The following is a 112,851-nucleotide window of genomic DNA, read 5'->3' as shown; positions in this document are numbered from 1 at the left end:
CGCTCGCTCGTCGCCAAATAAGCGCTCAAAGGAAAAGGGCCCGCGCCGAAGCGCGAGCCCTTCCTCCCCTCCGAAGATGGGTAATCTCAGGCCGAAGCGAGGGCCAGGCCCGTCGCCGGAACCTTCGATTGCAGGTCACCCGGCAGCGCGGAAACGACCTTGCTGCGGATCGGCGTCCAAAATGCCGACAGGGTCAGCAGGGCCGAACCGATCACAAGAGCGGTCAATGCCACATTGAGTTCGACTGCTCCGAATTCGTCGAACAGGAAAGTCAGCGCTGCGAGCACATAGGCCAGTGCCGATACCAGCAGCGCGCGTCGGTCGACGGCAAGGGCAACGATGCCCAGGGCGACATAGACGACCAGCACGCCGACAGATGCGCCGATGCCGATATTCTCGCCATCCGTGACGCCGAGCCAATGGAACAGCGGGTGGGCGATCATCGGGGCGGCCAAAAGGTGCAGCCAAAAGGCGACGTCGCTGCGGCGCGTCTGACGACCAAGGTCGCTGATGTCCCACCGCATGGCGACAGTGAATATCGCCAGGCCTGCTACGAACACCATCGGGATCAGGATTCCCTGAGGATTCTCGATTTGCCGCGGTCCGATTGCCGTCATGATAAGAGCGATAGCGGTGACGGTCAGCGCCGCCGCTCCTGCAGCAATGGTGATCGGCACCATGAACCGGCGCCAGTGGAGCCAAGCAGCCCCGGCAGTGACCAGCCCCGTAGCGGCGATCAGCAGCCCTGCCATGACAGCGTGGGTTTCGAAGTTATCGCCACTGAAACTCATCACGATGAAGCCGAGGAGCATCTCGAAAATACCGCCGACAAAGGCGATCAGGAGCACGATGCTGGGTAGGGCCATGCGGCGGCGGCGAGTGAAATATTCGGCCATGCCCCATGCGGCGGCGGCGATGAACATGCCGGAAAAGGGCGGTGGCCCGTCCAGTGCCGGGGTAAGCGCGTGGCCGATCCCAGCCATCGCAACCAACAGCAGAACCGCTGCGATCGTGACGAAGATATCGTTGAAGCTGTTGATGAGCCGGAAATGCTCTTCGTCCGTGGCAGGGGCCTCCCGGCTTGCGCGGACGGAATTTCTCAAGGCATCGGCGGCCTCGGCGCTGATCGCGCCGCTAGCGACTGCCGTGCGCAGGTCGTCTTCTGTGTACATGGGCGTAACTCTCCCTGTTGATGGGGGAAAGCTACGCCCAGTGTGTTAGTGTGTCAATACAGTGTGATTATCCGCGAGCCGATGACGGTCCGGTGCCGGTAACCTTCTGCATTGCAGTCAGGATAGCGCCCGACTGTTCGCTGCCCGACTGCGGAGCCTTGAGGTTCGAGAATTCGCTGATCTTGTCCCAGTTGGCAGCGAAGCCTTCGACGGTGCGCTCGCCATCCGGAAGCCACACGGCATCGTTCATGACGGTCCAAGCGCTGTGGAAACCGCCTGCGCCCGCGCCGACAATGGCGTTTGTCGGTGCATCTTCGCTGACGAGGAAGAGTGCAGCCGGGACCACGTTCACAGGGTCGAACAGCTTGAACGCTTCTTCGGGGAAGAGGTCTTCGGTCATGCGCGTGCCGGCAACGGGGCTGATTGTGTTGACCTTGATATTGTACTTCGCGCCTTCGAGCTGCAGCGTCTTGGTCAGGCCGGCGAGACCGAGCTTGGCTGCGCCATAGTTTGCCTGGCCGAAGTTGCCGAAAAGGCCGGTCGAGGATGCGGTCATCAGGATGCGGCCATAGGCCTGCTCGCGCATCGTTTCCCACACGGCCTTGCTGACGTTGGCCGAACCATTGAGGTGCACGTCGACGACGAATTCGAAGTCATCCATTGTCATCTTTGCAAAGGTCTTGTCGCGCAGCACGCCTGCGTTGTTGATGACAATGTGGACGCCGCCCCACTTCTGCTTGGCGTCGGCAACCATCTTTTCCATCTGTTCGAATTCGGTGACGCTGCCACCATTCGACATGGCTTCACCGCCCATCTTCTCGATTTCCTCGACGACCTGGAGGGCCATGTCGGAATGCCCGGTGCCGTCGCGCGAACCGCCAAGGTCGTTCACCACGACTTTTGCGCCGCGGCGTGCGAGTTCGAGTGCATATTCCTTGCCCAGGCCGCCGCCTGCGCCGGTCACGATGGCTACCTTGTCCTTGAAATCGATGCTCATGGGGGTTCTCCGCTTATGGTGGTGGGCTTTACGTGCCCGTAAACTAAAATGTGCGCGCTGCGTGGCACTTTACGAAGGGTGTTGCAACAGTCGCTAGGGCGAGGGCGCGATGCCGTAGGGGCAGCTTGGCTCCCTAGAGGCCCTCGAGGGCGGGAATGAGGCCGTCTAGCGAATCGATCACTACATCTCCGCCCAATTCGTGCGCGGGAGCATCGCAATAGCCATAGGCAGCAACGATCATCGGGACATCCGCCGAACGCGCCGCTTTCACATCATAACTCGAATCGCCGACGAAGGCGAAACTGCCGCCGCCAAGTCGTTCGCGCGCGGCGAACAGGGGGGCAGGCGAGGGCTTGGCGAGAAATTTCCCATCGACGCCACGACCAAGGCTGTCCCCACCGATCACGCATTCGAAATGTTCGATCAGTCCGAGCTGGGTCAGGATGCCGCGAGCGAACTCTTCGAACTTGTTCGTGACGACACCCATCCGAACGCCCCGTGCTGCGAGTTCGCGCAAGGTCTCTTCGGTGCCCGGGAAGGGCCGCGTAAGGACGGCGTTGTTCTCGGCATAGAAGGCCAGCATCGCCTTGTAGAGGGGGCGAAACTCTTCATCCGGTAATCCGCCCTGGGCCTCGACCGCGCGAGCGAGCATGATTTTTGCCCCTCCACCGATCAGGTCTTTCGAGCTGTCGACGGGGACAGGATCGAAGCCGCCGAACTCGAGCGCGTGGTTCACCGCTGTCCCGAGATCGCGAAAAGTGTCGAGCAGCGTGCCGTCGAGATCGAAGCCGACAGCATCAAAAGGAAAATCAGCCATGCGCGCACGGGTGGCGGATGGTTCTTCAAACCGCAAGCATTTGCTGGCAAAGGACGCGCAACAGGAGACATCATGACAGAATTCGCAGCCGTCATCCTCGCCGCTGGCAAGGGCACCCGAATGAAAAGCGACCTGCACAAGGTGCTGCATCCCATCGCCGGACGATCGATGATCGATCACCTGATGGCTTCGGTCGATGCGCTTTCTCCGGTGCGTAAGGTTGTGGTTGTGGGTGCCGGGCGCGAACAGTTGGAAAGCGCGCTGGGGGCGCGTGCAGCCACTTGCCTGCAAGAGCCGCAGCTTGGGACTGCGCATGCCGTCCAGCAGGCCCAGCAGGAACTGGCAGGCTTCGATGGCGACATCTTGATCATGTACGGCGATGTCCCCTTCGTTCGGGCCGAGACGATGCAATCCATGCTCGATCGGCTGCACATGGACGATGCTCCCGCAGCGGTGGTGCTCGGCTTCGAGCCGGAGGATGCGCTCCAGTACGGCCGCGTCATTGCCGACGATGCGGGACGGATCCGCAAGATGGTGGAATTCAAGGACGCCAGCGAAGAAGAGCGGGGATGCCGCCTCTGCAATTCCGGCCTGATGGCAGCGAGCGCAAAAGACTTGTGGGCGCTTCTCGACCGGGTGGGCAACGATAACGCGCAAGGCGAATATTACCTCCCCGATATCGTCAACATTGCGATCGGCGACGGGCGGGTGTGTGCCGCCGTGACGACGAACGATGCGAGCGAAGTCGCAGGTATCAACAGCCGTTCCGAACTCGCCGCTGCCGAACGCCAGTGGCAGGAGTTGAAGCGCGAGGAAGCCATGGCGGAAGGCGCAACGCTGCGCGCTCCCGAAACGGTATTCTTTAGCTGGGATACGGAATTGGGCCGCGATGTGACGATCGAGCCGAATGTTGTCTTTGGCCCGGGGGTAAAAGTCGCCGACGGTGCGCACATCAAGGCATTCAGCCATCTGGAAGGCGCAGTTGTCGGCAAGGACGCCCAGGTCGGTCCCTATGCAAGATTGCGCCCCGGAGCCGTCATGGAAGAGGGCGCCTTTGTCGGCAATTTCGTGGAAATGAAGAAGGCCGTGCTGGGCAAGGGGGCGAAGGCAAGCCACCTGACCTATCTCGGCGATGCAACGGTTGGGGAAGGCGCCAATATCGGCGCTGGCACGATAACCTGCAATTACGACGGCTATTTCAAGCACAAAACCGAAATCGGTCCGCGTGCCTTCATCGGTTCGAACAGTTCTCTGATAGCCCCGGTCAAGATCGGTGCCGATGCGATTGTGGCTGCAGGCAGCGCAGTCAGCCGCGATGTGGGCGACGGCGACCTTCGCATGGTTCGCGGCGAGCAGATCGTCAAACCCGGTTGGGCCGATCGTTTCCACGATACGATGAAAAAGAAGAAGGCGGCGGAAAAGGCAAAGGGCTAGGGCCGGTAAGTTGGAAGACGAGGAGCCGCGCAACTGCTGGCTGTGCGAACGGACGCTGGGAGCCGTCGTGCAGGATCATCACCTCGTTCCCAAATCGAAAGGTGGCCGGGAGACTGTTCCGCTCCACCCGATCTGCCACCGGGCGATCCATACCAATTTCACCAATGCCGAACTGGCGCGGATCGGTACCGACCGTGACGCCCTGCTGAAGAACCAGGGGCTATCCAATTTCCTGGCATGGGTAAAAGGCAAGCCGCCCGACTTCCATGCACCAACCTTCACGCAGCGAAGGTAAGGCAGGAAAGCGGGCGGCCCGGGGACCAGGACTTTCCGGGAAGACTACCGGATCAGGTACGCTCCAGCTCGCGGCGACCTGTGGCGATCTTGCGATCGACCTGTCGCTCCCAGCTTTCGAATTCATTGCGGCTCAGGAGATAGCGCCAGCGAGCCTCGTCGAACGAGATCAGCTTGTTGCGAACCGCCTTGACCACTTCGGCCTTGCGGGCATCCGACCAGTGGATGTCATGCGATTCAGGTAGTCCGGCGCGCTTGATGGCATCGGCAACAGTTTCATGCGGGGCATACGCCATAGTCTGTTCTCCAACATTGTTCGGCCCCCCGTTGGCTTAAATGCTGGATTTCCAGAGTTAATTCCGGGTTTTCGGTTATCCCTTAAGCTGCGTTCATCATCCGAATGGTGCACCGCGCGCGACGAGACGAGACAAACCCGTCACCTCGCGCGCGATACCCGTGTTTTCGATTGTGATCGCAGCCTTATTTCGAATCGGAATCCATCAGACGCTGCATCAGATAGACCGTTTCGATGGCCTTGATCTTCGCCCGCTGCTTGTTGTCGACGCCGCCAGAGTGACCGCCGGTCATGTCCTCGAAATACCAATAGGGCTGGCCGAGGCTCTTCAGCTTCGCCGCTGCCTTGCGGGCATGAGAGGGGTGCGTTCGGTCATCCGCGGTTGACGCCCAGAGCAGCGGGGATGGGTAGTCCACGCCTTCGGCGATCTTCTGATATGGAGAGTATTCCTCTATCCAGGCGCGCTCTTCGGCAATGCGAGGATCGCCATATTCGCCAACCCAAGAGGCACCGCGGCCAATCAATGGCAGGCGAAGCATGTCGAACAGCGGAATCTGGACGATCGCGGCATTGATCAGGTCGGGGCGCTGGGTCAGGAATGTCCCCACCAGCAGGCCGCCCTGGCTACCGCCCTGGATACCGAGATGCTTGGGCGAGGTGAAACCTCGCGCGATCAGGTCCTCGCCCACGGCGATGAAGTCGTCCCAGGTGCGCTGCTTGTTTTCGCGCATTGCGGTCTGGTGCCAGCCTGGGCCGAACTCGCCACCGCCGCGCAAGTTGGCGAGGACATAGGCGCCGCCCCTTTCCAGCCATGTCTTGCCGGTCACCGATAGGTAGCTCGGCAGTTGCGATACCTGGAAACCGCCATAGCCGTACAAGAGCGTTGGCGTGGTCCCATCCATCTTCATCCCTTGCGGTTTGACGATGAAATAGGGGATCTTGGTTCCGTCCTTGCTCGTCGCTTCGTGCTGTTCGACCGACATACCTTCGCTGTCGAAACGCACTGGCGACTGCTTGAGCGCCTCGGGCTTGCCACCGTCCGAATAGAACAGCGTCGTCGGCTCGAGGAATCCATTCGAGGTGAACATGATCTCGTCGGTCTCGCTCGAGGCTGTTGCGATGTCGAGGCTCGAGTTCGCTGGCAGGTCGACGTCTTGCGTCACCCACTTGCCGTTGTCGAAATCGATCCTGACAACCTTGCCGACCACGTTGTCGAGCATGCTGACGAAGAGCGAATTTCCGCTGATTGCGCCTCCGCGCTTGGTTTGGCGTTCAGCCGGAGCCCAGACGAGCGTTTTCTTCGCTCCATTGGGATCAGCCTTCCACTCTTCGAGATCGACCGCGACGAGGGAGTCGGCCGGGAACGTTGTTCCATCGACTTCCCAGTCAACATTCGTGGAATAGAGCAGATGCCCATCGACGATGCCGTAGAGCGATGCCTTCAGCGGTATGTTGAGACGCAGCCATTCGCCATCCTTCTCGACGAAGTTCTCTGTCTCAAAAAAGCTGACGCCGCGAAATGCCGTGCGTGCATGAATGCTTCCCTTGTTATCGCGAAGCAGGCCGGCACCCGACCAGACATCCTTGCGATCGCCGCGGAAGATTTCCTGCGCGTCGTCGATCGATTGGCCGCGCTTCCATAGGCGGGTTGTGTAGGGATACTCGCTTTCCGTCATCAGCGTTTCGTCGAAGTTGCGAGTGACGAGCAGCGTGTCTTCATCGATCCATTCGATGCTGCCCTGGCTCTCTGCCAGTTCGAAACCGCCTTCGACGAAATTGCCGGTATTCATGTCGAATTCGCGCATGATGGTGGCGTCCTTGCCACCGTCTGACAGCGCGATCATGCAGTGACGCTCGAGCGGGGGCAGGCATGTCGAACCCTTGTAAACCCACTCACGACCTTCAGACTTTGCCAGCGCATCGACGTCCAGGACAGTTTCCCATTCGGGATTGTCGGTGCGATAGCTTTCCATCGTGGTGCGACGGACCAGCCCGCGCGGATTGTCCTTGTCCTGCCAGAAATTGTAGAGTCCATCCGGACGGATCGAAACCATCGGGATGCGATCCTGGCTATCGAGGATTTCGAGGATTTCGGCCTGGATCTCGTCGAAACGCGGATCCATTGCCATGTGGGCCAGCGTGCGGTTGCTTTCATCGCTGACCCATTCGAGCGATTTATCGCTGCGGGCTTCTTCGAGCCAGATGAACGGGTCTTGCTCGACACCGGGCAGCGTCGTTTCAGCTGCTTTGGTCTCAGTCTCTTTGTTCTGGGCGTTTACCGTTGATGCAGTCATAGCGAGCACGCCTGCGAGCGCGATTTTCGAAACAAGATTCAAATGTCCTCTCCATCGGGGATTCAGCTAGGTCGAATGTGGCGACCGGACCCGGGAAAGTGAAGCGTTTTTAGGCTCTAATGACCTGACGGAGCACTGGGAGGGATGGCCGCTACAGTAAGGAATGCCTGCACACCCTTGCCATCGTTGGCGATGAAGTTGGGACCGTTCATGATCGCAACGAGCCTGCCGTCAGCAGCTGTCAGCTCTTCACGAATCTGGCCTGCAAAAGTACCGGAGCGCCGCTGGTCGTAGGTCCAGGTGCTCGTACGGCGAAGTGCATCGACGAACTGAATGCGGGGCTTCAACGCATCGGCCGTGTCGGTCACGACTCAGCGGCAGGCGATGTGGCCCCTGGATGTTACGATAAACACGCCTGCGGCATCGGTATTGATCTGCGCATAGATAGGATCTTTCAGGAACAGCGGGCCCGTATTCTGAGCGACATCGGCAGGTACTTCCTCGAGGAGTGAAACGCCCATGTCCTTGAGCATCGCCGCGTGTTCCGGCGCAAGATGGCCTTGTCCGATGATCTGCTTCGAACAGAGTTTGAAACCGAGTTCGATGCTTTCGTAGATGCTGCGCTTTGTAGGAGGCGCTGAAACACCGTCGGATGCCGATGCATGGCTTGTCATGCAGAGAGTCGTCGCGGCGACGATGGCCAGCAGGGAAACGAGTTTCAAATGCAGGCTCCCAATGTGTAAATTTGTTACGACCTCATTTGTCGGTCGATGATGCAGGTCGACAAGCGACTAATCTATATTCCTATCGCGGCGAGCCCAAACCCGAATGGTACGACCGTGCAATTTCTCGCGCGCGATTTCTTCGTAGTCACGCTTTACGGTCGACCAGACCAGTGACCTTGTCGCTTCATTCTGAACGGTAAACGTCTCGTCGGCAGTTACGATGACCGGAGGTCTTGCGGCTATTATCCGGGCGACCTCGCCGATTTGGGGTATCCCAAGCGAAAATCTCTCAAAAGCATTGTTGAGATGATCCGGGTAAATAAAGCGTGTCGGCAGGCAGGATCCGCTCATCTGATAAAGAGCGGTCGGCCCGTCGAAAATATAGAGGCAATTTGAGCTTCCGTTCACCCTTGGTGAAATAGCTGAGGCAAGTCGATCCATACTTTCGATATGCTGCCGTGCCTTCTCGTAGCGATCAGGCAGGGACAGGAAATATCCAAAACTTGCAAGAGCCAGCATCAATGGGAAAACCTTGCCCGCACCGCGCCCGTCAAGGATCGGGAGCGAGCATAGTACAACTGCAGGAGCGAGCGCGGCGAAGTAATAAAGATAAATTGTAGACGGCAGCATAACGGTCGCAATTGTCGCCACCAGCCAAAGGACAAAAAAATAATAGGTCCTGCGGTCAGTTGGTGGAGACAAGCGGAATGCTGCATACACTGCGGCGGACAGAAGGCCGAAGATCGGGAGAAGTAATAGCAAATGGTCGTGTCTGAACCGACCAGCTTTAGAAGGGATCCGATCGAAGAAGGACACGAAGTTCGCGAAAAAGAATTCGTCAAAATGGCCGATTAATGCAAATCCTACCGCAACCAGCCCCGTGGGAAGAATGCCAAGAAAACCAAATACCGCTGCTAGCCGCACTAATTTTGGCAAGCTCGTACCCGCGCGATACTGACCCCAAAGCGCCCAAATTCCAAAGAACACGCACTGCGGCAGGACTGTGTACTTCACCTGCAGCGCAAGTCCCCCGATCAGCATTCCAATACATGCTCGGCGCACTGATTGGGGATGGCTGATCTCGACCACCAGAGTAGCCATCCACAGCATCATCGGTACGAAGAATACCTCCGCATTGGCAGAGTGCCCACCGTAGATCGAAACTAGAAAGACATAGAGAACGCCCGCGCCAAGTCCGGTTAAACGATCCACTAGACGTAAAGACAGACGATACGTCATCCATGCGCCCGCTAGCACAAATAAGGATGCAAGCACCTGGTAGCTTAAGGGCCCCGGCCCGCCGATGGCATGCGCTAGGGCAAAGATTGCGAAGAGGCCAATAGGCTTGCGATCCCAAAGATCGACAAAGGGGATTGCGCCGCGGGTCATTTCGAGACCGATCAGGGAATAGAGCTGTTCGTCGATGTCGGCATTGGGATCGCCAAACCATGCGCCGCGTACGACAAGAACGACTAGGGCTAGGATGACGAGTACTGCCAACTCAGTCTTGGCGGGCTGTCGACTACGCGTAGTTCTGGCCGGTTCCCTAGAAATCATGCCCAAGTGATGCCTCCGATTAGCGAGGAATTCTATCGATCCCAGATCGGTTTGCACTATTTCTTGCGGCAACGAAAAAGGGCGGCCCAAGTGGACCGCCCTTATGAAAACTCGATGGCCGGAACCAATCAGCCTTCGACATGCTCCGCGAGCACCGTCAGACCCTTGTCGCCGACTTCGGCAAAGCCGCCGCGCACTTCGATGGTTTCCGGTTCGCCGCCTTCGGTCTTGTAGACCTGCACGGCGCCATCGCGGATCGTCGACATGAAAGGCGCATGGCCTTCCAGCACGCCGAATTCACCTTCGCTACCGGGGACGACCACCATGTGGACCTCTTCGGAGCGGACGAGCTTGCTCGGCGTGACCAGTTCGAAGTGAAGCGCCATGTCTCTTAGGCTTCCTCAGCCAGCTTCTTGGCCTTCTCGACCGCTTCGTCGATGCCGCCGACCATGTAGAAGGCGCTTTCCGGCAGGTGGTCGTATTCGCCGTCCACAACCGCCTTGAACGAGCGGACGGTGTCTTCCAGCTGGACGAACTTGCCCGGGATGTTGGTGAACACTTCGGCCACGTGGAACGGCTGCGAGAGGAAGCGCTGGATCTTGCGGGCGCGAGCCACGGTCAGCTTATCTTCTTCGCTAAGTTCGTCCATGCCGAGAATGGCGATGATGTCCTGCAGGCTCTTGTACTTCTGCAGGATTTCCTGGACGCGGCGAGCGGTTTCATAGTGCTCCTGGCCCACGACGCGCGGTTCGAGAACGCGGCTGGTCGAGTCGAGCGGGTCCACTGCCGGGTAGATGCCCAGCTCCGAAATCGCACGGTTCAGCGTGGTCGTTGCGTCCAAGTGGGCGAACGAGGTTGCCGGTGCCGGGTCGGTAAGGTCGTCGGCGGGAACGTAGATGGCCTGCACCGAGGTAATCGAACCCTTGGTAGTCGAGGTAATGCGTTCCTGCAGGTTACCCATGTCGGTCGACAGGGTCGGCTGGTAGCCCACGGCCGAAGGAATACGGCCGAGCAGAGCAGACACTTCCGAACCCGCCTGCGTGAAGCGGAAGATGTTGTCGACGAAGAACAGGACGTCCTGGCCTTCCTGGTCACGGAAATATTCCGCCATGGTCAGGCCCGAGAGAGCCACGCGAGCACGTGCGCCCGGAGGTTCGTTCATCTGGCCGAAGACGAGGGCAACCTTCGATCCTTCGCTGATGGCATTGCCGTCGGCATCCTTGGCGATAACGCCTGCGTCGAGGAATTCATGGTAGAGGTCGTTACCTTCGCGGGTACGCTCACCAACACCGGCGAAAACGGACACACCACCGTGGCCCTTCGCGATGTTGTTGATCAGTTCCTGGATCAGCACGGTCTTGCCCACGCCGGCGCCGCCGAACAGGCCGATCTTGCCGCCCTTTGCGTAAGGAGCGAGAAGGTCGATGACCTTGATGCCGGTCACGAGAATGTCGGCTTCGGTCGACTGGTCGATGAACTCAGGAGCTTCCGCGTGGATCGGAGCGGTCATTTCGGCGCCGATGGGGCCGCGTTCGTCGATCGGCTCGCCCACGACGTTCATGATACGGCCGAGCGTCTTGGGACCAACGGGCACGGAGATCTGTGCGCCGGTTGCGATGACTTCCTGGCCGCGGGTCAGACCGTCGGTACCGTCCATGGCGATGGTGCGCACGGTGTTCTCGCCGAGGTGCTGAGCGACTTCGAGGACGAGCGTCTGTTCGCCGTTCTTGGTCTCCAGAGCGGAGAGAATGGCGGGCAGTTCGCCTTCGAAGGTCACGTCGACGACTGCGCCGATGACCTGGGCGATAGTCCCGTTGGTGGTCTGGTTGAGAGCGGGGGCGGTGGCCATGTTCGTTTCCTTAGCCTTCTATCTTACAGCGCTTCTGCGCCAGCAATGATTTCGATGAGTTCGGTCGTAATCGCGGCCTGGCGGCTGCGGTTGTACTGAATGGTCAGCTTGTCGATCAGATCGCCGGCATTGCGCGTGGCATTGTCCATGGCGGTCATCGAGGCACCCTGCTCGGAAGCTTCACGCTCCAGCAGTGCACCGAAAAGCTGCGTCTTGATGTAGCGCGGCAACAGATCGGCGAGGATTTCTTCCTCATCCGGCTCGTATTCCACGGCGGCTTCCGAAGCATTGTCGGTTTCCGGCGTGGGAACGGGCAGGATCTGAACCGAAGTCGGTTCCTGAGCCAGTGCCGACTGGAAAATCGGATAGACGAGATGGGCGACGTCGAACTCGCCAGCTTCGAACTTGCCAACCAGTTCATCGGCAATCTTCTCGGCTTCGGCGAAGTCGGGATTGCGCATTTCGCTGGTGTCGTACTGGTGATCGATCTTGTTCGCGTAGTCACGCTTGATCGGTGCACGACCCTTCTTGCCGATAAGGTAGAAGGACACGTCCTTGCCTTCGGCAATCAGCTTCTTCGCCTGGAGCTTGGCTTCCTTGACGATGTTCGAATTCAGACCGCCGCAAAGGCCCTTGTCGGTGTTCACCACCACCAGCAGGTGGCGCTGGTTGCTACCGGTGCCGCGCAGCAAAAGCGGAGCGCTGTCGCCGTTCACCTTGCTGGCGAGCGATCCCATCACGCCAGCGAGACGCTCGGCATAGGGGCGCGCAGCTTCGGCTGCTGCCTGTGCCTTGCGCAGCTTCGCCGCGGCGACCATCTGCTTCGCCTTGGTGATCTTCTGCGTCGACTTGACCGACTTGATCCGGTCCTTGAGTTCTTTGAGGCTAGCCATTTCGGCTCCCTATCGTTCTCTGGTTCCGGTTCAGGCGAACTGCTTGGCGAAGGTGTCCAGAGCAGCAACGACGGCTGCCTTGGTGTCATCTTCGAACTTGCCGGTGTCGCGAATGGTCTTCAGCACATCGGCATGCTCGTTGCGCATGAAGCTCAGCATGGCGGATTCGTATTCGGTCACGCGATCAACGGGAACGCTGTCGATGTAACCGTTGGTGCCTGCGAAGATCGAGACAACCTGCTCTTCCACCGGCATCGGCGAGAACTGCGGCTGCTTCAGCAGCTCGGTCAGGCGCGCGCCGCGGTTGAGCAGCTTCTGCGTGGAAGGATCGAGGTCCGAACCGAACTGGGCAAATGCCGCCATTTCGCGGTACTGCGCCAGCTCGAGCTTGATCGAGCCTGCAACCTTCTTCATTGCCTTGGTCTGGGCGGCACCGCCCACACGGCTAACCGAAAGACCGACGTTAATGGCCGGACGGATACCCTGGTAGAAGAGGTCGGTTTCGAGGAAGATCTGGCCGTCGGTGATCGAGATCACGTTGGTCGGAATGTAGGCCGAAACGTCGCCAGCCTGCGTTTCGATGATCGGAAGAGCGGTAAGCGAACCGCCGCCGTTGGCGTCGTTCATCTTTGCCGCGCGTTCCAGCAGACGGCTGTGCAGGTAGAAAACGTCACCCGGGTATGCTTCGCGGCCCGGAGGACGACGCAGCAGGAGCGACATCTGGCGGTAAGCAACGGCCTGCTTGGAAAGGTCGTCGTAAACGATCACGGCGTGCATGCCGTTGTCGCGGAAGAATTCGCCCATCGCAGCGCCGGTGTAAGGAGCAAGGTACTGCAGCGGAGCAGGCTCCGACGCGGTAGCTGCAACGACGATGGAGTATTCCATCGCGCCGTTTTCTTCGAGGCTCTTGACGATCTGGGCAACGGTCGAGCGCTTCTGACCCACGGCGACGTAGATGCAGTAAAGCTTCTTGCTTTCGTCGGTGCCGGCGTTCGCTTCCTTCTGGTTGATGAAGGTGTCGATCGCCACGGCCGACTTGCCGGTCTGGCGGTCGCCGATGATCAGTTCGCGCTGGCCACGGCCAACAGGGACGAGGGCGTCGATGGCCTTGAGGCCGGACTGCACGGGCTCATCGACCGACTTACGCGGGATGATGCCGGGAGCCTTTGCTTCAACGCGCTCGCGCGTCACGTCGGTGATCGGGCCCTTGCCGTCGATCGGGTTGCCCAGTGCGTCGACCACGCGGCCGAGCAGGCCCTTGCCGACCGGAACGTCCACGATGGTGCCGGTACGCTTGACGCTGTCGCCTTCCTTGATCTCGGCGTCCGAGCCGAAGATCACGACGCCGACGTTATCGGCTTCGAGGTTCAGGGCCATGCCCTGGATGCCATTGGCAAATTCGACCATCTCGCCGGCCTGGACCTTGTCGAGGCCGTGGATGCGGGCAATGCCGTCACCCACCGAGAGAACGGAGCCCACTTCGCTGACTTCGGCTTCGGTGCCGAAATTGGCGATCTGGTCCTTGATGACCTTGGAGATTTCTGCGGCGCGGATTTCCATCATTTAGCCTTTCATCGCGTTCGCGAGGGAATTCAAACGGGTGCGGATCGAGCCGTCGATGCGCTGCGATCCAATGGTTACGACGAGGCCGCCCAGGAGATCCGGGTCGACGCTCGGCTTGAGCTTTACGGTGCGGCCTTCGCGCGCGGTCAGCTTGTCCTTCAGGGTGGCAAGCTGTTCGTCGCTGAGCGCGTGGGCGCTGGTGACTTCTGCAGTGACTTCGCCGCGCTGGGCAGCGGCGATGGTCTGGAAAGCGCGGATCATGTCCGGCAGCGCGCTGAGGCGACGGTTCTGCGCGAGGACGGCGAGAAACTTCTGCGTCAGCTGCGACAGGCCAAGGACGGACGCAACGCCTTCGATGGCGGCGCCCTGCGCCTTGCGGCTCAATTCGGGGTTGGTCGTGACCTGACGAAGGTCGGCCGATTCGCGAAGAGCGGCCTCGAGCGTTTCGAGGTCCGATTCGACTGCGGTCACGGTGCCATGCTCAGCAGCGAGTTCGAACAGCGCCACTGCGTAGCGCCCTGCCAGGCTAGCCTGAATACCGGCGGAAATATCCACGCGCTTAAGGTCCTCTTGGATCCGGAGAATAACGATGCATCACCCAGCCGTATGGGATGCAAACAGGGCACCCCGGCAAGGTTGGCGCGCGCCTAGCATCACCCCTTTGCGATGGCAACCCGATTGGAAGGGATTCTTGGCGTCATTCTACGAATGGAGTATAAAGCCGGCCTGCAGTCCGAAAACGGACAGGGAGAGAGAGAATGGAAATGAAGGCAATGGCCCCGAATTGCGGGGTCGAGATTTCGGGCGTCGATCTGGCCCACTGTAGCGATTCAGAAATGCAGGCGATCAAGCAGGCGATCTACGAGCACGGGGTGGCGGTCTTCCGCGACCAGGAATTCTCTCCCGAAGATCATATTGCCTTTGCGAAGCGTTGGGGCGGGATCGACATCAACAATTATTTCCCTCTGACCGAGCAGCATCCCGAAATTGCGGTTGTAAAGAAGGAAGCGGACCAATCGACCAATATCGGCGGCGCCTGGCATACCGATCATTCCTATGACCAGATCCCTGCCATGGGCTCGATCCTCGTCGCTCGCGACCTGCCGCCAAGCGGTGGCGACACCGAATGGGCACACATGGGAGCGGCCTATGATGCCTTGCCCGACGATCTGAAGGCAGAGATCGAGGGGCTGGAGGCGTTTCATACCGCCGACCATGTATATAAGGCCGATGGTCTGTACGCGCAGACCGACATGGGATCGTCGCTAAGGGGGCAGGACCTCAAGACCGGCGCAATCCATCCGGTGGTGATCCGGCACCCTCATACGGGCCGCAAGCTGCTTTACGTCAACAGCGCCTTCACCATCCACTTTGTGGGCAAGACGCGGGAAGAAAGCCTTCCGCTGTTGCAGCGGCTCTATGATGCGGCACTCACCGCCGACAACCAGTGCCGACTGCAATGGAAGCCCGGCACCGTGGCGATCTGGGACAACCGCACCACCTGGCACAATGCGATGAACGATTACCAGGGCTATCGACGCGAGATGCACCGCATCACGCTCAGCGGGGAAGCACTGGCGGCCTGACGCCGCATGCATGTTCCTTACTGGGGTTTCGGTCCGCAGGTATAGACTAGCCGCTCGTTCGGGCGGCTCGGCAGCATGGACAGGACACCCGATTGCTGTTCGCCTAACGCGCGGGCAGCATCGGTTACGCCGCATGTCGGCGGAGTATATTCGGCACGCGCTTCGCGCGCCTTCGACATGTCGTTCCTGCCCAGCAGATAACGGTCCGTCCGGAAAGTCCTCGTGTCAGGATCGTAGTGATTGACCGAGACGGCATCATCATCGTTCGGCACCAGCACACGGCTCCAATCTCCATTGAGATAGCCATATTGCGTGCGTTCGTTGACGCAGCCGTCCGCTGCCCATTCGAACTCCAGGTCGTCGGTGCGCGCGCTGGTCACCCGGCTGCGTTCCGGGACCAGGGTGCAGAGCAATGTCCCGTCGCTCGCATTGGAAGCCGGCTCGTCTTTCTCCTGCCCTTCCGTCTGCCCGGTCGCAGCGGCGACGCGCCGGTCGATCTCGTCGAGACCCGGTCGCGAAATCCACAGCAGCAACGCGCCCAGGAATGCCGCGCCGGCGACGCCGAATGCGATCATGGCGCGGCGCTCGCCGCCTTCCTGTTCTCGCGCCTGCATACCGACATAGCCTGCCGCTGCCGCAACCATCAGCAGGATCAGCGCAAGAGCCATGGCGTTCTCGCGCTCGTCCATCACCGCCAGTTGCGCCTCGAAGCGGGCGCGGTCGCGCTTCTCCCGCAATTCGCTTTCACGAGCTTCCAAACGGTCGCGGGCTTCTGCACGTTGCTGTTCGAGGCGGGTGCGTTCGGCTGCGTCGAGGTCGTCGATGCTGCGGCAGGGGAGCGCGTTCGTCCGCGGCTCGATATCATTCGCCTCGAGGAAGGGCAGGATCTCCTTGTCGGAAACTGCGAAATAGAACTCCGCATCCGAACCGTCGGAGTCGGCGCCGAAACTGTTGACGCCCAATACGCGGCCACACGCGTCGAGCAGCGGCCCACCCGAATTGCCGCGAGCGATCGGGGCAGTGTGGAGGATCGTGTCGAACTGGCGGCTGGGCCGCGCTCCCGACAGGAAGCCGCGGCTCTTCACAGGCGGCTGGGCCCGGAAGATATCGCCGATATCGAGACCCTGCGCCCGGTCGACATTCATCGGATAGCCGACAGCCGATACCTCTCCCATGTCGCCTGCGCGGGTCCCGGCGAAGGTCAGCGGAGGCAGGCGCAGACTGCCGTCGGTGATCTCGATGATGGCAAGATCGTTGCGCGGGCTGACCGAAATCGCCTTGCCATAGGCGGCTTCGTCCCCTTCGCTCGGGACGATCCCGATGCGTAGCGTATCGTCCAGCAGCGCCTCGCGCACGACATGGGCGTTGGTCACGATCTTCGTCGGGGTCACTGCAAAACCGCTGCCGTGGCTCACCGGGAAGACCTCCTGCCCGTCTGAGCCGATGATCACGACGCGCACCACGCCTCGCGCCGCAGCGTCGATATCGGCAGGGTCGGCCTTTGCAGGGGCGGGTAGGGCGAAGGCCAGCGCCAGCGCTATCAATGTAAGGAAACGATGCATTGCGTCGGTATTTGACCGCCATTCACTTTGATCGCAAGCTTCGGGATGAAGCGAACTGCGCACTATCCTATTCACTGGCTCATGAACGAACACACTATCACACCTGCAACAGCATGGGCCGCCGTCAAGCGGCGCGACCGTTCGTATGACGGGCGCTTCGTCACCGGAGTGCTGACTACCGGCATCTATTGCCGCCCCAGCTGCGCTGCCCGCCATCCGTCCCGCGACAATGTCCGCTTTTTTGCAACCGGCAAGGAAGCCCGCGAGGCCGGCCTGAGGGCTTGCAAGCGGTGCCTGCCCGACGATGTCGGGCGCGACGAGGCCGCCGTTCTTGCCGCGATCGAGGAGATCAAGGGGTCGGAAGGCAATCCGACGCTGGATGAACTGGCGACGATCACCGGTTATTCCCCCGCGCATTTCCAGCGCATATTCAAGCGCGCAACGGGGCTTTCACCCGCTGCCTATGGGCGTGCGCTGCGGGAAGAACGCGCTCGCGAGGCGCTGGGCGCATCTTCGAGCGTGACAGGTGCAATTTACGATGCAGGATACGAAAGCGCCTCGCGCTTCTACGACGACACGAAAGGCAAGTTGGGGATGAGCGCGAGCGAGTGGAAGAACGGCGGTGCGGGTCGCACGATACACTGGGCCGTCGTCGAAACCTCGCTGGGCCCGATGATGGTCGCGGCAACCGAACGCGGCGTCTGCTGCCTTTCTTTCGGAGAGGGCGAAGACGATCTTAGGGCGCGCTTCCCCAAGGCGGAGCTTGTCCACGGGAGCGACGGTTTCGCAGCACTGCTGGATCAGGTCATTGCAGCGGTTGAGGAACCGGCGCTCGACAACTCCCACATCCCGCTCGACGTCAAGGGCACGGCATTCCAGCAGCGCTGCTGGCAGGCGCTGCGCCAGATTCCGGCTGGCGAAACGCGCAGCTATGGCGAACAGGCCGCTATGCTCGGCAATCCCAAGGCGAGCCGTGCGGTCGGCGGTGCAAACGGGGCGAACAACATCGCCGTACTCATCCCGTGTCACCGCGTCATCGCAGCGGACGGCACGCTGGGCGGCTATGCCTATGGTCTCGATATCAAGCGCGAGCTGCTCAAGAGAGAAGGGCGCAAGTAACGGCCTCGCTCGCTTGGGCGCACCATCCAGTTGTTGATGTAACCGTACTCGTTGGAAGCATCGGCTTGCCACACCGGCCTCGCTGGCTCATGCCTCGTTTTCGGAGGAGCACGACATGAACGATACGACCGCGACCAAGCCGCTCTGGCGCAAGATCATCGACTTTCCGCTGGTGGCGCTGGTCATCGGCATCTTCGCCATCGTCTTCACTCTCGGTCTCGTCGGCAGGTTCGTCGTTCCGTTCGTCACAGAGCCATTTGCCGAAGATACGGGCCGAGCGATCAGCGTGGTGATCGCCATCATTGCCGTATTCGTGATCTACAAGCTGGTGCTGCCGCGGATCGGAGACGACCGACAAGACGATTTGCCGAAGGCGGGGGCGCTGGGCGACCTCGGTCGCGGTACGATGCTGGCCGCCATCCTCATGACATTGATGGTCGCGGTCGCCTGGATCCTGGGCGTTTACGATATCCAGGGTTGGGGCGGCAGCACCTCTTTCCTGATGATCCTCTTCTCCGCCGGATTCCAGGCCGCCTTCATCGAAGAAGTGCTGTTCCGCGGCGTGATCTTCCGCTTCCTGGAGCAATTCGGCGGCAGCTGGTTCGCGCTCGCCATTTCCTCGGCGCTATTCGGCTATGCCCACATCAGCAACGACAACGCGACCGTGTTTTCCTCCATTGCCATCGCGGTAGAGGCGGGCATCCTGCTGGGCGGGGCCTATATGCTGACCCGCAGCCTGTGGTTCGCGATCGGGATCCACTTCGGCTGGAATGTCGTGCAGGGTTACATCTGGGACGTGCCGGTTTCCGGCAATGCGGTCGATGGCCTAGTGGAATCGAGCGTGTCGGGACCCGAATGGCTCTCTGGCGGGGCGTTCGGTCTGGAAGCCTCGATCATCGCGCTGATCGCAGCGACGGTGACAGGCGTTTACCTCGTCTGGCTGGCAGCGCAGCGCGGGCAGGTGATCCGTCCGTGGTGGACCCGCCGGCGACTGGCGAAAGAGCGGGCCGCGATTGCCGGTTGAGGGGGTAAACCCACCTCGGCAAATCCTATTGGATGGAACACATGGAACACAGACCTGACACTGGAATCAGGGGTGTTGCGAGCGTGGTGCTTGACGGTGTGAAAGAGCGGCCAAAATTGTCGCTTTTTCGATCCGTGTAGGAAAGCGGCGAGTTCAGCCAACGACCCGATTGCGGACTCCCGTCGCCCCATCAATCCAGCTTCGGCGGCATTCCCGGTTCGGCCTTGGCCATGGCGCGCTGGTAGGCGTCGCGCTCGCCGATGCGCTTCAGGTAGGCGTGGAGGTTGGGCATCCCCTCGATGCTCATCCCGCTCATCGCGCGGCTGGTGGTCAGCTGGAAACCCATCATGATGTCTGCGGTCGTCAGCTGGCTACCGCCGAAATATTCCGCCTCTCCCAGCCGTTTCTCGACGATCTGCCAGCTTTTGGCCATGCGATCGGCGACGAAGGGCGGCATCTGTTCGGCACCGCAAAACTGGGCGACCAGCGCCATCATGCCATTCGTCATGAAGGTGCCGTTGGCCCAGTGGTAGAAGAACAGGTGGTCGGCAAAGTCGGGGTGGTTCTTGTCCGGAACCAGCCCGCGATCGCCATATTGCGCGACGATCCAGTCGATGATTGCACCGCTTTCGCCGAGGACGAAATCCCCGTCGGTGATGACCGGTGCGATGCCCATCGGGTGCAGCGCCTTGTATTCGTCGGGAGCCAGCCGGTTGTCTTCGCGTCGGTTGTAGAGCTTGACCTCGTAATCGATGCCCATTTCCTCGCACAGCCACACGATGCGTTCGGATTGCGACAGGCGCAGGTGGTGGACGGTCAGCATTCAATTTTCTCCCCGGGCAATCTGGTTTTATGAATTGCGCGCCCAGCCTGCCTTGGCCGGGGTCAGGCTGTCGAGGAATTTCTCGGCGCTGTGCAGATAGTCCTGCTTCTTTTCATCGCCCATCCGGTCCCAGGTCGCATAGATGCGGCCGATCCGGTGGTTCTTTTCCAGCCGGTCGCGGTGCCGCTCCATAAAGTGCCAGTAGAGCGGGTTGAACGGGCAGGCGTCCTCGCCGGTCTTCTTCGACACCGAATAACGGCATTCCTTACAGTAATCCGACATCTTGTTGATGTAATTGCCCGAGGCCGCATAGGGCTTAGTCGCGAGCTTCCCCCCGTCGGCATAGAGGATCATGGCGCTGACATTGGGTAGCTCGACCCATTCATAGGCATCGGCATAGACGACAAGATACCAGTCCTGCACCTCGCGCGGGTTGATCCCGGCCAGAAGGGCAAAATTGCCGAGCACCATCAGCCGCTGGATATGGTGCGCGTGGGCATTGTCGCGGGTAGAGCGGATGCAATCGGCAAGGCAGCGCATGTCCGTTTCGCCCGTCCAGTAGAACTCCGGCAATCCGCGCTGGGCGTTGAGCGCATTGCGGCTTTCGAGGTCGGGCATGAAATACCAGTAGAAGCCGCGCACATATTCGCGCCAGCCGATGATCTGGCGGATGAAACCCTCGACCGAATTGAGCGGTGCCTTGCCGTCATCGTAAGCCTTCTCGGCGCGGCGGCACAGGTCCAGCGGATCGAGCAGGCCGAGGTTGATGCTGGTCGAAAGCATCGAGTGATACAGGTCGTCCTGCCCGTGGACCATGGCGTCCTGATAGGGGCCGAACTTCTCTATCCGCTCTGCGAAGAAAGCGTCCGCCGCCTTTTCCGCCTGTGCCCGCGTCACCGGCCAGCCGAACTTGTCGAGACTGCCGAAGTGGTCGCCGAATTTCTCCTCGACGAGCTCGATGCATTCACGGGTAATGTCATCGGGATCGAAGGTCGGCCGCGCGGGCGGGTCCATCCCGTCATCCGGGCTTTCGCGGTTCTGCTTGTCGTAATTCCAGTCCCCGCCGACCGGTTTGCCCGTGTCGGTCATCAAAAGGCCGGTCTTTTTCCGCATTTCGCGGTAGAAATGTTCCATCGTCAGGTGGTCGCGGCCGTCGGCCCAGTCGCGAAACTCGGACAGCGCGCAGATGAAGCGGTCGTCGGGCAGGATTTCCACTTCGCATGCGAACTTGTCCGGCCATTGCTCGATGGCCTGCTGCACGCGCCATTCGCCAGCCTCGACGACATGGATGGCGCGCGGATCGTGGCGTTCGATGGCGCGGGCGACCTCGCCGGTGAAGCTGCCCGAATTGCCATTATCGGTGAGCTTTACGTAATCGACCGTCCAGCCGGCATCGGACAGCTCGGCTGCGAAGTGCCGCATGGCGGAAAAGATCAGCGCGATCTTCTGCTTGTGGTGCTTGACGTAGGTCGCCTCGTCCCAGACCTCCATCATCAGGATGACGGTGTCGTCCTTGATCCGTCCCCGCAGCGAGGCAAGGTCGCGGGTCAGCTGGTCGCCGAGTATGGGAACGAGGATGGGGCCGGACATTGCCACAACAATGCCCGGCCATCCGAAAGGTGCCTCAGAGCCTGGCGATCTCTTCCCTGGCGGCAGCAAATCCTGCCTCGATCGCTTCGGGGCCGAAGCCGGCCTTTTCGACACGGATGAAGGTCACATCGTCCACGCCGATGAAATCGAGGAAGGTCTTGAGCAGGCTTTCCTGGTTTTCAGCCATCGTGCCGTTTTCGTAGGTACCGCCACGGGCAGAGGCGATCACGACCTTGCGGCCACCGGCGAGCCCTTCGGGACCGGCTTCCGAATATTTGAACGTCACGCCCGGAACGCCGAGCCGGTCGAGCCACGCCTTGAGCTGGCTGGGGATGGAGAAATTGTACATCGGCGCACCGATCACCACGACGTCGGAAGCGAGAAATTCGTCGAGGACGGAGCGCTCTGCCGGATAGGCTGCCCTCACTGCCTCTTCGTGCGTTTCGGGCGGGGTGCGGATCGCCTTGGTCGTGATGGGATCGATGTGGGACAGGGGGGCGTCGACCAGGTCGCGCGTCACCACTGTCGCATCGGGGTTTTTCGCTGCGAAGTGATCGGTGATCATCTGGGTCAGCTGGCGGCTGATCGACTGGTCGCCGGTGGTTGAACTGTCGACTCGAAGGATTTGCATTTTCATTGCTCCATAGTTACTTTCGATAACCTGGAGGCCATATGGATACTAATACCCTGACCCCGCAAGAAGGCACTTTGTTGTCCGATAGGAACACCCATGTAACCATGGAGGTCCCGGACCAGCCGAGTTGTGCTGCGGTGAACGATGTCCTGTCGCGCATCGGCGACAAATGGTCTGTGCGCGTGGTCATGAGCCTTGCCCAGGGGCCGCGCCGTTTCAATGAGTTGCGGCGCGAGATTGCGAGCATCTCTCAACGCATGCTGACGCGCACGCTACGCGGGCTGGAGCGTGACGGGCTGGTCCACCGTGAGGTTACGCCCACCGTGCCGCCGCGGGTCGATTATTCGCTCACCCCGCTGGGATCTTCGCTCACCGGTCCGGTCGCGCGGCTGGGATATTGGGCGATGGACAACATATTGGCGATCGAGGCTGCACGCCGGGATTTCGACGCCAATTGCGACGAGGACTGAGCGAAACCGTCAGACGAAACTGTAGGGGTCGATATCGACGCCGACGCGCACGCCCGGCGCGAATTGCTGCGTGCCAAGCCACCGCAGGATGATCTTCTGCAATTCGACGCTGCGCCGCGCATTGACCAGGAAACGATAGCGATAGCGCCCTCTCAACAAGGCCAGTGGAGCGGGGGCCGGACCGAGGATGGTCAAATCGTCTTCCTGCGGGCGGCTGTCGCCCAGCCGGTTTGCCGCCTGCCGCGCTTCCTGATCGTCTTCCGAAGATATGATGATCGCTGCCCACCTGCCAAAGGGCGGGGCACCGGCGTGGCGGCGCGCTTCTGTTTCGGCTTCGTAGAAGGCATCGCGGTCGCCGGCAGCCAATGCCGCGATAACCGCTGCTTCGGGATGGCGCGTCTGGATCAGGACTTCGCCCGGCTTCGCCCCGCGACCGGCGCGTCCTGCCACCTGCGCGACCTGCTGGTAAGTGCGCTCGGCAGCGCGCAAATCGCCTCCCTCGAGGCCGAGATCGGCGTCGATCACGCCCACCAGAGTCAGCTCGGGAAAGTGGAAGCCCTTGGTCACCAGCTGCGTGCCGACGATGACATCGATGGCGCCACTTTCCGCCTCGTGGATGAATTGCGCGGCGCGCTCGGGTGAATTGAGCGTATCCGAAGTCGCCACCGATACCCGCGCTTCGGGCAGGATTTCCGCCACCTCGTCCGCAATCCTTTCGACCCCGGGGCCACAGGCGACGAGGCAATCCGGCTCTCCGCATTCGGGGCAGGTTTCGGGCGGCATCGTTTCATGTCCGCAATGGTGGCAGGCGAGGCGGCGCGACAGGCGGTGTTCGACCAGCCAGGCGCTGCAATTGGGGCACTGGAAGCGAAAGCCGCAATTGCGGCACAGCGTCAGCGGGGCAAAGCCGCGGCGGTTGAGGAACAGCAGCGATTGCTCGCCCTTGGCCAGCCGGTCCTCGAGCGCGGCGACCAGCCTCGGCGAAAGCCAGCGCTGCCGTTCGGGCGGTTCTTCGGTGAGGTTGATCGTATCGATATGCGGCAATTGCGCCCCGCCGAAACGGCTGGGCAGGTCGAGCTTTTCGTAGATGCCGCTTTCGGCCATTTGCAGGCTTTCGAGCGCCGGGGTCGCGCTGGCGAGCACCACGGGGATCTTCTCGAAACGGGCACGCATCACCGATACGTCGCGGGCGTTATAACGAACCCCGTCATCCTGCTTGAAGCTGACCTCGTGCGCTTCGTCGACGACGATCAGGCCGAGGTTCCTGTAAGGCAGGAAGAGGGCGGACCGCGCGCCGACCACGACTTGCGCATTGCCTTCGCTGATTGCGCGCCAGGCCCGCCTGCGCTCCGTCGATTTTAGCGAGGAATGCCAAAGCACCGGCGGCACGCCGAAACGTTGTTCGAAACGGGAAAGGAAATTTTCCGTCAGAGCGATTTCAGGCAAAAGGACGAGGACCTGCCGACCCATGCGGAGCGCCTCTGCCATCGGTTCGAAATAGGTTTCGGTCTTGCCCGAACCGGTCACCCCGTCGAGCAGGAACGGAGCAAACTCGCGTGCCTTGACCGCTTCAACCAGCCGTCCGGCAACTTCATGCTGGTCGGGCGAGAGTTCGGGCACTTCGAAATCCGGATCGGTGGCGGGGAAAGGGCGGTCGATCGAAACCAATACCGGTTCCAGCACACCTTGCCCGACAAGTCCGCGCAGCACCCCTTCCGAAACGCCTGCTATTCCTGAAAGCTCGCGGATCGTCGCTTGCTCGCCCTGCAGTGCGTCGATCGCCGCTTCTCGCTGCGGGGTCATGCGTTCGGGCATCCCGCCGCTGAGGCGGTATTCGGTCATCGTGCCCGGTCCCTTGAGCGCGCCGCCGCTCGATATGACCATGCGGGCAACAGCGCTCATCGGGGCGCAATAATAGTCCGAAGTCCACTCGATCAGCCGCCGCAAAGGGGCTGAAAGGGGCGGGACCGGGAGCACCTCCAACAAGGCGCGCAATTTTGCATCCGGAACGTCGTTGGCGGGCAGGCGTTCTTCCTCCCACACGATGCCGGTGATCTGGCGTGGGCCAAGAGGGGCGAGCACGACGCTGCCGGGGCCGACCGACATGCCTTCGGGCACGCGGTAGTCCAGCGCGCCAAGCGCGGCATTGAAGACGAGGCAACGGACGCGGTTCATGAGCCGTATCACATATGGGTGCTGCAAGGTGGAAGCGGCAAGTAACGGAGAAATGAAATGTCCCGATTTTTGAATCGAACCACCGCAAGCCCGATGGGTCGCAGGAACTTTATCGGCGGAATGATCGCCGGTGGATCGCTGCTGGCACTGCCGGCATGCTCCACCTTGCCGGGTTTCAGCTTTACCGAGGCGATCCGCCGGATGCTGTTGTTGTCGAGCGAGCGCGCCTTTGCGCGGCTGACCGCGCCTGACGGATATTGGGACCAGCAGGTCGGCCGGGTCGGCCTCGGCAATCTGCTCGGCACGCGCGGCGATGTCCTGTCGACCATCCTCACCTCAGCGCTGTTCAAATCCCGCCTCGAAGATGCCTTTGCCGATATCGCCATCGAAGGTTCCTATCGCGCGGCGCCGGTCGTTGCAGATGCGGTCCGCGTGATCGGTATCCAGAACGCGATCGACCTCGTGCGCGGCGGGCCGAGTGCGGCCACCAGCTTCCTGCGCGGCGAGATGGGCGGGCAGCTGATAGAGGTCATGGTGCCCGAACTGGGCGACGCAATCCGCATCGCTTCCGATCCGCTCGTCGGGCAGCTGATCAATGCTGCGACCGGCACTAATGTCAGCGGCATCGCCAACCGGCTGGCGGGGAATATAAACGATTCCATCTGGACCGAAATGGGCGTCGAAGAAGCGGCGATCCGGGCCAATCCGGAGCAAACCCGCGACCCTGTCATCATCGGCGTTTTTGGCGCAGGCAACGCAATCTAGAGGGCGACAAAGATTTTCGTCAGGGTGGCGTCAACGGACTGGCGCGCTATAGCGTCGGGGAATCACTTTCCTGACGCTGGAGCGCCGCACCAATGAAATTCTTCGCCGACACTGCCGAAATCGACGACATCAAGGAACTGGCCGCGACCGGCCTGCTCGACGGCGTGACCACCAATCCATCGCTGATCGCGAAGTCGGGTCGCGATTTCATGGAAGTGACGAAGGAAATCTGCGCCATCGTCGATGGTCCGGTCTCGGCTGAAGTCGTCGCGCTCGACCACGAAACCATGATGAAAGAGGCAGAGGTGCTGCGCAAGCTGGCCGACAATGTCTGCATCAAGGTTCCGCTGACGATCGACGGGCTCAAGACCTGCAAGGCGCTGACCGGCGACGGCACGATGGTCAACGTCACCCTCTGTTTCAGCGCAAACCAGGCGCTGCTCGCGGCCAAGGCGGGTGCGACTTTCGTCTCGCCCTTCGTCGGCCGACATGACGACAATGGCTTCGACGGGATGGAACTGATCAGCGACATTCGCCTGATCTACGACAATTACGATTTCGAAACCGAAATCCTCGTCGCCAGCGTCCGCCACGTGACCCACGTGCTCGAAAGCGCACGCATCGGGGCCGACGTCATGACGGCACCGCCCAAGGTCATCAAGCAGCTGTTCAACCACGTCCTGACCGACAAGGGCATCGAAGGCTTCCTGAAGGATTGGGAAGCGACCGGACAGTCGATCCTGTAAGAGCGGATTGCGCTTGGCCGAAGAGACTCCCCTCGACAAGTTCAAGCAGGCGCTGACCGGCGCCAGCCGCGCTATTGCACGCGAGGCAGAGGTCGAGGTTGCGTGGAGCGCGGACGCGCCTTCGCAAAGCGGCAAGAATTTCCGCGTGCCCCTGCCATCGCGCAACCTGCCGCCCGAACAGGTGCGCGAGGCGCGCGGATTTGCCGACAGTTTCGCCCTGCGCCTGCGCCACCATAACGAGGCGCTGCACGGGAAGAACGCGCCGCCCGAACCGACCGCGCGTGCATGTTACGATGCGATCGAACGTGCCCGCTACGAGGCTCTCGGCAGCAATAATTTCAGCGGTATCCGGTCCAACCTCGATGCGGCGGTGGAGATGCGCACCGCCTCCGACCCGATCGTGCGCGCTCAGAACGAGGGTGAGGTTCCGCTCCAGACCGCGCTGGCACTGATGCTGCGCGAGAAGCTGACGGGCGAGCCGATCCCCGAGCGCGCCCGCGCCGGTGTCGACATGGTCCGCGACTTCATCGAGGAGCGCGTCGGCGACGATTTTGAATCGCTGGCGCTGTCGCTCGACGACCAGAAGGCGTTCCAGTCGCTCAGCCTCGACATGCTCCAGCAGCTCGACCTGACCCAGCCTACCGATGCGCCGGACGAGGGCGAATCCGAAGAAGGCGAGGACGAACAGGGCCAGGACGAGCAAGACGGCGAGGATGAGGAAAGGGACGGCGAGGGCGAACCGCAAGCTGCCGATGCAGCCGGCGAAATGGCCGAAGGCGAGGCGGAAGGCGACGGCGAGAGCGAGGCCACCTCCGACGAGGAAATGGCCGACGGTGACCCCGGCGACGATGGCGAGGAAGGCATGATGCCTGTCCGGCCCAACCGTCCGCAGGGCGAGATCCCGCTTGGCCAGGAATACCACGCCTTTACCGAACGTTTCGACGAGATCGTGCCGGCGACCGAGCTTTGCGATGCCGAGGAACTCGACCGCCTGCGCGCCTATCTCGACAGCCAGCTGACCGGCCTGCAGGGCGTCGTCACCCGGCTTGCCAACCGGCTCCAGCGCCGCCTGATGGCGCAGCAGAACCGCAGCTGGGATTTCGACCAGGAAGACGGCATCGTCGATGCCTCGCGACTGCCGCGTGTGATCGTTTCGCCCGGATCGTCCATGGCCTACAAGGTCGAGAAGGACGTCGAGTTCAAGGACACGGTCGTCACTCTGCTGATCGACAATTCGGGCAGTATGCGCGGGCGGCCGATCAGTATCGCCGCGATCAGTGCGGACATCATGGCGCGCACGCTCGAACGGAGCGGGGTCAAGACCGAGATTCTCGGCTTCACCACCCGCGCATGGAAGGGCGGGCAAAGCCGCGAGGCATGGCTCGCCGATGGCAAGCCGCCAAACCCGGGTCGCCTGAACGATCTGCGCCACATCATCTACAAGGAAGCCGATGAGCCGTGGCGTCGCGCGCGCCGCAATCTCGGCCTGATGATGCGCGAAGGGCTGCTGAAAGAGAACATCGATGGCGAGGCGCTGATGTGGGCGCACAACCGCCTGATCGGTCGCCGCGAGGACCGCCGCATCCTGATGGTGATTTCCGACGGTGCGCCGGTCGATGACAGCACGCTGAGCGTCAACAGCGCGGGCTACCTGGAATCGCACCTGCGCAGCGTGATCGAATGGATCGAGAACCGTTCTCCGGTCCAGCTCGTCGCCATCGGCATCGGCCATGACGTGACCCGCTACTATCGCCGCGCAGTCACGATCATGGATGTCGAGCAACTGGGCGGGACGATTATCGAACAACTCGCCGAACTGTTCGAGGATGAGAAGAGGGGAAGGCGTTGAACGTATCAGAAGCCGTCGCGACGCGCCGTAGCGTCCGCAAGTTCACAGACCAGACGGTCGACCGCGAGACGCTGACGCGCATTCTCGAAAAGGCGCAGCGTTCGCCCAGTGGAGGCAATACGCAGCCGTGGAATGCAGTGGTGCTGACCGGCGAGCCGATGCAGAAGCTGTTCGCGCGGATTGCGGAAGAATTTCCCAAGGGCCGCGCTGCCCATGCGCCCGAATACCATATCTACCCGCCCGATCTCGAGGGGGCGTACGAGCAGCGCCGCTTCGGCATAGGCGAAACGATGTATGCCGCGCTCGAAATCCCGCGCGAGGACAAGGCCAAGCGGCTGATGTGGTTCGCGGAAAACTTCCGCGCCTTCGGTGCGCCGGTCCTGATGCTGGTCCACACGCCCAAATACATGGGCCCGCCGCAATGGTCGGACATCGGGATGTGGATGCAAACCATCGGCCTGCTGGCGCGCGAGGAAGGGCTCGACACCTGCTTCCAGGAAGCATGGGCGGTCTATTCGCCGCAGATCCGCGAAATGGTCGTTATCCCTGACGATCACATCTTTTTTTGCGGGATTGCGATCGGCCATCGCGACTCGGAAGCGCCGATCAATACTTTCGAGGTACCGCGCGCCGATATCTCCGAATCGATCGAGTGGGTTGGCTTCCCCGAATAAATATACTTTCGCGCATGATTTGACTTGCTGCGTGCGAGGCGCGCAGTAGAATTGCGACCAAGGGGATGTGCCGTCCGGCATATTCGGGGGTCGCTTTACTATGAATTCGATGTTGAGGCGCTGTGCGTTTCTGTCGTTACCGCTGCTTCTTTGCAGCGGAGCGTTCGTGCGCGCGCAAGATGATGCGCATTCGGAAAGCTCGACCGCTGCGCAGCCTGAGAGCGATGAAAAATGCGGCCGAGCAATCTCCCGCACAGTCACTCTCCCGAAGCTGACCGAACTGACGGTGCAGATCGGGCAGGCCCTCGACAGCAAGAGCAGTGTTACCGGCCAGAAATTCCCCCTCACGCTGGCTGAGCCGCTGGTGGTTGAAGGCACCGAATTTCTGCCTGCCGGAACCCCCGGCATCGGCGAAGTGATCCATGCCAAGAAGGCTGGCGGTAGCGGCGCGGGCGGCGAGCTGATCCTGACCGCGCTCTATCTCGAAGAGGGAGGTCGCCAGATCCCGCTCCGCAGCATGCAGCTGGGCGTAACCGGCAAGAACCAGACCGGTCTTGCGATGGCGGTAGGGGTGACGCCGCTCGGGCCGCTCGGCCTCGCCGTGCGCGGCAAGAACATCGAAGTGCCCGAGGGGCAATTGGCCAGTGCGAAACTGGCGAAAGATACCGAATTCACCGTGCGGGAAGAAAGAGATCGACCCGCCGATGCATGTTCAACGGAGGAGAATGGAAGTGAACTTTAACAGGGTAGCAAAGACGGGCCTTCTGGCCGCAGCAATGATCATCGCTGCACCGGCGTTTGCCGATCATCACATGGAAGAAGCGAAGGCTGATCACACGCCGGAAGGTTCGGCAATTTTCGTGCCGGCACCGCCCGCAGGAAAGGGCCAGATCGTGTTCTTCCGCCCCGGCGGCATGGGCATGGCCATGGGCTGCACGGTCAACCAGGGCACTGCGGACGACAAGACCAAGATCACCTCGCTCGGCAATGGCAAATACGCGATCGTTTTGGCCGACCCGGGCAAGCAGGATTACTGGGTGAAGAGCGAGAAGAAAGACGCCCTTACTCTGCTGGTCGAAGAAGGCGAAACCCAGTTCGTCCGCTGCAAGATCAAGATGGGCCTGATGGCCGGTCGCCCCGACCTGTCTCCCTCGACTGCGGCCGAGTTCGTCGAGAAGAGCGACGGGCTGAAGCCTGTCGATGACGAAGACCTGGGCGAAGGCGCCCTTCGCGCAGCCGATATCAAGGCCGCGAAGTAACTGTATCGGGGCAGCCCGGCTGGCGATGGTCGGGCTGCTTCACCTCGGCGCTTGACCCGCGCCGTGCTGGGCCGCAAAGCGCGCACACCATGACGCAAAAGCCGCTCAAGCTGTTCAATTCGCTCACCCGCCAGCTGGAGGAATTCCAGCCCGTCCATGAAGGCGAGGCGCGCGTCTACAGCTGCGGGCCGACGGTCTATAATTACCCGCATATCGGCAACATGCGTGCCTATGTCTTTGCCGACATCCTGGGCCGGACGCTGAGCTGGAAGGGCTACAAGCTCACCCACATCATCAATATCACCGATGTCGGGCACCTGACCGACGATGCCGATGCCGGCGAGGACAAGATGGAGAGGATGGCTGCCGAACGCGCGCAGTCGATCTGGGACATCGCCAAGCATTACACCGAGGCATACTGGGCCGACGTGAAAGCACTGAACATTCGCGAACCGGCCAAGTGGTCGATCGCGACAGACTATATCGACGACATGCTCGAATTCGCGAAAAGCATCGCGGACAAGCATTGCTACGAGCTCGACAGCGGGCTCTATTTCGACGTTTCGACGGTCGAGGATTACGGGCGGCTGGCGCGTGCGGTGACCGAGGACGGTGAAGGCCGGATCGAAGCGGTTGAGGGCAAGCGCAACGCCGCCGACTTCGCGATCTGGCGCAAGACGCCGGCGGGCGAGACGCGCCAGATGGAATGGGACAGCCCGTGGGGCAGGGGTTCGCCGGGCTGGCACCTCGAATGTTCGGTCATGGGCGGCAAGCTCTTGGGTTTCCCCTTCGACATTCACACCGGCGGGATCGACCACCGCGAGATCCATCACCCCAACGAAATCGCCCAGAATCAGGCGTTCTGCTGCACGGACGGGTTGAACGTCGCAGAGAACAGTGGCGCGAAGATCTGGATGCACAACAACTTCCTCGTCGAAAGGTCGGGGAAGATGTCGAAGAGCGCGGGCGAGTTCTTGCGGCTCCAACTGCTGATCGACAAGGGATACCACCCGCTGGCCTACCGCATGATGTGCCTGCAGGCGCACTACCGCAGCGAGCTGGAGTTCAGCTGGGAAGGGCTTGGTGCCGCGCTGACGCGCCTCAAACGGATCGTGATGGCGGTCGAACGGCTGAAGGATGCCGAGGCAGGCGATGCCTCGCACCAGAAATTCGCACCCGTTCGCGAGAAGTTCGATGCGGCCATGTCGGATGATCTGAATACGCCGATCGCGCTCACAGCACTGGAAGAGGCGCTGGCGGTGAAAAAAGTCGATGCCGGCGTGAAACGCGCCGTCGTCGAGGAGATGGATGCCGTGCTCGGCCTCGACCTGTTCGATCTGACCCGCGCAGACCTCCGTATCCGCCCCAATGGTGCCGAAATTACCGAGGAAGAGATCGACGCTGCGCTCGTTCGCCGCAAGGAAGCACGTGCGGAGAAGGATTTTGCCACCTCCGACGCGATCCGCGACGAGCTCGCCGCCAAGGGCGTAGAAGTGATGGACGGCGATCCGCTCGGCTGGGAGTGGAAGCTCGGGTGAAGCTGTGGCGCCTCACCCGTGCGCCATTCGTGGCCTTGGACGGGAAGGGCGCCGAACTGCATGGCGCACGTTACGCACCGCCCGCCACGCCCATCGTCAGTTTCGCCAGCGAGGCGGGCCTCGCCGTATTGGTCGCGCTGCGCTATCGCATGGCTGATGGAGAGGACGCACCTGCAGACTATGTGCTCGGCTGGACCGAAATCGATGCCAAGCCGATCCGGATGCCTGACGCGGACGAGGCCGAGACGCTTGGGGCCGTGGAGAAATGGCTGGCCAAGAAGACTAGCCTGCTCGCCGCGATCCGTTCGCGCGTCCTGCCGGAATGCGATGTCATCTACATGAACCCGCGCCACCCCGATGCCGCGCGCGTTCCGCCGCTCACCACGCGGCCCTTCGATTTCGACGAATGCCTGCACAGGCCGCCCATGTTCGACAAATACCGGAGCCACACATGACCAAGCTTGCCCTGTCTGCCCTGATCCGTCCGCTGGTCGAGCCGCGTTTGCCCCAAGGTCTCGACGTCAGCTTTTTCGCCAATCGCGAAGAGGCGCTGGCGCTCGCGCCTGAGGCTGAGATCGGCTGGTTCGACTTCAACGAGAAGGAGCCGATGATCGAGATCGTGAGGGCGGCCAGCAATCTCAAATGGCTCAATTCGATCTATGCCGGGCTCGATTTCCTGCCGATGGACGTGCTGATCGAGCGCGATGTGACGGTTACGAACGGTGCGGGGATCAACGCCATCACCATCGCCGAATATGTCGTCATGGGCATGCTCAACATCGCCAAGGGCTATCGCGACGTGGTGCGCGCGCAGGATCGCCACGAATGGCTGATGGATTCGCCGGGCAAGCGCGAGCTTGCAGGCAGCAAGGCACTGCTGCTGGGCTATGGCGCGATCGGCCAGCTGATCAAGCCGCGGCTGGCGGCATTCGATGTCGAGGTTACGGTCGTGCGCCGATCGGGCGGTGAAGGCGTGCTGACACCGGACCAGTGGCGCGGCAAGCTGGGCGAATTCGACTGGGTCATCCTCGCCGTGCCTGCGACGCCGGAAACGGACGGGATGATCGGCGCAAGCGAACTTGAAGCGATGAAATCCGATACCGTGCTGGTGAATATCGCGCGCGGCGCGGTGATCGATCAGCCCGCGCTGGTCGAGGCGCTGAAGGCGAAGGCGATCGGTGGTGCCTTCCTGGACGTATGTACGCCCGAACCACTGCCATCCGACGATGTCCTGTGGACGCTCGAGAATGCGCATGTGACCATGCACCTATCGGGCAGGGCGCAGGACAAGATGTTCATGCGTTCAGCCGATCGCTTCATCGAAAACCTCAACCGCTATCTGAAGGGCGAGCCTGTCGGGCCGGTGTTCGACCCGAGGCTCGGTTACTGACTCTCAGGCATCCTGCAATAGCAGGAGCGAAATCGTCACCACCATGCGCGGCTCGGGCAGCAGCGTGTGGCTGACCTCGCTCACCGCGGCATCGGCGACAAGCTGGCCGGGAATGGCGAATTCGTGGTCGGGCAGGGCGGCAATGAACCGCTCGCCTGCCTCCACCGCATTAGCTCCGTCGAAATCGAGCAGCATCTCGTGCCGCGTCCCTGAAAAGGTGATCGAAGCCCAGGCCTTCTCCTCGTGGGTGAGGAGGATTGCCTGCGCCTCGGCCAGCATCAGCACCGCCTCGCGCACCCTGTCTCCCACGCTTCTCCGCGGGCGGAAGCGGCGCAGCTTTGCCTGCGGTACATCAGTGCGCATGGGCGATCTCCTGCGCGCGGGGTCGGTATTCGCTCATCCACCGCCGGATGCGTGCCTCGGTATGCGGACGCGGGATGCGACCCATCCGCAGGTCGAGGACGAATCGCGGGTCATGGGCGGCCATGCGCCCGAATTTTGTGGCCGGCATGTCGTGCTGGCGCAGGAATTGTTCGATGGAACGGATCAGCATGAGCTCCCCTCAAGTTGCTGTTCGAAAAGTCGAATCGGCTTCAATGTTCCTGATTCGTTCCACTTGAAATCCTACTTGTCTAGGAAAAATCCTATGGTATAGGAAATTTCATGGATGATATCTCGAAAGACGAGAAAGCAGCGCGCGGGCGATTGCAGGACATGGCGCGCAGGAGCGGGGCCAGCATGGCTGCGCTTTCGCGGCTGATCGGACGCAATCCAGCCTATCTGCAGCAGTATGTGACCCGCGGCAGCCCGCGCCATCTGGACGAGCCGGACTTGCGCAAGATCGCCGAGTTTCTGGGGATTTCACCGCGAGTGATAGAGACCCGCCGTTTTTCCGACCCCCGTTACGACGCGCCGACCACGCGCCGCGCGGCGATGTTGGAGCATGAGGCCGGCGACTGGATCGACGTGCCGCGCCTGCCGCTTGGTGCCTCGGCCGGGCCGGGCGCGATCGCGGGAGAGGAAATTTCCTACGATAACTTCCGCTTTTCCCGCCGCTGGCTCAGGGAGCAGGGGCTCGAGAGCGCGCAGCTTTCGTCGATTTCGGTCGAGGGAGACAGCATGGAGCCGATGCTGCGCGACGGGGATGAAATCCTGGTCGATACCTCGCCGCGTGCGTTCCGCGATGGGGTGCATGTCGTGCGGCTGGGCGACACCTTGATGGTGAAGCGCGTCGCTTCTGTCGGTGCAGGGCGCTTTGCCCTACTTTCGCAGAACCTCGCCTATCCCCCGGTCGAAGTCGCCGCGGACGAGCTTGAGGTGATCGGCCGCGTGGTCTGGAAAGGCGGCAGGATCTGATCATGACCGAATTTCCGGATGACCGTTCGATCGAACATCTCGCGCTTCGGGCGCTGGATTGCAGCCTGCCGAAACCGGAATGGACGCACGCCGCGCATTTCGCCCTTGCGCTCTACCTGCTGCGCCATCGTCCCGAACTGGCCGAGCCCGAAGCAATGCGCGGCGTCATCATGCGTCTGAACGAGGCGCATGGCACGCCCAATACCGTGAGCGAAGGCTACCACCACACGATCACCATTGCTTCGCTACGCGCGGCAGGATCGGTGCTGGGGTGGCACGACGCCGACGCATCGCTTGCCGATGTTCTGGCTGACTTGCTTGAAAGCCCGTTCTCAAAGTCGGGCTGGATCCTCGAATTCTGGAGCAGGGAGACGCTGTTCAGCCCTGCGGCGAGGCGTGGATGGCTTCCTCCCGATCTGCAGCCGCTGCCTTTCTGACAGCAGTATTGCGGCTTGCATGGCGCGTTCCGAAGCGCCATCTCTCGTGCCATGACCAACAGCCCGGAACGCTCGACCCAAGGCCCGCTGATGAAGGCGGCGATCATTCCAGTGACACCGCTGCAGCAGAATTGCTCGCTGATCTGGTGCACCAAGACGATGCGCGGCGCGTTGACCGATCCCGGGGGTGACCTCGACCGGCTGAAGGCCGCGATCCAGCAGACCGGGGTGACGCTGGAAAAGATCCTGATCACCCACGGGCACCTCGATCATTGCGGACAGGCAGGCATGCTGGCCGAAGAACTCGGCATCCCGATCGAAGGGCCGCACGAGGACGATCGCTTCTGGATATCGCGGTTAGACGAAGACGGCGGAAAATACGGAATGCGTGCCCAGTCGTTCGAGCCGGACCGCTGGCTGGTCGATGGCGACACGGTGACGGTGGGCGAACTGACGCTGGAAGTGATCCATTGTCCGGGTCACACGCCCGGCCATGTCGTCTTTTTCCACCGCCCGAGCAATTTCGCGATTGTCGGTGACGTATTGTTCCAGGGTAGCATCGGGCGAACCGATTTCCCGATGGGCAATCACCAGGACCTGATCGATTCGATCACCCAGAAGCTGTGGCCTCTGGGCGAAGGCGTGACTTTCATTCCCGGACATGGGCCGACGAGCACTTTCGGTCAGGAACGAAAGACCAACGCCTTCGTCAGCGATTACGCCTTGAGTTGAGCCTTGCGGGTCACAGGACCCGCATGCCGATCAGTACCGCCACGATCGACAGTCCGAGCAGGACGAGCATAGTGACAAGGATGCCGAGCGAGCGGCCCCAGCCGAGCGAGCCGCCTTCCATGCCGAATCCGTGCAGGATGCGGCCGATGAAATAGGCGCCGGCGACATAGGGCAGCCAGCTGCCACCCTTTCCGGCGATCTCGATGACACCGACCAGCAGGACGACGAATGGCGCGCTTTCGACGAAATTGGCGTGGGCACGCATGCGGCGCGTGACGAGTTCGTTGCCGCCATCACCAATGCTGACCTTTTGCGACATGCGAACCTGCCCGACGCGAAGCATCAGCCAGATGGCGAGGATGCCGGCGGCAGCGGCGGACGAAAGCGTGACAGGCAACAGGATTTCCATGATATTCCCCTCCCAATTCAGGTTGCCGGATTGCTACCGGTGACTCCAATGGGTTGCAACGGCGGAAATATAGGCTATAGCGCGCGCCTTCCCGCCATGGCCGGGCCCGAATTTGTGCGCGCTACTTGTGCACCCTCGGACCTTGTCCTAGAGCGGCTCACAAATTGATTGATTTATTTGAGGAACAGGTGCCGGAATGGCTGTCCCCAAGAGAAAAGTATCGCCCCACCGTCGTGGTAATCGCCGTGCGCATGATTCGCTGAAGGTCGAAGCTCATCACGAGTGTTCGAACTGCGGTGAGCTGAAGCGTCCGCACAATCTGTGCCCGCACTGCGGCTTCTACAACGGTCGTGAGGTCGTCGCAGTCGGCCTTTAATCGACTGCTATTGCTGGAGAGACTGGGATGAGTTTGCCGCGTATCGCTGTTGATGCGATGGGCGGCGACGAAGGCGTGCGCGTGATGGTCGAGGGCGCAGCCCTTGCTCGTCGCCGTCACGACAAGTTCCAGTTCCTGCTGGTGGGCGACGAGACGCGGATCAAGGCCGCTCTCGAAGATCATCCCAACATGCGCGGCGCGTCCGAGATCCTCCACTGCGACGATGTCGTGGGCGGGGACGAACTGCCTAGCCGTGCGCTACGCCGTGCCAAGACCACGTCGATGGGGCTCGCGGTCAATGCCGTGAAGGAAGGCCGTGCCGGCGCCGCGGTGAGCGCTGGGAACACCGGCGCTCTCATGGCGATGAGCAAGCTTGCCCTGCGCACCATGCCCGGGATCGACCGGCCCGCACTTGCGGCCTTGCTGCCGACACTCGAAGAACACGACGTGATCATGCTCGACCTCGGTGCCAACACCGATGCCGATGCCCGCAACCTCGTCCAGTTCGCCGTGATGGGTGCAGCCTATTCGCGCATCGTCAACGGTTTCGAGAAGCCGCGTGTGCGCCTTCTCAATATCGGCACCGAAGAGATCAAGGGCACCGAATCGCTGCGCGATGCAGCGGCGCAGTTGCAGGCTGCGACAGGTCTCGCGATGCAGTTCGACGGTTTCGTCGAAAGCGACAAGATCAACCGCGGCGAAGTCGACGTGGTGGTGACAGACGGTTTTTCGGGCAATATTGCGTTGAAAGCCATCGAAGGGGCGGCGCGTTTCGTGACCGACTTGCTACGCACCGCCTTCACCAGTTCGCTACGTTCGAAGATCGGCTTCCTCGTGTCGCGCCCTGCGACCGAATTGCTGAAGCACCATCTCGACCCCAACAATCACAATGGCGCGGTTTTCCTCGGCCTCAACGGCGTGGTCGTGAAAAGCCATGGCAGCGCCACGGCCAAGGGCGTCGCCAATGCGGTCGAAGTGGCCGCGCGTCTTCTCGAAGACGACATCACCAATCGCATTGCCGACGATCTTGCCGCACTGGGCAAGGAAGACGGCAACGTTCCCGAAGACGAGGCTGCCGAGTGATCCGATCCCATTTTCGCGGTAGCGGTTCGGCCCTGCCCGAACGCTGTGTCACCAATGCCGAACTGGCAAGCCAGGTGGACACGAGCGACGAATGGATCGTTGAACGCACCGGCATTCGCCAACGTTATATCGCTGGCGAGGGGGAGACGACCTCGACCCTCGCAATCGACGCGGCAAAAGCGGCCTGTGCCGATGCCGGCGTAGATCCCAAGACTGTGGACCTGATCGTCCTCGCTACGGCGACCCCGGACAACACTTTTCCCGCGACCGCTACCAAGGTCCAGCATGCGCTCGGCGCGAACGGTGGTATTGCGTTCGATGTCGCCGCGGTTTGTTCGGGCTTCCTTTATGCGCTCGCTGCGGCCGACTCGATGCTGCGCACCGGCATGGCAAAGCGTGCGCTGGTGATCGGCGCGGAAACCTTCAGCCGGATTCTCGACTGGGAAGATCGCACGACCTGCGTTCTGTTCGGCGACGGTGCCGGCGCCATCCTTCTCGAAGCTGAAGAAACCGATGACGAGGAAGCTGGCGTCATTGCCACGCAGCTCCACGCCGACGGCGCACAGCATGACCTGCTGTATGTCGATGGCGGACCTTCGACCACGCAAACCGTCGGCCACCTACGAATGAAGGGGCGCGAGGTATTCCGCCACGCCGTCGTCAACCTCGCCGAAGTTCTTGGCGAAGTGCTTGAAGATTCAGGGCATTCCATGTCCGATGTCGACTGGGTGGTGCCGCACCAGGCCAATGCCCGCATCCTCGATGCGACTGCGCGCAAGCTCGGTATCGAGGCTGAACGCGTGGTCGTGACCGTCGATCGCCACGCCAACACTTCGGCTGCATCCGTTCCGCTCGCTTTCGACACCGCCCGCAAGGATGGCCGTATCAAATCGGGCGATCTGGTGATGTTCGAAGCCATGGGTGGCGGCTTCACCTGGGGTGCCAGCCTGGTCCGGGTCTGACGATTTCCACCGAAATACGCCTCCGGCGTTGCGAAATCCCGAATTAATCCATAAGGTATAAGCAGTTGTCAGGGTCGCGCTGATGATGGGAGAATGCAAATGATGCGTTCGGTGGGCACTCTGACTCGCGCCGATCTGGCTGAAACGATCAATCGGAAAATGGGATTTTCGCGGGCGGAATCGCTCGACATGGTGGAATCCATCCTCGAAAAGATGAGCGAAGCGCTGGCCGACGGCCAGAACGTCAAGATTTCCGGTTTCGGAAGTTTCATTCTCCGCGACAAGCGCGAACGCGTAGGCCGCAACCCCAAGACCGGCGTCGAAGTTCCGATCACCCCGCGCCGGGTGATGACCTTCCGCGCAAGCCAGCTCCTCAAGGAGCGGGTAGCCAAGGGCTGACGGGATCATGGCCGATTTCCACGATGGCAAGGATGAGGGGGCTCTCAGGACCATTGGGGAAGTCGGCGAAGCGCTCGGAATAAAGCCGCACGTCCTGCGTTACTGGGAACAGCAGTTTCCGATGCTCAAGCCGCTGAAACGCAGCGGTGGCCGGCGCTATTATCGCCCAGAAGATGTCGAACTGGTCCAAACGATCGACCGGCTCGTCAATCGAGAAGGCTACACGCTCAAGGGGGCAAAGGCCGCGATCAAGGGCGGGAAGGGCGGAGCGTCTGTCGAAGCGACCAGTCCCTCCGTTGCCAATGAAGCGCCGCAACGTGCGGCAACCCATGCGGAACTGCATCTGGGCCTGGATGATGCGCTATCTGCCGCCGATATCCTGCCTCAACTGAAAGCGATCCGCAGCCGCCTCGCCGCGATTATCGAGGCTTAGAGCCGCACACGCCCGAGGCGCATCCGAAGAAGAATTTGCGGTAGCTTACTTCAAGTCCACATTGCTCTAGCAGGGTGGCAAAGCCGGCCGCGTTTCCGAAGTTGGTCGAATAACGCCCGATCATGGAGAAATCCTGAGCTCCACGCAGGAGGGTCTTCTCGACCAGTGGAAGCACCGTCTTGAGATGGAAAAGATAAAGCCATCGAAACCACCAGCCTTTTGGATCTGATGCCTCAATGAACGCGAAACGACCACCGGGCTTCAATACATGCGAGACCAATTCGGCAAGCTTGGCATGCTGCTCATGATTGAAAGTCTTGAGACCGAAAGTCGATACGACGAAGTCTGAGCTCGAGGCCGGTAGCTCGCTGGCGAGCACGTTGTCCTCGATGAAACTGATCTTGTGCGCGCGCATTTCGTGCAGACGGCTCAAGGCTCGCTTATGCATGCCTGGTGAAATGTCGACGGCACAAATAGACTGGATGTTGGGATATTGTTTGAGGAGGTGTGGCCAGACTTCTCCAGTTCCGGCCATAAGGTCGTAACCTTTTAGGTCACCGCTGCTTAATTCAAGCATTTCAGCGCATTGTCGGCGCCAAATCTCGGTGAAACCCAGCGAACATATTGTGCTGAAGGCGATGTACTTGTCAGAGCATCGATCAAAGATATCCCTGACGTAGTCGGGATCGTAAATATCGATCTCGCTCGTCACTCGGCCGCCATCAACTCCGCCTCGCCTAGATCGACGCTGACGAGACGCGAGACGCCCTTTTCCGCCATGGTTACGCCGAACAGGCGATGCATCCGGCTCATCGTAACGGCATTGTGGGTGACGATGAGGTAGCGCGTCCTGGTTTCGCGGACCATCGAATCGAGCAGGTCGCAGAACCGTTCCACATTCGCATCATCGAGAGGCGCATCGACTTCGTCGAGCACGCAGATCGGGGCCGGATTGGTCAGGAACAGTGCGAAGATCAGCGCGGTTGCGGTCAAGGCCTGCTCGCCGCCTGACAGCAGGGTCAGCGATTGGAGCTTCTTGCCCGGCGGCTGGGCGAAGATTTCGAGGCCGGCTTCCAGCGGGTCGTCGCTGTCGATCAGGGCGAGATGCGCGCTGCCGCCCTGGAACAGCCGGACGAACAGGCGCTGGAAGTGGCCGTTGACCTCGTCGAATGCTGCTCGGAGCCTTTCGCGGCCCTCGCGGTTGAGGTTGCCGATCGAACCGCGCAACCGGTTGACCGCCTCGACCAGTTCGGCCTGTTCGCTGGCGCTGGCTCCGTGCTCTTCTTCGATCCGGGCGAGCTCGTCTGCTGCCACGAGGTTGACCGGCCCGATCCTTTCGCGGCTGGCGGTCAGGCGGTCCATTTCCTCCGCTTCTGCGCCCGCTTTTCCGATCTGTCCGGGCTCGAAGTCGAACCGTTCGGCGAGCATGGGCGGCGGGCACTGGAAGCGTTCGCCCGATATCCGCGCCATCTCGCCCCGGCGCGCCTCTTCATTCTCTGCCCGCGCAGCGAGGCCGGCACGCGATTCACGCGCGGTTGCGAGAGCTTCGTTCGTCTCGGCAAAATTGCGATCGGCCTGATTGAGTGTTTCCTGGCGCTCCGCGACGATCCGCTCTGCGGCGGCCAGCTCTTCGCCCAGCTTCGCGCGCATGACGTCGCCCTGCTCGATCTCCTTGATCAGCCCTTCCGGCTTGGCGGCGACGACAGCACGTTCCTGCTCGATTTCCTCGAGCCTGTTCGCTGTGTCGGCCATTCGTGCGGCGGCTTCTCCCGAACGCTGTTCCCAGTTCGATTTTTCGGAGCGCTGCGCAGCCGTCCGTTCGCGCGCGACTGCCAGTCCCTGGTCATGAGCGGCAAGTTCCGCTGCTGCCGATTGCACCGCTGATTTCGCGGCCTCGTGCTTCGCCTGTGCTGCCTCAAGCTGGGCGCGCCCGGCATCGGGCGGGGGAAGGGCGGCACGCTTATCCTGCGCCGATTTCAGCTCTTTTTCGGCCTGCGCCAGTTGCTCGGCCAGATCCTTTTCCGCATCGGCCAGTTCGGCGAGGCGGGCGGCAAGTCGTTCGCGAGCGGCCTCTGCCTGATCGAGCGCGCGCAGGGCATGCCGCTCGTCCTCGATGGCAGCGGCGATGCCGCGTTCCTGCGCCACCAGATCGGCGCCGAGGGCCGAGAGCGCATCGCGCGCTTCCTGCTCTTCGGTTTCCGCCTTTTCAATGGCAGTGCGCAGAGATGGCAGTTGCCCTTCCAGTTCGGCCAGGCGGTTGGCCGCTTCCAGTCGCGCCGCTTCCGCTGCACCCTCGCCGCGGGCGATAAAGCCGTCCCACCGCCTGAGGTGCCCGGCGAGCGTGACCAGCCACTCGCCGGGACCCAGGTCTCGGCCATCGTCGCTATCTGCGACGTGAACGAGCGCAAGGCGTGCCTTAAGTTCCTGTGGGCATTGCGTAACATGGTCGAGGACGCTGTCGGCGACCGCTTTCGGGGCGTCAGTTCCCGTCCAGAAACGGCCATCGGTATCCTGCGCCGGTTTGCCGAGTGGCGACTTCGCGTCCCGGCCCAGCACCGCCGCGATTGCGCGCTCGTAACCCGGTTCGACGCCAAGCTTGTCGAGCGCAGTGGGAAGGCCCTTGCGCTGTTCGGCCTGGCGTTCGCGCGCATCGCGGTCCCGGGCCAGCGCGTTGTATTCGCGTTCGATCCCTGCAAGTTCGGCCTTGGCAGAGGAAAGCGCGGTCGATGCCTGGTCGCGCCGTTCCTGCAGATCGGATTTGCGCGACTGCGCCTGTTCCAATCGCGCACGCAGCTGGACGAGCTTTCCGGCGGCTTGCTTGGCAGCTGCCTGCGCTTCGCTGACGGCGATTTCGGGATCTCCGCTAGCACCCAGTTCAGCTCTCGTGCGCTCATGACGCTCGCTATCGCTGCGCAAACGGGCAAGCCGGTTTTCGGCCTGCGTGATCTCGGCCTCGGCCACGCGCCACTCGGCCTCGACACCTGCGTGATCGGCCGTCGCCTTGGCCAGAGCGAGTTCGGCCGTACGGCTGGCACGTTCGGTATCTTCCGATTTTGCGAGCAGGGCAGGGCGCCGCGCTTCGTCCGCTTCAAGCGCCTTGACGCTGGCGACGAGGTCGCGTTCGAGCCGGGCGAGCGCTTCAGCCGCATCCCGCGTCAGGCGGTCGGCGTTTCCGCGATCTTCCTCGAGACGAATTTTCTGCCGGTCGAGATCGGCAAGGCGTTGTTCTGCTGCTTCCAGTTGGCTCGAAAGCGCAGCCATGCGGTGGCCGTGGGCGCTGGCGTCGTCGCGCCGGTCGGCAAGTTCTTCGCGGGCTTCGGCAATTGCCGCAGCGGCAGCGGCTTGCGCCTTTTGCGCTTCGTCGCTCGCAACCTTGGCCTGGGCGACTTTTTCGTCCGCCGTCTTCGCGGCCTTGCGTGCTTCGTCGGCAGCCGCGGCAGCATCGCGCCAACGAGCGTAGAGCAACCGCGCCTCGGCCACTTTGATTTCGTCCGAAAGCTTTTTGTAGCGTTCGGCCTGCTTTGCCTGGCGCCTCAGCGACGACATCTGCGCATCGAGACCCGCCATCAGGTCTTCAAGGCGCTCCAGGTTCTTCTCGGTCGACTTGAGCTTGCTCTCTGCATCCTTCTTGCGGACGTGGAGACCGGCAATGCCGGCTGCCTCTTCAAGCATCTGCCGCCGTTCGGTCGGCTTGGCTGCAATGACCTGGGCAATCTTGCCCTGGCTTACCAGAGCGGGGCTGTGCGCCCCGGTTGCGGCATCGGCGAAGGTAAGGGCAACGTCCTTGGCGCGAACATCGCGTCCGTTTACGCGATAGGCACTGCCGGCACCGCGCTCGATGCGGCGGGTGACCTCCAGTTCTTCACCTTCGGAATCGCTCGCCTGCAGCACGACTTCGGCGAAATCGCGCGCAGGGCGGCTTTCGGTGCCGGCGAAGATGACGTCTTCCATTCCGCCCGAGCGCATGGATTTGGGCGAGTTCTCGCCCATGACCCAGCGGATCGCTTCGAGAAGGTTGGATTTGCCGCAGCCGTTGGGGCCGACAACGCCGGTCAGTCCGGGCTCGATACGCAGTTCGGCAGGCTCGACGAAGCTCTTGAAACCGCTGAGCTTGAGCCGGCTGATCTCCATCGAGCTGTCTGCCCCCCGTTACCGCGCCTTACCGGGCGCCGGCCCTCTGCAGGGCAACCTCGACCTGGGTCCACGACCGTTCGGTCGGCGACATTTCGAGCCGCCTTCCGTTCAGTTCGAAAGTCGGCGTCCCGGTGACGTTGTCGTCCTCGCTGTAGGACTGCGAGAGCTTGGCGTATTCCTCAAGCTTCGCAAAATCGGCGAGGCAGGTCTGTGCCTGTTCCTTGCTGATGCCGCGGGCGGCGAAGAAATCGTACAGCCCGGCAACTTCGGCGAATGCGACGAAGCGCTGGTCTTCAGGCAGCTTGAGCGAACGTTCGAGCGCGCCCTGATCTGCATAGGCACGCTGCTGGATTGCAGGAAGGTTCGCCCAGACCTGGTCAGCCAGCGGAACGGCCGCTTCAGGGGCGCCGCAACCGATCAAGGCGGTCAAAGCGAGGTCGAGCGGGCCGTGGATGATGAAGCTGCGGAATTCGAAGCTCACACGTCCCGAATTGACGTAGTTTTCAATCAGCGGGCGCGAAGCGTCGACGGAGAATTGCGCACAACCCGGGCAGGTCAGCGAACCGTATTCGACCAGCTTGATCGGCGCTTCGGGATTGCCGACGACGTAACCGCCGCGATCGTTATAGGCCACCACGCTGTCCCAGGTCTGACCTTCGGGTGCGGCAACGGCGGCGACGGGTTCACCCTGCGGTGCATCTTCCGCTTCTTCGGAACTGCATGCGGCGAGGCCGAGCGCGAGCGGGGCGGCGAGGGTGGCAAATGCGATTTTACGTAGGGTCGTCATGTCGCTTTCTCTTGGGTCTGGAGGGGGAGGCTATACGAAGGGTGACGCAGGTAGAAGCTCCCGACGGCGCTTTCCACAGCTTGTCCCACGGTAAAACGGGTCAGAAATTGGTAGAAAGGGCTTTTTGCAGCGCTGGCCAGCCATGAACACCGGGAAGCAGCTTGCCATCGACGGCAAAGCTGGGGGTCGACTTGACCCCGAATGTCTTTGCATCGTCGAGCGTATTGGCCACCAGCTTGTCCATGGCGGCCTTGTCCGCCAGGCATGTGTCGACCGCGACGTTGTCGTAACCGCGGGTCTTCATCATGTCGTAGAAGCCGAGCGCACTCGCCGCCTCGCGGAAACCGGCGGCATCCCCTCTGGCCCACCGTTGCAGCTGCGCCGGGGTCGCCTTCTGCGCGATGGGGAGCCAGCTCGACTGGCGGATCATGAACATGGTATGGTTCTGGAGGAATTTCTTTTCGGGCCCGCACTGGACCAGTCGCGATGCGACCAGGTCCACCACGTTGCGGATATAGGGCCTGATTTCCATCTTCATCTTGCCCGGCCCGACATAGGCCATCTGCAGCGGCGCTTCGCCCTCGATCGCGAAATGGGCGCAGTGGGGGCAGGTATAGCTGACGAATTCGGTCAGCGTCGTCTTGGCTTCGGGATTTCCGACCAGGTGGCCGCGCTCGGTTTCGACGACCTTGGTATTCCAATTGCCCGTCGCAGCGATCGTCCCGGCAGCGCCGATCACGATCGCGACAAGGTCAAGCGTCTTTTTCAACTTCGTCTTCATCGACTTCAAACGTCCCCACCATTCTCGCTGTCGCCCAGGCTGCGGGCGAGCGATTCCAGCACCGTCCGCAGTTCCGGATCACCGATGTCGCGCAGGCTGTCGCCCAGTTCCATAGGTATCGGTTTCAGCGAAGGCGGTGCCTTCGGCCGACTTTCAGCAGTTCTTGGCTTAACCTCGCCTTGCCGCAGCTTTACCCGCGACACGGCCTTGTAACCGAAGAACCGGTTCACGCGCTCCATGATCTCGGGGATCACCTGCTGGATCAGCGGTGCGTGGGCGCCGGTCACGACCAGTTGCAGGATGCCGTCCGATTTCTCTCCCGGCGGGAATCGGATCGCTTCGGGCATGCAGATCTTCGAGTGATGCTCGCCCACAATCTCGGGCCAGCGGGTGACCACGCTGCTCTGCACGAAACCGAAGCGGCGAAATGCCGTGCGGCCGATCTGCGGCATAAGTTCGCCGATGGGTTTGGGCCCGCCGCCTCGCGGGCGCTGCCATTCGCGCGCCTTGCCAGGCGATTTGCGTTTTGGCGGAGTTTTCGGTGTTTCGTCCCGTTCCATTACACGCCAGCCAATGCCATAGGCGGCGCGTGACTGCCAGCGACAACACGATTTCGGACACATTGCTCCACTGGTACGACGAGCATGCACGCGACCTGCCGTGGCGGGCGAGGCCCGGCGAGCCTGCGCCCGATCCTTATCGCGTGTGGCTGTCGGAAGTCATGCTCCAGCAGACCACTGTGGCGGCGGTAAAGCCCTATTTCGAGAAATTCACTTCCACCTGGCCAACGGTGGACGCGCTGGCCGCCGCAGAAGAAGCGGAGGTGATGGGTGCCTGGGCTGGCCTTGGCTATTATTCCCGGGCGCGAAACCTGGCGAAATGCGCCCGCGAAGTTGCGGGGCGCGGAAGTTTTCCCGACACTGAGGCAGAATTGCGCAAGCTGCCGGGGGTCGGCGACTACACCGCAGCAGCGATTGCGGCGATTGCGTTCGAGAGACGCGCCGTGGTGATCGATGCAAATGTCGAACGCGTCGTTGCGCGCCTGTTCGACATCCGGGAAACCTTGCCGCAGGCCAGAAAGGTGATCCGGGCGCGGGCGGAGGAGATCACTCCGGAACACAGATCGGGCGATTTCGCGCAGGCGATGATGGACCTCGGCAGCGGGATATGCACTGCGCGCGCCCCGAAGTGCCTACTGTGTCCCCTTTCAGCGCAGTGCGAGGGGCGCAAGGCAGGCGATCCTGCCGAGTTGCCCATAAAGGCGCCGAAAAAGTCGAAACCCGAGCGGGTCGGTCAGGCATTTTGGATCGAGCGCGATGGCCATGTCTGGCTCGTCACGCGCAAGGGATCAGGGATGCTCGGCGGGATGCGAGCCTTGCCGGATGACGGCTGGACGGCGCAGCAGGACGGATCGGCTGAGCCACTGCCTGTTGGTGAATGGAACAGGCTCGGAGCCGTGAAGCACGTCTTCACCCACGCGGCATTGACGCTGTCGGTGCTGCGCTACGAAGGGACGCAGGATCCTGTCGAGGAGGGAGAATGGTGGCCGCTCGACCGTCTGGATGAAGCCGGCCTACCGACACTTTTCGCCAAGGCTGCGCGGCTCGCGACCGCGCAATCGGGTTAGAGCACGCCGCCGCCCAGGCTGAGGCGGACCACTGCGATCAATCCGACGACGAGGCAAAAGTTGCGTCCGCTCCGGCTCGACGAAAGCTGACCTGTAGCCACGCCAATCGCGATCAGGGGAAGCGCAAGCCAGTTGGCCCAGCCGAGCAGTGGAATCTGCGCCGGAATGACGATGACCAGCGAGACGATACCGATGAGGATGGAAAGAAAGTTCAGCATGTGTCTTATATGGGTAGCACAGTTAATCCATGCAAGAGCCGATTGACCTGACACCGCGGTTTGATCATTGGTTTCAAAACAGTTTTGAGAGAGGACCTGACCAAATGGCATTCCGGACATTCGAATCCGTCAGCATTTCACGTCGCAGCCTGTTCCGTTCGAGCGCCTATCTTGCAGCCGGCGGAGCAATGGCGACACTGCCGTTCGGGCGCGAATTGCTGGCTTCGGACGCTGCGGCAAGCTGGCCTGCGGTTACCGCAAAGATCAACGAGTATGTTGCGGCCCGCAAGATCCCGAACATGGTTGCAGCCTTCGGTTGGGGCGATGAAGAGCCGCAGGCAATTTCACGCGGCAAGCTGCGTTTCGGGCAGGCACCGCAGGCCGATATGGATTCGCTCTATCGCGTTTATTCGATGACCAAGCCGATCACGGGCATGGCTGCGATGATGCTGATTTCCGATGGCAAGCTCGGCCTCGACCAGCCAATTGCCGATTTCATACCCGGCTTTGCAAACATGCGGGTGCTCAAGAAAGCTGACGGCCCGCTCGACGACACGGTTCCGGCAGACCGCCCGATTACCGCGCGCCACCTGATGACGCATACCGCTGGGCTCGGATACGACATCGTGACCAAGGGACCGCTGCTCGACGCCTATCGCAAGAACGGCATTGTCGGCGGCCAGGTCAGCCGTATTCCGCTGCCGGGCCAGTCCCGGACCGAACCCGCGCCGGGCCTTGCCGCCTTTGCTGATCGCGTTGCGAAGCTGCCGCTGATTGCGCAGCCGGGAACGGAGTGGAGCTATTCGATCGGGCTCGACGTGCTGGGCCGGGTGATCGAAGTTGCCTCTGGCCAGAGTTTCGAAAGCTTCCTTCAGGATCGCATGTTCGGCCCGGCCGGAATGACCAGCACCTTCTTCCGCGTGCCGGAGAGCGAGGTAGATCGCTTCACGGACAATTACGGCATTCTCAACGGCATGCCGTTGCCGATGGATCCGGCCAAGGCGTCGATCTATCTCGACAAGCCGCCGATCCACTGGGGCGGGTCGGGCCTTGTCATGAGCCCGCGCGACTATGACCGTTTCCTCAAGATGGTGCTCGGTTACGGCAAGATCGACGGGAAGCGCGTGATGAGCGAGCCTGCGGTGCGCGTCGGCACCTCGAACCTGCTGCCCAAGGCGGTCAATGTCGACAAGACCTGGATCGCCGGTCAGGGCTTCGGCGCAGGCGGCCGGGTCGTTGGCCAGACATATGGCTGGGGCGGCGCTGCCGGTACACTCGGCTCGGTCGATTTCGGCAGCGGCCTCCGCGCGGGACTGTTCGTCCAGTATATGCCTTCGGATGCCTTCCCCATTCGCGACGAATTCCTCGCCGCGCTGGAAGCGGACATGAAGGCAATGAAGGGCAAGGCGATCTGATTTGACCGGGACAAGACCTCTTTCATTCGCAGGTTCGCCGCTCGACCGCGCGGACAACCTCCGCGCCGATCCGGATGCCCTTGCCGGGATGATGAACTGGAAGGCGCGGCTGCTGCTGCTCGACGGATTGATGCCGTCGATCGGCGATGACGGGCGGCTCGCCTGGGGCAGCCTGGCCGATGCAGCAGAGGATGCCGAACTGGTTTTCCTCGGGCTCGACGATGGCAAGGCGTGCTTCGTTGCGGTGCCGGGTCGCGGCGATGCGGCACCTCGGATGGCGAACCCGCAGCTGTGGTCATTGATGGCCAGCATGGAGCCGGGCGACCTCGCGCTATACGGCGGCGCTCGCAGCATTGCCGACTGGCATGCACGGCACCGCTTCTGCGCCCAATGCGGGGCTGAAACCTCCCTCGCTAAGGGCGGTTGGCAGCGCAATTGCGGCAGCTGCGGAGCGCAGCATTTCCCCCGAACCGATCCGGTCACGATCATGCTGGTCGAACATGAAGGGCGCGTCATGCTCGGGCGGGGCAAGGGGTGGCCAGAGGGTCGCTTCAGTGCGCTTGCCGGCTTTGTCGAACCGGGCGAGACGATCGAAGAGGGCGTTCAGCGCGAGGTGTTCGAGGAATCGGGCGTCCGCGTGCGGGACGTCAGCTATATTGCCAGCCAGCCGTGGCCTTTCCCCAGCCAGTTGATGATCGGCTGTCACAGCTATGCGGATGACGATGCGCTGGTGATCGACGAAACCGAAATGGCCGAGATCAACTGGTACACACGCGACGAAGTGACTTCCGCACTTGCGGGCTCCGGTCCGTTTGTCGCGCCGCCACCGCATGCGATCGCGCACCATTTGCTGCACTGGTGGGTGTCGCGATGACAGCGCCGCAGCGGATGACGATCGACATCTGGTCCGATGTCATGTGCCCGTGGTGCTACGTCGGCTGGGGCAATCTGACGCAGGCACTCGAGGTTCTGGACGGCGAGATCGAGGCCCAGATCCGCTGGCATGCGTTCGAACTGAACCCCGACATGCCGCCTGAAGGCGAAGAGCGGACGGCCCATATTGCCCGCAAGTACGGGCGCAGTATCGACGATTCCAAGGCTGTGCAGGGCCGGATGCGCGAAGCTGCCGAGGTTGCGAAAGTCTCGCTCGATTACGAGGGCGACCGTCATGGCGATGAAGCCCCGCCTGCGATGATGTGGAACACGCGCGATGCGCACAAACTGCTGACGTGGGCGCTGGAAGAAGCCGGACCGCAGGCGCAGACCACGCTCAAGCTCGCATTGTTCAGGGCGCACTTCAACGAACGGCGCGATGTCTCCGACCATGAAGTCTTGCTCGACGTTGCCTCATCTGCCGGATTGCACCGCGAAGCGGCGAAGGCTGCGCTCGCCAGCGAAGAGCTCGATGCGCGCGTGCTGGCCGAGGAACGCGCCGCATGGGACATGAACATCACCGGGGTTCCGGCGATGGTCGTGAATGGCAAATTCATGATACCGGGCGCGCAGGGGCCGGAAACCTATGTCACCGCCCTGCGCAGGGTAGCCGAAAAGACAGCGGCCTAGATCAGGCCCAGCCGCTCCAGCTTGCCAGCCAGCCTTCCGGGCAGCACGTCACCCACATCCTCGCCGTCCTTCAGGTCCCGCGGGGCGTTCTCTTCGGCAAGATAACGCCAGCCCTGGTGCGCGCGCTTTGGTGCTGGGTGGACGAGGATCAGTTGCGGGTCGAGCCAGATCGTCCAGCGGCCATCCTTGCGCTGCTCGAATTCGCGGATCGGGCTGCGTGCCTTGATCGTGTGATCGAGGATCCAGTAGAGCGATCCGCCGATCATCTCTTCATGACGCTTGGGCAGGTATCGCGTCGTCATTTCCGCACGGCTGCCTGATTCGACCCAGCGTCGCAGGTTGTCGATGCTGCCCGAACGGTAGGCGATCTTGGTCATGTGAAGCGGCATGTTCTGCCAGATAGGGTGTCAGGCGGCGGAGACCAAGCCGCTGGCAACTGCCAGCCCCAGAAAGGCGAAAAAGCCCATCGAATCCGTGATCATCGTCACGAACACGCTCGACGCCACGGCAGGGTCCTGATCGAGCCGCTCGAAGATGACCGGGACCAGCACGCCGGCCAAGCCCGCGACCGCGATGTTGATGATCATGGCGGTAGCGATCACTCCGCCCAGCATGGGATTGAAGATCAGGCTAGTTGCGATCCCGATCAGCACCGCGACGGTTGCCCCGTTGAGCAATGCGACGCGCATTTCGCGCCAGACGATCCGCCAGGTATTGGCGCGCGTCAGCTGGTTGGTGGCAATGGCGCGAACCGAAACGGCCATGGTCTGCGTACCGGCATTGCCGCCGATGCTTGCGACGATCGGCATCAGGACGGCGAGCGCCACCAGCTTTTCGATCGCAGCACCGAACATGGCAATGATCAGTGATGCGACCAACGCCGTGCCGAGGTTTGCGATCAGCCAGCGTACGCGGCTGACATAGGCTTCGCGGATCGGTTCGTTGATGTCGCCGTCGCCAGCACCCGACAGCAGCAGGACGTCTTCGCCCGCCTCTTCGGAGATGATGTGGACGACGTCGTCGACCGTCATCTGGCCGACCAGCCTGCCATCGTCATCGGTCACGGCGGCAGAGATCAGGCCGTATTTCTGGAACATCAGGGCGACCTCTTCCTGATCCATCGTAACCGGGATCAGCGTCTGGTCGCGTTTCATGACGTCGGTCAGCGCAACGTTGCGGGGCGCAGTCAAAATCCACGACAACGCGCAGGTCCCGACCGGGTGATGCATATGGTCGACCACGAAGACTTCGAAGAAATCGTGCGTCAGGTCACCTTCCTCGCGCAGATAATCGATCAGGCCGCCCACGGTCATGTGTTCGGGTACCGCGACGAAATCGCGGTTCATCAGGCGGCCGGCGGTTTCCTCGGGATAGGCGAGGGCGCTTTCGATCGCGATGCGATCTTCTGCCTCCATCTCGGCAAGAACGGCCTGCTGGTCGTCCTCGTCCAGATCCTCGATCAGCTGGACGGCGTCGTCGGTTTCCAGCTGCTCGACGATGGTCGCGACCGCTTCAGGGGCGAGCGCTTCCATCATGTCCTCGCGGACGTGATCGTTGAGCTCTGCGATGACCTCGCTGCTCATCAGATCGGTGATGGCTGCGGCCAGCAAGGCGCGGTCTTCGCGGTCGAGAAGTTCGAGAAGGTCGGCGATGTCGGCCGGATGCAACGGCTCGACAAGGTCATAAACCTCGCCCTTTTCACCCTCTTCCAGCGCATCGCGAACGGCGCGCAGATATTCGGGCTTCAGGCGGTTTTCCTCGTCGTGCCGCTCGTCGTCGATGCGGTCGTCGGGGTGCGGGCCGTCCTCTGCCGGAATATCGGCAGCCTGCACTTCCAGCAGGTCTTCGTCGTGGATCGGCTCGGTCATGGGGTGTGGTCTAGGCAGGAGGGTCGGAATTGCAAGACGCGATCAGCCTTGGGGGTGACTCGTCCCCACAAGTCTCTATATCCCCCGGCCAAACCAAGGAGATTCATTTATGGCCGACCAGACGCTGACCTTCACGCTCGATACCGGAGACGGCGAGGGCAAGGATGTCGTCATCAAGCTGCGTCCCGACCTTGCGCCGGGCCACGTCGAACGCATTTCCGAGCTCGCCAAAGAAGGTTTCTATGACGGCGTCGTTTTCCACCGCGTGATCCCGGGCTTCATGGCCCAGGGCGGTGACCCGACGGGCACCGGCATGGGCGGCAGCGACCGTCCTGACCTCAAGGCGGAATTCAATGCCGAACCGCACGTGCGCGGCACCTGCTCGATGGCGCGTTCGAGCTTCCCCGACAGCGCCAATTCGCAGTTCTTCATCTGCTTCGAAGACGCGCACTTCCTCGACGGCCAGTACACCGTCTGGGGCGAGGTAACGAGCGGCATGGAACATGTCGACGCGCTGCCCAAGGGCGAGCCGCCGGCAAATCCGGGCAAGATCGTCAAGGCGACGGTAGCCTGATCCGACACGGGAGCCAGTCTTGTGACTGCACAGTTCTGGCTCCTGGTCTTTGCCAGCCTCGCCATCGGTTATGGTGCAGGCTGGTTCACCCCGCGAATCAGGCGGCTCGGCCGTGTGGCGAGATGGATCGGCTTCGGCCTCCTGCCATTCTGGGCCTACGTGGCTGTCATGGCTACGAGCACGCCGACCGGCACCCTGCGCGAGGATTTCGCGTGGTTCATGGTCGGGCTGATGATGCTTTCGCCGGTGATCCTTCCATGGATCGTCGGTTTTGTCAGCGCGACGATACTCTTGCGGCGGCAATCCGCTGAAGCCGGAGCCCACGCTTGACCGACGAGACTTTCGCCAAATCGCTCGGCCGGCTTGCGCAAGCAATGTCGGGTGCCCGTGACGACTGGTGGGTGATCGGTAGCGCTGCCGTCGCCCTCCATGGCGGCGAACCCGGTTCAATCGCCGATATCGACGTGATCGTGTCGCGGCGCGATCTCGACGCGCTTTATGCCCGACTGCCGCTCAGCAATTCGCCTGACGAGAGCAAGCCGATGTTCCGTTCCGAGCTTTTCGGCATTTGGAGCGAACCGGCGATTGCTGTCGAGTTCATGACCGGCCTCGACGTTCGCGTCGGCGACGAATGGTACCGTATCGAACCCGTGACCAGGACGCGGGTCTCGCACTGTGGATGCGAAGTCTTCGCACCGGAGCTCGACGAACTTGTCACGATCCTCGAGATTTTCGGGCGCGAGAAGGATCTCGACCGCGCGGCGTCGCTGCGAAAGAATTGAACCGCGCCAGCGATTGCCCTAAAGGCGCGCCTCCCATGACCGCGAAAACACCTCCACGGACCTACAGGGTCAAGAGCTTCGGCTGCCAGATGAACGTCTATGACGGCGAACGCATGGCGGAACTGCTTGCGACACGCGGGATTACGCCCGCGCCGGAGGGCGAGGACGCCGATCTCGTCGTGCTCAACACCTGCCACATTCGCGAGAAGGCGGCGGAGAAGGTTTATTCGGACATCGGGCGGCTGGTGAAGGCGGGCAAGGCCGCGGGCCGTGAACCGATGATCGCGGTTGCCGGCTGTGTTGCGCAGGCCGAGGGTGAAGAGATCATGGCGCGCGCGCCAGCGGTCAGCATGGTGGTCGGCCCGCAGGCATATCACCGGCTCCCGGAAATGCTCGACAAAGCGGTTAAGGGCGAGCGTGCGACCGACACCGACATGCCGCCGATCGCGAAATTCGATGCCCTGCCAGAACGGCGCAAGATCGGTCCAACCGCTTTCCTGACGGTGCAGGAAGGGTGCGACAAGTTCTGCACCTATTGCGTGGTGCCCTATACCCGCGGCGCGGAAATCTCGCGCCCTTACAGCGACCTCGTGGCCGAAGCGCACAAACTGGTCGAAGCGGGCGCGCGTGAAATCACGCTGCTCGGGCAAAACGTAAGCGCATGGTCCGGTGAGGACACAAAGGGACACAAGGTGGGCCTGGCGGGACTGATCCGTGACCTGGCTAGGATCGATGGGCTGAAGCGCATCCGCTATACGACCAGCCACCCTGCCGACATGGATGACGCGCTGATTGCCGCCCATGGCGAGATCGACAAGCTGATGCCCTATCTCCACCTGCCGGTGCAGTCGGGCAACGATCGCGTGCTCAAGGCAATGAACCGCAGCCACACGGCGGAAAGCTATCTCAGGCTGCTCGAGCGATTTCGTGCGGCGCGACCTGATCTTGCCCTGTCAGGCGACTTCATCGTCGGTTTCCCGGGCGAGACCGAAGCCGAGTTCGCCGACACCCTCGCGCTGGTCGATGCGGTCGGTTACGCGCAGGCATACAGCTTCAAATATTCGCCGCGTCCCGGCACCCCCGCTGCGACGATGGACGGGCAGGTTCCAAAGGACGTGATGGACGACCGTCTGCAACGGCTGCAGGCGCTCTTGAACCGTGACCAGCACGCCTTCAACGAGGGGAGCGTTGGCAAAACTTGCCAGGTCCTGATCGAACGCAAGGGCAAGCACGCCAACCAGTGGCTCGGCAAATCGCCTTGGCTGCAAAGCGTCTGGTTCGACGGCGATTATACCATCGGCGACCTGGTCGAGGTCGAACTGCTCGAAGCCGGCCCCAATTCGCTTGCGGGCCGGATCATCGAGCCGGTGATCGCCTGAGCGTTACTCGGCCGGAGCGACAGGCTCCGCTGTCTTGAATTCCGGTTCCTCTGCCAGCAGGATCGTCCCGAACTTTTCGGTCATCTCTGCCGGAGGGACGGTCGGGTTCGACGGATAGCTTTCGCCTTCGAATTTGAGCAGCGCGGTCCCGGACTGGCCGCCGCCACCGCCGACAGAAACGGCCAGGTCGCTCCATCCATTGGTCGTCGTTCCCGGCAGGCCGATGGGGGTGCGCGAGACGCTGATATCGCCGACCTTGCTCCACATCGGGCCCGCTTGCGTCAGGACCAGGGTAGGACAGCCACCGGTGCCGCAGAAATAGGGAGCGGCGACGTATACGATCGCTTCGTCCGCGCCGTCGCCATTGAGGTCGATCCATGCGGTCGCATAGCGGATGGTCCCGGCATCCGGGTATTCCTGCAACAGGAAGTGTTCGATGTCTTCGTCGCGAGTGGGCGAAGGCGCCGCCGCTGCTTCTTCGGTCGCTGCGGCATCGGGAGCATCGGCAGCGGCAGGATCTTCTGCAGGAGAGCAGCCGACAAGGGCTGAAATCATTGCAGGAACGGCGAGGTAACGGAGCATTCGACTTCCCCTTCGCAAGAACTGTTTTGAAAGTGTGGTGCGAAAATCTGATTCTTGCAACTTGGTGACTTTCCACCGCCACGTTGCAGTGGCTTTCTTGCTTCCGGCGCATTCCCTCCTAAGTTTGATGGAAGACGACTCGAAAGGCCGCAGGGCCAAGGAGAATATGGGCCGTAGACCGACCAGAGCAGCCGATCATCAGGGAGAGCCGAGGCTTTCGCCCGATCCTGTACCCAACCGCGAAATTCGCCGCGCACAGGCGGAAATGAGCTTCGAGAACCAGTCGCTGCTGGGCCCGCTATTCGGACAATTCGATGCCAACCTCGTTCAGGTCGAAAACCGGCTGGGCGTGTTCATTTCCGCTCGCGGCGACAAGGTGATGATCGAAGGGCCGGAGGACAGCGTCGCCCGTGCCCGCGAAACGATCCAGACCATGTACGACCGGCTCGCCCAGGGGCAGGACCTCGATGCAGGCGCGATAGAATCGCTTATCGCGATGTCGAACGAACCGACACTGGAAGGGATCATCAGCGGCGAGAAGGAAGCGCCGCCGATCATGATCCGCACGCGGCGCAAGACGATCGTGCCGCGCAGCGCGAACCAGATTCCCTACATGCGCCAGTTGGCACGCGACGACGTGATCTTTGCGCTCGGACCGGCGGGTACCGGCAAGACCTATCTCGCGGTGGCGCAGGCGGTCAGCCAGCTGATCACGGGCAGCGTCCAGCGCCTGATCCTGTCGCGTCCGGCGGTGGAGGCGGGCGAAAAGCTCGGCTTCCTGCCCGGCGACATGAAGGAGAAGGTCGACCCCTACCTTCGGCCGCTCTACGATGCGCTGTATGATTGTATGCCGCCCGAACAGGTCGAGCGGCGCCTAGCATCGGGCGAGATCGAGATCGCCCCTATTGCCTTCATGCGCGGGCGCACGCTGGCCGACAGCTTCATCATCCTCGACGAGGCTCAGAACACCACGCGTGAACAGATGAAGATGTTCCTCACCCGCTTTGGTCAGAACAGCCGCATGGTGGTGTGCGGAGACCCGCGCCAGGTCGATATTCCAGGTGGCGACCGGATGAGCGGGCTGGCCGATGCTGTCGAAAAGCTCGAAGGCGTTGAAGGGATAGCAGTGACGCGCTTCACCGCTGCCGATGTCGTCCGCCACCCGATCGTGGGCCGCATCGTCGAGGCATATGAGGGTCCGATCTCGTAAGATCAAAATGCGTCATCCCGACAGTTTTACGACGCGGTGGGGGCCGATCTGGTTCGGCAAATATGCGCTGATCTTCGGTGCGCCGCTGATCTTCCTCGTCCTTGCATTCCATGAACTGGAAATCTGGTTTCTCGGGCTTTCGCTCTACTGGTTCTGTTCGGTCGCATTCTTCGCCTGGCGAGCCGTGAACAAGAACGTTCGAGCGATCTGGCGGATTGCCCTTGCTGTACTGATGCTCTCAAGCTGGAGTTACGCAGCGCTGCTGGTCTATGCGGAACCGGGCGACACCAGGATCTGCTATGACCGGATCGAGTTGACCGCGCGATGGGGACCGATGATCAATCGCGGCGCCGACCCTACATGCGTTGGCGTCGCGCTGCAGAACATTCAAACGGACTAGGCATGCAACTGGACGTCGACATCGAAGATTGGCCCGAAGGCGATTGGGAAGCGCTCGCAGCGCGCGCTGTAGAAGCGGCCGCTTCCGTCGAGCCAGCGCTGGCGAATCCGCGCCTTGTCGCCAGCCTCCTGTTTACCAGTGACGCCGAGGTGCATGTGCTCAATCGCGAATGGCGCGAGAGGGACAAGCCGACCAATGTCCTGAGTTTCCCGATGCTCGAACGCGTGGACCTGGTGCATCTCGACCCCGACGAAGGGCCGCCGGAAATGCTCGGCGATATCGCGCTCGCCCATGAAACCTGCGCGCGCGAGGCAGCAGAAAAGGGTATCGCTCTCGATGCCCATGCCACCCACCTGATCGTGCATGGCATGCTGCACCTTGCCGGCCACGACCATGTCGACAATGACGCAGAGGCAGAAGCAATGGAGGCGCTGGAAATCGCAGCGCTTGCCAAACTGGGTATCGCGGACCCATATGGTGACCGTGACTTAAAGGAGTAGCCACGCAGGGCCATGCCCGATTCCCAATCCCCCGCCGGAGAGGCGGAAAGTAGCAGCGGGCTGTGGCCCGCCATCCGCAAATTCCTGAAAGCCGGTGACGGCGATCGTTCGCTGCGTGCCCAGCTCGAAGAGGCTATCGACGAGCACGAGGACGAAAACGGCGAAACGGAAACAACCAGCACCGATGATGGCGACCTGTCGCCGGTAGAGCGGCAGATGCTGCGCAACCTGCTACACTTCAGCGAACACGATGCTGACGATGTTGCCGTGCCGCGCGGTGAAATCATCGCCGTCGATGCCTCGATCAGTTGGGACGAACTGGTTGCAACCTTCAGCGAACACGGACACTCGCGCCTGCCGGTCTATCGCGGCACACTCGACGAAGTGATCGGCATGATCCACATCAAGGACGTTTTTCCGTTCCTGGCAGAGCGCAAGCCGCCGCCAAAGGACTGGACCACGCTGATGCGCCAGCCGCTCTACGTTCCGCAGGTACGAGGGGCGCTCGACGTGCTGGCGGACATGCGTTCGCGCCGGACCCACCTTGCCATCGTGCTCGACGAATTTTCGGGCACCGACGGGATCATCACGATTGAAGACCTGGTCGAGGAAATCGTCGGCGAGATCGAGGACGAGCATGACGATGCGCCGGAAGAACTTATCGTCGCGATCGGCGACGGCATGTGGGATTGCGACGCGCGGGCCGAACTCGATGACGTGGCCGACATGGTCGACCCGCGCCTTGCCGATGTAGAGGAATCGGTCGACACGCTGGGCGGCCTCACCTTCGTGCTGGCAGAGCAGGTACCCCCTGTCGGTACCATCGTCGAACATCCCAGCGGATGGCGGATCGAGGTGACGGCTGGTGACGAAACGCATGTTACCAGGCTGCGATTGCACTCGCCGGAGATTGAAGAAGAAGCAATCGAGGGCTGACTTTCGCTTCGGTTGGTTTCGATTTCTGCAACAAATAGGCTCGACATTGCGGGCATGACGCCGCAAGGAATTGCCTCATGGCGACCAGACGACTTCCCCCGCTCCGCGCGCTCGAAGCCTTCATGCGCACCGTCAGGCTCGGATCTGCCCGTGCGGCTGCCGAGGAAATCGGGCTCAGCCCTTCGGCTTTGTCTCGCCGGATCAGCAATCTCGAAGAATTCGTGGGCAAGAAGCTGTTCACGCGTGCGCGGCAGTCGATGCAGCTTACCGATGAAGGGCAGGCGTTCTACGAAACGGTGAACCCGCATTTCGAAGCGCTCGCACGCGCGGTCGAAAGCCAGTCGGAAAACATCTCTCTGCTGCGCCTGCATCTGGGCGTCCTGCCCCTGTTCGGCAGCCAGCGCCTGTTTCCGCGCCTTGGCGAACTGCGGAAACGTCATCCGTTGCTGCACATCGATATCGATACAGGCCCACACCTCGAAGACCGGGTGGGGGACACGCTCGACGCCGCGATAATCCTGTCGCGCGGACCGGGGCGCGGATTGCATGCGGTCCGGCTCGATCACAACATGGTTCACGCGATCTGCAACCTCGACATGGCGCAGATGATCGGGAGCGAGGTGGACAAGGAAATCCTCGCTAAGCAGACTTTCCTGATCCACAACGAATTTCCGGAAAGTTTCGAGGCGTGGAAACGCGCGCTCAATATCGAGGATCTGGAGCCGGCTGCGATCGACCATTACGATTCAGGGCAGTTGATGCTCGCTGCGGCGGGTCAGGGCCTAGGCATCGCGATCATGCATGACGACCATATGCGACGCGCTGACGACAATCGTTTGACCGACCTTTTCGGGGTCGAGGTCGAAAGCCCCTACAGCTACTGGTTCGTCTGCAAGCCGACAGCGCTCGAAGAACGGCCCGTCCGCCTGTTTCACGACTGGCTGGTAAGCGCGGGGCTGTAAGCCCAGCGCTTTACTCGACAGGGAAGCTTTCCTCTGGCGGCGGGGTGTAACGGATCGCCTCGACCGTGTGCTGGAAATCGCGCAAGGGTTTGCCGAGCGTCTCGACCAGCGCCGCTTCGATTTCCTCGCGCGCTTTCATCGCAATCGCCTTGCGCCCGCGATATTCGACCGGGCTGAACGGTTCGAGGAAGTTTATCCGCAGTTCGAATGTGCCCTTGCGAGCCATCACGCGCATGGCGTTGTGGCCGCCAGATTCCTCTCCGACCCAGGCAACGTCCTCTGCAACGTCGCCATAGTCGATCATCACCGGCTGGACCATGACGCCGGGCGGGGGCGGTTCCAGCACCGAAAGCATCGAGCTCTTGAATGGCAGGAGCGAGTGCCCGTCTGTGACAGTGCCTTCGGGAAAGACGGTGACCGACCAGTTGTCCTGCAGCGCCTCTTTCAGCGCATTGATCTGTTCGGCGACGCCCATGCGGTTCTCGCGCTTCACGAATACCGTGCGGTTCAGGCGGCAAAGCCAGCCGATTACCGGCACTTGCGACAATTCGTACTTTGCGACGAAGGCGGTGCCGCTCGCACCGGCAAGCGCGAGAATGTCGATCCATGAGATATGGTTCGAGATGAAGAAAACGTCGCGCCGCAGCGGCGTGCCTGCCGTCTTTACCCGTGCCCCGACGATCCGCGCCGTGTAGCGCAGGAACAGCATGGGGAAGGGGGAGCCGTAGGCGAAGACGCGGTAGAGGTAGTGCAGCGGCACCAAAACCAGCAGCAGGACCACGATTGCGCTCAGGCGGAGAGCAAATCGGATCCGCCCTGGAACGGTGAGCGGGACTTTTTCCCCCCGCATGGCGGCCATGCGCTTGCGGCCATAATTTTCCGCCCGGCGGCGGGCGCGCTCACTTATCGGGGCGGTCGAGGCGGACGCCATAAAGCTCCATCCGGTGGTCCACCAGGCGATAGCCGAGCTTCTCTGCGATCTGCCGCTGGAGCGATTCCAGCTCGGGATCGACGAATTCGACGACCTTGCCGGTTTCGACATCGATCAGGTGGTCGTGATGTGCCTCGGGCGCAGCTTCATAACGGGCGCGCCCGTCGCCGAAATCGTGACGGTCCAGGATGCCCGCTTCTTCAAACAGGCGGACGGTACGGTACACCGTCGCGATCGAAATCTTCGGATCGATGGCAGAGGCGCGCTGGTGCAGCAGCTCGACGTCGGGATGATCGTCGCTGTCCGACAGCACCTGGGCAATCACACGGCGCTGCTCGGTGATCCGCAAACCCTTGTCGGCGCACAATTGTTCGAGATCGATTTTCTGATGCAATCCGGGCTCCTAAAATACGAACGCCCCGCATCCTTAGGATGACGGGGCGTCCTTCTCAAGTTGGCTGAGAAATCTTAGTCGGTTTTCTTGCGACGACCGCGACGTTGGCCAGGTTTCCGGCCGAGGCCGATCTTCTTGGCCAGGTCACGGCGGGTTTCGGCATAGGCCGGTGCGACCATCGGATAGTCGGGCGCTAGGTCCCAACGGGCACGATAGTCGTCCGGGGTCATGTCGTGTTCGGTCGAAAGGTGCCGCTTGAGCATCTTCATCTTCTTGCCGCAGTCGAGGCAGACGATGTGATCTTTCTTGACCGACGAACGGACAGACACAGCCGGATCGGGGCGCTCTGCGGCCGGTGCCGCGTTGCTGCCAAGACCCGAAAGCGCCTGGTAAACATTCGTGATGAGATTGGGGACGTCACCCACCGCGACGTCATTGTTGCTGACATGCGCTGCGACGATATCCGACGTCAGCGTTATCAGCGTTTCTTTCATGTCTAGCTGAATATCTTCCATGAGTTCCTCGTATTTTTTTATAGCGCCGGATTGTCCTCCGGTCTGGTCAAACTCTGGACGAAGACATCAAATGTTGCAAGTTTTTGAATTACGCAATTTTGCCTTTTTTACTGCATGAATTCAAACACTATAACCAAAAGTTATCGCATCGAGACGACTTCCTTCGGCAGTGAGATAATAGTCTGGCCGCTTGCCAATTGGTTCGAACCCGAACGAGCGATAAAGGTGTTCTGCAGGGTTATTCGACCGCATTTCGAGGAAGATACGCGAGACTCCTCGACCTTTTGACCGCTCGGCAAGTAAATCGAGCAGCTTTCGGCCCAAGCCTTTGCCGCGCGCTGACGGCGCGACCGCAATCAGCAGCAATTCCTCTTCGTCAAGCACGTGCCTGCTCAAGGTAAAACCCACAGCTTTTTCGCAACGGTCGGTCACTTCTTCGCCTTCGGCATCGATCAGCAGCGCATGCGTGAACGGCAGCGTCAACGCGTCTGAAACCTGGCGCCTGTTCCAGGCCTCTCCCCAACGGGCGTCGAAGGCGCATTCCATGACCTCCATGATCCGGTCGATCAGGTCGGCCTGCATCATTGTCCGGGCAGTTTCGCGTCTGGGCCGCGACCGTAAATCGGGGCGAGGTTACTGGTCAGCCTGGTCTCGTGCAGCAGGTAGGTCTTGCTGGCGTCGGGCAGCAGGTCGAGCGCCATCGCGCCGTCGCCAATAAGCTCGGCCAGTTCCCTGGCTCGGTTGCCGGCAATGACATTGTGGAGGCAAGCCGCTGCTGCATCTCGCGGGGCAAGGGAGCGAACCTCGTCCTCCGCCTGGCTGCTGTCGGCAAAGTTCTGCACGAACCATTCGCCATGTCCGCCGTTCATGCACACGGTCACGGGACGCGGATCGGGCTGCCAGGTGCGGGCAGCCACAAGTGCAAGAGTCGGATAGCCCAGCACCTCTGCATCCCATGCGATGCCAAGCGCGCGGGCAGCGGCGATGCCGATACGCACGCCCGTGAAGCTGCCGGGGCCGAGGGAAACGACGATGCGTTCGGCACGGCCTTTTTCAGGCAGTCCTTCGATCATCGGGATCAGGCGTTCGGCATGTCCGCGCCCGAGCACGCGATGGTCGCTGGCAAGCAGCCTGGTCCCGTCGAACAGGGCGACGGAGCAAGCCTCGCTGGCGGTCTCTATGGCGAGCGTACGCATGGCTATTGCGATGCCTCAGCCTGCGCGGGCCTGCAAGTCAGACGATGTCGTTGAAGGTGTCGAATTCGGGGCGGGGACTGCGATCGAAAATCGTCGTCTTGTCGCCATAACCGATCGAGCAGATGAAGTTCGCGCGATGGCGCGGTTCATCCGCGAGGAAAGCTTTTTCCAGCGCGCCCTTGTCGAAACCGGACATCGGACCGCAATCGAGCCCCAGCGCGCGCGCCGCGATCATCAGGTAGGCGCCTTGCAGGGACGAGTTGCGAAACGCGCCTTCCTTGCGGCCTTCCTCGTCCCCTTCGAACCAACTCTTGGCGTCCGTATGCGGGAACAGCCACGGCAGTTCCTCGTGGAAATCGATGTCGTAAGCGATGATCGCAGTGACCGGAGCGGCCTTGACCTTTTCCTTGTTGCCGTCGGAAACGCAGTCGACCAGCTTCGCCTTTGCCTCCGGCGATTTGACCCAAACGATCCGGCTCGGCTGCATGTTCGCCGAGGTCGGGCCCATCTTCATCAGTTCCCAGATCGCGTGCAGCTGTTCGTCGCTCACTTCCTTGTCGAGCCAGCCGTTATAGCTGCGCGCTTCGCGGAAGATCTGGTCGAGCGCGTCGGCCGACAGGTGATGGTCGTGGAACTGGGTGGTCATGAAAATCCTTGCTCGACTTGGGCGAAATCAGGCTGCGCGTACCTCAACCACTTCGGGCACATAATGTTTCAGCAGGCCTTCGATACCCTGCTTGAGCGTCGCCGTGGACGACGGGCAACCGGCACAGGCACCTTGCAGGGTCAGATAGACGACCCCGTCCTTGAATCCGCGATAGGCAATGTCACCGCCGTCGCCGGCAACAGCAGGGCGGACGCGGGTTTCGAGCAGTTCGTTGATCTGCGCGACGACGTCTGCGTCGGCCTCGTCTTCATCGACGACCAGCTCATCTTCTGCAGGGACGGAGATACCGTCTGCCGTGCCGCCTGCGAACAGGGGTGCTTCCGATACGAAATGATCGAGCAGGATAGCCACGACCTGCGGCTTGAGATCGGCCCAGCTGACCCCTGGCGCTGCCGTAACCGTCACGAAATCGGTTCCGAAGAATACGTTCACCACTTCGCCCGTGTCGAAGATCGCCTGCGCCAGCGGGCTCGCCTCGGCGGTTTCGGGCGAAGTGAATTCTCGAGATCCGCTTTGCATCACCTGCCGACCGGGCAGGAATTTGAGGCTGGCGGGATTGGGCGTAGCGGCGGTTTCGATGAACATGGCCGCGATGTAGGTCTGCGCGCGGCATGTCGCAAGTCTGCGCTTGGCGGGCTATTCACTATCCCTTCATGCCTCGGGTCCCTATACTGTTCGCCATGAAGTCGATTTTTCGCGCCGCATGCGCTGTAACCCTCCTCGCATCCACCGCCCTGCTGCCTGCTCCGATGCTGGCACAGGACAGGCAGGAGGCGCTGCCGAGCGGACTGCAGACCGGCGATGAAACGCCCTGGATTTATCGCGGCAGCGACGTCCCGCGTGACAAGGACTGGCTATTCGGAGAACTCGACAACGGCCTTCGCTATGCCGTGCGCCACAATGGCGTGCCGCCGGGGCAGGTGTCGATCCGCATCCGTATCGATGCCGGATCGCTGCATGAAATGGACAGCGAACAGGGCTTTGCCCACCTGATGGAACATCTCTCGTTCCGCGAGAGCAAATACCTCGGACCAGCGCAGGCAATCCCGACCTGGCAGCGCCTCGGCGCGACTTTCGGCAGCGATACCAATGCCGAAACCAGCCCGACGCACACCGTGTACAAGCTCGACCTACCCGGCATCACTCCGGCCAGTCTCGAAGAGAGTTTCAAGCTTTTGTCCGGCATGATGCGCGAACCGGTGCTGAGCCAGGCAAACGTCGATACCGAAGTGCCGATCGTGCTTGCGGAAAAGCGTGAGCGTGGCGGTGCCGGGGAACGTGTCGAACTGAAGACGCGGCAGACACTATTTGCCGGTCAGCGGCTCGCCAATCGCCTGCCGATCGGCACCGAGGAAACGCTCAACGCTGCCACGGGCAAGGCTTTGCAGGCGTTTCATGATCGCTGGTACCGGCCGGAGAACACCGTGATCGTCGTTGCTGGCGATACCGATCCGATGGAATTGGCGCGGCTGGTCGAGAAGTATTTCGGAGACTGGAAGGGGAAGGGCAAGCGTGTCGAGGCGCCCGACTTCGGCGATCCGGTCGCGCCTGCCGGTGCCGATCCTGAAAATCCGCTCGGTGAAATGGGCGTCGTGGTCGAACCGGACATGCCGCGGGCCTTCACCTACGCAGTGATGCGCCCCTGGCGCCCGGTCAACGACACCATCGTTTACAACGAGGGCCTGCTGCTTGATGCGGTTAGCCAGGCGATCGTCAATCGCCGCCTGCGTTCGCGTGCCCGCGCCGGCGGTTCCTATCTCGAGGCGCAGGTTTACCAGGACGACGTCTCGCGCTCTACCGATGCGACCTTCGTAACATTCTACCCGCTCTCGGAAGACTGGCAGACCCCGCTGTCGGACGTGCGCGCGATCATCGCCGATGCCATCGCGCAGCCGCCGACACAGGAAGAGATCGACCGAGAGGTCGCCGAATTCGACATCGCCTTCGTTAGCGAGCTGGAGCAGAAGTCGGTCCTCGCCGGATCGAAGCTGGCAGACCAGATCGTCCAGGCGGTCGATATCCGCGAAGCTGTCGCAGCGCCCGAAACGGTGCTGCAGGTATTCCGCGGCATGAAGGGTCGCCTGAACCCGAGCGAAATTCACGAGCGGACGAAAATGCTGTTCGACGGGGCGGTCATCCGCTCGGTTTACGTAACGCCCGACGCAAACGAGGCGACTGCCGACACGCTGCGCCTCGCGCTCGACCAGGATGTCGGCGCCGATGGCAGTGCACGCCTGGCAGCACAGACCATCAGCTTCGACGACCTGCCGCCAGTGGGTGAACCAGGCACCATCGTGTCTGAAGGATCGCTCGGGCTGACCGGCCTGGAAGAGATCGAGCGGATCGAGCTTGGCAACGGGATCAAGGCCATCCTCTGGCCGAACGATGCAGAGCCCGGCCGCGTGACCGTGCGCGTGCGTTTTGGCGCCGGCTACCGCGCGTTCGACCCTAAGGATGCGCCCTATGTCGCATTGGGCGAAATGGCACTCGTGGGCGCGGGTCTTGGCGAACTGGGACAGGAAGAGCTCGACCGTATTACGACGGGCCGCAAGATGGGCTTCGATTTTGCAATCGAGGATGCCGCCTTTACTTTCAACGCGCAGACCCGATCGGCTGACGTGTCCGACCAGCTCTACCTGTTTGCAGCGAAGCTGGGCATGCCGCGCTGGGACGAAAACCCGATTACGCGGGCAAAGGCTGCGGCAAACCTGGCCTATGACGCCATGGCGTCGAGCCCGGGTGCCGTGCTCAATCGCGACCTCGATTTCCTCCTCAACGACAATGATCCGCGTTTTGCGACGCCCACTCCGGCAGAAATGAATGCGACGACCGTGGCGGGCTTCCGCCGCGTGTGGGAACCGCTGCTGAAACAGGGACCGGTCGAGGTCAGCGTGTTCGGCGAATTCGACCGCAACGAGGTGGTCGAGACGCTTCGCCGAACCTTTGGTGCCTTGCCCGAGCGGACGCCCATTCCGGCCTCGGTCGCCGGATGGGTTCCGGATTTTCCCGATACGGACGCGCCCGAAGTGCTCAACCATCGCGGCGATCCGAACCAGGCCGCTGCTGTGATCGCATGGCCAAGCGGAGGCGGTATCGAGGAACTGCGGGAGTCGCGCCAGCTCGAAATCCTGACGCAATTGTTCAACAACCGGCTGATGGAAGCGATGCGAGAAAAAGCGGGCGCAAGCTACGCCCCGCAGGTGGTTTCCGAATGGCCGAAGGACCTGGCTGGCGGCGGACGCATCCTGGCATTCGCCCAGCTTAAGCCGGAAGATGTGCCGGTGTTCTTTGCCGAGGCAGAGCGGATCGCGGTCGATCTGGCGAACACGCCGGCGGACAGCGATGAACTCGCCCGCGTAACCGAACCATTGCGCCAGCTCATCAGCCGCGCGTCGACAGGCAATGTCTTCTGGCTCTACCAGTTGGAAGGCGCCACCTACGACCCGCGCCGGATCGCGCTTCTACGCACGCTGCTGGGCGATTATTCGCGCACCACGCCAGAGGCGATGCAGGCGCTGGCAAAGCGGTATTTCGCGGCCCACAAGCCGTGGCAGCTGGCAATCATCCCCGAAGGCCAAAGCCTTGCTACCTCGACCGACCAGTCGGTTGCTGCAGCCAAGCTGGGGACAGCGACGCGGGAGACGACGGTCAGCGGCCGGTGATCGCCTGGCTCTATCACTGCGCCAAGAAATATTATTAGCGCTTGCGCCCCTCCATCTTTGCAATTCTAATGAGGGGCGTGTACCCGCGCGCTCCGTTTGAGTGAATTGAGAAGTAAAGTGGCAGATACCTGGACCCCCGACAGCTGGAAGCAATTCGAAGCACGTCACCTTCCTGATTATCAGGACGCCGAAGTGCTGCGCGAGGCCGAACAGACCCTGTCGTCCTATCCGCCGCTTGTATTCGCCGGTGAAGCCCGCGCGTTGAAGGCTGACCTTGGCGAAGTGGCGAAGGGCAATGCCTTCCTGCTGCAGGGCGGCGATTGCGCCGAAAGCTTCGCCGAATTCCATCCGAACAATATCCGCGATACCTTCCGCGTGTTGCTTCAGATGGCGGTCGTCATGACCTTTGCCAGCAAGAAGCCGGTGGTGAAGGTCGGCCGCATGGCGGGCCAGTTTGCCAAGCCGCGCAGCTCTGCCACCGAAACGCAGGGCGATGTCACGCTGCCCAGCTATTTCGGCGACAATATCAACGGCATCGATTTCGATCCCGAACAGCGCCGCAACGATCCGATGCGCATGGTCCGCGCCTATTCGCAGGCTGCAGCCACGCTCAACCTGCTGCGCGCCTTCGCTGGCGGCGGTTATGCCAACCTTCGGCAGGTCCATCAGTGGACGCTCGATTTCATGGGCCGCAGCCCGTGGTCCGACAAGTTTTCGGACGTAGCCGACCGGATCGGCGAGGCGCTCGATTTCATGGAAGCGTGCGGCATCGACCCGGCAACCGTCCCGCAACTGCAGGGCACCAGTTTCTACACCAGCCACGAAGCCCTGCTGCTGCAGTACGAACAGGCAATGACGCGCCGCGACAGCCTGACCGGCGACTGGTACGATACCAGCGCACACATGGTCTGGATCGGCGACCGCACCCGCTTCGATGGCAGCGCACATGTCGAATTCGCACGCGGCATCGGTAACCCGCTCGGCATGAAATGCGGGCCTTCGCTCGAACCCGATGCGTTGCTGCGCATGCTCGACCTTCTAAACCCAAAGCGCGAGCCGGGCCGCATGACGCTGATAAGCCGGTTCGGCCATGACAAGGTCGAAGAAGGCCTTCCGCCGCTCGTCCGCGCTGTCGAACGCGAAGGGCATCCGGTGGTGTGGAGCTGCGACCCGATGCACGGTAACGTCGTCAAGTCGGATAGCGGCTATAAGACGCGGCCATTCGATCGCATCCTGACCGAGGTGAAGGGCTTCTTCGCAGTCCACCGCGCCGAAGGCACCCATCCGGGCGGCATCCACGTGGAAATGACCGGGCAGGACGTGACCGAATGTGTTGGCGGCGCCGTTGCAATTACGGACGATGCGCTTGGCGACCGGTATCACACGCATTGCGATCCGCGCCTCAACGCGGCCCAGTCGCTCGAACTCGCTTTCCTGCTGGCCGAAATGCTGAACCAGGAAGTGAACGTGCGTCAGGCGGACGCTGCCTGATCGTTTGCTGATCCCGGTTTGCAAGCGACCCTAGGCAGATTCACCTAGGGTCAGCGAGCGCGATCCTCACCATTCACTTCTAATCGTTCCGGCATGGAGCGAGAATGGTGATCCGCGCATTCGACCTTGCCGGTGCGATGACCGGTCCGGTGAGCGTTTCGCTCGCCGCCTTGGTCGTGGCGCTCGCCATGGCCCTATGCCTGCTGGGGCGCGCTGCTTCGCGCGACAAGGGGCACAACGGCACGCTGACCCGTCTGCTGCGCCGGCGTGGGCGCAAACTGGCAGAGATCCTCCGTCTCTTCGATATGGCCGAAGAAATCGCCAATCTTGGCGTCTGGCAATATTGGCCCGACGACGGGCGACAGGAATGGTCTGCCGGGATGAAGGGGTTGTTCGGGCTCGACCCTCAAACCGAAATGCTCCCGGGCGATGCCGAGACTATCCTTGCCACCAATGGCGTGGAACTTGTTGGACAGGTGATGAGCCGGAGGGGGCGCAAGGGGACGTTCAACGTCAGTTTCTCCTTCAATGGGCTCGATGGTCTCGAACGGGAGTTCCGGATGCGCGCCTGCCATGTCCGGCAAGGCGTCAGGGCTAGGCCGCATGTGGTAGGGGTGCTGTTCGATGTCACCGACATTGCGCGCCGGGAAAAACGCCTGCGCCAGTCGCAGGAAATCGCGGTGCGCGAGGCAAAGAAGGCGCGGCGTCTGGCGGAAACCGACCCTCTGACCGGTCTTGCGAACAGGCGCAGGGTGATGACCGAACTGGACCGGCTGGTCATGCGCAGCAGGGACGGTGGAGAGATGCTGTCGCTCATCATATTCGATATCGATCACTTCAAGCGCGTGAACGATACCTTCGGCCATCCTGCCGGCGACGAGGTGTTGCAGAAGATCGCCCGGATCGCGGCCCAGCATGCGCGCGCAGGCGATCTCTTGGGGCGGATCGGCGGCGAAGAGTTCATCTGCGTGGCACCAGGTGCCGATCAGCACCTCGCCGGCCTGATCGCAGAACGATTGCGGCTGGCGATCGCGATGGAGAGTGCGGCTGGTGCCGTGCCCCCGGTAACGGTCAGCCTGGGCATCGCGTCATGTGAAAATGGCGACACGGCGCTGTCGCTGTTCGCCCGTGCCGACCGCGCGCTCTACCAGGCGAAAGAGGGCGGCAGGAACCGTGCGCGGCTGGCTGCCTGATGGGCGGGGAACCGCCCATGCCTTTCATTTGTAATCCTTTTCAGGCATGCTTGGCATTCCGGACCGGAAGCAAGGGAGTATTCCGTGGCCGAACGACACGCCCGCATCGACGCCGAAAACGTCACTGCGCTGGCAGATCAATACCGCGACACGCGTTCCTTGACCGAAGCATTGGTCGAGCCCTTGAGCGATGCCGATGCGACGATCCAGTCAATGGAAGATGCATCACCCGCCAAATGGCACCTCGCGCACACAACCTGGTTCTGGGAAACCTTTCTGCTGCGCGATAACGCAGAGGGCTACACGCTTTACGACAGCGACTGGCCGTATCTCTTCAACTCCTATTACGAGGCCGAAGGCGACAGGATCTCCCGCTTCTCCCGCGGGCTTTTGTCGCGTCCTTCGCTGGATGAAGTAATCGGATGGCGGGCACACGTGGATGAGGCGATGCAGGCATTGCTCGACCGTCCCGAATGCGCTGACCTGATTTTGCTCGGCATCGCGCACGAACAGCAGCACCAGGAACTGCTACTGACCGATATCAAGCATGCCATGTTCCAGAACCCGCTCGGACCCGAAATCTGGAAAGCCGACGCTGCGGCGTCTGATGAACAGCCGGACGGATGGTTCGAACATCCCGGCGGGATCGCCCTGATCGGCCACAATGGCGAAGGTTTCGCTTTCGACAACGAAGGGCCGCGACACCGTGTCCTGCTCGAACCTTTCGCGCTCAGCCGCCGGCTCGTTAGCAATGCCGACTGGAAGGCATTTATCGACGACGGCGGCTACCGCGATGCACGGCTGTGGCTTTCTGACGGTTGGGCCTGGGTAAATGACGGGCGCCATGACCGGCCCCTCTATTGGGGTGAGGACGGAAGGTGCTTCACCCATTCAGGCTGGCAGGCACGCGATCCCCACGCACCGGTCACGCATATATCCTATTTCGAGGCGGACGCCTTCGCCACTTGGGCCGGGGCGCGGCTCCCGACTGAATTCGAGTGGGAAGCGATCGCCCGCGGGCAGCACGCCGAAAATGAACCGGCGCATGATGCGGCGGGCGGAAACCAGCTCGACGATGCCGGACCGGTGCTTCCCGTCGGCAGCGCGCACCTGTTCGGCGATTGCTGGCAATTCACCCGCTCTGCCTATCTGCCCTATCCGCGTTACCAACCGCCAGAAGGCGCGGTGGGCGAATACAATGGCAAGTTCATGAGCGGACAGTTCGTGCTGAAGGGCGCGAGCTGCGCAACCGTGCGCGGTCATTCCCGCGCTTCGTATCGCAACTTCTTCTACCCCCACCAGCAGTGGCAGTTCACCGGACTGCGGCTGGCAAAGGACATCTGAATTCATGACATCCAGCAAGGGTATTGCCCTCGTCGACCTGGACGATGACGGCGTCGATCACGCCTTTCGCGCCGATGTGCTGGAAGGGCTGACGCAAGAGCAAAAGGCGATACCGGCACGCTGGTTCTATGACGAGACCGGATCGCAATTGTTCGAAGAGATCACGCAGCTTCCCGAATATTATCCGACACGCGCGGAAACAGAGATTCTCCGCGCACGCTGTGCCGAATTTGTCGCGCTTATCGCACCGGGCTCGGCAGTGGTCGAATTCGGTTCGGGAAGTTCGGTGAAGACCCCGATCCTGCTCGATTGCATCGCGCCGGGCGCTTATGTCCCGCTCGATATTTCGGGCGATTTCCTGCGCGCATCGGCGAAGCAACTGTCGGCCAAGTTTCCCGGGCTGCCGGTCTATCCGGTAGAGGCGGACTTCATGCGACAGGTCGCCTTGCCCGACGAAGTTTCGGGGCTGCCGAAAGTCGGCTTCTTCCCCGGATCGACCATCGGAAACATGGTCGCACGTACTTCGGTCGATCTCTTGCGTTCGATGCGCGAGACATTGGGTGAGGGGGCAAAGCTGCTGATCGGGATGGATCTGATCAAGGATCCCCAAATTCTCGAAGCCGCCTATGACGATGCAGCGGGCGTAACTGCGAAATTCAACCGCAATCTCGTGACGCGGATCAACCGCGAGCTTGATGGCGATATTCCCGAGGACCTGCTTGCGCATGAAGCGCGCTGGGTCGATGAATTCGCGAGGATCGAAATGCATCTCGTCGCGCAGGAGGACATGTCCTTTGAAGTGTCCGGCCGCCGCTTTGCCATGAAGCGGGGTGAAAGCATCCATACCGAAAACAGCCACAAGTTCGAACGGCGCACATCAACCACGCTGCTGCTTGCGGGCGGGTGGACCCCGATCCGCCGATGGCTGGATACAGAAGAGCGTTTTTCGCTGATCCTGGCAGAAGCGACCATCCCTAGAAGCGCTCCCTGATTTTTCGCGGCGTTCATGGACGCTGAAGGGCGCGCTTCCTATATTGCCATCATGTCTTTGCAGAACCTCTGGGACAATATCGTCGTGTCGATCGGGGCAATCCCGCGCAGCGAGCTTCTGATGCTCGCAATCGTCGCGATGGTCGCAGGCTGGATCGGCACCGCGCTGATCAAGCGCAAGATACCGATGGGCCGCCTTATCAGGGGCGGCAGCACGGTGGTACTGGCCGGCATCCTCGTAACCGTGGTGCTGCAGCTTTCCCGCTTCGATCCACGTCTCGACATCGCGGTGCCCCAACTAGGCTTGCCCGAGCAGACCGTGGAAGGCGGCGAAACGCGGATTGCGCTCGCGCCCGATGGCCATTTCTGGCTGCGCGCAGAAATCAATGGCATTCCGGCAGATTTCCTGGTCGATACCGGCGCGACGGTAACTGCTGTTTCGAACGACGTTGCGCAAAAAGCCGGGCTGGAACCGCGCCGTGGCGGGATCCCGGTTTCCATCGGTACTGCCAATGGCGCGGTCGCAGCACAGGTAGCAACGGCGGGCGAGATCAGGTTCGGCAATGTGGCTGCGCGGGGACTGGACGTCGTCACCTCGCCAGCCTTTGGCGATACCAACGTGATCGGGATGAACCTTCTTTCGCGGCTTCATTCCTGGCGGGTCGAAGGCAACACGATGATACTCGTGCCGAATAACCCGCAACCCGCGCTCGAAGTGCGCTGACGCGATCCGCCGCGAATTCCAGAGCATCTTGTGAAGGTGGCTGGGGTGGCAGGATTCGAACCTGCGCATGCCGGTACCAAAAACCGGTGCCTTACCGCTTGGCTACACCCCAGCAGGCCGCCATGCAGGCGGGGCGCTCCCTATAGCGCCCTGTCCCGCAATGTGAAGCCCCAAGTCGGGCCAGCTAGCCAGGCTCAGTATTTCTTGCCCTCGAAATCGCTCGCGCCGTGGCGATTGAGCAGCTTTTCGTCGTCTTCGCCCCAGCTTCTGTTGACGATCCGGCCACGACGGACGGCGGGACGTGCTGCAATCTCTTTCGCCCACCTGACGAGATTTTCGTATTCTGCGATCGAGAGGAACGTGCCCGCGTCGTTGTAGATCGCGTTGTAAACAAAGGGCGATAGCCACGGCCAATTCGCAATGTCGGCAATGGTGTATTCGTCGCCTGCGAGGAAGCGGGTTTCACCCAGCTGGCGGTCGGCGACGTCGAAGATACGCTTAGCCTCCATCGCATAGCGGTTGATGGGGTATTCCCATTTTTCCGGCGCATAGGCGTAGAAATGACCGAACCCGCCGCCGATGAATGGCCCCGTGCCGACCTGCCAGAATACCCAGCTCAACACCTCTGCACGGGCGGCAGGATCGGTCGGGAGGAAAGCGCCGAATTTCTCCGCCAGGTGAACCAGGATCGCGCCGGATTCGAAGATGCGGAAAGGCTTGTCACCGCTCCGGTCGAGCAGCGCCGGAATCTTCGAATTGGGGTTGATATCGACAAAGCCGCTCGTGAACTGGTCGCCTTCCATGATGTTGACGATCCAGGCGTCGTATTCCGCCCCGCTGTGCCCGGCTTCGAGCAATTCCTCGAACATGACGGTCGCCTTCACGCCGTTTGGCGTCGCGAGCGAATAGAGCTGGAAGGGATGTTCTCCCACAGGCAGGTCGCGTTCTTCGCGGGGGCCAGCTGTCGGCCGGTTGATGCCGGTGAAGCGACCGCCGTCCTGGTTGTCGTATTTCCAGACCGGGGGCGGGGTATAGGTATTGTCGGACATCGCTGGCTCCGCTTGGATCATGTTCTTTATGGCAGCCAATCTGGGCGCCGGCAGGACTGGCTGCAAGCCAAGAAGCAGTGTCAAATCTGAAACGATCGCTTGTCGGAAACCGAAATGACGCCAGCGCATTTCCAACAAGCTATGGAAAAACTTATCTTTGTGGACGACAGTCTGCCGGGCATTTCGCGGCGCGGTGCGGGCAAGGGATTTGCCTATTACGATCCGCAAGGAAGGCTGATTACGGACGATGCAGAGCGCAAGCGGCTGAACGCCATCGCGCTGCCGCCTGCCTATACCGACGAATGGTATTGCCCCGCCCCGAACGGGCACATCCTTGCGACAGGATATGATGCGCGCGGCCGCAAGCAGTACCGTTATCATCCCGATTTCCGTCTCCAGCGCGAAAGCGAGAAATTCGACCGCTGCCTCGCCTTCGGGAATCTGTTGCCGCTGGTGCGCAAGCGTGTTGAAGACGACCTTGCTGGCCGGAAGCTGACGCGTGAGCGCGCGATTGCGAGCGTCGTACGCCTTCTAGATCTGGGTGCCGTGCGGATCGGGAACGAGGGTTACGCGCAGCGCAACAAGAGCTTTGGCGCCACGACCCTGAGGCAGCGGCACGCCGAGCTGACCGGCAAGACTCTGAGACTGCGGTACAAGGGGAAGGGCGGCAAGCAGCGCGAAGTCGTTTTGACCGACGGTAGCCTCGCCAAGGTCATCCGGCGGATGCAGGATCTGCCCGGACAAAACCTGTTCAAATATGTCGATGACGAGGGCGAGCACCAGGCAGTCGCTTCGTGCGATGTGAACGAGTATTTGCGCGAAACGATGGGCGACGATTTCACCGCCAAGAATTTCCGGACCTGGCACGCCAGCGTGACGGGGTTCGAATGCCTTTACGATGCGAGCGATCCGATCACGATCGGCGCGCTGCTGGACTGCGTTTCGGACAAGCTGGGTAATACGCCTGCAATCGCCCGCAAGAGCTATATCCATCCCGCCGTGATCGAACTCGTCGATCGGCAGGAAGATTGGCGTGGTGAGACTGACTTGCCGCGCGCGACCCGATGGCTGACGCGGGCGGAGCGCGGTCTGATCGCCTTGTTGGAAAAATGCCCGAGTTCGGCAGAGCTACTCGCCGCATAATTCTTGCTTCATGTATCCTTTAGGGATACTCATTCACCTATGCATCTGGCAGGTCTCAAGATTCGCAAGTGGCGCGAAGCGCACAATCCACCGCTCTCAGCCGAGGAATTCGGCGCGCAATATGGCGACCCGTGGCCTAGCAGGACGGTTTATGGCTGGGAGGCGAAGGGACGTATTGCCCGCGCGCAGGTCCAGAAGAAACTTGCCGAGCTCGGCATCTGCGAGCCGAGCGACTGGCTCGAGCCTGTCGGCAGTGACGGCTCTGCATCAAGATCGAAGCGCTCAATGTCGGCCGACAATCGCAATCACGCCTTTTACGATCTGAGAAAGCACGGTTTCCTGAGGGTTGCGACGTCCACTCCGCGCACGCGCACTGCCGACGTCGATTACAATGTAGAGGGCATAATATCAGAGGCGCGGCGGGCTCATGATGCAGGCGTGGACCTGGTGGTTTATCCCGAACTCTGCATTTCTTCCTACGCGATTGACGACCTGCATCTTCAGAACGCCATGCTCGATGCCGCGGAAAAGGGCGTGGCGAAGATCGTTGCCGCGAGCGCTGAACTTGCACCTTGCCTGCTGGTGGGCGCCCCCCTGCGCCACAATGATCGCATCTACAATTGCGCGCTTGCGATTGCAGGCGGTGAACTGCTCGGCGTTATCCCGAAAAGCTACTTACCCAATTATCGCGAGTACTACGAGAAGCGGTGGTTCGCGCATGGACGGTCGATCCAGGGCAAGACGATCACCGTGGCCGGAAGCGAAGTCCCGTTCGGAACCGACCTGATTTTTTCTGCCGACAACCTGCCGGGTTGCAAGATCTTCGTCGAGATCTGCGAGGATTACTGGTCGCCGACGCCGCCTTCGACCACCGGCGCATTGGCGGGTGCGACCGTCATCGCCAACCTCTCCGCTTCCAACATCACCATCGGCAAGTCGGACGAACGACATTTGCTGGCCCGTGCGCAGAGCTCGCGCGCGGTCTGCGCTTATGTCTATTCCGCCAGCGGCCACGGCGAAAGCACCACCGATCTCGCGTGGGACGGTCAGGGCATGACCTATGAACTTGGAGATCTGCTGGCAGAAAGCGAGCGTTTCAGCCTTGATGCCGAACTGTCGATTGCGGACGTCGATTGTGAAAGGCTCGTCGCGGAGCGCCAGCGTATGCAGACCTTCAACGACGCGGCCGAAGCAGCGGGCCGGCCGGAAGACAGCTTCCGCACAGTGACATTCTCGCTTGCCTCTCATGCAAAAGATCGCGGCCTGATCCGGCCCATCCGCCGCTTCCCCTTTGTGCCCAATCGCCAGAACAAGCTGGATGAAGATTGCTACGAAGCATTCAACATCCAGGTCGACGGGTTGATGCGCAGGCTCGAGGCAACCCATGCGAAATGCATGGTCATCGGCGTGTCGGGTGGGCTCGATTCCACCCATGCCCTGATCGTCGCGGCGAAATGCTGCGACCGGCTGGGCCTGCCGCGCAGCACGATCCGTGGCTACACCATGCCCGGTTTCGGTACGTCGGATCACACCAAGTCGAACGCGTGGAAGCTGATGGAGGCGCTTGGCATCACGGCCGAGGAGATCGACATCAGGCCGGCGGCGACCCGCATGCTCGAGGATATGGACCACCCCTTCGCCGACGGAGAGCCGGTCTATGACGTCACATTCGAGAATGTGCAGGCAGGCCTTAGGACAGATTATCTGTTCCGCCTTGCCGGACACTATTCGGGGTTCGTTATCGGCACCGGCGATCTGAGCGAGCTGGCGCTCGGCTGGTGTACCTACGGGGTGGGCGACCAGATGAGTCACTATGCGGTCAATTCGGGCGTGCCCAAGACCCTGATCCAGTACCTCATCCGTTGGGCGGTCGGCACCGAGCAGTTCGACAAGGCGACCGACAAGGTGCTGATGTCGATCCTAGATACAGAGATTTCGCCAGAGCTCGTTCCTGCCGACGCGAAAGGCGAAATCCAGAGCACGGAAAGCATCATCGGCCCTTACGAGCTCAACGACTTTTTCCTTCATCACACGATTCGTTGGGGGCAGCGGCCCAGCAAGATCGCGTTCCTCGCCTGGCACGCCTGGAAAGATGCCGAGGCGGGCTTATGGCCTGCGGGGTTCCCCGATGACGAGAAGAACGCCTACACGCTGGCGACGATTGCGCAGTGGCTGGAGAAATTCCTGCGCCGCTTTTTCGCTTTCAGCCAGTTCAAGCGCAGCGCGATTCCCAATGGGCCAAAGGTTTCCGCAGGCGGCGCGCTGAGCCCGCGAGGCGACTGGCGCGCACCAAGCGATGCGGTGGCGGATGTGTGGCTGGCAGAACTGTCCGAAGGCCTGCCGCCGCTCTAGGAAGCGAACAGCACCGGTTCGTCTCCGGATTTCCACGGAACATGCTTGGCCATGATCGTGGCGAAGATTTCGGAGGCAAGGTGCCCGGCTAGCCAGGGATGAAGATGCGGCAATGCCTGCGCCTCGAACCATGCGCGGTCATGGTTCGCGAACTGGCGGATAAAAGGGAATGTCGCCATGTCGGCGAGGGTACGCTGGGGGCCGCATAGCTGCCCGTTCTTCGCCAACCGCTTGTCCAGCGATCTCAGGATGTCCAGCGCAGCCGAGCGATGCTCTTGCGGGTCGGTGTCATACCGCGTGAAGTATTTGTAGCGGTCGAGGTGGTGCTTGAACGGACCATCGACTTGCGCGAGCAGTTCGCGGTCATCACCCGCCAGCCACCCCTCGGGATCGTTTCGGCCAAGCGCCCAGCGCATCACGTCGATGCTTTCGTCGATAATTTGGCCGTCCGGCAACATCACGACGGGCACGGTCCCCTTCGGCGATGCTTCGAGCATGGCATCAGGCTTGTCTGCCAGCTTCACCTCGCGCAGCTCGCAGCGTGTTCCACTGATCCATAGCGCCATGCGTGCGCGCATCGCATAAGGGCATCGGCGAAAGGAATAGAGGATCGTAAGCGCGGTCACTTCCTGCTGGCGCTGTCGGCGCCGACGTGACGTTCGCCGCGCTTTTTCGCGAGCTCGGCCTGTTTCTGTCGTTCGGCATAGCGGGCGCGCTGTTCCTCTGTCCGCTCGTCCACGCAAAGCGGGCAACTGATGCCTTCGACGTAGTCGTCGGACGCGCGCTGCCCTGCTGTCAGCGGCCTCCGGCAGGCGCGGCAGAGCGTGTAGTCGCCCTGTTCCAGCCCGTGGCCGACCGAAACGCGCTCATCGAAAACGAAGCACTCGCCATCCCACAGGCTCTGATCGGCTGGCACTTCCTCCAGATATTTCAGGATGCCGCCCTTCAGGTGATAGACGTCGTCTATCCCTTCCTTGCGCAGGAAGCTGGTCGATTTCTCGCAGCGAATTCCGCCGGTGCAGAACATCGCGACTTTCTTCTTGCCCTCGAGCAATTCGTCCCGGTGTTCACGAAACCATTCGGGAAAATCACGGAAGCTGGCGGTTTCCGGATCGACCGCGCCCTGAAAGGTACCGATCGCAACCTCGTAATCGTTGCGTGTGTCGATCACGATCGTGTCCGGATCGGAGATCAACGCATTCCAGTCCTGCACATCGACGTAGTGACCGACCGAAAGCGTCGGATCGATGTCCGGTTCGCCCATGGTCACGATTTCCTTCTTCAGCCGCACCTTCATGCGGTTGAAGGGCATCTGGTCGGCGTAAGAGAATTTGACCTCGAGATCAGCGCATCCCGGAAGCGCGCGGATATGGCCGAGCACCTGGGCAATGGCATTCTCGCTGCCTGCGATGGTGCCGTTGATGCCTTCACGGGCGAGCAGCAGGGTGCCGCGCGTACCGACTTCTTCGCACAAGGAGAGCAGCGGGCCACGGATCGCGGCCGGGTCTGCAAACGGCGTGAAGTGATACAGGGCCGCGACGGTGATCGGCGGAGTTTCCGTCATCCTATCAATCCAGCTTCGTCACCCAGCCGTGGGTGTCTTCGACCGTGCCGCGCTGGATGCCGACGAGCTTTGCGCGGATCTTGCTGGTCAGTTCACCCGGGCCGCCATTGCCGATGTTGAACTTGCCGTTCGTCCCCTCGACCGTGCCGACTGGCGTGACCACGGCTGCGGTGCCGCACGCCATCGTCTCGACCAACTTGCCCGACTGCGCATCATCGCGCCACTGGTCGAGCGAGTACATTTCTTCCGAAACTTCGAGCCCTTCCTCGCGCAGCAGCGTGATTAGGCTGTCACGGGTAATGCCAGGCAGGATCGTGCCGGTAAGCGGGGGAGTGATGACGCGGCCGTCATCCATGACGAAGAACAGGTTCATGCCGCCCAGTTCCTCGATCCACTTCTTCTCGACAGCATCGAGGAACAGCACCTGGTCGTGCCCCTTGGCAAAGGCTTCGCCGGTGGGAACGAGGCTGGCGGCATAGTTACCGCCGGTCTTGGCAGCGCCGGTTCCGCCGGGTGCAGCGCGGCTATATTCGGATACCCAGATGCTGACCGCCGGCGAGCCGGACTTGAAGTAGTTTCCGGCGGGGCTGAGAATCACGATGTGCTTGTATTGCGTCGCCGGGCGCACGCCCAGAAACGCTTCCGAGGCAAACATGAATGGACGGATATAGAGCGAGCCGCCTTCGACCGTGGGGAACCAGTCCTTGTCGGCATCGACGACCTGGCGCACGGATTCGAGGAACAGCTCTTCGGGCAGTTCGGGCATCGCCATGCGCCGCGCCGATGCGTTGTAGCGCCGTGCGTTCTCCAGCGGGCGGAACAGACCCATCGAGCCATCGGCAAGACGGTATGCCTTCATCCCTTCGAAAATTTCCTGCGCATAGTGCAGCACGCTTGCCGCCGGATCGAGCGCGATCGGCTGGCGCGGACCCAGGGTTGCGCTGTACCAGCCGCCTTTTGCCGCGTCGTAATCGACCACAGCCATGTGATCGGTGAACACCGTACCGAAGCCGGGGTTGGCTATGGCCTGTTCGCGCGCGTCGTCCGCGGTCGGGGCGGGATGGGGGATGTGCTCGAATTCCATGTGACCGCGCGTATCGCGGCACGGCTGGCAGGGCAAGATTTTGTAGCGACCAAAATGAAAAGGGCGCTTCCACGCCCGTAGGTGGAAACGCCCTTTCATGGTCAGCGGCGGTAAGCGCCGCTCACGAAGCCTCTAAGGGTAAAAGATGTTACCGATAGTGCTCCGCGCGGAAACTTGCCGACCTCTCTACTGAACCATGAGACATCGGATCACCTCCTTTCGCGCTTTTGAGCCAAGACCCACACCGTTTCACCGGGGGCCGAGAACCGCGTTTCGCCGCTGGCCTCAGGTGTCAATTTGAGTCAGTCGAGTCGCGAAAACAAGGCTTGAAAAAAAGTTTTCCCACGTCAGAATTGAGCGCTGTTGCCGAGCGCCCCCGAGGGCGCTTTTTTATGGCCTGCAATCCTCGATCACCCGGGTAATTTCAGCCCAGCTGGGGATGTAGAGCGTTTCCATCCCTTCGGTCTCGACCGCAAAGCGTCCCTTGGTGATCGCCATTGCATCGAGCAAAGGGTCGCTGGCGGGCAGGGTAACCGCGATGATCGGGAGCGCATCCTTGTCCTGTGTCCCGGTCAGGCTGCGCGGTCCTGTTTCTGTCAGGATACGCAAAACTACCGGTCCGCTCGCCTGCCCTGCGCGCATCAGGATGATTTGCCGCGATGTGGGAATGCAGCGCAAGGCGAACCGCGCGCCGGAACTGCCCTGACCAAAGGATGCCATGCTGCCGGTACTGTCGCTGCGATAGGACCAGTCGCCTGCCGTCTGCGGCGCATCGAGGAAATTCTCGTAGGTTCGCTGCACGACCGGAGCCGATGTCATCACCGGCGTTGGTGTCGGCGTAGGCGCGGGCGCAGGCGTCGGGACCGGCGCAGGGGCGCAAGCCGCTATCGTGAAAGTCAGGGCGAGGGCACCGGCAAAATGCGCATAGATCTGTTTCATACCGCTTTAATGCGCGCTAACGCCTTTCGGGTCCATGTCCGATGCATTGAAAAAAGCGAAGAAACGCCGTGTCGACCAGATGCTGGTCGATCGCGGGCTGGTTGAAAGCCGCAGCCGCGCGCAGGCCCTGATCATGGCAGGGGTCGTATTTGCGGGCGAGGCGAAGGTGGCAAAACCCGGACAGCAGCTGGCCGAGGATATCCCGCTGGAAGTGCGTGGGCGCGACCATCCCTGGGTTAGCCGCGGCGGGATAAAGCTGGCTCATGCGATCGAGCATTTCGGGCTCGACCCATCGGGCGTTACCGCAATGGACATCGGCAGTTCGACCGGCGGCTTTACCGACGTGCTGCTGCAAAAAGGCGCGAAGCATGTTTTCGCGGTCGACAGCGGCACCAACCAGCTCGCCTGGAAGCTGCGCCAGGACGAGCGTGTGACTGTGCTCGAACAGACCAGCGCACGCATCCTGACGCCGGACATGATCGACCGGCCTTGCAGCTGGGTCGTTTGCGACGCTTCCTTCATTTCCCTTTCCAAGGTGCTGGAAACGCCGCTGAATCTGGCTGCGCCGGATTGCCGGCTGCTCGCGCTGATCAAGCCGCAATTCGAGGTCGGGCGCGAGGAAGTCGGCAAGAAGGGCGTCGTCAGCGACCCTGCCTTGCACGCCCGCGTCTGCGACGAAGTCCGCGCTTGGCTGACCGGCATCGGCTGGACGGTCGAGGGCATCGTCGAAAGCCCGATCACAGGCCCGGAAGGCAATATCGAATTCCTGATTTCCGCAAAACGCGGTGACCCTGTTTGACACGGTATTTGGCGAGGGCTTGCGAGCCGTGTATCGCCAAGCCAACGGAAAATCATACGCGAATCGACTAACGATAACCGCGGGGAGATTTGATGAACGTTATTGCGTCACGTGGTCAGTTGCGCGCCAGTTTCTTGCGCTGGGCTCTCTTTACCGTGCCTCTCGTCGTGCTCCTCGGCTTCCTTGCCGGTCAGCTGGGCAGCCCCAACACCGCGTGGTTCCAGGGTCTCGTTAAGCCGGATATCTATCCAGAGCCTAAATGGTTCGGGATCGTCTGGACCGTTCTTTACATCATGATCGGCTTAGCCTTCGCCTTCGTTTGCAGTGCGTGGGGCGCTCGCGGTCGCGGTATCGCAGTGACCATCTTCCTCGTCCACTTCGCGCTCAACCTGGCGTGGTCGCCGGTGTTTTTCGGCAGTCAGAACATCGAGGGCGCGCTCTACCTGCTGGTGGCGATCGACCTGACGCTGCTCGTCGTGATCTGGGCGTTCTGGCGGGTTCGGCGCATTGCCGGGCTGCTGCTGCTGCCTTATCTTGCGTGGGTGCTGTTCGCGACGTTGCTGAACTACCAGTTCCTGCAAGCCAATCCCGACGGCGGCCATGGCACGGCCACGTCTGCCTCACAGCGGATCGCGATCTGAATCCCACTTGCCCTTTTGGGGCGCCGCAACCAGATAGAGACCATGCAAAGCCAGAACACATTGCTCGCCGATTTCGCCAAGCTCGCCAACAGCGCGGCTGGCACCTTTGCCGGTATGACCCGCGAAGCCCGCGAAAGCGCTCGCGAACGGATGAAGGAAGCGATGGGCGGCATGGACTTCGTCAGCCGCGAGGAATTCGACACCGTCAAGCTGATGGCGCAGAAGGCTCGTGAGGAAAACGAAGCCTTGCTGGCCCGGATCGAGGCGCTGGAAGCCAGGCTCGCCGGAAAGTAAGATCCGCGCGCAATGAACCTGCGCGCACCTGCCATCCTCGTTGCTGCACGTCCCCATGGGGAGACGGCCTCTATCGCGCGCATGCTGACCGAAGAGCATGGCCTCGTCGCCGGTTATGTCGCGGGTGGACGCGGGCGGCAGCTTCGCCCGGTGATGATCCCGGGCAATCTGGTCGAAGTCGAACTGCGCTCGAAATCCGAAAGCCAGTTGCCCTTTGCCAAGCTGGAGCTGGTGGAAAGCCGTGGCCCCTGGCTGACAGAGCCGCTGCCTGCTTCCGCGATATCGTGGCTTTGTGCAGTCACCGCGACCGCATTGCCCGAACGGAACCCCTATCCCGCGCTCTATCAGGCGTTGTCGGCCGTTCTCGGCGCGGTTTGCGAAGCACCTTCGGCAAGGGGGTGGTTGCCTGCACTGGTCAGCTTCGAAGTCCTGCTTCTGCGTGAACTCGGCTACGGCGGGGAACGCCCCGAGCACGATGATGACCTGCAAGCGATGTTAGCAAAGTTTGACCGGCTTGAAGGACCTCTTGCCCGCTACCTCCTTGCCGACAAGCGAGGCGATGTTATTGCGGCGAGGCACCTGCTGCGGGAAAGATTGGCCCGCATGCTTAGCTAGGAAAAGCCTCGTGAAAATTGCAGTTCTGCCAGGAGACGGCATCGGCCAGGAAGTAACCCGCGAGGCTCTGCGCCTGCTCGAGTTGCTGGAATTGCCGGGTCTCGAGGTCGAACATGGCGAAGTCGGTGCGACGGCTTATCGCAACCAGGGCCATCCCCTGCCGGAGGCCACACTCGAACTGGCGCGCAGCAGCGATGCCATACTGTTCGGTGCGGTCGGCGACCCGTCCTGCGACAATCTCGAACGGCACCTGCGTCCGGAACAGGCGATACTCGGCCTGCGTGCCGCTCTCGGCCTGTTTGCAAACCTGCGCCCGGCGACGGCTTTCCCCGGCCTCGAACACATGAGCGGGCTCAAGCCCGAGATCGCTCGCGAGATCGACGTACTGATCGTTCGAGAGCTCAATGGCGACGTTTACTTCGGCGACAAGGGCACCCGGGTGCGAGAAGACGGACAGCGCGAAGGCTGGGACATGATGTCCTATGCCGAAAGCGAGGTGCGCCGCATCGCTCACACCGCTTTCCGTGCAGCGCAAACGCGCAAGAACCGCCTGACCAGTGTCGACAAGGCCAACGTGCTCGAAACCAGCCAGCTCTGGCGAGACGTGATGATAGAGGTGTCGGCCGAATATCCCGATGTCGAGCTCGACCATATGTATGTCGACAATGCGGCCATGCAGCTGGTCAAGGCGCCGGCCAATTTCGATACCATCGTCACCGGCAACCTGTTCGGCGACATCCTGTCCGACCAGGCCAGCATGTGCGTCGGATCGATCGGCCTGCTGCCCAGTGCGGCGCTTGGCGAGCGTCAGACCGATTACGGCACTTTCGGACTTTACGAACCGATCCATGGCAGCGCGCCGGACATTGCAGGGAAGAACCTTGCGAACCCGATGGCGACCATGCTCTCGCTCGCCATGCTCCTGCGTCATTCATTGGGGCGCGAGGCTGATGCAGAGCGGATCGAGCGCGCCGTCGCCGAAGTACTGGCAGACGGCGTTCGCGGCGGCGACCTCGGCGGGTCCGCTACCACGACTGAAATCGGCGATGCCGTGGTTACCAAAATGGTAAGCATATCTTGAGGTTTGCGCTCTAATCGGGTCTGTCATGGACATGACCCATCCCGAAGCTGCAAAATCGGGCGCTAGCACCGCGCAAGTGCTCGAATTGGCTATCATTCTTCCCACGCTCAACGAGCGCGGCAATCTTGCTCCGCTGGTAGAGCGGATCGAAGCCGCACTTGGCCAGGGCGGCTGGGAAGTGCTGATCGTTGACGACAATTCCGCTGATGGAACTGCTGACGAGGCACGCCGGATCGCTCTTATCGACCCGCGTGTCCGCGTGATCCAGCGCATCGGCCGCCGTGGCCTTGCCAGCGCTGCTATCGAAGGGTTCTGTGCAACCGCCGCGCCCTATTGCGCTGTGATGGACGCGGACCACCAACACGATCCGGCGCTGCTGCCGCTGATGCTCGATGCGCTCAAATCGGGCGAAGGCGAGGTCGCGGTGGCGTCGCGTTTCGCTGAAGGTGCGAGCATGGAGGAATGGGGCCGACCCGATCGCGAAAAGCTGTCGGGCGCTGCCAATGCGCTAGCCCGCAAGCTGACCGGCGTCGAACTTTCCGACCCCATGAGCGGCTACTTCATGTTGTCGTCCGACACCGCACGAAAGCTGGTACCGGGATTGTCGGGCATTGGCTTCAAGATCCTTCTCGACCTGTTGGCCACATCGGACAAGCCGATGAAGGTAAAGGAATTTCCGTTGAACTTTTCCGCACGCCGCGAAGGCGAGAGCAAGCTCGATCGGGCCATCGCATTCGATTTCCTCGCCGGTCTTTATGACAAAACCTTCGGCAAGGTGATCCCGACACGTTTTGCGCTGTTCGGCACGGTCGGTGCAATGGGCGTCGTGGTTCACATGGCTGTGCTGTCGCTGATCCTGTTCTGGGTGGGCGAAGCCTTCACCGTTGCGCAGGCGATTGCGGTCCTCAGCGCGATGAGCTTCAACTTCTGGCTCAACAACTGGCTCACCTATCGCGACCAGCGCCTGAAAGGCACGAGCGCCGTGCTGAAGGGATGGGCAGGCTTCTGCCTTACCTGCGCCGTCGGCGGCTTTGCCAATGTGGCTGTGGCAACCCTGCTGGAATCCCGCGGCCTGTATTGGTTCATCGCCGCACTTGCCGGGATCATTGTCGGGTCGGTCTGGAACTACGCCTTGTCGAGCCGGTTTGTCTGGGGCCGCTATTGAGCCATCCGGCGATTATCGCCAACCTTCGAGCCATGCCCAGTTGAGGAAGCTTTGCGCGTTCTCTAGCGGCGCTGCCGACAGGATCGGATAGAAATAGACAAATATTGCGATGCTGGCGGCCAGAACCCCCAGCGAAAGCTTGCGCCTTCCGGCTTCCGCCAAGGCATCCAGGGCCAGAGCCAGCGCGCCGAGCAGGAAGAAGCTCGGCAGGAAATAGTGGTAGTAGAACTGCACCGACTTGTCCGCCACGAGCCATAGGCCGAGGCTGGCGAGATAACCGATAACCACGCCGAGCCGCGCCCAGTCGCGGCGTAGCCAGCCTGTCCAGGCGCACCAGCCCAGCGCCGGCAGCCCAAGCAGCATTGTCAACGGATTGCCCAGCAGCAAGATGCCGCGCTGCGCCCCATCGACCGGCTCGTACAGATACCAGATTGCCCGCAAGTCGAGCACCCACTCCGGCCATGTCGACTGGTACGGGTGGGGTTGGAGGACTTGCGTCTGGAGCGCGAGCATCTCGCGGTGAAATGCCACCAGCCCGTGGGTGGCGAAGGGGGTATCGCGGAAGGATTCCGCAGGGATGAACGTCGCGGCATAGACTGCCAGCGGGACGACTCCGAGCCACGCGAAAGCTTCCAGTAGTGATATGCCCGGGACAGGGATGCCGCGCTTGCTCGTCAGGAGCCGACGACGCCCGGCGGAAAGCCTTGCGATGAAAAAAGCGATGCCGGGCATTACGGCGAGGGGGATGGCGTTCCATTTCGACGCCATCGCACAGCCCAGCGCGATGCCGGTCGCGATCAGTCTCCGCCGCCCTGTTTCGGGCTCGCGGATTGCTCCGGCGAATTGCCAGGCTGCGATCGCAATGAATGCCGCCATGAAGATATCGAGCATGGCGATGCGGCTTTGCACGAACAGCATGAAGCCGGTGGCCATCAGCACGCCGAAGGACAGCGTCGAAAAGCGGGAAAGGCTGGCGAACCACATCGCGCGCATGCTGGCAAACAAGGTGATGCCACCGGCGATCAGCGGGAAGATGCGCCAACCAAGTGGTTCGTCGCCGAAGATCGCAATGCCGAGTGCGATGATTTCCTTGCCGAGCAACGGGTGCTCGCGGTTGATGTACAATCCGCTGACCAGCAGCTCGCGCGCTGCTGGCAGGTAATGAACTTCATCAAAATAGGGTGTGGACGGCGTCGTCAGGCGAATTGCCGCCAGGAAAACGAAAGCGAAAGACAGCGCGAGGCTGGCACCAAGCGGATCGCGGGGCTGGGCAGGGGCCTGACTCATCGAAACAGACGCTTAGTGGTCAGGTCGTTCATCGGCAAGGCCAGCTTTTCCGATCCCAATGGCATTACGCTTGCCGCCCTGCCGGTGCCCGCCTAAACGGCAGGCGCTATGAAGAAGACAACCGGCATGGACCGCGCCATCACCAAGCGCTGGAGGCCTGCGACACAGGCAGTTCGCGGAGGGACCTGGCGCAGCGAACACGGCGAGACGAGCGAGGCGCTGTTCCTCAGTTCGGGCTACACTTACGACGATGCGCAGACCGTTGCGGATCGCTTTGCGGGCGAGGCGGACGGCATGACCTATTCGCGCCTGCAGAACCCGACAGTCGCCATGCTGGAAGAACGTATTGCGCTGATGGAAGGTGCAGAGGCATGCCGCGCGCAAGCAAGCGGTATGGCCGCGATGACGGCAGCGCTGCTGTGCCAGCTTTCTGCCGGTGATCATGTCGTCGGTGCGCGCGCTGCATTCGGTTCCTGCCGCTGGCTACTCGATCATCTTTTGCCGCGCTTCGGTATTGAAACAAGCGTGATAGACAGTACCGACAATGCCGCGTGGGAAGCGGCGATCAGGCCCAATACCAAGGTATTCTTCTTCGAAACTCCGGCCAACCCGACCCTCGACGTCGTCGATCTCGAATGCGTCTGCGGGCTGGCGCGCTCGAAAGGCATTACGACCGTTGTCGACAACGCCTTTGCGACCAGTGCCCTGCAGCGTCCGCTCGATTTCGGTGCGGACGTCGTCGCCTATTCCGCGACCAAGCTGATGGACGGTCAGGGAAGGGTCCTGGCAGGCGCCGTATGCGGTAGCCAGCAATTCATCGACGAGCTGCTTTTGCCGTTCCAGCGCAACACGGGGCCGAATATCTCGCCGTTCAACGCCTGGGTCGTCCTGAAGGGCCTGGAGACGCTTTCTCTGCGTGCATTGCGTCAGAGTGAAAACGCCGTCGCGCTCGGCAAGGCTATCGAAGACCGCGTGCCGCGCATGCTGCATCCCGGCCTCGCGAGCCACCCGCGTCACCAGATGGCGGTGACCCAGATGGTCGCGACCGGGCCGATCTTCGCATTCGATGTGGGCACCCGGGAGAAGGCCTTTGCCTTGCTCGACGCTCTCGAACTGATCGATATCTCGAACAATATCGGTGATGCCCGCAGCCTGATGTGTCATCCGGCGAGCACGACGCATGCCGGCATGACGGCCGATGCGCGCGAAGAAATGGGCGTCACCGAAGGACTGCTGCGTATCAACGTCGGCCTCGAGGATATCGAAGACCTTGTCGATGATATGGGCCAGGCCTTGGAAAAGGCCGGGTTCTAGCGACGTTCCGAAGGGCCGGTCAGACCGGCAACCAGACGGTTTTTTCCTCGCTGACCGTGATCGGCGGGACCGGGATCAGCGGGATCATGGGCTCGAGTTTGTAGCGGATCGCGATGCGGCTGTATTTCGCGCCGTTCGACGTGCCGCGCGTTGCCTTCAGGCTCAGGATATTGTCTTTGTCGATCGCGACCAGTTCGTCGCGCACTTCACGTTCGATCTGCGTCGTAGAAGCAGTCGGATCTACCTTGGCGAGCCTGACGCCTTCGCCAAGGGCATGACGCAGCGCTCCCGAGGTGTGGAGGTACTGTCCCATCTGAAGCGTACCGAGCATGATCGTCAGCAGGACCGGAAACGCGAATGCGAAATCGATGGTTGCGTTGCCGCGCTGGTCGCGGCCGAGTTTGCGAAACATCATTGGAAACGCACCAGGCTGTCGCCGGTCACGGTGATCCGGCTGGGGAAGGCGGTGAAGCCGATCATGTGGGCAAGGCCGGCCCAATCGAAGTGGGTTTCGACCTGCTTGGAAATCTCGACGCTGACGAAGCGGGCGGTGATCTCGCCGGCAGCGCATGTGTCGCCAAAATTGTCTTGGCGAACGCCGTCGCACTCGAGGAAGATATCGACGTCGACATCCTGCGCGCTGACATCGGCTGCGTTCTTGGCCTCGGTCACATATTTCGCCGTATTGGTGCCGTTCGGCCTGTTGGCAAAGGCAAAGTCGGTCGTGCGCTGGGCTGCCTGCTCGTAATCGATCTTCGTCCCGATGAGGGTCGAGGCATCCATCATTCCGAGGCACAGCAGCATCAGGAATGGCAGCGACAGGCCGAGTTCCATCGCGCCGAAGCCACGACTGTCCTTCAGTATCGCCAGTGTACGCAGGTGCATTGTCATTCGACGACCCTCACGACCTTGGCAGAGGTATCGATAGCCTCGATCTCGTCGCTACAATTGTTCTCTATCTTGTTGCTGCCTCCGAACCTGACCCGCTCGCCGATCAGCAGGAGGCACTGGGCATCCTGCGTGGCACCGCCGTTGTAGGTGATGTCAGCTGTCGGCATGTAGATCACGCCATTGAGGTCGATATCCGCGCCGCCGTTGAAGGTGTGCTGCGTCCCGTCCCCCATCTCGTCCTGATAGAACAGGATACCTGCCCAATCGGCGTCGCCAGCAGCGGTCGCTTCAGCCTCTGTCGGTGCGCGCAGATCGAGCTCGGCGCTACCGTTGATCTGGATTGTCGCCACATTGCTGGAGGTGCTGCCGGTGAGCACGATGGTCACGCCTTCTCCGACGATCTTGGCGCCTGCGTTGATCTTGAACGTGCCGCGGTCGATTATGTAGATGCCCGGGTTCATCCGCAGCGTTCCCTTTACATCGAAGCCGTTGCAGTAGCGGCCGGGTCCGATGGTCAGGTTCTGACTTGGCCTCACGCCGAAATTATTCTGCGTGCAACCGCTGGGCGTCGACGGAGGGGTCAACCCGCGGCTGGCAAGCGGATCCTCGACCTCGAGGCCATAGGGGACGATGCCCGCGTTCGGATTAATATTGCCGTTGCCGTAATCGATCCCGCCGACGCTCATGATCAGGTTGGTGTCGAGGTAGCTTGTACCGCCAACATCCACCGAAACGCCCTCGGGCGAGTTGGATGCGACCGGGCAATCGAGATCGACCAGGGCATTACCGAAGACATCGACCCCGATACCGTCGGTCGCGGTTGCGAGGACGCAAGGTTTGCCGACTGCGACGGTCTTTGCAACGGAGCGGACGCGGATCGTGGGCGGCTGGGTCAGGAAAATACCGGAGAAGGGCAGGGCGCGGCTCGCGGTGACGACCACCTCGATGGCGCTGGTGTCACCGTTGTAATCGCCCTCCTGCGGCGGGTTTACGATGCGCACGATGGTGAAGGGATCGACGTAGTTGCGATCGACCTCATGGGTCGCAGCATCGGTGATTGCGAAACCCTTGTAATGGTTGAGAGCGCCGGCAAGTGCACCGGAGTCGGCCGCCTGCTGGAGCTGGCGCTTGGAAAGGTACCACTGCACGGTATCCACGCCGACGCCTGCCGCGCCGACCATCGATGCTGCGCCGATTGCCGAGATGATCAGGACGTTGCCGCGTACGTCTTCGCGCAACTTCCTGATGAAACTGGACACGAGCTTGCGCATGCCTGTGAATCCCCTGAGACCTTTATCAACATGCGGAGATTGCATTAGGGCAAGCTAAGGAATTCGAAGCATTTGCGGTTCACGCGAATTTAACCACGCCGACCGCTTCGAAACAGTGTCTTGCAGCGGCGCTGGCAGCGTGCCACTCGACAAAAACCACCAGTGGAGAGCCAAAATGACCGCGCGCGCCCAGCTACTTTTCGATTTCGTCAGTCCCAATGCCTACCTGATCTGGTGGCCGATGCGCGACATCATTCGCCGTACGGGGGCGGAGCTGGACGTGCTTCCGGTCTTCCTTGGCGGAATGCACAAGCTGACCGGCAATGCCCCGCCGATGATCCGGGACCGGGAGGTGAAGGGGAAGAACGAATATGCGATGCTCGAGCTGGAGCGCTTCGTACGCAAGCACGAGCTGTCCGATTTCAAGATGAATCCGAATTTTCCATTCAATTCCATACTGTTGCAGCGAATGCTTTTTGCTGCCGATCAGGATGGGCGCGGCGTCCAGTTCGTAGAGACGCTTCTGCCCAAGATTTGGGAACAGGGTCTCGACGTTACCGATCCCGAAGCGGTCGGTGCTGCAGTTGCGGCGGGAGGTTTCGACGTCGAAGACCTGTTCAGGCGTGCGCAGACCGACGAGGTGAAGGAGGGATTGTTCGCCAACACCGAAAATGCGGTGGAGCGTGGCGCTTTCGGCATTCCCACCGTGTTTATCGGTGACGAAATGTTCTTCGGCAAGGAACGGCTCGAACAGATTGAAGCCGAGCTCGACCGGGTCGGCTGATCGCAAAAGCCCGCGTTTTTGGGCTTTGAGGGGTGGATACAGCGTGGATTAACTCCCCTCCTGCTCTTGTAGCTGGACCTGAAATTGTTACCTTGATGTGGTCATGAAAGAGCTGTTTCAACACGCTGCCATCACCGAAGGTGTCACTGTGCGGGTCGCAGTGAACTTCCTTCCGGAACAGTCCCACCCCGAAGCGGGCAAGTGGTTCTGGGTCTATCACGTGCGGATAGAAAATGGCGGACACGAAGAAATCCAGCTCAAGACCCGTCATTGGCGGATCACCGACGCACGCGGGATGGTGAACCATGTCGATGGCGAGGGTGTGGTGGGCGAACAGCCCCTGCTGAAGCCCGGACAAAGCCACGATTATGTTTCAGGCTGCCCATTGGCGACACCGCATGGATCGATGGAAGGATTTTATACCTTCCAGCGCGAAGACGGCTCCAGCTTGGAAGTGCGCATTCCGTTCTTCCCGCTTGCTGCGCCTGCCACGGCCGACTGAACCTGTTGATTCAGGACACTATGGTTTGCGGGCTTGAGCCTTGGCGTTTCCCGGCCTAAATCGCGCAGACCATGAAACGGACCCACCTGCCTCTCAACGCGCTACGCGTCTACGATGCCGCTGCCCGGCACCTCTCGTTCACGCGGGCTGCCGATGAACTGGCGGTCACGCCCGCTGCTGTCGGACAGCAGATAAGGGCGCTTGAGGATCACCTTGGCGTGGTGCTGTTCCGCCGCACGAGCAAGGGGCTGGAGCTTACGCCGGAAGGATGCGCCGGTCTCGACGCCCTGCGCGAAGGTTTCCTCAAATTCGAGGAAAGCGTCCAGTCGATGCAGGCAGGCCAGGCATCCGACCGATACACGATTGCCGTGCCGCGCGAATTCTATGCGCAGTGGCTGGCTCCGCGGCTTGCAAGCTTTCAGTCTGCGAATCCAACGGCGCAATTCCACCTGGTCGCCGATGAAAATGCGGACTTCACCGAAGCGAACCTCGACGTTGCCATCCGGCTCGTCGACGGTCCGGGTGAACTCGAAGGGATCGAACTCGCACCCGCTCAGAAAGTGGTTGTCGCTGCCAAGGGTGCGCCGGACGTCTGGATCGAATGGCCCGGCGTCGGCTTGCCGGAAGGTGAGCGGGCGACGATCAAGGCCGGCAATCCCGGTCAGGCTTTGAGTTCGGCCGTGGCCGGAATGGGCCGTGCAATCCTTCCCTACCTGTTGGTCAAGGAATCGGTTGATGCGGGGAAGCTCGACATTCTTGAAGGGCCGGATCCGGGGCGCCGCGCATATTGGTTGGTCGCTCCTTTGCCGCAATGGCGCCAGAAGAAGGTGAAGACGCTGGTCGCGCACCTTTCCGAGTAATTGCGCGGGTTACGAAGGCGTCGACATGGCGACCCGGTCACGCACCGGATCATAGACAACGGAAATACCTGCGCCGCGCAGTTCATAGAACGGGATGAATCCGCTCCCTTTCGCAAGCGCTGTGCTGATCCTCTTCGGCAGCTTGTCCGCTTTGGGACCCAAGGCCTTGGCCACAGCGGATGCTGAAATCAGGATCTGCGCACCCTCTTCGATACGGATGGTGGCGCTACCCGCAGCGACACCATCGACGAGCAGCGGTTTGCTGACGGTCAGGCTCCCGTCTTTCCGATCGAGTTTTTCCGACACCGGTTCAAGCGTTCCGATGTCGTAATCGACCGATATGAACTCGCCCGGTCTCAGTTGGACTGGCGAGGCAAATGCCAAGCTTTGTTCCTTGTCGGCAATCCGCGCCAAATCGCGATTGCTTGCGCTTGGGCTCGCGCGTTCCGTCTCGCTTGCGTTGCCAGCAGGGGCGGTATGGTCGGCGATCAGCCCTGCGAGCTCTTCGGTAGGCAGCGGTTCTGCATCGGGCAGGGCTACGCGCAAGGGGTAGCCTGGAAGCACAGGGTCCGAATTTTCGGTCTTCGTGAAAGTACCGGATGGCATGGGAGGCCAAGCGAATTGCAGGCTTGCGGCAAAGGCAATCCCGATCGCCAACAGAATCCTTTGCCAGTGTTCGGCAGCGTTTTCGGCCCAGATGGACGGCCGAGATTGGCGATCGGAATAGCTCAATTCACGATCTCGCCTGGCATGACACTTCCCGCCCTATTGAAGGCCAGGCAGAGGCGGCTGCGTCAGGTAGGTCGACCAGACGAGCGCAATTGCGCCTGAAGCTATTGCGACCCCATAGGGAAACTGTCCCTTGGTCCGCTCTTCCTTGGGCTTGGCAATCCCGGGCAATCGGCGTCCGATCATCCAGATGATGACGAGAATGCCACCGATGATCGCGACGCTCACGAACAGCTTGATTCCCATTCCGAGCGGAAAAAACGCAGCCGTTCCGGCATAGAATTTGGCATCGCCGCCACCGAAAGCTCCGATCGCAAACAAACCCATTCCGACCAGTAGGGCAATTACCGCATGGGCTGCATGCGAGCCGAGATTGGCCAGACCGGCATCGATAAATGCAAACGCTAGACCGTAAACGAAGAGCACCAACGCAAGCCAGTTCGGCAGGCGCCGCTCCTTGATATCCATGATCGCCCCAATCACGAGAAGGAGCGTCAGGCCCGCCGGCCAGTAAGGTTCCAAGGCTTATTCCTCGATTTGCGAAGAATTAAGAGCGACGCGCAGCGGATAGGCAGCGCGTGCTGGGCGCTGTTTCTTCTGCGATGCCGGGCTGATCAGGCTGATACGGACCGGATAATTTTTGTCCGAGGCACCTTTCGACATGGTGATCTGCTTCGAACTCGTTTTGCGTTCAGCATCCTGTGCCTGTTCGTCTGTACCCGCCTGATTCGCTTCGGCGACCTTGGCCGGTGTCTTGCTATCCGTGGAAGACATGCGGGTGATAACCGTCGCGAGGCTGCCGATAGGGCCGCTGGCAGGTGCAGTTCGCAAGATAATCTCGCGCTTGGAGGTGCGTGTCAGGAGGGCTGCGGGCTTGGCGATGGCTGCTGCGCTACGCGGCGCGACCTCGCTCGCATCGTCAAGAAGTCCCTGTTGTTCTGCCGAAGCCGCCAGGTCGGCAAGCTTTGCCTCGGTTTCCTTTTCGCGCATGGCGAGTGCCCGAGCGGAATTGCCGAGTGGAGAATCATAGAAACGCTGCAGGTTCGCCGCATATTTCGGATTGGTGCCGTCGAGTGAAACTGCCATCTGGAAATAGCGTTCGGCAAGGTCGGCTCGCCCGAGTTTCGCATAAGCAACGCCGAGTCCGTTGAAGGCGTCGGGTGCCGATTTTTCATCGAGAGCAGCCAGCCGGAACTGCTGGATCGCGTTCGCCGGATAACCTGCTTTGAGCGCCTGACGGCCGCGTTCGAGTTCTTCGGATCCGAAGACCGATTGGCTCGCTTCCGCGCGTGCGCCACCGTCTTTCGGACCAAAGCCCAGGGCGCTGGTGAAGCTCTGGCAGCCGGACAGGCTGAGCGCCGTCAGTGCAATTGTCGCGATGCGGATAGAGGTGTTCATGTCAGTTTTCTCCAGCCATGGTTGGCAGAACTTCCCGAATTGTCAGGACGATAGCAGGTAGCGTGAGCACACCGATCATTGCCGGCAGCATGAAAACGACTAGTGGAATGGAGAGCAGGACGGGAAGGCGGTGCGCCTTCTCTTCGGCCCGAAGACGGCGCGCTTCGCGCATCTCAGTAGCATAGACTCGCAGAGTAGTCGCCAAGCTGGTCCCCAACTTGTCAGACTGGATGAGGAGCGTCGAGAATGATCGAATCTCATCGACCCCACTCGTTTCGCCAAATTTACGGAGTGCGTCTTCGCGGCTTGCGCCTGCGCGCATGAGTAATGTCGTTTCCAAAATCATGCCGGCAATTCGAGGATGACTCGTGGCCATTTCCCTACCGACACGATCAAGGGTGGATTCAAGACCTAGACCGGCTTCTACGCAGACCAGCATCAGGTCCAGACAGTCCGGAAACCCGTTGATGATTTCGGTTCGACGGCGATCGGCCTTCGCCCGGACGAACAGGTTCGGGATGTAGAGGCCAAGCAGAGCAAGTATTGCAGAAGTGAAATAAAGCCGCATGATCGTTGGCGGCTCTGCCTGCATCAAGGCGAGCAAGATGTAGATGCCGGGTACGATGAAAACCAGCAGCAGGCGAACCAGCGTGTAGATGCGAGGAGCAGACGGAGAGAGATAACCTGCCGAGCGCAACAGTTTTGCAATTTCGCTCTCGTCTGTATCTCCAAGGTTTAGGCCTGCGCCTTCGATCCTACGGACCAGTTTTGTCCACATGCCCTCGTTTCGTTGACGGCGAAGGGACTCGTTTGAACTCCGGCCGCCTTCGCCCGAAATCGCCGCGAGTTCCTTGTTGACCCGCATCTTGCGCGATGTGGCATTGCTCAGAATGAAGACGAGTAATGCGACAAGTCCGAAAACCCCGGCAAGGATGAGCGCGCGTACGACCCAGTTGCTGGCTGCAAACTCAAGCATGTCAGACCTTCAGATCCACAAGGCGGCGAATGATCAGAACGCCAAGAATGTACATGATGGTCAGGCCAATGGCGCTGTAGATGAAGATCGGATCTTCCGAACTGTCGAGGTAGTAGCTTGGAGTGGTCAAGAAGATCGATACGAATGTGAATATTGGCAGTGCAGTCAACATCCAGGCGGTCATGCGGCCTTCCGAACTCAATGACTTCACCTTCAGGAACATCTGGTGCCGGTCACGGATCACTTTCGAGATGTTATCCAGGATCTCGGCGAGATTACCGCCGGTCTGGCTTTGCACCGAAAGAGAAACAACGAACATCTTCATGTCATCGAGGTCCCAGCGTTCTGCCATCTGTTCGAGCGCCGTAATGAGATCCGCGCCGTAGGCGACCTCGTCGCTGATCAGGCCGAACTCCGTGCCGATTGGATCTTCCATCTCGTGCGTTAGAAGATCGATGGCCGAAGCGATCGGGTGCCCCGAACGCAATGCACGAACGAAAATGTCTAGCGCGATGGGAAATTGGTGCTCGATTTTCTTACGGCGTGCCATCGCCATCCTGCTGACGATGAGCAGGGGTAACGCGATCGCTAGTCCGGCACTCAACATGCCGACCATCAGGACAGTCCCAAATCCGAGCGAATAGCCAAAGGAGGCCGCGCTGAGCATCCCGAGCAGGAATACCCCGGCAAAGCCCACGCCCATGAAAATGACGAGCTGGCTGAAGGTCACCGAAATGCCGGAGATGAAAATGGTGCGCTGCAGTTTCTCTGCCATGCCCGAAAGTATGACGGGCAGATCAGGGGTCGCGCTCGGCCGGTTCTTGATCAGCTGGCCGATCACGACTTCGCGATCCTGGCCAGAACTGATCAATTGAAGGCGTTTGTTGACTGCTCCCTTGTAATTACGGCTCTTCGCATAGGACGTCGCGAGGACCTGAATGACAAGGAACACCGCGGCAAAAACGCCGAGCAGGAGGAAAACGCGGATGATCTCTCCCGTCATGATCAGCCGATCTTCATTTCCGGACGGAACAACTCGGATGGCAGCTTGATGCCATGCGCTTCCGCTTCCTGCAGGAACTTGGGCCTGATACCGGTCGCTTCGAAATGGCCGATGACCATGTTGTTCTCATCGACGCCCTGTTTCTTGAAGCGGAAGATTTCCTGCATCGTGATGGTCTCGCCTTCCATGCCGGTCAGCTCGGAAAGGCTGGTCACCTTGCGCCGGCCATCGCTGAGTCGCGAAACCTGCAAAACGACGTGCAATGCCGAAGCAATCTGGGCGCGGGCTGCACGCTGCGGCATGTCGATCCCGCTCATGCCGATCATCTGTTCGACACGGCTGAGGGAGTCTCGAGCCGTATTCGCGTGAACCGTGGTCATCGAGCCATCGTGGCCCGTGTTCATCGCCTGAAGCATGTCGAATGCTTCGCCGGCGCGAACTTCGCCGACGATGATACGGTCAGGTCGCATGCGCAGGGCGTTCTTGACGAGATCGCGCTGGCTGACTTCGCCGCGCCCTTCGATGTTGGGCGGGCGGGTTTCGAGGCGGGCGACGTGTTCCTGCTGGAGCTGGAGTTCGGCCGAGTCCTCGATCGTGACGATGCGTTCGCGCGGATCGATGAAGCTGGACAGGGCGTTCAGCATCGTCGTCTTACCCGAGCCGGTGCCGCCTGAAATCAGGACGTTGCGGCGCGAGGACACGATCGCCTGGAGCACTTCGGCCATGGCTTCCGGGACCGAGCCCAGGTCGACCAGCTTTTTCATGCTGATCGGTACCTTGGCGAATTTACGAATGGACAGCAGCGAGCCGTCGAGCGCCAGCGGGGCGACGATCGCGTTGACACGGCTACCGTCTTTGAGGCGGGCGTCCACGAAAGGCGAACTTTCGTCGATGCGGCGGCCGACGGCGCTGACGATCTTCTGGATGATCCGCATCAGGTGCTTTTCGTCCTGGAAGCGGGTCGGGACGCGTTGAAGCGTACCGCCGCGTTCGACGAACACGGTTTCACAGCCATTCACGAGGATATCAGTAATGCTCTCGTCTTTGAGCAAAGGCTCGAGCGGCCCGAGTCCGAGAAGCTCGTCCATTACCTCGTCGATCAGGTTCGCACGCTCTTCGCGATTGAGCGGCTGATCGTATGTGACAAGCAGTTCAGGTACGATCTGCGTCACTTCGGACTTGATCTGCTCTTCCGAAAGCTTGTCGAGCATCGACAGGTTAATCCGGTCGAGCAGGCCCTGGTGGATGCCCATCCGGATTTGTAGCAAGGCTTCTTCGCGCTCGGATATGCGCGGGTGCAAGGAAACGACTTCTGCCGACTGATCGTCCGCCTCGAGTGTCTCGGAGAGTTCAATCTCCTCGACTTCGTTTTCTGGGCGCTTGATCTTCCACATGATATCAGGACTCCGCCAGACGACCCGCGACGAGATCTGCCAGCTGCATTATATCCTTGGTGAATTTACTGCGCTTCTGGACGGCATCGACCAGTTCGCCCTGATCTTGGGCGGTGCGCAGCAGATTGGCCTCATCGCCAATCGTCGCGAGGATCGGGTGTTTGAGCGCTTTCGCCGCGTCGGATGCATCAATCGTCTTGAACAACCGCTTCTCGGTGCGATTGAGGACGACCTGGATCTTGTCGCGGGCGATGCCCATTGAAACGAGAAAATCGAGTTGCCGCTTCGCATGGCGCAGGCTCTGGATGGTTTCCAGGCCGACCATGATGGTTTCGTCTGCGGCGAAAACTGTGTTGAGCGACCAGTTTGTGAAACTGGTCGGAAGGTCGATGAGAACCACGTCGTACATCCGACGGGCGAGCGTGACGACCTGCATCAATTGTTCGAAATCGACGGATTCGATCGGGACGATGTCGGTCGGTGCCGCGATGACATCGACGCGAGGATGGCCTTCGCAAACGACAGACGCGATCAGGTCTTCGTCCAGCCGTTCGTCCGCCTCGAGAAGATCGGCGAGATTGCGGCGCGGCGAACAGCCCATATAGGCAGCAACGTCGCCCGACTGCAGATCGAGATCGATGATGCAGGCACGGGCATCGTCTCCCATGCTCTCCGCCAGATGCGGGGCCAAGTGGGTGATCAGGGTTGTTGAGCCCGAACCACCGATACTCTTTACCAGTGCAACGAATGGGGCTGGCTCGGCATCGGCAAGCTGGTCGGGCTTGATGTGCTCTGCCGCATCTACGATTGCAGCGACAAGCTCGTCGATGGCGAAGGGAAGGGCGACGATATCATTCACGCCCTTGCGCAGAAGCTGCCGGGTCGTGGCGATGTCGACATTGGCGAGGCCGGCAATGATTGGAACATGCGGCGAATGTTTGCGCAGGCGATCGACCCGGTCGAGCGAATTGCGCGAGGCAGGATCGACCTCGATCACCACTATCGAGGCGGAACCCAGTTCCGACATCGGCAACTGTTCGTCGACCGAACATTCGATGGTCGTGACGTCACCACTAATCGGCTCGGCGCCGGACATGACAGAAGGTTGCGCAATCAGGTACACGCCCTTGGGGAGGTCGGTAGCTTGCTTCATCGGCGGCTCGTAAATGTTCTCAATCCTTCCCATGGCCCATCTCAGTTCGAGCTTGTCCCGCTCGCGTCTTCCAAGGTCATTGTGTAGGAAAAATCACCCAGATCGACTGTCCCCCCAAAGACGAACAGGGTGAGCGGTGAATATTCTACGTCGTTGATACGGACGGTTACGAATGGGACGATGTCGGGACCATTGGGATCGCCGGCAAAACCTAGCCCGGATCCCGAATAAACGATCTCGATATCGCCATCTTCGGCAAACGGTGCGATGTCCTGGATGCGGCCTGCCACGCTGTCAAAGGCAGTGCCGTCGCGAGAAATGGTCCCGAGCGTGCCGCAGTCGCTGCCAGCGCAGGTGCATCCTGAGTCATCACAGGTGATGTCGAAATTCATCTTAGGTATGCGATCGCCTTGGGCGACGGTGCTACCTGCGACAGTCGAATTCACCATCGAGATGGTTGCAAGCTCTGGCACGACAGGGTTGGTGACAATCGCCCACCGCGCACCGATCTGTGTGGCTTTTTCGGCCTGGTTCAGGCGCCAGGAATAAAGCCCGATGTCGATCGTGCCGAGCACGAACAGCAGAAGCAGCGGCAATACGAGCGCGAATTCGGCTGCAAAGCCTCCTTCGTCCTTTACAAACGCTTGAATTGTTGCGGGCAATCTCATGTCAGATCCCCATCACAGTCGCTTGCTGTTTTCCGCCGATCACCGCGCTGTCGGTGATGACGCCCAGACCGTTGAACAACGAATCGTAGTTGATCGACGTTGTCAGGTTGACCTGCGGGGCAGGTTCGCTGCTGTTGTAGATGCCGGTCTGTGCCTCCGCCGCGGTAGGGCAGGTTACCGAGACAGTGATGTCGGTATTATCCCAACCGGAGACGCGTGCGCTCCCACCGGTGGTCTTGCCCGTGCGGGCGACGTTCTGGATTTCGGTAGCCACGCCGGAATCGATGGATGCGCCGGACCGGCAATTGATGTCCTCGAAACTCTGGCGCGCCGCATAGCGCGCGCCGTCGCGTAGACCTTTCACGATCTGGTGCTCGGTATAGAAATAATGCGCAGCTTCGAAGCCTGCGAACAGCAGGAGCACAGCGATAGGCATGATAAGTGCCATCTCCGCAGCGGCCGCACCCCTGGTGCATCGGATGAAAGAGCGGATTGTCGCCATCACCGCACCAGATACGGAACATCACGGCGCAAGGTTACGCCATCTGTTTCGCCCGAGCTTTTGAGGATCACTTCCTTGATGATCTCGACGTAGATCTCGTCCTTGCCGGTGTAATGCTTACCACCATCCTTGCGGTCCGCTGCCGCCTGGACCAGGAATACGTCGATCCACTGAGCGATAGTAACCGGCTTCTTGCCGCGCAGCTTTGATTCCTGCTGGTTGCAGTTGACGACAGCGATGGTCATCTTGCGACGGTCGGGATTGGAAATGGCGCCATAACCGTGTTGGGCGCTGCAAACCGCTTGTCCCTTCGAGACCAGTTGCGACCCGGTCGCGGTCGGTGGAACGGTATCAAGCACTGTAGCACCCTGCTGGAGGGTGCCGCGCTTCTCTTCTTCCCACTTGTAAACATCGTAACGAGTGATGTTTGCCACACTGGTGGAGGAATTGAGCGTGGCGGTGGCAAGGGCAGCAGTCCAGTCGGCATTGGTCCAGCCTGAGCCGTCGGCCTTCTTGTAGTGCGTCCGGAAATAGGCGTCGCGATCCCAGATGCCGTTACCAAAAAAGCTGTTTTTGCAGTTCCCCGGTGCGCCGTCATAGGTCGCGTGGCATTTATCGCGGGGGTGGCCCATTGCGAGCACGGTACCCGTGAAATTCGAAGTGCCGTCTGCCGGGAAATAGCTTTGAGCTGTCGCTGGCAGCCTCCAGCCACCTTGAGACGTGTTCACTTCGCAGGTTTTGCCGCTGCCCGGAGCCGAATCCAGCGGGCGGACGAAATCCTTCGTGACGTTGATGGCGGATGGGCAGGGATTACCTGCCTGGCAGGCGTTGACGTCGTAAACGTCGAAGCGAGTGTTCATCGCCTCGGGCGCGTTGGCGATGTTACCTGTCTGTGTATCGGTCTGGTAGGCCTCTGCACCGTTTTGCGAGATGCAGTTGCCGATTGCGCCCCAGCCGAGTGCCTGGCGCACACCCACCGCACCGTTTGCCAGTCCGACGTCAAGATAGCCGTAGTTGCCCGGAGCCCAACCGCCGCTACCGCCACCCGGTTTGGCCAGAAGACCCTGACCGACATGCGCAGCCACATCCATCGTCTTGTTTGTCGACGTTTCTTCCGGATTGCAGATCATCAGCGGGGGAACGCGGCAAAGCGCCGATCCCATGCCTGCGACCGCAGCGGCGTTCAGGCTTCCGGTAACCGCGCCAACCAGCGGGGTGAAGGCGAAATTCGCATCGCGCGTGTCGACTGTCACCTGGATGAAGCGTGCGTCGGAAAACTTGGAGGTGTCGGTAAATCCGCCCGTACCAGCCTCTGCGTCTGCCTTCGTTTCGTAGAAGACGATTTGCGTGCTGGTGTCGGTGATTGAAATCGTTCCGCCGGTTCCATCATTCGACAGGATGGTCGAATTGGTGACCAGGTTACCGGTGGCGGCATTGATCGCCCGCTCCATCGATCCGCTGGTTCCGTCGAGTTGGCTTGCACCTGCAAGCGCGGCCTGATCGGCGGCGTTCTGCAACTCTGTATCCATGCCCATGACGCGGGCGTAATCGAAGCCGAGGCCAACGACCGCGATCAGGGGAATCAGCACAAGCGCATAGGTCGCGGCGACTGCACCGCGTTCGTCCTTGACGAAATTCCTATGCGCTTCCTTGCTGGTCATGGGTCATACTCTTGGCTTGGCTCAGTTCCCGCCACCGCCGATTTTGGTGGTGGTGCTGATACGTTCGGGCTTCTTCACGGCATCATTGCGATAGCGCTCGATCGCCTTGACGGCGTGATCGGCGCTCGTGTTCGGGTTCGGATCGTCATATTGCGGGTCGGGATTGACCACCATCGCAGCGAAGGTCGCGCGATTGGCTTCACCGAAACCGGGATCAGAATATCCGGCCAGTTCCTTGTCCGCGACGGAACAGGCGCTGCAGGCGAGGGCGATCGCGAGGACCGGGAGGCGAGGGGCCTTAATAGTCATAGTCGTTCTCCTCTGCCTGGGCAGCGTCTTCCGACCCCGGCAGCGGGGTCGAACCATTGGGAGCGACCGGTTTTGGCCGGTATGCTACACCATTGAGCAGCAGGTCCGCTTGTACAGGATCGTCAACCCGGTCGGTCGGCAGGCGAACCTGTTCCGGGCGGATCGGCTGAACCAGTCGCGGCGTGACGACGATCAGCAGCTCGGTTTCACCCTTCTCGAAACTGGAAGAGCGGAACAGTGAACCGATGATCGGGATCGAGCCGAGCAGCGGCACCTGCTGGACCGTCGTCTTGAAATCGCGCTGGATCAGGCCAGCGATGGCAAAGCTTTCGCCGTCACGCAGTTCGAGCACGGTGCTGGCCCTGCGGGTCTGAAGGCCCGGGATTGCCAATCCACCGACCGTGATGGAGGCAGTCGGGTCGATCGCGCTCACTTCTGGTTCAACCAGCAGGTTGATCGTGTTGTCTGACAGCACAGTCGGTGTGAAGCCGAGGCTCACACCGAACGGCTTAAATTGGACTGTAATGGCTGCACCGCCGCCGCCACCGGCATCGCCCTGGCCGCCGATCGCCTGCGCGACCGGAACCGGGAATTCGCCGCCAGCAAGGAAGCTGGCGCGTTCACCCGAAAGAGCGACCAATGTCGGTTCGGCCAGCGTTTTCGACAGGCCTTTGTCCTCGAGCGTGTCGAGCGCGACATCGACGTCGAGCCCGAGAATATCGGTGAATGCGCGGGTGACGACACCGAACGCTCCGGTCACTTCCTCAACCGAAAGGTCGCCATTGCCGAAATTGCTGTTTCCATCTCCCGGGCGCAGGGCTGTCCCTGCGCCAGTTGCACCGCTGAACCGTCCGCCACGCGAATTAAAAAATGTGCGAACGCCCAAGTCCTTGCCAACGGATCGACTGACCTCGGCAAAGCGCACTTCCAGCATTACCTGCTGGCTGCCGCCCATCGACATCAGGTTCACGACCTTGTCCCCGGCATAGGCGCGGGCAAGCTGGACCGCGCGGTCGGCGGCACCAGCGCTCGAAACCGTGCCGCTGAGGACGATGGATTCGTTCGAGATATAGGCGTCGATGTTCTCGCCGGGCATCAGTGTGCCCATCTGTTCGCGCAAACCGGTTACGTCCGGACCGACAGCCACATCCATCACCGCCAACACATTATTGCCGCGGTCATAGAGCGTGAGGCTGGTGGTGCCGAGTGCCTTGCCCAGCACATAGACGGATCGGTCGGAGATCGGAAAGATATCCGCGATCTGATCGTTGCCGATCATGGCGCGAGCGATTGCCCGGTCTGCCGTGATCACCTGGCTCTTGTTAACCGGAACCTCTATGGTTCCGGCATGGATCGACTGTTCGCCCTGGGCGAATGCCGGCGTCGCGGCTAGGGGAAGAACGCCCCCGGCCAGCCCGAGCGCGATGGCCGCGCTGAATGTCTTGAGACCGATGCGCATCATGATGTTACCATCCCCCCTTGCGCTGAACTTCATAAGTTGTCGGTTCCGTACCGCGGACAACCGACATGGTCGGGCCGCGTGGACGGGCCGGAGTGCTGCTGCCGATCGAAACGCTGGTGCGGACGGGCGCAGTTGCCGGGGCGGGCGCCGCGGCAGGGGCGGCGGTACGCGCCGCGATATAATAGCCAGCACCGCCAAGATCGCTCGACGTGACCGTATCGGTCCCGCCCACTTCCTGGTTTTCGACATTGCGCAGCATCAGGCTAAGTTCGCCGATCCTGCGGGCCAGCGTCAGCTTCTGAGCGCCGAAAGCATCGGTCTGCAGCGTCGCGGTTTGCCCGACGGCTGGTTCGGTCTGTTTCTCATCCGCAACCTGGTCGATGGCGAGGACGAGCACGTTTTCGAGCACGACCGTCGTCATCTGGTCTTGAGTGCTCGCGCCATCGCCAGGGATCTGGCGGGTCAGCATGACGTCAACGACATCGCCCGCACGGACGAAACCGCCGACGCCAGATACCGGATTGACCGGGATCGAGACCGCACGAAGTTCTTCGGGAAGGATAGAGGCGAGGGTGGCCCTGCCACCTTCACCGGAAACCTTGGTGGCGAGGATAGGCTCGCCGATCGCGATCGGGCGCAATGCAACGCGTCCGCCGCGGATAGCCTCTTCGATCGAGACGAAGGCGCCCTGCGGCACCGAGTTTGCCGGCCAGTTGGCCAGGCGAATGTTGGTAGAGGTGATGGGCGAACCGAACTGGAAGTCCTGCGTCGCAACGACGATCCGCGCCATGCGGTTTGCTTCCGCTTCGCGTTCTGACCTGCGCTCCATACCGCTGAAATAGCTGTTGGCTAGGTAAACGGCGATCAGGCCGATAAAAATCGCCAGCCCAACTATCAGCAGATTTCGTCCCCGCATGTGTACCCCCCTCGGCTACATTCGGAATTTCTGTTCTTTGTCGCGGCTGTTCACGTACGGGCCGCAAAACGGGAAAATGCCCGCGACTTCGAGAGCCGCGGGCATAATCTATTCTAAGTATTAGGTTGCTACGCAAGCCGTGGTGTCGCCGTCGTTACAAGCCTTTACGTCGGCTGTAGCGGCGTCAATTGCCCGGTCGACTTCGGTGCCGAGAGCCAGGGCTGCACCACCGATGGCAGCGCCGACGATGGCGAGGATCAGAGCGTATTCGGCAGCCGAAGCGCCCGATTCGTCACGTGCAAAGTTCTTGATGAAAGTCATAGTCATTACCCCAATTAAATTCGCATGGCCCGCGGTGCGGATTTCCATGCAAGTCCAAGTGCTGGCTTCCGGCTTCTATTTCCGGTTTGCCATGCTCCGATGAGGGGTAAATGTTGGAACCGGCGCGACCCGTTTTCTATTCTCCGGCTCGCGCCGGGACCATCGCACTGATTCCTCATCGGAACTGCATATATGTTTGGGTTTTAGACCATAAACGTCAAAGTGAAAACAATAATAAAAAGTTAAGTCCGAAAAACAGCCCTTTAGCGCAACATTCCGTAAAATTTGACGGTTAACGCGTGGCTAAACTGTCGCATAGTTACAAGTTGATCCAAAGCAATCTGACGATTCTTTCCCCGAATCATTAGGTGGCTGGATTCCCTATGCGAATCGCGTGATTCGCAGGTGGTAGAGCTCGCTGGTGGTGCGGGCTGGCGGCCGGACAAACCCATTACCGCACCAGGTTAACGCCGGAGCTCGGTCGCGGATCGCCCGAGCCTCGAATCCGGTCCATTATTAGCCGCAACGCTAACTGCGTGGTTCACGGCCAGGCCTGCTCGATTGTCATACTTATATATACGTAAGCTAGAGTGGTGTCGGGTCTGGCCGGCATGATTGCAATCGTCCTTGGGGCTGGTCTTGGCTCAACCCAGCGCTGGCATTCGCATCTCAACCGCCCCAGCCATTAACCCTATACCAGCCGTCCAGCAGCGCTTCGCGTAATCAACGTCCGCGGCATTGTGCCGCCGTGGGACGGAGTTTGCCGAGGGTATTTCGTTCTCCCATCGCCGCACCTGCGAAGGGCCTGAAAAACGGATTAAATATGGTTACCAGCCTTGCAACCATTGCGATTCACTGTTTTTCTCTCGGCTAACAAACCGACACGTGCGATTCGAATCCGAGTCGCAAATCAGCCGGTAAATGGATGGGCCGCAATTTCCAAAGCCAGGTCATAGAGACCTCGGGGAGCGGCTAACTCTGCCTAACTCGCGCTTTGGATCTTGTGGTCGGGACCGGATCGGTCCCACGCAACAAGGACGGTGAGATGGTAGATTTTGACGGCGGCAAGCGCAGCGATTTCGATCTGGAAAACAGCGCTGACGAAAGCATCGAAACAGGTTCGAACCTGCTTCAGGATGCCGGTGCAAGCTATTCCCCCGGAACGAGAATTCTCGCCCCCGATGCCAATGGCGTGGTGGTCCTTCCCGAAGGCGTGGCGCTCGAGGACATCTCGGTTCGCGGGCTCGATCTCGTCATCGTCCTAGCGGACGGCACCGAGCTGGTCATTCCCGGCGGTGCTGTCGTCGTCCCGCAATTCGTCGTTGATGGCGTGGCGATCGCGCCGCAGACAGTTTCCGACTACCTCAACGGCATCGATCCCGAAGCGCCTCCGGGCAATGCGACTCCGAGCTCGGGCGGCAACTTCGCCGGTGACGAGGGCGCGATCCAGGACGCGTTCGATATCGGCGACCTGCTGCCCTACACCGAGCTGAGCCGCTCGATCGAGGAAGAGCGCGAGGTCATTCCGTACAATAATGACGAACCCGAAGTCGTCATCGAAACGCCGGACAATCCGGTCGGCGTCGAGAATGCCATCGCGACGGTTCATGAAACCGGTCTGCCCGGAAACGGCGACGGCGAGGGTGAACGCAACGAACCTCCCGGCATCGGTGAAAACGAAGACGGTATCGCCACGAACGACAGCGACACCAGCGAAACGACCTCTGGCACGATCGTATTCAGTTCGCCCGATGGTCTTTCGGCCGTCATCATCAACGGTGTCGAAGTCACGACCGTTGGCCAGGAATTCGTCACCCCCTATGGCACGATGACGATTACCAGCATCGATCTCGATGCAGGTGAAATCGGTTTCTCCTATACCCTGTTCGACAATCTCCTTGGCGAAACCGCCGACGGCAATTTCTTCGTCACCGTGCGCGATCTCGATGGGGACGAGGCGAGTGCCTCGCTTTCGATCATCGTGGTCGATGACAGCCCGCTTGCTGCCGACGACATCGGCATCGTTCCTGCCGGTACTCACGCCCCGATCACGGGCAACGTGCTGGTGAACGACCAGTCGGGTGCCGACGATTACGTGAGCGGGGAGGGCGGTCTCGAGGCCGTGACCGGGTTCACCAATGGCAGTGCAACGGCAGCGCCCGGGGCAACGCTCCAGGGCGATTACGGCACGCTGACACTGAATGCCGACGGTAGCTACACCTATACCCGCGACTACAACACGCCGGGCGGCGTGGAAGACACCTTCCGCTACACCATCGTCGACCAGGACGGTAGCACTTCGGAAGCCGAGCTGCTCATCCGGATCGAGGATGCGCCCGATACGATCGACTTCATCCCCGACGATGGGGACGGCACGGTGGTCGACGAAGGCGGTCTGCCGCCGCGCGGGGACAAGCCCGTTGGCACCGGCGAAGGCGCCGACGACCTGCCGAACAACGATAGCGACCAGTCGGAAACAACGAGCGGCACTATCACCTTCACTTCGCCCGACGGCGTCCAGAGCGTCATCGTGGCGGGCGTTACGCTCGACCCGGGCAATCTGCCGCAGACGGTTGTCGACGATGAAACCGGCACGCTGGTCATCACCGATTACACCTACGACCCGGTAACGGGCGTGGGCACGATCACCTATGAATACACTCTGGGTGACAACACTTCGGGCGATAATACTTCGGTATCGTTCCCGATCGAGATCATCGACCTCGACGGCGATTCTACCGCCGACGATGGCCCGGACAACCTCGTCATCACCATCATCGATGACGAACCCGAAGTCGCACCCGACACGGATGAAGTGACCGAAGACACCGACACTTCGGCCAGCGGCAATGTCATGACCGATGCCGAGGCTAATGGCGACAACGGCGCCGATACCGAAGGCGCGGACGGCGCGACCGTAACCGGCGTCGCAGCAGGCAATGCAGGCACGGATGTATCGGGCAATGTCGGCACCAGCGTGAGCGGCCTCTACGGTTCGATCACCATCGGTGCAGACGGCAATTACACCTACACGCTGGATAACAGCAATCCGGTGGTCCAGGGCCTCGATGGTACGGAAAGCCTCAGCGACGAGGTATTCACCTACACCATCACGGATGGCGACGGCGACACCCGCACGACCACGATCACGATCACGGTCAATGGCACGGATGATCCGGTCGTCATCACCGGGCTCGACGGCGAAGGTGCCGAAGAAGTCGTCGACGAGGACGATCTCTCGCCCGACGGTTCCTCGCCCGACGTGCCTGCCCTGACCCAGGGCGGCGAATTCACGGTCAACAGTGTCGACGGGCTGACCACGGTCACTGTCGGCGGCGTCACCGTCTTCGACAGCTCGGCCGCAACCGTTTATCCGGTTACGGTCACGGGCGATTATGGTGAAGTTCGCATTACCGGCGTTTCGGTTACCACCGATGCGGGTGGCGATGTCGTTTCAGCCACGTTCACCTACGAATACGAACTGACCGGCAACACGCTGGATCACAGCCCTGTCGCCGGTGAAAACTCGGTGTTCGACAATTTCGAAGTGATCGCCAAGGATTCGGACGGTTCGGAAGACATCGCTTCGCTCGATGTCGAAGTCATCGACGATATTCCCGATGTTTCGGTTGCCGATATCGGCGCTCCTATCCTCGCGACCGACGATACGGACCTGCTGAACTCGGCATCCAGTGTCGATGACGGCGATTTCAGCAGCCTGTTCACGACGCTTTACGGCGCCGACGGGGCGCACGCTACCGATGCGATCGCCTATGCTCTCAGCATCAATGGCGGTGATGGCACTGCTTCGGGCCTGCAGGATTCAATCACGGATGAAGCGATCCTGCTGCGCATCAGCGCAGGCGATCCGAACGTGATCGAAGGCTATCTCGAAACCTCGGGCGATGTCGCATTCACGTTGACCCTGGATCCGGCGACCGGCGTGATCACGCAGGAACAGTTCCGCGCGATCGAGCACGATAACCCGGCCGATTACGAGGAAACTCAGGCCTCGGGTGAAGCTCAAACGATGGCGGCCGATCTGATCAGCCTGACCGCAACGGTAACCGATGGCGATGGCGATACGGACAGCGCCAGTGTCAACATCGGTGGCTCCTTTGCCTTCGAAGACGATTTCAGTCTGGGTGGTCTCATCCAGGGGGGCACCGTGGATGAAGATGCGCTCGCGGGGATTGGCGCGAACGACAGCCAGCCTGGTGACAATCTTGGAAACGCTTCTTTCACCGGCACATTCTCGATCAATTTCGGAGCAGATGGCCCGGGTGCCGACGAACTGACCGTCGCACTTGCCAGCCTGACCGCAACCGATCCCAATGGCGGCACGGTTGCCATGACATCGGGCGGCGTTGCCGTTTTGACCACGTGGGATGCGGCAACCAACACGCTTACCGCCTATACGACCGATCCTGCCGATCCGGTGCTTACGCTGGTATTTGATTTCGGCACTTCGACCTGGACGGCAACGCTGTTCAAGCCCCTCGATCATCCGTCCACGGACAATGGAAGCAGCACTTTCGAAGGATATGAGGACAATCTCAACCTCGCGGCGAACTTCACTTTTGTCGACGGTGATGGTGACACTGTCGTGTTTAATGGCATCGGTCTCCTTTCGATCGACGACGATATGGCTGTCGCGAATGGCGATGAAGCCGCTCAGGAAACCGAAAACGTCGCATTCACGATCGATGCGCTCGACAACGACGTGTTCGGCGCAGACGGCGTCGACACCACCGATGCGACGAAGGTCTTCGTTTCGACGCAGGCAAGCCAGGGCACGGTCACCTATGACCCTGTAACCGGCCTGTTCACCTACACGCCGAATGCCGGTGCGGGTTCGGACCAGAATACTTCGGACTTCTTCGAATACACGATCATCGATGGCGATGGCGATGCTTCGACCGCGCGTGTTGCGATCACTCTGCGGCCCGACAGCGAGCCGGTGGTCGATTTCGTCACTGCTGCAGTCGACGACGATGGCCTGGATGGCGCAAATCCGGCCGGCGATGCGAACGACATCGACGCTACGGCCGGTTCGGATCCGGCCAGTGCGACGGAAACCGTATTCAACGGCTCGATCGACGTCGATTTCGGAGCCGATGGCGGCACGGTCAGCTTCTCGAACCTGCACGGCACCAGCGGCAGTGTTGGCGAGGAAAGCGTCGATTACAGCTGGGATGCCGGTAGCAACACGCTGACCGCGACCGGCCCCCGCGGTGATTTGTTCACCGTGACGCTGGCACCCGACGGCACCTACACCGTCACCCTGCTCGACAACGTCATTCACGCCGATGGCAATGGTGAAACCAGTGCCCCGGCAGTGGTGCTGAACTATCTTGCCACCGACAATGACGATGGCGACACCGACGCTACCGGCACGCTGACGATCGAGTTCAACGACGATATCCCGACAGCAACCGACAATTCGAACAGCGTTGGCGAGGGCGAAGCTACCGACGGCAATGTACTGACCGACAACGACGGCGATGGCCTCGATGTGGCAGGCGCAGATGGATATGCCGATGCAGGCCCGGTCGTCGATGCCGGCTTCTCCAGCAGCAATCCTGCTGGGGTGACGCTCGACAACAAGTCTGTTGCCCCTGATGGCACGATTACCCTGACGACCTCGGTCGGCACGCTGGTGATCAACACTGATGGCAGCTACGAATTCACTTCGACCGCCAACACCGTCAACGCCGACACGTCGCTGACCTTCACCTACACCATCGAAGACGGTGACGGTGACCAGTCGACGGCCGATCTGGTGATCGACATCGACAACGTCGCCGGCAAGGTCGATGATAATGATGCCAAGGTCTACGAGGCTGGGTTGGACGGCATTGGCAGCGATGGTGGTGCGAACAGCGAGTTCTTCACCACGGGCCAGATTACGGTCACTGATGCGACCGGGCCTTTCTTCTATACGCTGCTCGATCCTGCGAGCGGCAATTACGGCACGCTGACGCTGAACGCTGACGGTAGCTACAGCTACGAGCTTACCGCTCCGATCGATGGTGACTTGACCGGTGACGGTGGGAACAACGGCAATAACGAAATCAACGATCAGGAAAGCTTCGATTACGAAGTTCGCGATGGCGCCAACAACCTGATCGGAAGCGGCACCATCGTCGTCACGATTGTCGACGATGTTCCGTCGGTCGATATCGCAGCGAACGGCGACATCTCGGAAGATTTGACGACGTTCGACGCCGACACCGTCGGCGGCACCAGCACCGATAGCGCCGATTTCTCGGGCGGTTTCAACCTTGTCAGCGTAGTCCAGGGTGCCGACCAGGCGGCGAATACGGTCGTCGATTACGATCTCAACCTGGTTGTTGCGCAGGGTACCGCCACCGGTCTCTTCAGCGATGAAGCGCCGATCTACATCTGGGAACGTGCCGACGGCACGATTGTCGGTTCGACCAACGGTTCCGAAGTGCCTGCAACGAACGACGCCACGGTCGTATTCACGCTGACGGTCGATACCGTCACCGGGATCGTCACCCTGACGCAGTTCGCAGAGCTCGACCATTCAGGCACGGCTTCTTCTCCAGCCTATGACAGCGACTCGGTTCCGCTGCCGACCGGCCTGGTAGAGATCGAAGCGACCGCGACGATCACCGACGCCGATGGCGATATCGACAGCGATGCCGACCAGATCGACCTTGGTGACTACGTCAATTTTGCCGACGATGGTCCGTTCATCGATATCGACGTAACAGATGGCGACACGGTCATGCTGATGACCGATGACGATCAGACCGAAGGAGATGCATCGGATACCGACGTGTCGACGGGCAACTTCGGTTCGGCGTTCACGATCGCATCGTCCGACTATGGCGCAGATGGCGCCGGCACGACCGAGTGGAACTTCCACTTCGAAGTTGTCTCGGCGGCCTCCAACCTGTCGAGCGACGGCGACCCGATCTTCCTGCACCTGATTGGCGGCAAGGTTGTCGGTTCGACCCAGTCCGATGTGAACCTGGTCGATGCCTCGAACACCGTGTTCGACCTCTCGGTGGTTTCCGCAACCGGCGTCGTCACGCTGACCCAGTATGCAGAGATCGACCACGGTGATACCGACGAGGGCGAGCCCTACGACGTCGATGTTGCTACGCTGGCGAACGGCCTTGTGCTGCTGCACGGCGATGCGACCATCTATGACGAGGAAGGCGATAGCTACACCGACGACAGCAACTCGCTCGACCTCGGCGGTAACATCAAGTTCGCCGACGATGGACCGAGCGTCAGCGATGTCGCAGCCGATGGCGCTGTCGATGTCGATGAGAGCGATGCGGTCAATCCGGCCGGTTTCCCGATCAGCGACACATCGACTGATCCGGTGCTGAGCTACAGCGAGGATTACGGCGCCGACGGCGCTGGAACCGTCACCTTCGCCCTCGTTGCAACCGAAGGCCTGAGCGGTCTTGCCACGGCAGTCGGCGATCAGCCGATCACGATCGTCCAGATCGACGCGACCCATGTCGAAGGCCAGTATGGTGCCGGCCTTGTCGCTTTCGAAGTCGTGATGAATGCCAATGGCACGGTCACTCTGACGCAGAACGTCGCCCTCGAACATCTCGAGGACGGTGACGACAGCCTTGGCGAATACAACGACCTGCTCGACCTCGACGGCCTGGTTTCGGCAACGGTCACTGTCACCGACGAAGAAGGCGACTATGTCACTTCCGACCCGGTCAATATTGGCGCGAACCTCAAGTTCTATGACGATGGTCCGTCGGTCGACCTGACCGCGACCGAGCATGACCTGACCGTGAGCGACGCCGATTACGCGACCGATGCGACGATGAACTTCGCCGACGCGTTCGATTTCGATGGCGGCGCAGATGGCACGGCCAGCACGACCTATACGCTGGAAGTGACCGACGGCACGGCTTCGGGCCTGTTCGACAACGCCAGCAACCTCGAAGTCTTCCTGTTCATGGACGGCGACGACGTGATCGGCCTTTTCGGTACCGACAGTGCAGACGCTCTGGCGAACGGCCAGGAAGTCTTCCGCGTCAGCGTGGATGGCAGTGGCAATGTGAAGCTCGACCAGAGCCGCGCAATCGACCACACGTTGAGCACGGTCAGCGATGGCGTCACCGCCTCGCTCGCCAGCGATGGCCTGATCCAGCTCGTCGGTACGGTTTACGACAATGACGGCGACTTCGACTCGATCTCGCTCGATATCGGTTCGAACCTGTTCTTCACCGACGATACGCCGACTGCGGAAACGACGCTGACAGCCTATCTCGATGATGACACGCAGACCGACGGTATCGACGGCGGACCTGACGACCAGGCGCCCAATGAATCGAACCTCACCGGATCGCTGGTCGACGATGTCGAAGGTTTCGGCAATGACGGCGGCACGGCGGCCTTCGCGCTGACGGGCGCCCCGGCAGGCTTCCAGTACATCACCGATGGTTCGAACGGTGTCCTGATCCAGCAGGAACAAGGACCGGGCAACTGGGTCACGGTCGTGCACGTCACGCTCGACCCGGCCACCGGCAACTACGCGGTCAGCCAGGAAGCCAATGTCTGGCACGAGAACGACGGCAACAACGACGAAAACGAGCAGAGCTTCACGCTCAGCG

At 61.2% G+C, this 112,851-nt stretch carries 116 protein-coding genes and 1 tRNA gene (2 of these 117 cut by a window edge); 56 read left to right on the top strand and 61 right to left on the bottom strand.

Annotated elements, in window-relative coordinates; translation table 11 throughout:
* On the top strand, positions 1-21 hold the final stretch of the coding sequence (locus AMC99_RS08190; protein WP_061925258.1) for an ACP S-malonyltransferase. It extends 1,011 nt beyond the left edge of the window; 21 of the gene's 1,032 nt are visible here — the last part of the coding sequence; its start codon lies off the left edge, out of view; its stop codon occupies positions 19-21.
* Between the two features lie 65 nt (positions 22-86).
* Here AMC99_RS08190 and AMC99_RS08185 read toward each other — a convergent pair whose 3' ends face one another.
* From AMC99_RS08185 to AMC99_RS08175, 3 genes are all read right to left on the bottom strand, one after another.
* On the bottom strand, positions 87-1,172 hold the full coding sequence (locus AMC99_RS08185; protein ID WP_061925255.1) for a hypothetical protein: 1,086 nt from the start codon (positions 1,170-1,172) through the stop codon (positions 87-89).
* 67 nt (positions 1,173-1,239) lie between these two features.
* Positions 1,240-2,169, bottom strand: a complete 930-nt coding sequence (locus AMC99_RS08180) for an SDR family NAD(P)-dependent oxidoreductase (protein WP_061925252.1) — start codon at positions 2,167-2,169, stop codon at positions 1,240-1,242.
* A 133-nt stretch (positions 2,170-2,302) separates the two neighbouring features.
* Positions 2,303-2,986 (bottom strand): HAD-IA family hydrolase, encoded by a 684-nt coding sequence (locus AMC99_RS08175; protein WP_061925249.1) that lies wholly within the window; start codon positions 2,984-2,986, stop codon positions 2,303-2,305.
* Between the two features lie 72 nt (positions 2,987-3,058).
* Between AMC99_RS08175 and glmU the strand changes: the two genes are divergently transcribed.
* Together glmU and AMC99_RS08165 are read left to right on the top strand one after the other, a co-directional pair.
* A complete protein-coding gene (glmU, locus tag AMC99_RS08170; RefSeq protein ID WP_061925246.1) occupies positions 3,059-4,420 on the top strand; it encodes a bifunctional UDP-N-acetylglucosamine diphosphorylase/glucosamine-1-phosphate N-acetyltransferase GlmU in 1,362 nt (453 codons plus the stop codon).
* 10 nt (positions 4,421-4,430) lie between these two features.
* Entirely contained in the window at positions 4,431-4,715 is a 285-nt protein-coding gene (locus tag AMC99_RS08165; RefSeq protein WP_061925243.1) for an HNH endonuclease family protein, read from the top strand.
* A gap of 52 nt (positions 4,716-4,767) precedes the next feature.
* Here the strand turns inward: AMC99_RS08165 and AMC99_RS08160 are convergent, their stop codons facing one another.
* The 10 genes from AMC99_RS08160 to AMC99_RS08115 form a co-directional block, all read right to left on the bottom strand.
* Entirely contained in the window at positions 4,768-5,010 is a 243-nt protein-coding gene (locus AMC99_RS08160; protein WP_061925240.1) for a DUF1153 domain-containing protein, read from the bottom strand.
* Between the two features lie 184 nt (positions 5,011-5,194).
* Positions 5,195-7,303 carry a prolyl oligopeptidase family serine peptidase gene (locus tag AMC99_RS08155; protein WP_061927856.1) on the bottom strand — a complete coding sequence of 703 codons (2,109 nt, stop codon included), beginning with the start codon at positions 7,301-7,303 and terminating at the stop codon, positions 5,195-5,197.
* Between the two features lie 116 nt (positions 7,304-7,419).
* Positions 7,420-7,671: a hypothetical protein gene (locus AMC99_RS08150; RefSeq protein ID WP_061925237.1), complete on the bottom strand. Its 252-nt coding sequence runs from the start codon at positions 7,669-7,671 to the stop codon at positions 7,420-7,422.
* A gap of 3 nt (positions 7,672-7,674) precedes the next feature.
* Entirely contained in the window at positions 7,675-8,025 is a 351-nt protein-coding gene (locus AMC99_RS08145; RefSeq protein ID WP_061925234.1) for a hypothetical protein, read from the bottom strand.
* 69 nt (positions 8,026-8,094) lie between these two features.
* Positions 8,095-9,528 carry an ArnT family glycosyltransferase gene (locus AMC99_RS08140; RefSeq protein WP_198143501.1) on the bottom strand — a complete coding sequence of 478 codons (1,434 nt, stop codon included), beginning with the start codon at positions 9,526-9,528 and terminating at the stop codon, positions 8,095-8,097.
* 185 nt (positions 9,529-9,713) lie between these two features.
* Positions 9,714-9,971: an ATP synthase F1 subunit epsilon gene (locus AMC99_RS08135; protein WP_061925228.1), complete on the bottom strand. Its 258-nt coding sequence runs from the start codon at positions 9,969-9,971 to the stop codon at positions 9,714-9,716.
* Between the two features lie 5 nt (positions 9,972-9,976).
* On the bottom strand, positions 9,977-11,434 hold the full coding sequence (gene atpD, locus AMC99_RS08130; protein ID WP_061925225.1) for a F0F1 ATP synthase subunit beta: 1,458 nt from the start codon (positions 11,432-11,434) through the stop codon (positions 9,977-9,979).
* Positions 11,435-11,457: 23 nt separating this feature from the next.
* Complete coding sequence (locus AMC99_RS08125; RefSeq protein ID WP_061925222.1) at positions 11,458-12,327, bottom strand: F0F1 ATP synthase subunit gamma; 870 nt, start codon at positions 12,325-12,327, stop codon at positions 11,458-11,460.
* Positions 12,328-12,357: 30 nt separating this feature from the next.
* Complete coding sequence (gene atpA, locus AMC99_RS08120; RefSeq protein WP_061927854.1) at positions 12,358-13,887, bottom strand: F0F1 ATP synthase subunit alpha; 1,530 nt, start codon at positions 13,885-13,887, stop codon at positions 12,358-12,360.
* Between the two features lie 3 nt (positions 13,888-13,890).
* Positions 13,891-14,445: a F0F1 ATP synthase subunit delta gene (locus tag AMC99_RS08115; RefSeq protein WP_061925218.1), complete on the bottom strand. Its 555-nt coding sequence runs from the start codon at positions 14,443-14,445 to the stop codon at positions 13,891-13,893.
* A gap of 203 nt (positions 14,446-14,648) precedes the next feature.
* Between AMC99_RS08115 and AMC99_RS08110 the strand changes: the two genes are divergently transcribed.
* Entirely contained in the window at positions 14,649-15,476 is an 828-nt protein-coding gene (locus AMC99_RS08110; protein WP_061925215.1) for a TauD/TfdA dioxygenase family protein, read from the top strand.
* A 17-nt stretch (positions 15,477-15,493) separates the two neighbouring features.
* On the opposite strand, the gene AMC99_RS08105 is transcribed toward AMC99_RS08110, so the two are convergent.
* Positions 15,494-17,038: a S1 family peptidase gene (locus AMC99_RS08105; protein ID WP_061925211.1), complete on the bottom strand. Its 1,545-nt coding sequence runs from the start codon at positions 17,036-17,038 to the stop codon at positions 15,494-15,496.
* A gap of 81 nt (positions 17,039-17,119) precedes the next feature.
* Between AMC99_RS08105 and AMC99_RS08100 the strand changes: the two genes are divergently transcribed.
* On the top strand, positions 17,120-18,157 hold the full coding sequence (locus AMC99_RS08100; protein WP_061927853.1) for a bifunctional transcriptional activator/DNA repair enzyme AdaA: 1,038 nt from the start codon (positions 17,120-17,122) through the stop codon (positions 18,155-18,157).
* Positions 18,158-18,272: 115 nt separating this feature from the next.
* Complete coding sequence (locus tag AMC99_RS08095; protein ID WP_061925207.1) at positions 18,273-19,181, top strand: CPBP family intramembrane glutamic endopeptidase; 909 nt, start codon at positions 18,273-18,275, stop codon at positions 19,179-19,181.
* Positions 19,182-19,371: 190 nt separating this feature from the next.
* On the opposite strand, the gene AMC99_RS08090 is transcribed toward AMC99_RS08095, so the two are convergent.
* Genes AMC99_RS08090 through AMC99_RS08080 form a run of 3 tightly spaced genes read right to left on the bottom strand, consistent with a single transcriptional unit; the run spans position 19,372 to position 22,225 of the window.
* Positions 19,372-20,004, bottom strand: a complete 633-nt coding sequence (locus tag AMC99_RS08090) for a glutathione S-transferase family protein (protein ID WP_061925203.1) — start codon at positions 20,002-20,004, stop codon at positions 19,372-19,374.
* Positions 20,005-20,031: 27 nt separating this feature from the next.
* Entirely contained in the window at positions 20,032-21,594 is a 1,563-nt protein-coding gene (locus tag AMC99_RS08085) for a cryptochrome/photolyase family protein (RefSeq protein WP_061925199.1), read from the bottom strand.
* A gap of 34 nt (positions 21,595-21,628) precedes the next feature.
* On the bottom strand, positions 21,629-22,225 hold the full coding sequence (locus tag AMC99_RS08080) for an FMN-dependent NADH-azoreductase (protein ID WP_061927850.1): 597 nt from the start codon (positions 22,223-22,225) through the stop codon (positions 21,629-21,631).
* Between the two features lie 41 nt (positions 22,226-22,266).
* Between AMC99_RS08080 and AMC99_RS08075 the strand changes: the two genes are divergently transcribed.
* Entirely contained in the window at positions 22,267-22,698 is a 432-nt protein-coding gene (locus tag AMC99_RS08075) for a winged helix-turn-helix transcriptional regulator (RefSeq protein WP_061925195.1), read from the top strand.
* Positions 22,699-22,707: 9 nt separating this feature from the next.
* On the opposite strand, the gene AMC99_RS08070 is transcribed toward AMC99_RS08075, so the two are convergent.
* Complete coding sequence (locus AMC99_RS08070; RefSeq protein ID WP_061925193.1) at positions 22,708-24,873, bottom strand: primosomal protein N'; 2,166 nt, start codon at positions 24,871-24,873, stop codon at positions 22,708-22,710.
* Positions 24,874-24,930: 57 nt separating this feature from the next.
* Here AMC99_RS08070 and AMC99_RS08065 point away from each other — a divergent pair, with 57 nt between their 5' ends.
* From AMC99_RS08065 to AMC99_RS08025, 9 genes are all read left to right on the top strand, one after another.
* Entirely contained in the window at positions 24,931-25,638 is a 708-nt protein-coding gene (locus AMC99_RS08065; protein ID WP_061925190.1) for a DUF4197 domain-containing protein, read from the top strand.
* Positions 25,639-25,730: 92 nt separating this feature from the next.
* Positions 25,731-26,384: a fructose-6-phosphate aldolase gene (gene fsa / locus AMC99_RS08060; RefSeq protein ID WP_061925187.1), complete on the top strand. Its 654-nt coding sequence runs from the start codon at positions 25,731-25,733 to the stop codon at positions 26,382-26,384.
* A gap of 13 nt (positions 26,385-26,397) precedes the next feature.
* Complete coding sequence (cobT, locus tag AMC99_RS08055) at positions 26,398-28,233, top strand: cobaltochelatase subunit CobT (protein ID WP_061925183.1); 1,836 nt, start codon at positions 26,398-26,400, stop codon at positions 28,231-28,233.
* A complete protein-coding gene (locus AMC99_RS08050; protein ID WP_061925180.1) occupies positions 28,230-28,907 on the top strand; it encodes a nitroreductase in 678 nt (225 codons plus the stop codon). Before cobT ends, AMC99_RS08050 begins: the two co-directional genes overlap by 4 nt.
* 166 nt (positions 28,908-29,073) lie before the next feature.
* The gene (locus tag AMC99_RS08045) at positions 29,074-29,649 is read left to right on the top strand and encodes a hypothetical protein (protein ID WP_157058282.1); all 576 of its coding nucleotides are present in this window, start codon (positions 29,074-29,076) and stop codon (positions 29,647-29,649) included.
* Positions 29,639-30,166, top strand: coding sequence for a hypothetical protein (locus AMC99_RS08040; RefSeq protein ID WP_157058281.1), 528 nt, complete (start codon positions 29,639-29,641; stop codon positions 30,164-30,166). Before AMC99_RS08045 ends, AMC99_RS08040 begins: the two co-directional genes overlap by 11 nt.
* An 89-nt stretch (positions 30,167-30,255) precedes the next feature.
* Complete coding sequence (cysS, locus tag AMC99_RS08035; protein WP_061925172.1) at positions 30,256-31,704, top strand: cysteine--tRNA ligase; 1,449 nt, start codon at positions 30,256-30,258, stop codon at positions 31,702-31,704.
* Complete coding sequence (locus tag AMC99_RS08030; RefSeq protein ID WP_061925169.1) at positions 31,701-32,159, top strand: RES family NAD+ phosphorylase; 459 nt, start codon at positions 31,701-31,703, stop codon at positions 32,157-32,159. The genes cysS and AMC99_RS08030 overlap by 4 nt, the downstream gene beginning before the upstream one ends.
* Positions 32,156-33,094 carry a D-2-hydroxyacid dehydrogenase gene (locus tag AMC99_RS08025; protein ID WP_061925165.1) on the top strand — a complete coding sequence of 313 codons (939 nt, stop codon included), beginning with the start codon at positions 32,156-32,158 and terminating at the stop codon, positions 33,092-33,094. The genes AMC99_RS08030 and AMC99_RS08025 overlap by 4 nt, the downstream gene beginning before the upstream one ends.
* Before the next feature lie 3 nt (positions 33,095-33,097).
* On the opposite strand, the gene AMC99_RS08020 is transcribed toward AMC99_RS08025, so the two are convergent.
* Positions 33,098-33,457 (bottom strand): hypothetical protein, encoded by a 360-nt coding sequence (locus AMC99_RS08020; RefSeq protein WP_061925163.1) that lies wholly within the window; start codon positions 33,455-33,457, stop codon positions 33,098-33,100.
* Positions 33,447-33,647, bottom strand: coding sequence for a hypothetical protein (locus AMC99_RS08015; RefSeq protein WP_061925160.1), 201 nt, complete (start codon positions 33,645-33,647; stop codon positions 33,447-33,449). Before AMC99_RS08015 ends, AMC99_RS08020 begins: the two co-directional genes overlap by 11 nt.
* A 110-nt stretch (positions 33,648-33,757) precedes the next feature.
* Between AMC99_RS08015 and AMC99_RS08010 the strand changes: the two genes are divergently transcribed.
* From AMC99_RS08010 to AMC99_RS08000, 3 genes are all read left to right on the top strand, one after another.
* Complete coding sequence (locus tag AMC99_RS08010; RefSeq protein WP_061925157.1) at positions 33,758-34,450, top strand: LexA family transcriptional regulator; 693 nt, start codon at positions 33,758-33,760, stop codon at positions 34,448-34,450.
* 2 nt (positions 34,451-34,452) lie between these two features.
* On the top strand, positions 34,453-34,887 hold the full coding sequence (locus AMC99_RS08005; RefSeq protein WP_061925154.1) for a hypothetical protein: 435 nt from the start codon (positions 34,453-34,455) through the stop codon (positions 34,885-34,887).
* A 90-nt stretch (positions 34,888-34,977) separates the two neighbouring features.
* Positions 34,978-35,619, top strand: coding sequence for an MBL fold metallo-hydrolase (locus tag AMC99_RS08000; protein ID WP_061927848.1), 642 nt, complete (start codon positions 34,978-34,980; stop codon positions 35,617-35,619).
* 10 nt (positions 35,620-35,629) lie between these two features.
* Here AMC99_RS08000 and AMC99_RS07995 read toward each other — a convergent pair whose 3' ends face one another.
* Positions 35,630-36,028 (bottom strand): MAPEG family protein, encoded by a 399-nt coding sequence (locus tag AMC99_RS07995; protein ID WP_198143500.1) that lies wholly within the window; start codon positions 36,026-36,028, stop codon positions 35,630-35,632.
* A gap of 196 nt (positions 36,029-36,224) precedes the next feature.
* On the opposite strand from AMC99_RS07995, the gene rpmF reads away from it, so the two are divergent.
* The 5 genes from rpmF to AMC99_RS07975 all read left to right on the top strand — a co-directional run bounded on the left by rpmF (position 36,225) and on the right by AMC99_RS07975 (position 39,281).
* Positions 36,225-36,404: a 50S ribosomal protein L32 gene (gene rpmF, locus AMC99_RS13860; RefSeq protein WP_083440120.1), complete on the top strand. Its 180-nt coding sequence runs from the start codon at positions 36,225-36,227 to the stop codon at positions 36,402-36,404.
* A 27-nt stretch (positions 36,405-36,431) separates the two neighbouring features.
* Positions 36,432-37,487, top strand: coding sequence for a phosphate acyltransferase PlsX (plsX, locus tag AMC99_RS07990; RefSeq protein ID WP_061925151.1), 1,056 nt, complete (start codon positions 36,432-36,434; stop codon positions 37,485-37,487).
* Positions 37,484-38,449 carry a beta-ketoacyl-ACP synthase III gene (locus AMC99_RS07985; RefSeq protein WP_061925147.1) on the top strand — a complete coding sequence of 322 codons (966 nt, stop codon included), beginning with the start codon at positions 37,484-37,486 and terminating at the stop codon, positions 38,447-38,449. The genes plsX and AMC99_RS07985 overlap by 4 nt, the downstream gene beginning before the upstream one ends.
* A 99-nt stretch (positions 38,450-38,548) precedes the next feature.
* Positions 38,549-38,848: an integration host factor subunit alpha gene (locus AMC99_RS07980; RefSeq protein ID WP_198143499.1), complete on the top strand. Its 300-nt coding sequence runs from the start codon at positions 38,549-38,551 to the stop codon at positions 38,846-38,848.
* Positions 38,849-38,855: 7 nt separating this feature from the next.
* Positions 38,856-39,281, top strand: a complete 426-nt coding sequence (locus tag AMC99_RS07975) for a MerR family transcriptional regulator (RefSeq protein WP_061925144.1) — start codon at positions 38,856-38,858, stop codon at positions 39,279-39,281.
* Here AMC99_RS07975 and AMC99_RS07970 read toward each other — a convergent pair.
* From AMC99_RS07970 to AMC99_RS07950, 5 genes are all read right to left on the bottom strand, one after another.
* Positions 39,268-39,993 carry a class I SAM-dependent methyltransferase gene (locus tag AMC99_RS07970; protein ID WP_061925142.1) on the bottom strand — a complete coding sequence of 242 codons (726 nt, stop codon included), beginning with the start codon at positions 39,991-39,993 and terminating at the stop codon, positions 39,268-39,270. The two genes, AMC99_RS07975 and AMC99_RS07970, sit on opposite strands and share 14 nt — an antisense overlap.
* Positions 39,990-43,412, bottom strand: coding sequence for a chromosome segregation protein SMC (smc, locus tag AMC99_RS07965; RefSeq protein WP_061925139.1), 3,423 nt, complete (start codon positions 43,410-43,412; stop codon positions 39,990-39,992). The genes AMC99_RS07970 and smc overlap by 4 nt, the downstream gene beginning before the upstream one ends.
* 28 nt (positions 43,413-43,440) lie before the next feature.
* Positions 43,441-44,202: a thioredoxin domain-containing protein gene (locus tag AMC99_RS07960; RefSeq protein WP_061925136.1), complete on the bottom strand. Its 762-nt coding sequence runs from the start codon at positions 44,200-44,202 to the stop codon at positions 43,441-43,443.
* Positions 44,203-44,302: 100 nt separating this feature from the next.
* Positions 44,303-44,983: a DsbA family protein gene (locus AMC99_RS07955; RefSeq protein WP_157058280.1), complete on the bottom strand. Its 681-nt coding sequence runs from the start codon at positions 44,981-44,983 to the stop codon at positions 44,303-44,305.
* 5 nt (positions 44,984-44,988) lie between these two features.
* Complete coding sequence (locus AMC99_RS07950) at positions 44,989-45,543, bottom strand: DUF721 domain-containing protein (protein ID WP_061925130.1); 555 nt, start codon at positions 45,541-45,543, stop codon at positions 44,989-44,991.
* Between the two features lie 29 nt (positions 45,544-45,572).
* Between AMC99_RS07950 and AMC99_RS07945 the strand changes: the two genes are divergently transcribed.
* A complete protein-coding gene (locus AMC99_RS07945) occupies positions 45,573-46,610 on the top strand; it encodes an A/G-specific adenine glycosylase (protein ID WP_061925127.1) in 1,038 nt (345 codons plus the stop codon).
* Here AMC99_RS07945 and AMC99_RS07940 read toward each other — a convergent pair.
* The gene (locus AMC99_RS07940) at positions 46,607-46,828 is read right to left on the bottom strand and encodes a hypothetical protein (RefSeq protein WP_061925124.1); all 222 of its coding nucleotides are present in this window, start codon (positions 46,826-46,828) and stop codon (positions 46,607-46,609) included. The genes AMC99_RS07945 and AMC99_RS07940 overlap by 4 nt on opposite strands.
* A 104-nt stretch (positions 46,829-46,932) precedes the next feature.
* Between AMC99_RS07940 and AMC99_RS07935 the strand changes: the two genes are divergently transcribed.
* The 3 genes from AMC99_RS07935 (at position 46,933) to AMC99_RS07925 (ending at position 49,806) form a co-directional block, all read left to right on the top strand.
* Positions 46,933-48,243 carry a serine hydrolase domain-containing protein gene (locus tag AMC99_RS07935; protein WP_061925121.1) on the top strand — a complete coding sequence of 437 codons (1,311 nt, stop codon included), beginning with the start codon at positions 46,933-46,935 and terminating at the stop codon, positions 48,241-48,243.
* 91 nt (positions 48,244-48,334) lie between these two features.
* The gene (gene nudC / locus AMC99_RS07930) at positions 48,335-49,117 is read left to right on the top strand and encodes an NAD(+) diphosphatase (RefSeq protein ID WP_232301545.1); all 783 of its coding nucleotides are present in this window, start codon (positions 48,335-48,337) and stop codon (positions 49,115-49,117) included.
* On the top strand, positions 49,114-49,806 hold the full coding sequence (locus AMC99_RS07925) for a DsbA family oxidoreductase (RefSeq protein ID WP_061925115.1): 693 nt from the start codon (positions 49,114-49,116) through the stop codon (positions 49,804-49,806). The genes nudC and AMC99_RS07925 overlap by 4 nt, the downstream gene beginning before the upstream one ends.
* On the opposite strand, the gene AMC99_RS07920 is transcribed toward AMC99_RS07925, so the two are convergent.
* Complete coding sequence (locus tag AMC99_RS07920; RefSeq protein ID WP_061925112.1) at positions 49,803-50,195, bottom strand: DUF1489 family protein; 393 nt, start codon at positions 50,193-50,195, stop codon at positions 49,803-49,805. The genes AMC99_RS07925 and AMC99_RS07920 overlap by 4 nt on opposite strands.
* 18 nt (positions 50,196-50,213) lie before the next feature.
* Positions 50,214-51,674 (bottom strand): magnesium transporter, encoded by a 1,461-nt coding sequence (gene mgtE / locus AMC99_RS07915; protein WP_061925101.1) that lies wholly within the window; start codon positions 51,672-51,674, stop codon positions 50,214-50,216.
* Between the two features lie 109 nt (positions 51,675-51,783).
* Between mgtE and AMC99_RS07910 the strand changes: the two genes are divergently transcribed.
* From AMC99_RS07910 to miaB, 4 genes are read left to right on the top strand one after another with little or no spacing between them, the layout of a single operon-like run.
* Positions 51,784-52,248 (top strand): peptidylprolyl isomerase, encoded by a 465-nt coding sequence (locus AMC99_RS07910; RefSeq protein ID WP_061925098.1) that lies wholly within the window; start codon positions 51,784-51,786, stop codon positions 52,246-52,248.
* 21 nt (positions 52,249-52,269) lie between these two features.
* A complete protein-coding gene (locus AMC99_RS07905; protein ID WP_061925093.1) occupies positions 52,270-52,578 on the top strand; it encodes a hypothetical protein in 309 nt (102 codons plus the stop codon).
* A complete protein-coding gene (locus AMC99_RS07900) occupies positions 52,575-53,030 on the top strand; it encodes a hypothetical protein (RefSeq protein ID WP_061925091.1) in 456 nt (151 codons plus the stop codon). Before AMC99_RS07905 ends, AMC99_RS07900 begins: the two co-directional genes overlap by 4 nt.
* A 35-nt stretch (positions 53,031-53,065) precedes the next feature.
* Positions 53,066-54,409 carry a tRNA (N6-isopentenyl adenosine(37)-C2)-methylthiotransferase MiaB gene (miaB, locus tag AMC99_RS07895; protein WP_061925088.1) on the top strand — a complete coding sequence of 448 codons (1,344 nt, stop codon included), beginning with the start codon at positions 53,066-53,068 and terminating at the stop codon, positions 54,407-54,409.
* Positions 54,410-54,412: 3 nt separating this feature from the next.
* Here the strand turns inward: miaB and AMC99_RS07890 are convergent, their stop codons facing one another.
* Positions 54,413-54,991, bottom strand: a complete 579-nt coding sequence (locus tag AMC99_RS07890) for a hypothetical protein (protein WP_061925085.1) — start codon at positions 54,989-54,991, stop codon at positions 54,413-54,415.
* 166 nt (positions 54,992-55,157) lie between these two features.
* Here AMC99_RS07890 and AMC99_RS07885 point away from each other — a divergent pair, with 166 nt between their 5' ends.
* From AMC99_RS07885 to AMC99_RS07865, 5 genes are all read left to right on the top strand, one after another.
* Positions 55,158-56,201, top strand: coding sequence for a PhoH family protein (locus AMC99_RS07885; protein ID WP_083440214.1), 1,044 nt, complete (start codon positions 55,158-55,160; stop codon positions 56,199-56,201).
* 7 nt (positions 56,202-56,208) lie between these two features.
* The gene (locus AMC99_RS07880; protein WP_061925083.1) at positions 56,209-56,601 is read left to right on the top strand and encodes a hypothetical protein; all 393 of its coding nucleotides are present in this window, start codon (positions 56,209-56,211) and stop codon (positions 56,599-56,601) included.
* 2 nt (positions 56,602-56,603) lie between these two features.
* The gene (ybeY, locus tag AMC99_RS07875; RefSeq protein WP_061925080.1) at positions 56,604-57,101 is read left to right on the top strand and encodes an rRNA maturation RNase YbeY; all 498 of its coding nucleotides are present in this window, start codon (positions 56,604-56,606) and stop codon (positions 57,099-57,101) included.
* Positions 57,102-57,113: 12 nt separating this feature from the next.
* Positions 57,114-58,037, top strand: coding sequence for a hemolysin family protein (locus AMC99_RS07870; RefSeq protein WP_061925077.1), 924 nt, complete (start codon positions 57,114-57,116; stop codon positions 58,035-58,037).
* A 77-nt stretch (positions 58,038-58,114) separates the two neighbouring features.
* Positions 58,115-58,999 (top strand): LysR substrate-binding domain-containing protein, encoded by an 885-nt coding sequence (locus AMC99_RS07865; protein WP_083440119.1) that lies wholly within the window; start codon positions 58,115-58,117, stop codon positions 58,997-58,999.
* Between the two features lie 10 nt (positions 59,000-59,009).
* Here AMC99_RS07865 and AMC99_RS07860 read toward each other — a convergent pair whose 3' ends face one another.
* From AMC99_RS07860 to AMC99_RS07830, 7 genes are all read right to left on the bottom strand, one after another.
* Positions 59,010-59,930, bottom strand: a complete 921-nt coding sequence (locus AMC99_RS07860; RefSeq protein WP_061925074.1) for a lysophospholipid acyltransferase family protein — start codon at positions 59,928-59,930, stop codon at positions 59,010-59,012.
* A complete protein-coding gene (locus AMC99_RS07855) occupies positions 59,899-60,324 on the bottom strand; it encodes a Fur family transcriptional regulator (protein WP_061925071.1) in 426 nt (141 codons plus the stop codon). Before AMC99_RS07855 ends, AMC99_RS07860 begins: the two co-directional genes overlap by 32 nt.
* Positions 60,325-60,398: 74 nt before the next feature.
* Positions 60,399-60,839: a Ros/MucR family transcriptional regulator gene (locus tag AMC99_RS07850; protein WP_061925068.1), complete on the bottom strand. Its 441-nt coding sequence runs from the start codon at positions 60,837-60,839 to the stop codon at positions 60,399-60,401.
* Positions 60,840-60,959: 120 nt separating this feature from the next.
* The gene (locus AMC99_RS07845; RefSeq protein WP_061927838.1) at positions 60,960-61,421 is read right to left on the bottom strand and encodes a GNAT family N-acetyltransferase; all 462 of its coding nucleotides are present in this window, start codon (positions 61,419-61,421) and stop codon (positions 60,960-60,962) included.
* Positions 61,421-62,035 carry a tRNA (adenosine(37)-N6)-threonylcarbamoyltransferase complex dimerization subunit type 1 TsaB gene (gene tsaB / locus AMC99_RS07840; protein ID WP_061925065.1) on the bottom strand — a complete coding sequence of 205 codons (615 nt, stop codon included), beginning with the start codon at positions 62,033-62,035 and terminating at the stop codon, positions 61,421-61,423. Before tsaB ends, AMC99_RS07845 begins: the two co-directional genes overlap by 1 nt.
* A gap of 37 nt (positions 62,036-62,072) precedes the next feature.
* A complete protein-coding gene (locus tag AMC99_RS07835) occupies positions 62,073-62,681 on the bottom strand; it encodes a malonic semialdehyde reductase (RefSeq protein WP_061925062.1) in 609 nt (202 codons plus the stop codon).
* A 27-nt stretch (positions 62,682-62,708) separates the two neighbouring features.
* Positions 62,709-63,287 (bottom strand): NifU family protein, encoded by a 579-nt coding sequence (locus tag AMC99_RS07830; protein WP_061925059.1) that lies wholly within the window; start codon positions 63,285-63,287, stop codon positions 62,709-62,711.
* 95 nt (positions 63,288-63,382) lie between these two features.
* Here AMC99_RS07830 and AMC99_RS07825 point away from each other — a divergent pair, with 95 nt between their 5' ends.
* The 6 genes from AMC99_RS07825 (at position 63,383) to AMC99_RS07800 (ending at position 72,106) form a co-directional block, all read left to right on the top strand.
* A complete protein-coding gene (locus tag AMC99_RS07825; RefSeq protein ID WP_083440212.1) occupies positions 63,383-66,364 on the top strand; it encodes a M16 family metallopeptidase in 2,982 nt (993 codons plus the stop codon).
* Between the two features lie 117 nt (positions 66,365-66,481).
* Complete coding sequence (locus tag AMC99_RS07820; RefSeq protein ID WP_061925056.1) at positions 66,482-67,855, top strand: class II 3-deoxy-7-phosphoheptulonate synthase; 1,374 nt, start codon at positions 66,482-66,484, stop codon at positions 67,853-67,855.
* 104 nt (positions 67,856-67,959) lie between these two features.
* Complete coding sequence (locus tag AMC99_RS07815) at positions 67,960-69,048, top strand: GGDEF domain-containing protein (RefSeq protein WP_061925053.1); 1,089 nt, start codon at positions 67,960-67,962, stop codon at positions 69,046-69,048.
* 84 nt (positions 69,049-69,132) lie between these two features.
* Entirely contained in the window at positions 69,133-70,392 is a 1,260-nt protein-coding gene (gene egtB, locus AMC99_RS07810) for an ergothioneine biosynthesis protein EgtB (protein ID WP_061925050.1), read from the top strand.
* 4 nt (positions 70,393-70,396) lie between these two features.
* Complete coding sequence (gene egtD / locus AMC99_RS07805) at positions 70,397-71,383, top strand: L-histidine N(alpha)-methyltransferase (RefSeq protein ID WP_061925048.1); 987 nt, start codon at positions 70,397-70,399, stop codon at positions 71,381-71,383.
* 51 nt (positions 71,384-71,434) lie between these two features.
* Entirely contained in the window at positions 71,435-72,106 is a 672-nt protein-coding gene (locus tag AMC99_RS07800) for a retropepsin-like aspartic protease family protein (RefSeq protein WP_061927836.1), read from the top strand.
* Positions 72,107-72,143: 37 nt separating this feature from the next.
* Here AMC99_RS07800 and AMC99_RS07795 read toward each other — a convergent pair.
* Positions 72,144-72,218 (bottom strand) — tRNA-Gln (locus AMC99_RS07795).
* An 82-nt stretch (positions 72,219-72,300) separates the two neighbouring features.
* Entirely contained in the window at positions 72,301-73,155 is an 855-nt protein-coding gene (gene yghU / locus AMC99_RS07790; RefSeq protein WP_061927834.1) for a glutathione-dependent disulfide-bond oxidoreductase, read from the bottom strand.
* Positions 73,156-73,296: 141 nt separating this feature from the next.
* On the opposite strand from yghU, the gene AMC99_RS07785 reads away from it, so the two are divergent.
* Together AMC99_RS07785 and AMC99_RS07780 are read left to right on the top strand one after the other, a co-directional pair.
* Entirely contained in the window at positions 73,297-74,298 is a 1,002-nt protein-coding gene (locus tag AMC99_RS07785) for a DNA topoisomerase IB (protein WP_061925045.1), read from the top strand.
* Positions 74,299-74,583: 285 nt separating this feature from the next.
* Entirely contained in the window at positions 74,584-76,650 is a 2,067-nt protein-coding gene (locus tag AMC99_RS07780; protein ID WP_061927832.1) for an NAD(+) synthase, read from the top strand.
* On the opposite strand, the gene AMC99_RS07775 is transcribed toward AMC99_RS07780, so the two are convergent.
* From AMC99_RS07775 to AMC99_RS07760, 4 genes are all read right to left on the bottom strand, one after another.
* Positions 76,647-77,216 carry a glutathione S-transferase gene (locus tag AMC99_RS07775; RefSeq protein WP_232301351.1) on the bottom strand — a complete coding sequence of 190 codons (570 nt, stop codon included), beginning with the start codon at positions 77,214-77,216 and terminating at the stop codon, positions 76,647-76,649. The genes AMC99_RS07780 and AMC99_RS07775 overlap by 4 nt on opposite strands.
* Before the next feature lie 56 nt (positions 77,217-77,272).
* Complete coding sequence (trhO, locus tag AMC99_RS07770; protein WP_061925039.1) at positions 77,273-78,214, bottom strand: oxygen-dependent tRNA uridine(34) hydroxylase TrhO; 942 nt, start codon at positions 78,212-78,214, stop codon at positions 77,273-77,275.
* A gap of 4 nt (positions 78,215-78,218) precedes the next feature.
* The gene (locus tag AMC99_RS07765; protein WP_061925036.1) at positions 78,219-79,298 is read right to left on the bottom strand and encodes a branched-chain amino acid aminotransferase; all 1,080 of its coding nucleotides are present in this window, start codon (positions 79,296-79,298) and stop codon (positions 78,219-78,221) included.
* Positions 79,299-79,688: 390 nt separating this feature from the next.
* On the bottom strand, positions 79,689-80,237 hold the full coding sequence (locus AMC99_RS07760; protein ID WP_061925033.1) for a hypothetical protein: 549 nt from the start codon (positions 80,235-80,237) through the stop codon (positions 79,689-79,691).
* A 79-nt stretch (positions 80,238-80,316) separates the two neighbouring features.
* On the opposite strand from AMC99_RS07760, the gene AMC99_RS07755 reads away from it, so the two are divergent.
* From AMC99_RS07755 to AMC99_RS07730, 6 genes are all read left to right on the top strand, one after another.
* A complete protein-coding gene (locus AMC99_RS07755) occupies positions 80,317-81,036 on the top strand; it encodes a TlyA family RNA methyltransferase (protein WP_157058368.1) in 720 nt (239 codons plus the stop codon).
* A 92-nt stretch (positions 81,037-81,128) separates the two neighbouring features.
* Positions 81,129-81,677: a TspO/MBR family protein gene (locus AMC99_RS07750; protein ID WP_061925028.1), complete on the top strand. Its 549-nt coding sequence runs from the start codon at positions 81,129-81,131 to the stop codon at positions 81,675-81,677.
* A 42-nt stretch (positions 81,678-81,719) separates the two neighbouring features.
* The gene (locus AMC99_RS07745) at positions 81,720-81,971 is read left to right on the top strand and encodes an accessory factor UbiK family protein (protein WP_061927830.1); all 252 of its coding nucleotides are present in this window, start codon (positions 81,720-81,722) and stop codon (positions 81,969-81,971) included.
* A 12-nt stretch (positions 81,972-81,983) separates the two neighbouring features.
* Positions 81,984-82,586 (top strand): DNA repair protein RecO, encoded by a 603-nt coding sequence (gene recO / locus AMC99_RS07740; RefSeq protein WP_061925025.1) that lies wholly within the window; start codon positions 81,984-81,986, stop codon positions 82,584-82,586.
* A gap of 10 nt (positions 82,587-82,596) precedes the next feature.
* The gene (leuB, locus tag AMC99_RS07735; RefSeq protein ID WP_061925022.1) at positions 82,597-83,667 is read left to right on the top strand and encodes a 3-isopropylmalate dehydrogenase; all 1,071 of its coding nucleotides are present in this window, start codon (positions 82,597-82,599) and stop codon (positions 83,665-83,667) included.
* 25 nt (positions 83,668-83,692) lie between these two features.
* A complete protein-coding gene (locus AMC99_RS07730) occupies positions 83,693-84,832 on the top strand; it encodes a glycosyltransferase (RefSeq protein ID WP_061925019.1) in 1,140 nt (379 codons plus the stop codon).
* Between the two features lie 12 nt (positions 84,833-84,844).
* Here AMC99_RS07730 and AMC99_RS07725 read toward each other — a convergent pair whose 3' ends face one another.
* Complete coding sequence (locus AMC99_RS07725; protein WP_061925017.1) at positions 84,845-86,119, bottom strand: phospholipid carrier-dependent glycosyltransferase; 1,275 nt, start codon at positions 86,117-86,119, stop codon at positions 84,845-84,847.
* Positions 86,120-86,227: 108 nt separating this feature from the next.
* Here AMC99_RS07725 and AMC99_RS07720 point away from each other — a divergent pair, with 108 nt between their 5' ends.
* Positions 86,228-87,433 carry a trans-sulfuration enzyme family protein gene (locus AMC99_RS07720; RefSeq protein WP_061925015.1) on the top strand — a complete coding sequence of 402 codons (1,206 nt, stop codon included), beginning with the start codon at positions 86,228-86,230 and terminating at the stop codon, positions 87,431-87,433.
* Between the two features lie 19 nt (positions 87,434-87,452).
* On the opposite strand, the gene AMC99_RS07715 is transcribed toward AMC99_RS07720, so the two are convergent.
* The 3 genes from AMC99_RS07715 to AMC99_RS07705 all read right to left on the bottom strand — a co-directional run bounded on the left by AMC99_RS07715 (position 87,453) and on the right by AMC99_RS07705 (position 89,595).
* Positions 87,453-87,764, bottom strand: coding sequence for a hypothetical protein (locus AMC99_RS07715; protein WP_420805544.1), 312 nt, complete (start codon positions 87,762-87,764; stop codon positions 87,453-87,455).
* 80 nt (positions 87,765-87,844) lie between these two features.
* A complete protein-coding gene (locus AMC99_RS14140; RefSeq protein WP_198143498.1) occupies positions 87,845-88,324 on the bottom strand; it encodes a TadE/TadG family type IV pilus assembly protein in 480 nt (159 codons plus the stop codon).
* Positions 88,321-89,595, bottom strand: a complete 1,275-nt coding sequence (locus tag AMC99_RS07705; RefSeq protein WP_061925007.1) for a pilus assembly protein TadG-related protein — start codon at positions 89,593-89,595, stop codon at positions 88,321-88,323. The genes AMC99_RS14140 and AMC99_RS07705 overlap by 4 nt, the downstream gene beginning before the upstream one ends.
* Before the next feature lie 175 nt (positions 89,596-89,770).
* Between AMC99_RS07705 and AMC99_RS07700 the strand changes: the two genes are divergently transcribed.
* From AMC99_RS07700 to AMC99_RS07690, 3 genes are all read left to right on the top strand, one after another.
* A complete protein-coding gene (locus AMC99_RS07700) occupies positions 89,771-90,379 on the top strand; it encodes a 2-hydroxychromene-2-carboxylate isomerase (RefSeq protein WP_061925004.1) in 609 nt (202 codons plus the stop codon).
* A 103-nt stretch (positions 90,380-90,482) separates the two neighbouring features.
* Positions 90,483-90,881: a Co2+/Mg2+ efflux protein ApaG gene (apaG, locus tag AMC99_RS07695; protein ID WP_061925001.1), complete on the top strand. Its 399-nt coding sequence runs from the start codon at positions 90,483-90,485 to the stop codon at positions 90,879-90,881.
* A 71-nt stretch (positions 90,882-90,952) separates the two neighbouring features.
* On the top strand, positions 90,953-91,741 hold the full coding sequence (locus AMC99_RS07690; RefSeq protein ID WP_061924998.1) for a LysR family transcriptional regulator: 789 nt from the start codon (positions 90,953-90,955) through the stop codon (positions 91,739-91,741).
* A gap of 9 nt (positions 91,742-91,750) precedes the next feature.
* On the opposite strand, the gene AMC99_RS07685 is transcribed toward AMC99_RS07690, so the two are convergent.
* The 14 genes from AMC99_RS07685 to AMC99_RS07620 all read right to left on the bottom strand — a co-directional run bounded on the left by AMC99_RS07685 (position 91,751) and on the right by AMC99_RS07620 (position 104,239).
* Positions 91,751-92,347, bottom strand: coding sequence for a hypothetical protein (locus tag AMC99_RS07685; RefSeq protein ID WP_157058279.1), 597 nt, complete (start codon positions 92,345-92,347; stop codon positions 91,751-91,753).
* Positions 92,348-92,506: 159 nt separating this feature from the next.
* Entirely contained in the window at positions 92,507-92,992 is a 486-nt protein-coding gene (locus AMC99_RS07680) for an A24 family peptidase (protein WP_061924993.1), read from the bottom strand.
* Positions 92,993-92,995: 3 nt separating this feature from the next.
* Positions 92,996-93,868, bottom strand: coding sequence for a hypothetical protein (locus AMC99_RS07675; protein ID WP_061924991.1), 873 nt, complete (start codon positions 93,866-93,868; stop codon positions 92,996-92,998).
* Between the two features lies 1 nt (position 93,869).
* Positions 93,870-94,844: a type II secretion system F family protein gene (locus AMC99_RS07670; RefSeq protein WP_061924988.1), complete on the bottom strand. Its 975-nt coding sequence runs from the start codon at positions 94,842-94,844 to the stop codon at positions 93,870-93,872.
* Between the two features lies 1 nt (position 94,845).
* Complete coding sequence (locus AMC99_RS07665; protein WP_061924985.1) at positions 94,846-95,847, bottom strand: type II secretion system F family protein; 1,002 nt, start codon at positions 95,845-95,847, stop codon at positions 94,846-94,848.
* Between the two features lie 2 nt (positions 95,848-95,849).
* Complete coding sequence (locus AMC99_RS07660) at positions 95,850-97,100, bottom strand: TadA family conjugal transfer-associated ATPase (protein WP_420805562.1); 1,251 nt, start codon at positions 97,098-97,100, stop codon at positions 95,850-95,852.
* Positions 97,101-97,245: 145 nt separating this feature from the next.
* Positions 97,246-98,394, bottom strand: coding sequence for a CpaE/TadZ family protein (locus tag AMC99_RS07655; protein WP_198143497.1), 1,149 nt, complete (start codon positions 98,392-98,394; stop codon positions 97,246-97,248).
* A 41-nt stretch (positions 98,395-98,435) separates the two neighbouring features.
* A complete protein-coding gene (locus AMC99_RS07650) occupies positions 98,436-99,062 on the bottom strand; it encodes a TadE/TadG family type IV pilus assembly protein (RefSeq protein WP_061924976.1) in 627 nt (208 codons plus the stop codon).
* A gap of 1 nt (position 99,063) precedes the next feature.
* Positions 99,064-99,564 (bottom strand): TadE/TadG family type IV pilus assembly protein, encoded by a 501-nt coding sequence (locus tag AMC99_RS07645; RefSeq protein ID WP_157058278.1) that lies wholly within the window; start codon positions 99,562-99,564, stop codon positions 99,064-99,066.
* Positions 99,564-101,225 (bottom strand): TadE/TadG family type IV pilus assembly protein, encoded by a 1,662-nt coding sequence (locus AMC99_RS07640; RefSeq protein WP_061924971.1) that lies wholly within the window; start codon positions 101,223-101,225, stop codon positions 99,564-99,566. Before AMC99_RS07640 ends, AMC99_RS07645 begins: the two co-directional genes overlap by 1 nt.
* A gap of 21 nt (positions 101,226-101,246) precedes the next feature.
* Positions 101,247-101,534, bottom strand: coding sequence for a hypothetical protein (locus AMC99_RS07635; protein ID WP_061924968.1), 288 nt, complete (start codon positions 101,532-101,534; stop codon positions 101,247-101,249).
* Positions 101,524-102,996: a type II and III secretion system protein family protein gene (locus AMC99_RS07630; protein WP_232301350.1), complete on the bottom strand. Its 1,473-nt coding sequence runs from the start codon at positions 102,994-102,996 to the stop codon at positions 101,524-101,526. The genes AMC99_RS07635 and AMC99_RS07630 overlap by 11 nt, the downstream gene beginning before the upstream one ends.
* 4 nt (positions 102,997-103,000) lie before the next feature.
* On the bottom strand, positions 103,001-103,912 hold the full coding sequence (cpaB, locus tag AMC99_RS07625) for a Flp pilus assembly protein CpaB (protein WP_061924964.1): 912 nt from the start codon (positions 103,910-103,912) through the stop codon (positions 103,001-103,003).
* A gap of 120 nt (positions 103,913-104,032) precedes the next feature.
* The gene (locus AMC99_RS07620) at positions 104,033-104,239 is read right to left on the bottom strand and encodes a Flp family type IVb pilin (RefSeq protein ID WP_420805543.1); all 207 of its coding nucleotides are present in this window, start codon (positions 104,237-104,239) and stop codon (positions 104,033-104,035) included.
* Between the two features lie 1,039 nt (positions 104,240-105,278).
* On the opposite strand from AMC99_RS07620, the gene AMC99_RS07615 reads away from it, so the two are divergent.
* A protein-coding gene (locus tag AMC99_RS07615) for a DUF5801 repeats-in-toxin domain-containing protein (RefSeq protein ID WP_157058277.1) crosses the window boundary here: on the top strand, positions 105,279-112,851 show its 5' portion. 3,662 nt of this gene lie beyond the right edge of the window; the window shows 7,573 of its 11,235 coding nt (coding positions 1-7,573); it begins with the start codon at positions 105,279-105,281; the stop codon falls past the right edge of the window.

Origin of the sequence: Altererythrobacter epoxidivorans, from assembly GCF_001281485.1 — a bacterium.
GTDB classification, from domain to species: Bacteria; Pseudomonadota; Alphaproteobacteria; order Sphingomonadales; family Sphingomonadaceae; genus Erythrobacter; species Erythrobacter epoxidivorans.
This window is presented reverse-complemented; position numbering and strand designations above follow the sequence as displayed.

Excerpts from the sequence above, each read along its gene's own strand:
- AMC99_RS08185 (WP_061925255.1), bottom strand. The coding sequence starts at position 1,172 with ATGTACACAGAAGACGACCTGCGCACGGCAGTCGCTAGCGGCGCGATC.
- AMC99_RS08180 (WP_061925252.1), bottom strand. The coding sequence starts at position 2,169 with ATGAGCATCGATTTCAAGGACAAGGTAGCCATCGTGACCGGCGCAGGC.
- AMC99_RS08175 (WP_061925249.1), bottom strand. The coding sequence starts at position 2,986 with ATGGCTGATTTTCCTTTTGATGCTGTCGGCTTCGATCTCGACGGCACG.
- glmU (WP_061925246.1), top strand. The coding sequence starts at position 3,059 with ATGACAGAATTCGCAGCCGTCATCCTCGCCGCTGGCAAGGGCACCCGA.
- AMC99_RS08160 (WP_061925240.1), bottom strand. The coding sequence starts at position 5,010 with ATGGCGTATGCCCCGCATGAAACTGTTGCCGATGCCATCAAGCGCGCC.
- AMC99_RS08155 (WP_061927856.1), bottom strand. The coding sequence starts at position 7,303 with ATGACTGCATCAACGGTAAACGCCCAGAACAAAGAGACTGAGACCAAA.
- AMC99_RS08135 (WP_061925228.1), bottom strand. The coding sequence starts at position 9,971 with ATGGCGCTTCACTTCGAACTGGTCACGCCGAGCAAGCTCGTCCGCTCC.
- atpD (WP_061925225.1), bottom strand. The coding sequence starts at position 11,434 with ATGGCCACCGCCCCCGCTCTCAACCAGACCACCAACGGGACTATCGCC.
- AMC99_RS08125 (WP_061925222.1), bottom strand. The coding sequence starts at position 12,327 with ATGGCTAGCCTCAAAGAACTCAAGGACCGGATCAAGTCGGTCAAGTCG.
- atpA (WP_061927854.1), bottom strand. The coding sequence starts at position 13,887 with ATGGAAATCCGCGCCGCAGAAATCTCCAAGGTCATCAAGGACCAGATC.
- AMC99_RS08110 (WP_061925215.1), top strand. The coding sequence starts at position 14,649 with ATGGAAATGAAGGCAATGGCCCCGAATTGCGGGGTCGAGATTTCGGGC.
- AMC99_RS08105 (WP_061925211.1), bottom strand. The coding sequence starts at position 17,038 with ATGCATCGTTTCCTTACATTGATAGCGCTGGCGCTGGCCTTCGCCCTA.
- AMC99_RS08100 (WP_061927853.1), top strand. The coding sequence starts at position 17,120 with ATGAACGAACACACTATCACACCTGCAACAGCATGGGCCGCCGTCAAG.
- AMC99_RS08095 (WP_061925207.1), top strand. The coding sequence starts at position 18,273 with ATGAACGATACGACCGCGACCAAGCCGCTCTGGCGCAAGATCATCGAC.
- AMC99_RS08090 (WP_061925203.1), bottom strand. The coding sequence starts at position 20,004 with ATGCTGACCGTCCACCACCTGCGCCTGTCGCAATCCGAACGCATCGTG.
- AMC99_RS08085 (WP_061925199.1), bottom strand. The coding sequence starts at position 21,594 with ATGTCCGGCCCCATCCTCGTTCCCATACTCGGCGACCAGCTGACCCGC.
- AMC99_RS08080 (WP_061927850.1), bottom strand. The coding sequence starts at position 22,225 with ATGCAAATCCTTCGAGTCGACAGTTCAACCACCGGCGACCAGTCGATC.
- AMC99_RS08075 (WP_061925195.1), top strand. The coding sequence starts at position 22,267 with ATGGATACTAATACCCTGACCCCGCAAGAAGGCACTTTGTTGTCCGAT.
- AMC99_RS08070 (WP_061925193.1), bottom strand. The coding sequence starts at position 24,873 with ATGAACCGCGTCCGTTGCCTCGTCTTCAATGCCGCGCTTGGCGCGCTG.
- AMC99_RS08065 (WP_061925190.1), top strand. The coding sequence starts at position 24,931 with ATGTCCCGATTTTTGAATCGAACCACCGCAAGCCCGATGGGTCGCAGG.
- fsa (WP_061925187.1), top strand. The coding sequence starts at position 25,731 with ATGAAATTCTTCGCCGACACTGCCGAAATCGACGACATCAAGGAACTG.
- cysS (WP_061925172.1), top strand. The coding sequence starts at position 30,256 with ATGACGCAAAAGCCGCTCAAGCTGTTCAATTCGCTCACCCGCCAGCTG.
- AMC99_RS08025 (WP_061925165.1), top strand. The coding sequence starts at position 32,156 with ATGACCAAGCTTGCCCTGTCTGCCCTGATCCGTCCGCTGGTCGAGCCG.
- AMC99_RS08020 (WP_061925163.1), bottom strand. The coding sequence starts at position 33,457 with ATGCGCACTGATGTACCGCAGGCAAAGCTGCGCCGCTTCCGCCCGCGG.
- AMC99_RS08015 (WP_061925160.1), bottom strand. The coding sequence starts at position 33,647 with ATGCTGATCCGTTCCATCGAACAATTCCTGCGCCAGCACGACATGCCG.
- AMC99_RS08010 (WP_061925157.1), top strand. The coding sequence starts at position 33,758 with ATGGATGATATCTCGAAAGACGAGAAAGCAGCGCGCGGGCGATTGCAG.
- AMC99_RS08005 (WP_061925154.1), top strand. The coding sequence starts at position 34,453 with ATGACCGAATTTCCGGATGACCGTTCGATCGAACATCTCGCGCTTCGG.
- AMC99_RS08000 (WP_061927848.1), top strand. The coding sequence starts at position 34,978 with ATGAAGGCGGCGATCATTCCAGTGACACCGCTGCAGCAGAATTGCTCG.
- AMC99_RS07995 (WP_198143500.1), bottom strand. The coding sequence starts at position 36,028 with ATGGAAATCCTGTTGCCTGTCACGCTTTCGTCCGCCGCTGCCGCCGGC.
- rpmF (WP_083440120.1), top strand. The coding sequence starts at position 36,225 with ATGGCTGTCCCCAAGAGAAAAGTATCGCCCCACCGTCGTGGTAATCGC.
- plsX (WP_061925151.1), top strand. The coding sequence starts at position 36,432 with ATGAGTTTGCCGCGTATCGCTGTTGATGCGATGGGCGGCGACGAAGGC.
- AMC99_RS07980 (WP_198143499.1), top strand. The coding sequence starts at position 38,549 with ATGATGCGTTCGGTGGGCACTCTGACTCGCGCCGATCTGGCTGAAACG.
- AMC99_RS07975 (WP_061925144.1), top strand. The coding sequence starts at position 38,856 with ATGGCCGATTTCCACGATGGCAAGGATGAGGGGGCTCTCAGGACCATT.
- smc (WP_061925139.1), bottom strand. The coding sequence starts at position 43,412 with ATGGAGATCAGCCGGCTCAAGCTCAGCGGTTTCAAGAGCTTCGTCGAG.
- AMC99_RS07960 (WP_061925136.1), bottom strand. The coding sequence starts at position 44,202 with ATGACGACCCTACGTAAAATCGCATTTGCCACCCTCGCCGCCCCGCTC.
- AMC99_RS07955 (WP_157058280.1), bottom strand. The coding sequence starts at position 44,983 with ATGAAGACGAAGTTGAAAAAGACGCTTGACCTTGTCGCGATCGTGATC.
- AMC99_RS07950 (WP_061925130.1), bottom strand. The coding sequence starts at position 45,543 with ATGGAACGGGACGAAACACCGAAAACTCCGCCAAAACGCAAATCGCCT.
- AMC99_RS07940 (WP_061925124.1), bottom strand. The coding sequence starts at position 46,828 with ATGCTGAACTTTCTTTCCATCCTCATCGGTATCGTCTCGCTGGTCATC.
- AMC99_RS07935 (WP_061925121.1), top strand. The coding sequence starts at position 46,933 with ATGGCATTCCGGACATTCGAATCCGTCAGCATTTCACGTCGCAGCCTG.
- nudC (WP_232301545.1), top strand. The coding sequence starts at position 48,335 with ATGAACTGGAAGGCGCGGCTGCTGCTGCTCGACGGATTGATGCCGTCG.
- AMC99_RS07925 (WP_061925115.1), top strand. The coding sequence starts at position 49,114 with ATGACAGCGCCGCAGCGGATGACGATCGACATCTGGTCCGATGTCATG.
- AMC99_RS07920 (WP_061925112.1), bottom strand. The coding sequence starts at position 50,195 with ATGCCGCTTCACATGACCAAGATCGCCTACCGTTCGGGCAGCATCGAC.
- mgtE (WP_061925101.1), bottom strand. The coding sequence starts at position 51,674 with ATGACCGAGCCGATCCACGACGAAGACCTGCTGGAAGTGCAGGCTGCC.
- AMC99_RS07910 (WP_061925098.1), top strand. The coding sequence starts at position 51,784 with ATGGCCGACCAGACGCTGACCTTCACGCTCGATACCGGAGACGGCGAG.
- miaB (WP_061925088.1), top strand. The coding sequence starts at position 53,066 with ATGACCGCGAAAACACCTCCACGGACCTACAGGGTCAAGAGCTTCGGC.
- AMC99_RS07890 (WP_061925085.1), bottom strand. The coding sequence starts at position 54,991 with ATGCTCCGTTACCTCGCCGTTCCTGCAATGATTTCAGCCCTTGTCGGC.
- AMC99_RS07885 (WP_083440214.1), top strand. The coding sequence starts at position 55,158 with ATGGGCCGTAGACCGACCAGAGCAGCCGATCATCAGGGAGAGCCGAGG.
- AMC99_RS07880 (WP_061925083.1), top strand. The coding sequence starts at position 56,209 with ATGCGTCATCCCGACAGTTTTACGACGCGGTGGGGGCCGATCTGGTTC.
- ybeY (WP_061925080.1), top strand. The coding sequence starts at position 56,604 with ATGCAACTGGACGTCGACATCGAAGATTGGCCCGAAGGCGATTGGGAA.
- AMC99_RS07870 (WP_061925077.1), top strand. The coding sequence starts at position 57,114 with ATGCCCGATTCCCAATCCCCCGCCGGAGAGGCGGAAAGTAGCAGCGGG.
- AMC99_RS07865 (WP_083440119.1), top strand. The coding sequence starts at position 58,115 with ATGGCGACCAGACGACTTCCCCCGCTCCGCGCGCTCGAAGCCTTCATG.
- AMC99_RS07860 (WP_061925074.1), bottom strand. The coding sequence starts at position 59,930 with ATGGCGTCCGCCTCGACCGCCCCGATAAGTGAGCGCGCCCGCCGCCGG.
- AMC99_RS07850 (WP_061925068.1), bottom strand. The coding sequence starts at position 60,839 with ATGGAAGATATTCAGCTAGACATGAAAGAAACGCTGATAACGCTGACG.
- AMC99_RS07845 (WP_061927838.1), bottom strand. The coding sequence starts at position 61,421 with ATGCAGGCCGACCTGATCGACCGGATCATGGAGGTCATGGAATGCGCC.
- tsaB (WP_061925065.1), bottom strand. The coding sequence starts at position 62,035 with ATGCGTACGCTCGCCATAGAGACCGCCAGCGAGGCTTGCTCCGTCGCC.
- AMC99_RS07835 (WP_061925062.1), bottom strand. The coding sequence starts at position 62,681 with ATGACCACCCAGTTCCACGACCATCACCTGTCGGCCGACGCGCTCGAC.
- AMC99_RS07830 (WP_061925059.1), bottom strand. The coding sequence starts at position 63,287 with ATGTTCATCGAAACCGCCGCTACGCCCAATCCCGCCAGCCTCAAATTC.
- AMC99_RS07825 (WP_083440212.1), top strand. The coding sequence starts at position 63,383 with ATGAAGTCGATTTTTCGCGCCGCATGCGCTGTAACCCTCCTCGCATCC.
- AMC99_RS07815 (WP_061925053.1), top strand. The coding sequence starts at position 67,960 with ATGGTGATCCGCGCATTCGACCTTGCCGGTGCGATGACCGGTCCGGTG.
- egtD (WP_061925048.1), top strand. The coding sequence starts at position 70,397 with ATGACATCCAGCAAGGGTATTGCCCTCGTCGACCTGGACGATGACGGC.
- AMC99_RS07800 (WP_061927836.1), top strand. The coding sequence starts at position 71,435 with ATGTCTTTGCAGAACCTCTGGGACAATATCGTCGTGTCGATCGGGGCA.
- yghU (WP_061927834.1), bottom strand. The coding sequence starts at position 73,155 with ATGTCCGACAATACCTATACCCCGCCCCCGGTCTGGAAATACGACAAC.
- AMC99_RS07785 (WP_061925045.1), top strand. The coding sequence starts at position 73,297 with ATGGAAAAACTTATCTTTGTGGACGACAGTCTGCCGGGCATTTCGCGG.
- AMC99_RS07780 (WP_061927832.1), top strand. The coding sequence starts at position 74,584 with ATGTCGGCCGACAATCGCAATCACGCCTTTTACGATCTGAGAAAGCAC.
- AMC99_RS07775 (WP_232301351.1), bottom strand. The coding sequence starts at position 77,216 with ATGGCGCTATGGATCAGTGGAACACGCTGCGAGCTGCGCGAGGTGAAG.
- trhO (WP_061925039.1), bottom strand. The coding sequence starts at position 78,214 with ATGACGGAAACTCCGCCGATCACCGTCGCGGCCCTGTATCACTTCACG.
- AMC99_RS07765 (WP_061925036.1), bottom strand. The coding sequence starts at position 79,298 with ATGGAATTCGAGCACATCCCCCATCCCGCCCCGACCGCGGACGACGCG.
- AMC99_RS07760 (WP_061925033.1), bottom strand. The coding sequence starts at position 80,237 with ATGAAACAGATCTATGCGCATTTTGCCGGTGCCCTCGCCCTGACTTTC.
- AMC99_RS07755 (WP_157058368.1), top strand. The coding sequence starts at position 80,317 with ATGCTGGTCGATCGCGGGCTGGTTGAAAGCCGCAGCCGCGCGCAGGCC.
- AMC99_RS07750 (WP_061925028.1), top strand. The coding sequence starts at position 81,129 with ATGAACGTTATTGCGTCACGTGGTCAGTTGCGCGCCAGTTTCTTGCGC.
- AMC99_RS07745 (WP_061927830.1), top strand. The coding sequence starts at position 81,720 with ATGCAAAGCCAGAACACATTGCTCGCCGATTTCGCCAAGCTCGCCAAC.
- recO (WP_061925025.1), top strand. The coding sequence starts at position 81,984 with ATGAACCTGCGCGCACCTGCCATCCTCGTTGCTGCACGTCCCCATGGG.
- AMC99_RS07730 (WP_061925019.1), top strand. The coding sequence starts at position 83,693 with ATGGACATGACCCATCCCGAAGCTGCAAAATCGGGCGCTAGCACCGCG.
- AMC99_RS07725 (WP_061925017.1), bottom strand. The coding sequence starts at position 86,119 with ATGAGTCAGGCCCCTGCCCAGCCCCGCGATCCGCTTGGTGCCAGCCTC.
- AMC99_RS07720 (WP_061925015.1), top strand. The coding sequence starts at position 86,228 with ATGAAGAAGACAACCGGCATGGACCGCGCCATCACCAAGCGCTGGAGG.
- AMC99_RS07715 (WP_420805544.1), bottom strand. The coding sequence starts at position 87,764 with ATGCTCGGTACGCTTCAGATGGGACAGTACCTCCACACCTCGGGAGCG.
- AMC99_RS14140 (WP_198143498.1), bottom strand. The coding sequence starts at position 88,324 with ATGACAATGCACCTGCGTACACTGGCGATACTGAAGGACAGTCGTGGC.
- AMC99_RS07705 (WP_061925007.1), bottom strand. The coding sequence starts at position 89,595 with ATGCGCAAGCTCGTGTCCAGTTTCATCAGGAAGTTGCGCGAAGACGTA.
- AMC99_RS07700 (WP_061925004.1), top strand. The coding sequence starts at position 89,771 with ATGACCGCGCGCGCCCAGCTACTTTTCGATTTCGTCAGTCCCAATGCC.
- apaG (WP_061925001.1), top strand. The coding sequence starts at position 90,483 with ATGAAAGAGCTGTTTCAACACGCTGCCATCACCGAAGGTGTCACTGTG.
- AMC99_RS07690 (WP_061924998.1), top strand. The coding sequence starts at position 90,953 with ATGAAACGGACCCACCTGCCTCTCAACGCGCTACGCGTCTACGATGCC.
- AMC99_RS07685 (WP_157058279.1), bottom strand. The coding sequence starts at position 92,347 with ATGCCATCCGGTACTTTCACGAAGACCGAAAATTCGGACCCTGTGCTT.
- AMC99_RS07675 (WP_061924991.1), bottom strand. The coding sequence starts at position 93,868 with ATGAACACCTCTATCCGCATCGCGACAATTGCACTGACGGCGCTCAGC.
- AMC99_RS07670 (WP_061924988.1), bottom strand. The coding sequence starts at position 94,844 with ATGCTTGAGTTTGCAGCCAGCAACTGGGTCGTACGCGCGCTCATCCTT.
- AMC99_RS07665 (WP_061924985.1), bottom strand. The coding sequence starts at position 95,847 with ATGACGGGAGAGATCATCCGCGTTTTCCTCCTGCTCGGCGTTTTTGCC.
- AMC99_RS07660 (WP_420805562.1), bottom strand. The coding sequence starts at position 97,100 with ATGGGCATCCACCAGGGCCTGCTCGACCGGATTAACCTGTCGATGCTC.
- AMC99_RS07655 (WP_198143497.1), bottom strand. The coding sequence starts at position 98,394 with ATGAAGCAAGCTACCGACCTCCCCAAGGGCGTGTACCTGATTGCGCAA.
- AMC99_RS07650 (WP_061924976.1), bottom strand. The coding sequence starts at position 99,062 with ATGAGATTGCCCGCAACAATTCAAGCGTTTGTAAAGGACGAAGGAGGC.
- AMC99_RS07645 (WP_157058278.1), bottom strand. The coding sequence starts at position 99,564 with ATGGCGACAATCCGCTCTTTCATCCGATGCACCAGGGGTGCGGCCGCT.
- AMC99_RS07640 (WP_061924971.1), bottom strand. The coding sequence starts at position 101,225 with ATGACCAGCAAGGAAGCGCATAGGAATTTCGTCAAGGACGAACGCGGT.
- AMC99_RS07635 (WP_061924968.1), bottom strand. The coding sequence starts at position 101,534 with ATGACTATTAAGGCCCCTCGCCTCCCGGTCCTCGCGATCGCCCTCGCC.
- AMC99_RS07630 (WP_232301350.1), bottom strand. The coding sequence starts at position 102,996 with ATGATGCGCATCGGTCTCAAGACATTCAGCGCGGCCATCGCGCTCGGG.
- cpaB (WP_061924964.1), bottom strand. The coding sequence starts at position 103,912 with ATGCGGGGACGAAATCTGCTGATAGTTGGGCTGGCGATTTTTATCGGC.
- AMC99_RS07620 (WP_420805543.1), bottom strand. The coding sequence starts at position 104,239 with ATGACTATGACTTTCATCAAGAACTTTGCACGTGACGAATCGGGCGCT.